Raw genomic sequence first — 115,343 nt, 5'->3', positions numbered from 1 at the left:
CGACAATATCTGCTACGGATTAAAACGCGAAGTGACCGATGAGGAACTGAGGCAAGCGGCTGACATGGCCTACGCCCTGCAATTTATTGAAGACTTACCGAAGAAATTTGAAACCGAGGTCGGTGAGCGGGGAATTATGCTGTCAGGCGGACAGCGCCAGCGCATCGCCATTGCCAGAGCTCTCCTTCGCAACCCGAGCATTCTGATGCTTGATGAAGCGACATCAAGTCTGGACAGCCAATCTGAAAAATGGGTGCAGCAGGCGCTCGAAGTCTTAATGGAAGGGCGCACCACGATTGTGATCGCCCACCGTTTATCCACGGTTGTGGATGCAGATCAGCTTCTCTTTGTCGAACAGGGTGAAATCACCGGACGGGGCACACACCATGAATTAATGGCATCCCATTCGCTGTACCGCGATTTTGCGGAGCAGCAGCTGAAGCTGAATGCCGACTTAGAAAACAAAGCTGTGTAAAGCAAGACTTTATGAATAGAAAGCAGCTGAAAAAGCTGCTTTTTATTTTGCAGACGGAGTCCTGTTCATACGGGTGTACGGTCGGTAACGATGAAGAGCCAAGCCATAAGCGTGTATGCCGGTACAGGAGACAATGAAAAAATAAGACGGCTTATAAACATCATGTCGATTCGTGAAAAGAAAAAATCAGAGGGAGGGATTTTCATGGCTGTCATATTGGTTGCGGATGACGACCGCCATATCCGTGAGCTTGTCCGCCTTATGATGGAGCAGAGCGGTTTTGACGTCGCAGAAGCGGAAGACGGGGAAGCGGCGGTGCGGCTGATCGAATCAGCACCTATAGACCTCATCATACTGGATGTGATGATGCCGAAAATGGACGGGTTTGAAGTCAGCGAAGCCGTCCGCAGCTTTACGGACATTCCGATTTTGATGCTGACGGCAAAAGGCGAAACGCTGGACAAAGTGCAAGGTTTTACTTCCGGAGCGGATGATTATCTCGTCAAACCGTTTGAGCCGCTTGAGCTGGAAGCAAGGGTCAAAGCATTGCTGAAACGGTACCGGATCACCGCTGAAAAACTGCTGACCATCGGAACGGTCACATTAGATAAGCAATCCCGCACCGTAACGCGCGGCGGCGGAGCGGGATTGACACTGCCCCGGCGTGAATTTGAGCTTTTATTTAAGCTCGCCGGTTATCCGAATAAGACGTTTTCAAGAGAACAATTAATAGAAGATATTTGGGGCTTTGATTATGAAGGTGACGAGCGGACGGTTGATGTGCATATTAAAAGGCTGAGAGAACGGTTTCCGGAAAAAGACTATCCGTTTGCCATCCATACGGTGCGGGGGCTCGGGTATCGGTTTGTGGTGACAGAATGAAACGGATCTTCAGGACGGCTGGAAAAATCATCATCCTTCTCACCGTCACCGCATTCTTATGGCTGGCGGCTCACCTGATCGTTCAGGGATTCGGTCTCATATGGCCGATTTTGCTTGTGCCGTACGCCGAGCAGATTCTGACGCTTTGGCTTGTTTTCGGCCTGCTGTTTGTAACGATGTTTATTTTTTCAAAGTCAGCACGTGAAAGACATCATGCGATCTGGGATTCGCTGACCGCCACGATCAAGCAAATGTCGAGCGGCAACTTCTCAGCGGCCGCTTCCCGGAAAATGGAGAAGATTGAGCGGAACCACCCTGTGACGAAATTGGCTGATGAACTGTCGACACTCGCCGCGGAACTGAGTGAAATGGAAAAGCTGAAACAAGAATTTATTTCGAACGTTTCCCATGAAATCCAAACCCCGCTCACTTCATTAAAGGGCTACGCGCATCTTCTGAAAAAACCGGATTTATCATATGAGGAGCGGGGGCGCTACTTACACATCATCGAAACAGAAACAGAACGATTATCAAAAATCAGTGAAAATCTGCTGAAGCTCACTGCGCTCGAACGCCAAACCGAACCGATACAAAAAAAACCGTTCCGCATTGACAAACAGCTGCGGCGCACCATATTGACCTGTGAGCCTGAGTGGTCAGCCAAACAGATTGAGTTTCTCATTGATTTACAGGAGTCGTATGTGTACGGAGATGAAGCGCTGCTCAGCCAAGTATGGATGAATCTGATTCACAATGCCGTAAAATTTACCGGTGAAGGCGGCCGCATTTCCGTTAAAATTGCAGATCTGCCGGGAGCGGCGGCTGTCGAAATCGCCGACGACGGAATCGGAATGGAGCCTGAACAGGCGGAGCGTGTATTTGAACGGTTTTATAAAGCGGACAAGGCGAGAAACGCAGGGGGAAGCGGGCTCGGCCTGTCCATCGCCCAAAAAATCGCAGAGCTGCACGGCGGTTCGATAGAGGTTGAGAGCAAGCGCGGCGAAGGAACCCTTTTCCGTGTCATTCTTCCAGCCGAGCCTCGTGAAAAAAACAGCTAAAATCTGGTCGAACCAGCCAGTAAAAAACGAAGCCGATCCTGTCTTTTGAACTATTGAGGTGAAACCGTTTTATGGTATACTACTGACGGTAATACGTATAAAACGGAGGATATTTGTGGGAAAACACACTTCTGAACAGAAAAAGCACGCGCAAATTGTCCAGCTGCTTCAGGATGGACAATATTTTTTTCATAAAGGCTTAAAAGCATATAAAGAGCGGAATTTAAAGCGGGCCAGCAAACTGATTCAGCGGGCCGTCCACCTCGAGCCGAATGATTCCGAAATGCTGTCCCGGCTGGCCGTCATTTATTCTGAAATGGGCCACTACCAGCAGTCAAATGAGCTGTTCGACTTTATTTTGGTGAACCTGAAAGAAGAAATGCCCGAGTGTCATTATTTTAAAGCGAATAATTTCGCGCATTTGGGACTCTTTCAGGAAGCATACAAAGAAGCGGCGGCTTATTCAGATGCCGATCCGGACGGGGAATTCAGCGAAGAGATTGAAAATCTGATGGAGCTTTTGGATTTCGGTGAAGCGGGTGAAGACGAATCGCTCTATGACCAGGATGAGCTGCTGATCAGGCAGGACCGGGCAAAAACGCTTCTTGAGAGCGGCCAGCTTCATGAAGCGGTTGTCATGCTTGAAGAGATTACGGCCGATTACCCCGAGCTTTGGTCTGCATACAACAACCTGGCGCTCGCTTACTTTTACTCAGGCAATGTCACAAAAGCGAAACAGACGGTATTCGAAGTGCTTGAGAAAAATGAAGGCAATCTCCATGCCCTGTGCAACCTCCTTGTATTCTGCTATTACGAGAGAGAAGATGAAAAAGTCGGAGAATTGAGCGGAAAACTCGCCAACGTGTATCCGATTTTATTCGAACAGCGCTATAAGCTGGGAGCGACGCTTGCGCTTGTCGGCAGACATGATCTCGGTTATAAATGGCTCCGTTCTCTTTACAAAAGCGGGTTCGAAGGCGACGACACGTTTTATTATTGGCTTGCCGCCTCAGCCTACGGGACAGGCCGCACAGAATTTGCGGAAACCATTTGGAAAAAGGCCGAAGCCGAATTTCCCGAATCAGACCGGCCCGCGCCTTGGGCGGAGAGGCAGGAACCGCTGCCTGCTTCACTTGAACAGCGGCTTGCCGCCTATTATATCAGCAGCGCTGAAGGAGAGCGGGACCAGCTTGAAAAAGTTCTGACGGCAAAACGCGCCGTTTCACCGTTTGAACAAGATTTCGTCAGACTGCTGCTTTCCGGTGAAAAAGGCGCTTCAGGCGTCTCCGGTGATGCGGTGTTCACGTATCGGACGGTCAAGCTTCTGGAGAAAGCGGAAGCCGACAGTTTAAAAACTGACGTCATGAGCTGCTGGGTTTTTCACGTCATTCAGCACATCCGCGCCGCCGCTGCCGTACAGAATGAGCGGGCATGGGCCGCAGCCATCGCATATGTATGGAAAGAAGCAAACGGCGAAAAAACGACGAAAAAAGAAACGGCAGCCGTTTACGGTATAACGCCGGCAACCCTTTCGAAATACATCAGACAAATAGACGATATATTAGAATAAAACCGATTCTTTCTATATAAAGAGTCGGTTCTTTTTTTATCAGAAAGGGGCAAAACAGAACTTTACCGCCGAAAAAAGAGGTATTCATACGTATTTTTTTGCTTTTCGAATCGAAATCAGGCCGTAATCACCGTTTATTTTGCAAAATATGAGATTTGCAATCACATTGAAATATAACTGTAATAAAAATTGTCGAAACATGATGGTATAATGAGTCTCGTACATAAGAGATTAGTTTATTTTACATGTGCTGTATAATCTATACCAATTTAAAAGATTTAAAGATTCATACATAAAAATCATCAGCCTCACGGGTTTGTGAGGGAGCGTAACTTTGATGTTCATAATAGAATTCCAAATGAGAACAGGTTTAAAGTAAAAGGGAGGAAAGAAAAAGTGAAAAAGAGTTTATTAACACTTGGTTTGGCTTCCGTCATCGGGACAAGCAGTTTTTTGATCCCGTTTACAAAAACTGCATCGGCGGAAACATTAGACAGCAAAAAAGCAAAAATCGAAAGCAAGCAATCTGAGGTGGCTTCAAGCCTTGAAGCAAAAGAAAGAGAATTGTCTAAGCTTCAGGACAAGCAGGCTAAGATTGAAAAAGAACTGAAAGACATTAACGCTAAAGCGTTGGATACAAGCAATAAAATCGAAGATAAAAAAGCTGAAAACGAAAAAACGAAAAAGCAAATTGCTGATTTGAAAAAAGAAATCAAAGAAACAGAAGCGCGTATTGAAAAACGCAATGAAATCCTGAAAAAACGCGTTCGTTCTTTACAGGAAAACGGCGGTTCTCAAGGATACATAGATGTTCTTTTAGGGGCGACAAGCTTCGGAGACTTCATTTCCCGTGCGACTGCGGTATCTTCTATCGTTGATGCGGATAAAGACCTGATCAAACAGCAGGAGCAGGATAAAGCGAAACTCGAAGACGCAGAAGCTGAACTTAATGTGAAGCTGAAAAAAGTTCAAGATGATCTTGCGAAACTCGAGTCTATGCAAAAAGACCTGAACAAACAGCTTGATCAGAAAGACAAGCTTTTCGACGAAGCGAAAAACGGCCAGAAAAAAGCGGCTTCCGCTATCTCTGATTTGAAAAAAGAAGCATCAAAGCTTGCAAACGAAAAAGCTGATACCGAAAAAGAACAGAAGCGCATTAAAGCTGAGCAGGCTGCAGCGGCTGCCCTGATCAAAAAACAGGAAGAAGCGCAAAAAGCTTCTGAAGACCAAAACCAAAAAGATGACAGCCAGCCGGCACCGGCGGTTAAAACTGTGAAAAAAGCAGCTGTTTCAACATCATCTGATGACAGCTCAAGCAAACCGAAGAGCACTTCAGGCGGATCATCTCATAACAGCGGCGGTTCAGATGATTCTGACGGCGGATCTGTTATTTCAAATTCAGGCGGTATTGAAGGCGCGATCAGCGTAGGTTCAAGCCTTGTGGGTCAATCCCCGTACAAATTCGGCGGCGGACGCACTCAATCTGATATTAACAACCGTATTTTTGACTGCTCTTCATTCGTACGCTGGGCTTATGCTAACGCAGGCGTTAACCTTGGACCTGCAAGCGGCACAAACACAGATACATTAATCGGAAGAGGTAAAGCAGTAAGCGCGTCTGATATGAAACGCGGAGACTTAGTATTCTTCAATACGTATAAAACAAACGGCCACGTCGGCATCTACTTAGGTAACGGAACGTTCCTGAACGATAATACATCACACGGTGTATCCATTGATTCTATGAGCAACCCTTACTGGAAGAAAGCATTCAACGGCAATGTAAGACGTGTCGTACAATAATGAATAAGACAAGGGCCTTCTATCCCGGAAGGCTCTTTCTTTATTTGTATACCCGCTCAGGAGCTGCCTAATCACGGTTTTTCAGAAAAATGAGCAAAAAAATAGCGAATTGCCCTCAGATTTAATAGGATATGGGTAAGGAATACGATTGATGGGGATTCTTATCCATATAGGGTGCGCCCCATTTCGAAAAGGAGTGAATCATGGTGTCAGAAGAAAAAATTTATGATGTGATCATTATCGGCGCGGGTCCGGCGGGGATGACCGCTGCTGTTTACACATCACGAGCGAACTTATCCACATTAATGATCGAAAGAGGAATTCCGGGCGGCCAGATGGCCAACACGGAGGATGTTGAAAACTATCCGGGTTTTGAAAGCATTCTCGGCCCTGAACTTTCTAATAAAATGTTTGAACATGCGAAAAAATTCGGTGCGGAATATGCGTACGGCGATATTAAAGAAATCGTTGACGGCAAAGAATATAAAACGGTCAAAGCCGGTTCAAAAGAATATAAAGCGCGCGCCATCGTCATTTCTGCCGGAGCGGAATACAAAAAGATCGGCGTTCCCGGCGAAAAAGAACTGGGCGGCCGCGGCGTATCGTACTGCGCGGTTTGTGACGGCGCGTTCTTTAAAAATAAAGAGCTTGTCGTTGTCGGCGGCGGAGACTCCGCCGTTGAAGAAGGCGTCTATCTGACACGCTTCGCTTCAAAAGTCACCATCGTTCACAGACGTGACAAATTGCGTGCGCAAAGCATTCTTCAGGCGCGTGCCTTTGACAATGAGAAAATTGACTTCAAATGGAACAAAACCGTAAAAGAAATCCATGAGGAAAACGGAAAAGTCGGCAGACTTACTCTTGTGGACACCGTGACGGGAGAAGAAGAAGAATTCAAAGCTGACGGCGTCTTTATTTATATCGGTATGCTTCCGCTTTCTAAACCGTTCGAGAACTTGGGCATCACAAATGAAGAAGGCTACATTGAAACAAACGCTCAAATGGAGACAAAAGTTCCAGGCATTTTCGCCGCGGGAGACATCCGTGAAAAAACGCTCCGCCAGATCGTAACGGCGACAGGCGACGGAAGTATTGCGGCTCAAAGCGTTCAGCATTATGTGGAAGAGCTTGAGGAAACGCTCAAAACCGTTAAATAATCACTGTAATGTTCAGTTTTTGAATCGTTACTGTGTTTTAATTACGCTGTAACATGGGTGAAATACTGATGTTTTAAGATGAATGTAGTAATTGACCCCCTTTTTAATGAATACACTTTGGCACGGATTCCAGTATCCGTGCCCTTTTTTTGCGATTTTCTGTTTTCTGTCAAATAAAAGAAAAGGATGTCGGTGTCTCTGCATTGTGAGAGACATGCCGAAACGGTATAATGAAGAGACGATGATTTGTTGAGAAGGTTAGGTGACGTACTTGTGCAAAGAGTGACAAATTGTGTGCTGCAGACAGATGATCAGGTTCTCCTTCTCCAAAAGCCGAGACGGGGCTGGTGGGTCGCGCCCGGCGGGAAGATGGAAAGCGGCGAGTCCGTCAGAGATTCCGTCATCAGAGAGTACAGAGAAGAGACGGGCATTTATATACTAAATCCGCAGTTAAAAGGCGTGTTTACCTTTATTATTAAGGAACAGGAACAAATCGTGTCAGAGTGGATGATGTTTACTTTCGTCGCCGACTCCTACACGGGGCGGAATGTCGCTGAATCAGAGGAAGGCGTTCTGAAGTGGCATGACGTAAAAGATATCCACAGCCTTCCGATGGCCCCCGGAGACGGGCATATCCTTGATTTTATGATCAAGGGCCAAGGGCTTTTGCACGGCACCTTTACGTATACGCCGGACTTCGAGCTGCTCAGCTATCGTTTAGATCCGCAGTTTATTAAATAAAAGAAAGACCGCAGGGGGGAGAAAGATGAGTATGAATGAAAACCATGATATTCAGCTCGTCATCATTACGGGAATGTCTGGAGCGGGGAAAACCGTCGCCATTCAAAGCTTTGAGGATCTCGGCTATTTTTGCGTCGACAATCTGCCGCCTTCCTTGCTGCCGAAATTTTTGGAGCTGATGAAAGAATCAAGTTCAAAAATGAGCAAGGTCGCGCTTGTCATGGATCTGCGGGGACGCGAATTTTTTGACAGGCTGATTGAGGCGCTGGATGAAATGGCGGAAAATCCGTGGATTACACCGCGCATTCTCTTTTTAGACGCTAAGGATTCCATCCTTGTGACGAGATACAAAGAAACAAGGCGTTCTCACCCGCTGGCCGCTACCGGGCTTCCTCTCGAAGGAATCGCGCTGGAACGCCAGCTGCTTGAAGAATTGAAAGGGCGCTCTCAGCTGATCTATGACACATCGGATATGAAACCGCGTGATCTGCGTGAAAAAATCGTGGCACATTTCGCCACGAACCAAGGTGAAACATTTACAGTGAACGTAATGTCATTCGGGTTCAAATACGGGCTTCCGATAGATGCCGACCTCGTGTTTGATGTAAGGTTTCTGCCGAATCCGTTCTACATTGAAAGCATGAGGCCGCTTACGGGGAAAGATGAGGAAGTGTCATCCTATGTGATGAAGTGGAACGAAACACAAAAGTTTATTGAAAAGCTTGTTGATCTGCTCGGCTTTATGCTTCCGTCTTATAAGCGGGAAGGTAAAAGCCAGCTTGTCATCGCGATCGGCTGTACGGGCGGCCAGCACCGCTCCGTCACGCTCGCTGAATATTTGGCTGACTATTTTAAAAAAGATTTCTATACTCATGTCACTCACCGGGACATTGAAAAGAGAAGCCGGAAATGAATAAGAAGCCGAAAATCGCAATCTTCGGCGGCGGAACGGGTCTGTCCGTGCTGCTTCGGGGGTTAAAGCATAAGCCCGTTGATATTACGGCGATTGTGACAGTTGCTGATGACGGCGGAAGTTCAGGCCGTCTGCGGGATGAACTTCAAATTCCGCCGCCGGGTGACATCCGTAACGTACTGGCTGCTTTGTCAGATGTTGAGCCGCTCGTTGAAAATCTGTTTCAGCACCGTTTCAACAAAGGAAGCGACTTAACCGGACATTCGCTCGGCAATTTGATTTTGGCAGCGATGACAAATATAACCGGTGATTTCTTTCACGCTGTCACCGAAATGAGCAAGGTGCTGAATGTCCGCGGCAGAGTGCTGCCGGCTGCCAACACCAGTGTCGTTCTTCACGCTGAAATGGAGGACGGGCAGGTCGTCTCCGGAGAATCGACAATCCCTTCTTACGGCCAGCGGATTAAACGGGTGTTTCTTACGCCTGAAAAAATTGATCCGCTCCCGGAAACGATTGACGTCATCCGTCAGGCCGATTTAATCATTATCGGTCCGGGAAGCCTGTACACAAGCATTCTTCCGAATCTGCTCGTACCGAAAATCGGAGAGGAAGTCGTCAAGGCTGCGGCCAAAAAAGTATATATATGCAACGTTATGACACAGCCTGGAGAGACGCTGCAATACAGTGCGGCCGACCATGTCAAGGCGCTGAACGATCATATGGAGCAGCCGTTTATCGACACGATCTTAATCAACAATGAGGAGATCCCTGACGAAATCAAAAGCAAATATGCGAAAGAGCTGGCCCGGCCCGTCGACTTCAATGTTGAAAAGCTGAAATCCATGGGGCTTGAGGTCATCAGGGATCAGATTATCACGTATAAAAATGGCGTAATCCGTCACGATACACATAAAGTGGCTTCTCTTCTTGTCGACTTATTAAGGGACTAGAGGCCTTTTGAAATGAGGTGGCTAATATGTCATTTGCATCGGAAACAAAAAAAGAACTGACGAATCTGGAAGTGAAGGACTGCTGCGCCAAGGCGGAGCTGTCCGCGCTGATTCGGATGAACGGTTCCCTGTCATTTTCAAACCGCCATCTCGTGCTTGACGTTCAAACCGAAAATGCGGCGATTGCCCGCCGCATTTATACATTGCTGAAGAAACAATATGATGTATCGGTCGAACTGTTAGTCAGAAAAAAAATGCGGCTGAAAAAAAACAATGTTTATATTGTGCGCTTTTCTGAAAATGCAAAGCTGATTTTAGAGGAATTGAAAATCCTCGGGGAGAACTTTATATTTGAACGGAATATTTCTGAGGAACTGGTGGCGAAACGGTGTTGCAAACGTTCTTATATGAGAGGGGCGTTTTTGGCGGGGGGATCTGTGAATAACCCGGAAACCTCGTCGTACCACTTGGAAATCTTCTCGCTTTATAAGGAACATAACGATTCATTATGCGCGCTGCTGAATGAATTTCATCTGAACAGCAAAACGCTTGAACGGAAAAAAGGCTATATTACGTATTTAAAAGAGGCGGAAAAAATCACTGAATTTCTGAATGTCATCGGCGCTCACAATTCACTGCTGCGCTTTGAAGATGTGCGGATTGTCAGAGATATGAGAAACTCAGTGAACCGCCTCGTCAATTGTGAAACAGCAAACTTAAACAAAACCATCGGGGCTTCTCTCAGACAGGTGGAAAATATTAAATACATTGATGAACGGATCGGTCTTGAAGCGCTGCCGGAAAAGCTTCGCGAAATTGCGCAGCTGCGGATTGATTATCAGGAGGTCACGCTGAAAGAACTGGGGGAAATGGTTGCAAGCGGGAAAATCAGCAAATCCGGCATCAATCACAGGCTGAGAAAGCTCGATGAAATCGCAGAACAGCTGCGTACAGGACAAAGCATCACTTTGAAATAACCGTACAGAAAAGGGGAGATCTTATGGTTCAGGGGAAAGTGGAAGTGCGTTTAAAGACGGGATTGCAGGCGCGCCCCGCTGCATTGTTTGTACAGGAGGCAAATCGTTTTGCATCAGATGTGTTTCTTGAGAAAAACGGCAAGAAAGTGAATGCCAAAAGCATTATGGGATTAATGAGTCTGGCGGTCAGTACGGGGACGGAAGTCACTCTGATCGCTGAAGGCGACGATGAAAAGGAAGCGCTGGAAAAGTTGTCCGCTTATGTGCAGGAAGAAGTGTAAACACTTTGTAAGGGGGACGGAACGATGAATGAGTTTCTGAAAGATTGTTATCAAACGATAGGCTGGGAAAAGGATTCCCTCGATTTCAGCAACCTGCCGGAGTTTTTAAAGGCGCTCGCGTATCGGTTTCCGTTTGAAAATCGCGCGGTTTTGTCCAAAAAAGAATATGACGTCACGAAAGAAGGACTGTGGCGGCACATGGTGAAGGAACCTCATGGCGGCCTTTGTTATGACTTGAACGGACTGCTTTATTTCATCCTGAAAGATGCCGGATTGGATGTCAAATTGATCCGCGGAACGGTCTGGAAAAACGGCTGGGCGCTGCCCGGCACACATGCGGCCGTACTTCTTTCCGCCGGGGGAAATGAGTACATCGCTGATGCAGGCTTCGGCCTCAATCTCGCCATGCAGCCTGTGCCGATGTCGGGAGACGAGACGGTATCAGCGGCCGGAGCGTTCCGCGTGAGGATAGAAGAGACGGAATTCGGGGCATACGTGCTTGAAATGAACAAAGGGGACGGCTGGCAGACAGGTTACGCATTTTCGCTTGAAGAAATCGATGAAAAGGACCTCAAGTCTATGAAACAAACAATCTTTGAACATGAACGTTCTCCTTTCAACAAACGCCTGCTTGCTTCTAAGCGGACACCGGAAGGGCACATGGTTCTGTCTGAACGCAATATAACAATAAAAAAACACGATGGCACGGCGGAAAACAGCAGAATAGACCGATCAGAGTTCGAAGAAAAATTTACTGCTCATTTTATATGAAGCTCGCAGGTTCTCTGTAAAAAAACGGCCTCCGCAGGGAAGCCGTTTTTTGTATGTGTTTATCTCATTTTTGTAAAGGTTTGATAGTGGTCTGTCGTCTTATAAATCAGCCAGTCGCTTGAGTAAAGAATCCGGTCTGAATTTCTGAAGCCTGATGTATAGTTAATATCCGCTTCACGCCACGTCCGTCCGCTTTTGGCCGGGAGTTTGCCTTCCCTGTTTGAGAAGATGTCCCCGCCGATGCTTTTCCCCGGGGCGACGTCCGCCAGATTCCCCTTTGATGCCACCCAGCCGAGGGCCTGTGCTTCTGATTTTGTAATGTAATTATCAGGAAGCTTATGATAGGTCTGAAGATAATTCGCAACCCCGTCAAACGTGTTGATAACCTGTGCTTCAGTGTGCGCCTTGTGAGAAGATGTATCCGTCTTGGCAGCCGTTGAAAACAGCATCCCCGCCGCGGAGAACAGCACCAGCAAACAAACGGAAATCCACGATAATCGTTTTTTCAAAGCAATACCTCCCATTTTTATCATGTGAAGCTGATTCCTTTTCATTGTATCAGCATCGAGAGAAAGGAATAGAAAGAATTTTAAAATAGTACTTTTGATCTAGTGGAAAATAAACCCCGGCTGAAACGGCCGGGATTTTTCATCTCATTGAAATTCCTTCGTGAGGTTTTTCGGTGTTTTTCCGTATACGGCGTCAATCATGTTTTGTGCGGCTTGCTTGAACATATTCAAGCGGATTTTTGCCGTTGCTGACCCGATATGAGGAAGCAATGTGACGTTTTCCAGCTGCAGGAGCGGATTGTCTTCGGCGATCGGCTCTTTTTCAAACACATCTAAACCGGCGCCTTTTATCCAGCCCTCCTGCAATGCGCGGATGAGCGCTTTCTCATCAACCGTCTTTCCCCGGGAAATATTGACGAAACATGCCGTATCTTTCATCAATTTAAATTCCCGCTCTCCCATCATATGATACGTTTCGTCAGTAAGCGGCGTAATTAAAAGCACAAAGTCTGATGTTTTCAGCAGTGTATCTAAGTCGGCATATGTAACCCCGAGTTCCTTCTCAGCATCCGGTTTTCTGCTGCGGTTATAATACAGCACGTCCATATCGAAGCCGAATTTTGCCCGTTTGGCAGCTTGTTCACCGATTCTGCCCATGCCGATAATTCCTAATGTCTGATGGTGGACATCCATACCGAAAAGAGATTCCTCCTCAATGGTTCCCCATTTGCCGGCGCGGACGAATCGATCCAATTCGGCAACCCGTCTGGCGGAAGACAGAATTAATGAAAAAGCCAGATCAGCGACAGTGTCATCTAAGGTGTACGGTGTATGCGTGCCGACAACCCCGCGTCTTTTCATTTCTTCAATATTAAAATTATCATAGCCGACTGAATTATTGCTGACGACCTTCAGCTTCGGCGCGTGATCCAGTAAATCACTGTCAATCGCCGTTCCGGATGTCAGCAGCCCTTCAGCATCTTTCATTTTTTCGTACAGTTTCTCTTTTGGAATGGTATCTTCTTTCCAGATGTCATAGCGGCAATGCTCGCCTATCATTTGTTCGACTTCGGGCGGTATCGGTTTCGCGATGAATACATAGGGTTTCAACGGGCTTCTCCTCCTTTGTCTTTCTTCTCTATTTTATTATATAAGAGAAGCGGTAACGTGAGAAATATTCAAACGCATTACGATAAATTTCTGGTTCTTTTGAACTTAAAATGAAAGAAAAAGAAATGTACATGCTTGATTTCTCCAAACAGTAACAGAATCCGCCTATATTTCTGAAGGCAAAATGAGCGGAACTGCTGTTTTTAAAAGCTTTATAGGTTGGTGTAAAGATAAATTTTATTATTTTTGAAAGATATAAATGAATATAATCTGAATTTACAGTTAAATTATCGTGTCTTTTTTTGAAAGCGCTTTTGAGGCCTTTTTCTGTGCTATAATTCCTTACTGTAAGCTGGGTAAGAAGGCTTGCAATACAATCGGATGGGAGATGAATAGAAAAATGGTTTCTTTATCAAGCATTTTGGAGCACAACCAGCAGTTTGTCCAAGAAAGGAAATATGAACCTTACCAAACGACAAAATTCCCGAAAAAAAAGCTTGTCATCGTATCCTGTATGGATACAAGGCTGACGGAGCTTCTGCCGCAGGCGATGGGACTCAGAAACGGCGATGCCAAAATCATAAAAAACGCGGGAGCCATTGTTTCTCACCCATTTGGAAGTGTCATGCGGAGCATTTTGGTTGCCGTTTATGAACTGCAGGCAGAGGAAGTCTGCATCATAGGTCACCGCGAGTGCGGAATGTCGGGATTAAATGCGGCTTCCATATTAAATAAAGCAAAAGAGCGCGGCGTGGAGGACAAATGTCTGAGCCTTCTGCAGCATGCGGGAGTCGATTTGGAAACATGGCTGACCGGTTTTCACAGCGTCGAAGAAAGCGTGGCCCACAGCGTGAATATGGTCAGGCATCATCCGCTCTTGCCTGAAGAGGTGCCGGTGCACGGGCTGGTGATCGATCCGGGAACGGGGACGCTGGATGTAGTCGTTGACGGTTATGAAACAGTCAAAGGAGGATGCAGCTGACGATGCAATTTACCGGCAGATACCAGGGGTACAATTTGCAGAAATTTCAGAAAGACCTAATCGCGGGAATTGTGGTCGGAATTGTAGCGATTCCACTGGGAATGGCCTTTGCCATCGCCTCGGGGGTCGGTCCGGAATACGGGCTTTACACCGTTATTGTGGCCGGAATTCTGATTTCGCTGTTGGGCGGGTCTAAATATCAGATCGGCGGGCCTACAGGGGCGTTTGTTCCCATTTTATTTGCCATTGTGATGCAGTATGGTTTTGAGAATTTACTTGTAGCCGGTTTTATGGCAGGCGTCATGCTCGTCCTGTTTGGCGTATTTAAGCTCGGAAAGATTATGAAATTCGTGCCGAAGCCGGTGATCGTCGGATTTACGGCCGGGATCGCAGTGCTGATTTTCTCGGAGCAGATTGCCCATTTTCTCGGTCTGCGCGATATCCAAAAGCATGAAAGCTTTATCCTCAACATTGCGGAAATAGGCAAGAAGATCGGAACCTTTAATTTGTACAGTATCCTCATCGCGGGAATTGCTTTGGCCATTTTGCTGTTATCAGCCAGGCTGATGCCGAAGATTCCGGGCGCGCTTGTGGCGCTGCTTGTCTCTACAGCCGCGGCGGTCGTGTTTTTTCCTGACAAAATGGCGACAATCGGTTCTGCTTACGGGGAAATTCCGCGGCAGCTTCCGGCTTTCCAGCTTCCGGATTTCTCAATTGATAACATGATAATGATGTTTCCGTCGGCTCTGATCATTGCGCTTCTCGGCGGACTTGAATCCATATTATCGGCGATGGTCGCGGACAATATGAAAGGATCACGGCATGACAGCAATAGGGAGCTTGTCGGGCAGGGCATCGCCAATATGGCAGCGCCGCTTTTCGGCGGCATACCGGCAACGGGAGCGATTGCGCGGACCGCAACAAATATTAAAAACGGCGCAGTTTCTCCGATTTCCGGTGTTGTCCACGGAGTCACCGTCCTCCTCGTCCTGCTCGTCTTCGCCCCGCTTGCCGTTCACGTACCGCTGGCAAGCATGGCGCCGGTATTGATGGTTGTGGCTTGGAACATGAGTGAGCGGAGGGAAGTCGCCAATATGATGCGGCTGAAAAACACTGATTCATTCGTACTGGCGGCAACCTTTTTGCTGACGGTTCTGTTTGATTTAATCATCGGCGTTTCTGCCGGTCTCGTGCTCGCTTTTGTTTTCTTTATCAGAAAAATGAGCGAATCAACAAGCATTAAAACACCGCATGCCGCTGTCAAATCGGTTAAAAATGATTCGTCCGTCAGCACATATTCCATTGAAGGGCCGCTGTTTTTCGGTTCAATTGATTCACTGGAATCATCGCTGCTGGAGAGGCTTCAGGAAAAGCCGAAGACGCTTATTCTGCTGATGAATAATGTGCATTACATGGATACCTCCGCAGAAGCGGTGCTGGGGAATGTGATGAACCGGATCAAACGGCATAACGGGAGATTGATGATCGTCGGATTGCAATCACAGCCGAGAGAGCTGATCCGGAAGACGGGGCTGTTTCATAAAATCGGGAAACAGCATTTCTTTGAGCATCAGGACGAGATAACGGGATAAATTCAGATACGGCCTGTCCATGAAAAAGCGGACAGGCCGTGTTTTTATTCGGTTTCAAAGCGCTTGATCAGTTTTTTCTGATGGGCTTCCATCGCATTTTCTAACGTGATTCCGTACTTATCGGCAAGGATAGCCAGATTTCCAAGGACGTCACCCATTTCTTCGATCAGCTCCTGTCTGCGTTCAGCCTGGGTTGCGTCCTTTTCATCCGGCCGGTCTCTGCCGATTTCATATGCTCTTACCGCCCGGGCGAGCTCACCCGCCTCTTCCATTAAAAAGCCGATTCTGATAAATGGCCCGTACGCCGTCCATCCTCGTTTTTCGTAAAAATCTTTCGTCCATTGTTCTGCTTCAGCCATCTGCATGTGAAACACTCCTTATGTCCTGTATGATTCTTATTGATATTATCATATAGAGATGGGACAATATATAGTGTATTTTGATTTATTGATGTACATATATAGATGCGGAGATGAAAAAATGAAAACCATTTGTGTATTTGCGGGGTCAAACCCGGGGGTAAATGAAGAGTACAAACGCAAAGCGGCCGAACTGGGTGAATATATGGCGGAGCAGGGAATCGGCCTTGTTTACGGCGGTTCACGGGTCGGTCTGATGGGAACCGTTGCTGATGCGTTAATGGCAGGCGGCGGAAAAGCTGTCGGCGTCATGCCGAGCGGGCTTTTCAGCGGAGAGATTGTTCATCAGAATCTGACGGAGCTGATTGAAGTCAGCGGCATGCATGAGCGGAAAGCGAAAATGAGTGAACTTGCCGACGGGTACATTGCCATGCCCGGCGGTTTCGGAACATATGAAGAGTTATTTGAAGTGCTGTGCTGGGCGCAAATCGGCATTCATCAAAAACCGATCGGACTGTACAATGTGAACGGGTATTTTGAGCCGATGATGAAGATGGTCAAGTACAGCATCCAGGAAGGATTTTCGAATGAGTCTCATTTAAAGCTGATACACAGTTCCTCCCGGCCGGATGAGCTGATTGAGCAGATGAATCGGTATACATACCCGATTTTAGATAAGAAATGGCGTGAATTGTAAGGCAGCGGTCGGAAATATGTTTCGGCGGCTGCATCTGATTCATTCTGACGGAAAGTTCTTTTCTCTTTCTCGTGCGTACCACGCCTTTCTTCGTAATAAGAGATATGGCTGAGAATAAGATGCGAATGAGAATGCTGTTGGGGGTGAAAGAAGAACATCCATTTCCTCAGAGGAGATGGATGTTTTGCGGTTTGCAGACTGTATGCGTTTACAACTTTTGTTGTACGAATGTTTCTTCCGATATGAAATCATCCTGCTGCATTTTTTGTTTTTTTGAACCGATTCCAAATATACCGACTGTCAGTGCACAAAGAAACCAGCAGCCTGTAAAGAATAAGAAAACACTTAAAAATCCGTAGCCTGAATACAGGAAACTGACGACAAAGGGACCGGCTACATTTGCAAGACGTCCTACGCCGTAAGTGAGGCCATTTCCAGATGCCCTGGCTTCAACCGGATATAATTCCGGCGTATAAGCATATGCGATCGAACTGAAAGTACGCTCAAACATATGCATGAGAAATCCGCATACGATAATGACCATCGGCAAAGGATTGATGCCGTAAAAGAATCCAAGCGCCATAAAAATTAACGATAAAACAGAAATGGCCCACTTTCGGTCCACACGGTCAGAGATTTGCGACGCAATGAGAGCGCCCAGCGGGGCACCGATCGTTCCCAGAGTGACGTATACGATAGACTCATCCATTGATACGCCTTCTTTCACCAGAAGGGTGGGAACCCACGTGCCAAAGCCTTGAATTGCAATCGTGGAAGCTGCCCACATCGTCATTAAAACAAAAGTTCTTCCTGCCAAAGGCTTTTGAAACAGCGTCCGATATGGAACGGATTTTACAGCGGTTTGTCTGCTTTGCAGAGCTGGAGCTGGTTCAGGCAGTTCACCCTTTTCTTTTTCTGCTTTTGCCTCCAGTTCAAGCAGAATGCGGTGTGCTTGTTCGCTTTTTCCTTTCGTGTCCAGCCATTTCGGTGATTCTTCCAGTTTTCTGGCGATCAGCGGGAAAAAAATACCGACAGCGCCGAATAGAAAGATAAACCGCCAGCCGTAAGAGGCGGACGGCACGACCAATTTAGCCACCCAGCCGGCCGCAGGAATTCCGCATATGCCGATTGTAATACAGATTGCCTGGTATTTTCCCTTAGTTGCGGATGGGAAAAATTCGCTGATATACGTACTTGCCACAATCGTTGTGGCGCCGATACCTAAACTCGTAAGAAATCTAAAAACACCGAGTATTTCTGGGTTCCAAGCCAGAGAAGAGAGGAGGGAGAAGGAAGAGAAAAAGGTGACAACCAGAATTAAACCTTTTTTCCTTCCGAAACGGTCTGAAAACCATCCTCCGGCAGAGGCGCCGATAAACATCCCGAAATAGGAGACAGACGTAATAAAAGCGATGGTATGAGTGGATATGTTCCATTCCTTTAAAAGTGAAGGCGCCGCATATGAAAACGTATTTAAATCGATAAAATCAAAAAAGTAAGCGAATGAAAGGATAACGAGCACTGCTTGATGGGCCCTTGAAAAAGGCAGTCTGTTTAATCGATTAGACGCATTTACATTGATCATCTCGTATTCCTCCGTTTATCTTTGACTTGTCTGAAGACGGTATTAACCAATGTGATTCAGCGTATTCATGTTGTAACTTTGTTTAGTAAACACATAGCCTTCAGAGATTTTTCTTGCTGTGCGTACTACTTTAATCGTTGTTCCATCCGGATCAACATCTGCCTCGGTTTTTAAAATACCGCTTGGATGCCCCAATCGAATCGTTCTGCCGGAGAATGAAAATTCAGATAATATTGTATCTTGCAATAGCATGCCGGCAGTCGTACATACCGCCCCTGTAATGGCTAAAGCTTGATGCGGTTTTTGCATGGACATCATACGAATGACAAGATCCATCTCTTCTGCGTGTCTCTTTATCCCTTTTGTATCGATATAATCCGCTGGAGATGAGATTAATGTCAGTTTTGGTACGGCCGGTGATTTTGCAGCAGCCTCATGTCTCGGAGCGAATCTGCATTTCTCGGCTGCAATTGATCGGATTATTTCGAGCTTTTCCAATATATCCGGAGTATATTCGTTCGGAAGTTCTATGCCGGTAAGCCCCGCGTCCTCTGCTTTGACAAAGACAAGCGGATTGGCGTAATCAATAATCGATACGGAGATATTCCCATACGGTGTATCGAGAACATCAATAGGCTGACCGGTCGGAAACAGTTTTCCGGTCACCGCCCCTTCAGCCTGGTGAAATGAAAGATAAATAGGAGAAGCTGTACCTGGAACCCCCGGAATAGAGCAGTCCCCCTGGTAATGAAATGTTCCATTTCTGACTTCGACTTCTGCTGCGATCACTTTTTGAGTGTTTGTATTTAAAATTCTGACTGTTGTCACCGGCTCTTCAGCTTGAACGAGCCCTTTCTCAATAGCATAAGGGCCTACGGCAGAAGAGATATTTCCGCAATTGCCTTTGAAGTCGGTAAAATTGTCAGTCAAACTGACCTGAGCAAACGTATACTCAACATCAGCATCCTTTCTGGCGGATTTCTTAATAATGGCTGCCTTGCTTGTGAGAGAATGGCCGCCTCCGAGACCGTCAATTTGTCTCTCGTCAGGGCTCCCCATAATGTCTAAAAGAAAATCGCTCCATAGGTTTGTATCGTCTGGCATGTCTTTTTGATGAATAAAAACGCCTTTGCTGGTGCCGCCTCTCATAACGGTTACAGGAACTTTTTCCATGCTGTCTCATCCTTACATCATTTTGTGTGGATAAAAAGGTACCGGTCCCTTTGGAAGATATCGTATGATAAATAAGGATTATAAGTAAAACATATAATTTTTATAAAGTTGAATAAAAAACTTTTATAATAGGAGAAAATTTTATAGCAGAAAAATATTTTGGGGGATTTCATATGGATGAAAAGGATTGGATTGTGCTCATTACATTATTCGAAGAAAAAAATATGACGAAGGCGGCAGAGCGATTATATATGACACAGCCGGCGTTAAGTTATCGGCTCAAAAACCTGGAAGCACAATTCGGAGTGCGCCTTTTTTATAAAAGAAAAAAAGGGATGGAGTTCACTTCAGAAGGTGAACATCTGGTTGATTATTCGAAAGAGATGCTGCAGGAATTCAGAAGAGTGAAGGATGATATGCTCAATATGAGCCATGAAGTCAGCGGGGTTCTCAGATTAGGAGTCTCAAGCAATTTTGCTCAGTATAAGCTCCCGGCGATTCTAAAACGGTTTTCTGATCAGTATCCGTCTGTTCAATTCCACGTCAATACGGGATGGAGTGCGAAAGTGATGGATCTGCTTCATCATTCGGGGGTACACCTTGGGATTATGAGGGGGAATTATGATTGGCAAGGGGAAAAACAACTGTTAAATGAAGAGAGACTGTACCTTATTTCAAAAACTGAAATCAACAGTGAGGACCTTCCAAAATTGCCGATGATTTATTATCAAACTGATGCTTCTTTGAAAAGTTTGATTCAAAAATGGTGGAATAACCAATTTACTGAACCGCCTTTCATTGCAATGGAGGTAGACAGGCAGGAAACCTGTAAAGAGATGGTGAAAAACGGCCTCGGTTATTCTGTTGTGCCGGAAATCTGTCTTCAGCCTTCTGATGAATTATACACATTGGCGCTGTCTTATAAAAATAATGAGCCTGTGATACGCGATACTTGGCTCATGTATGATTCTTCAGCGTTAGAATTATCTGTCGTCAAAGCATTCATTACTTTTTTGAATGGGAATAAAGCATAAAAAAACCTGCAAGAGACATCATCTCTTGCAGGTTTCTGAGGCATTACTTCTGGTCTTCCGTATTGCGTGTCAGCACTTTATCGATTAAGCCGTATTCTAAAGCTTCATCAGCTGATTTGAAGTTGTCGCGGTCTGTATCGCGCTCAATGACTTCAAGCGGCTGGCCGGTACGTTCAGCAAGCACTTTGTTTAATTTGTCGCGAAGCAAGAGAATGCGTTTTGCGGCGATTTCAATTTCTGTCGCCTGTCCTTGCGCTCCGCCAAGCGGCTGGTGAATCATAACTTCACTGTTAGGAAGCGCGTAACGTTTGCCTTTTTCTCCGGCTGCAAGTAAAAATGCTCCCATAGAAGCGGCCATACCGATGCAGATCGTGGATACTTTCGGTTTAATGAACTGCATTGTATCATAGATTGCCATACCGGCAGTGATTGATCCGCCAGGGCTGTTAATGTAAATGGAAATATCTTTTTCAGGGTCTTCCGCTTCAAGGAATAAAAGCTGTGACACGATGGAGTTCGCAACGTTGTCATCAATCGCAGATCCAAGCATGATAATACGGTCCTTCAAAAGACGGGAGTAAATGTCATAAGCTCTTTCTCCGCGGTTCGTTTGTTCAATGACTGTAGGTATTAAATTCATAATGCTCCTCCTTCACCTTTTAGGTAAGTATGTATTTACATGATACATTTTTGGTCAATAAAGGTCAAACAAAACGCTGACCAAAATGCCAACCTTTTCTTCTAACACCATTTTTCCCATAAAACAAAAAGTTCAAACAGCAAAGTGAAAATGAGGATGATCAGCGCCGGAGCCTTGAGAAAATGATATGGCCGGAGCGCTCAAAATAGACCGCAGTCGCGTCGGTACATACGGCTGAACGGTCTGACTACGTTGTCCGTCCTTCCAAAAGCCGTATCGGCAAATACGTTTCCAGCGGCAAATCATCAAATTCGCCTTCAATTTCTTTTGCTAAAATCTCGATGGCTGTTTTGGAAATCAATTCGATCGGCTGCTGGATGGTTGTCAAGTCCGGCAGAACCGATTGAACGGTTTCAGTGCCGTCATAACCGATCACTTTTAATTGACTCGGGATGTCTTTCCCCCGTTTTTTAGCCTCGTTCATCACGGCAGCCGCCATGATATCATCGCTGGCAAAAATTCCGTCGGTGTCAGGCTGTTCATCGAATAATGTTGAAATAATATCATGGTAATGCTGATAAAAGGGTACTTCATATGTAATAGGCTTCCGTCCGTGTTCATGCATGACGTCTTCGTATGCTTTTCTTCTGAGGTTTGCCGGTGTTTCGAGTTCAATCGGGCCGTTGAGATGGACGATGTGCCGGCACCCTTTTTCAATCAGCAGTTCAGCCGCCTTTTTTCCGCCGTCATAGTTGTCTGAGCCGACGACTGGAATCGTGTCCGATAAGTAATGATCAATGGCGACAATCGGCAGATTTTGCTTGTGATAATTGAGAATTCCCCGGTTGTAAGTCACGGCGATCACGCCGTCCACTTGGTTTCTTATCAGCATCTCCAAATATTTTTCTTCCTTATCCTTTCGATGTAAACTGTTGCAAAGCAGCAGTTTGTAGCCCATGGACGTACAAATGCTTTCAATATGAAAGGCGAGTTCGCCGAAAAACGGGTTGCTGGAGTTTGGAATGATAAGTCCTATTAAATTGGTTCGTTTTCGGAATAAAGAGCGGGCCAGATCGTTTGGAAAGTAATTGATTTCTTCCATCGCCTTGTACACTTTTTCTTTTGTTTTTTCGCTGATATAGCCGCGGTTATTTAATACCCGCGAAACGGTTGTAGATGAAACTCCCGCTATTTTCGCAACATCATGAATGTTAGGCTTCATTCCCGTGCCCTCCTGCTTACTGAAATGGCTTACAATTTCCGTCACGCACTTATTTTAGAGAATCAGGCTGACATGTGCAAGGACATTCCATGTTTCTGTTTTCATATAAAGAGGGTGCATTTTGTTTGATTGAAATAATCAGAAAATTGTATGTCAACCGATTGACATATGAAACCGGTTGACATACAATTCTTTTTGAAAGCGCTTTATTTACGGAGTGAAGGGAAGTGACGGGTATGGAGAGATGGCTGGCGGCAATAAAGTGAAGGAATCAAGCAGCGGCGGAAAGTAAGCGCTTACTCGGAGCTCGCATGTATGTGATGAATATGAAGAAGGAAGTATGCGGCTCAAAACGGCTGTTAAAAGGTCCTATTAAAGGAGCGGTGCAAATGAAAAGCTCAAAAAGTCTGTATTGGAAACTGAGTGCTTATTTCTTCTTTTTCTTTTTTACTTGGTCTTCCAGCTATTCTTTATTTGCGATTTGGTTAGGGCAGGAAATCAATTTAAACGGATCAGCGACAGGCATTATCTTTTCTGTAAACGCCGTATTTGCCCTGTGCATGCAGCCTCTTTACGGTTTTATCTCTGACAAATTGGGGCTGAAGAAAAAGATATTGTTTATGATCAGCTGTCTTCTCATATTCACGGGTCCGTTTTATATCTTCGTCTATGGGCCGCTTTTACAATACAACGTCTTTCTTGGCGCCGTTGTCGGAGGCTTATATTTGGGAGCCGCTTTTTTGGCGGGAATAGGCGCGATTGAAACGTACATTGAAAAGGTCAGCCGTAAGTATGATTTCGAGTATGGAAAATCAAGAATGTGGGGCTCGCTGGGCTGGGCGGCGGCTGCATTTTTTGCAGGGCAGCTTTTCAATATCAATCCCAATATCAACTTCTGGATCGCCTCTGTTTCAGCCGTCATATTAACGGCCATTATCATGTCTGTGAAAATAGAAATGACCGATCATGAGAAAAACAGAGCGGAATCGGTCCGGTTAAAAGATGTGGGGCGGCTCTTTTTATTAAAAGATTTCTGGTTTTTTATGATGTACATTATCGGGGTGACTTGCATTTACGGCGTATATGATCAGCAGTTCCCGATCTACTATGCGTCTTTGTTTCCTTCAGTGTCGACGGGTAACCAAGTATTCGGCTATCTGAATTCATTCCAGGTGTTTTTGGAGGCCGGCATGATGTTTCTTGCGCCTTTTATCGTCAATAAGTTCGGAGCGAAAAACAGTTTGATTTTAGCGGGGTTTTTAATGGCTTTCCGCATCGTCGGGTCCGGAATTGCAGTTGAGCCTGTAGGCATTTCATCAATGAAACTCATCCACGCACTGGAATTGCCGATTATGCTGATCGCCGTTTTTAAATATTTGGCTGCCAATTTTGATACGCGTCTGTCGTCCGTCCTTTATCTCGTCGGTTTTCAATTCGCATCTCAGGCAGGCGCGTCGATTCTGTCGCCGCTTGCGGGAGGATTATATGACAGTGCGGGGTTCCGTCAAACCTATCTCATCATGGGAATCGTCGTCTTTGGTTTTACCGTCATCTCCATATTTACTTTATTGGGCCCGAAACAAAACAGCAGGCGTGTCCAGCGTCTGCAAAAAATCGGATAGAGAGGATGTTACAAATGGATAGAATTCAGCAGGCGGAAGAAGCTTTGAAGGAAGCCGAGGGTAAAGTAAAACAAAGGTATCGATTGGGGTATCATATTATGCCGCGGGCGAATTGGGTCAATGATCCGAACGGGCTTATTCAGTTTAAAGGAGAATACCACGTCTTTTTTCAGCATCATCCGTATGATGAGCATTGGGGGCCGATGCATTGGGGACACGTAAAAAGTAAAGATCTCGTTCATTGGGAGCACCTGCCGGTTGCCTTAGCTCCGGGCGACGCATTCGATCAAAGCGGCTGTTTTTCGGGAAGCGCGGTCGATGATCATGGAAGATTGGCCCTCATCTATACAGGACATAATATAATTGATCAAGAGAAAGACCTATTCTATCAAACTCAAAATATCGCTGTCAGCCAAGATGGCACCGTGTTTGAAAAGCTTCAGGAAAACCCCGTTATTGCGGAACCGCCGGAAGACAGCGCCCGTCATTTCCGCGATCCGAAAGTATGGAAGCATCGCGATGTTTGGTATATGGTCATCGGCAACTCTTCAAAAGAAAATGTCGGACGGGTCGTTTTATACCGTTCACCTGATTTGCGTGATTGGGAATACGCGGGGGTTCTCGCCCAAAGTGACGGTAATCTCGGCTATATGTGGGAATGTCCTGATTTCTTTGAACTAGGCGGCAAACACGTCCTGCTGATTTCGCCACAGGGTATTGAAGCGGACGGTGATTCCTATCAAAATTTACATCAAACCGGCTATTTAATCGGTGACTATAATAATAAAACAAACAAATTTACACACGGCGCTTTTAAAGAACTGGATCACGGCCATGACTTTTACGCCGTGCAAACATTATTAGATGATAAAGGACGCAGAATTGCTATCGGCTGGATGGATATGTGGGAATCTGAGATGCCGACAAAAGCAGACGGATGGTGCGGTGCACTGACTTTGCCGCGAGAACTGACTTTGCGTGATGATCATAAACTTTTGATGAATCCCGTGGAAGAAACCAAGCAGCTGCGGAAAATGGAATATCGGGAATGTGCCGGACGATCGGTTTCAGGGAGTTACTTGGCAAAGACGTCCGAAGACCTGCTTGAAGTCCGAGCCGTGTTTGATGTAAACGATTCTGATGCCGAAACGGCAGGTTTTAAAATTCGCGGCCTTGACGAAGAAGAACTTGTGCTGACATACAATCTAACGGATAAAAAGCTGACACTTGATTGCACCAAGATGGGGAAAGCGAAAGACGGTGTGAGAAGGGTGCGGCTGGATGCAAACGGCAAGCTGGCGCTGCGTATCTTTATTGACAGATCCTCGATTGAAGTATTCGCCAATCATGGAGAAACAACGATGACAAGCCGTATCTATCCGAATGAGGGCAGATTGGGGATTGAGCTGTTTTCTGAGAAAGGCGCCGTAAAGGTTGAGGAATTCACCTATTGGACGTTAAAAGACATTTGGAAAAAAAGCTGAAACGAGTGATTGCCGCTTTTTCTGCAGCGGCTGGAAATGTACCGAGCCGGGGGCGTCCGCCTGAAATAAGTTTTTTGTGAAAATCAATGCCGTTAAATGATGCAGGATTATGCTGCATGAGGACGCTGCATAATCCTGTTGTGTATAATCAAAAAAGAGTTGCTTTCTGTGCGTTCCTTTATTATAATATAAAGGTATCTGATTGAAAAAACGTGCGCTCGTAGCTCAGTTGGATAGAGCGGTGGTTTCCGGTACCACGTCTGTCGGGGGTTCGAATCCCTCCGAGCGCGTCCAATACGTTATAACCCCGTCATATCAACGTTTTACGACGGTCCGTTAAGCGTTAAGTGTACGAAAAGTGTCTGGAAGGACGCGAACCGGTAAAGAACGGGCCCGGCTTTAATCGGTCGGCTCGCTTCTCCTAAAACGAAATAGTCCGATTCAGCAAACGTAACCTCGCGGATAAATAAATCCGGGAGGTTTTTTGTTATGGCGGTTTTAAAACGGAGGCAAGGCGTCAGAAATCGACGCGAGACTGACGGAATAGTAAAGAGCTTCAAAGCGGTGAAGACCGTTCAGGAAGCGTTGGAAATCGTTTGCGAATTATATGTAACGGAGAATTACCGCGATAGAACGATCAATGATTACCGGAAGTATTGGGCCGAATTTATGGAGGTAGCCGGTATCATGCCGTCTGATAACGTAACGGACATCACGGAAGATCATCTGCGTTCTTATATTACAACGATGCTAAACATACGAGATCTTTCGCCTGTAACGATAAACATTCGTTTAGGCGGTATTAAATCGATCCTTAGCCGAATGACTAAGCGCGGCCTTCTAAACGAGAACCCCGCGAAAAGAGTAACAAAGCTGCGAGTCGATGAAAAGACGATAAAAATGCTCAGGGATAGTCAAGTGAGGCGTTTCTTCAAAATGATCGATAAAGATACGTTTCCGGGCTTTCGCGATTATGTTGCGTTCCTTATTGCGCTGAAGTGCGGGCTTCGATCGAATGAGCTTGAAGGACTCAAGCCGGAAGCACCGGAACGGGAAAACGAATATGTTATTTCTCAAAGCAAATTAAAGTTCTTACAGAATACGTATGCTGCGTTTAAGTCTGCGGTCAATACGTTTGTTAGCGATCGCAGATTAACGAACAAGCTGTACGGTATATACCTTGCGCATACGTCGTATTTAAAAGGCGTGTATGCTGCCGATATTCTTCAAGGAATAGGACTGGAAGCCGTTCGTCAAACGTTTATCGCGACTAAACGGAAGCCTATCTGCAACTTGGCCGGCTATTATAATGGCGTGCTGGATCGGATGCTGGACCGTTTGCTTTCAGATCGATTCGATGACCTAGTTGTTACTTGATTTCCGCAATCAACCGATCTAGTTTTTTGGCTATTTCGCGCTCCATCGACGGCAAGACGTGGCTGTACGTTCCGTGCGTTGTTTTAATATTCACGTGACCAAGACGTTCTTGTACTAATTTCGGCCTCACTCCGATACTAACGAGATATATCGCGTGAGATGATGCAAGTTCATAACTTTTCAATTGATATATTCGGAAAATCCGGATGGCACAGTATTATCAAGACCTAAATTATAAAAATCCTCAAAAATAAAGGAAAGCATAAAGCATATATTATACATGACTAATATGTGCTTTCCTTTTATTCAATTAAAGCGTCCTTTTCTGGAATAAGACTGATAGTAAGACCATCTTCAAAAAGTTTCCTTCAATACACAAACTGAACAAAATTAGTTAATCCAATGGGAAGGTCGTTGTATATGAGAGGGGAATGTTGTCTTTACATCACCTTTAGCCGAATTAATTTGCATTTGAGTTAAAAACATACTCGTAGATAAGTCTGCTCCCCTTAAATCAGCATCGCGCAAATCAGCGCCAATAAAATCAACACCTCTTAAATCTACATTCCTCATATCTGCAGCAATTAAATATGCTCCTCTTAAATCTAACGCCCTTAAATCTTTACCTCTTAATTTTTTGCCAATCCAATCGGCTCTTTCGTAATTATAATTCTTGGCATTTTTAGTGTCAGGTAACTTTGAAATTAAGCTTTCCCGAATATACTCGCTGGTTTCCGAAAGCAATTTGTTTAATGGAAATCTGTACACCACTAGATCAAGAGATAATAATTCTTCAGCATCGAGTTTTGTTAAGTTCTGCAATTCTTTTAACTGCACACTCAATTTATCAGACAAAGCATGGGGAATGTCATACGACAAGGCTTCTGCCGTGTACGCAATCATTTCATGTATTTGTTCCATGATCGGAAACACTCGGAACATTTTTTCTCTAATTTCAGGATTATCTCGCCAACTTTGACCTTTAAAAGTAATTTGAGAAACAACTTGTCCAGAACCTAAACAGTCAAACACTGTACAGCCCTTAAAACCTGTCTCTCGTAAGTTGCTGTGAATTTGACAACCATAATCAGATTGTAAATTAACACAAGGCGCACCTGCTGGCTTGTTAATTGGAAAATCGCTTGATGCTACAAAATTAAGCGCTGTGCAGCAAAGTCCAAAGCACTTCGTACAATCAGCCGTTAAACTTTCTCTAATATTTTTGGCTGTTTCATTATCCATTTTTATACCCTCTTATCTTTAGTTAAATAACTTTTGAGTTTATTATACAAGATTCCTAAACAATCTTGATTGTTAAATAACAAATACCTTGTCAACTAGAACTTTTTGTAGACTTCTGCATACACTACTTTTAATTGGTTTCTAAAATCTTTGTTCTCATGCTCTAGTCGCTTAACTTTCCGCTTTAATGACTCGATAATCGCATCTTTATTATTTTGTTCATTTCATACTTAACTTGCTTTGCAGAGGGGCTTTTTATCTCGTTTTAAAGCTATTAACGAAAGTTTCTCCGTCGTTCTCCACATTAACAATAAGCTTGGCACTTTCACTGATACGCTGAGCAAGTGCTTTTTGCGCTTTTCCCTCGAAACTGTATAAAAGGACTGAATAAACATCGTTTAATTCTTCCTGCAACGAATTCATTTCGAACTTTGGTTTAAGGTTTTTTCGAACCGTCTCAAGTTTAGTATTTGCCACTTGCGTCATACCTGCTTTTAACATTTGACGCTGCAGCTGTTTTCGCATTGGATCATCTTTATGTTCTAAAAGGTTATCTAACGTTGGCATTGCTTTGTCACTCCTATAATCTTAGCCAATTGGCAAGCATTTGATCTTTTTCCTCAAAGTCGTCGGCGATTTTATTCAAGAAACAGCCTATTTCCTCAAGGTCGGTAATCGCTGCCTGTAGTGAATCTATGAATGATTGTTCAGCTTGTGTGTCGTAAAATATCGGTCCTTTATCGTAAGATTGGGCTATATCCTCTAACGTATTTGTTACATCCTGTGAATTAAGCTGATCATAAAAGCCATGCCCAACTTGGCCGTAAAATTCCGTTTTCAGCTCGGCGATTTTTTCATCGTGCTCGTGATAGGCGTTCTGCGCTTCTTTTTTCATCGTCCGCAAATCCTCAGTCATGGCCTGCACCTTTTCAGCCAGCTTCTTTGCGTTTTTCGGCGTTACTTTTATCGCGTCTCCGCTTCCGATCGCACCGGCTGGCAGGAGAGCGCCGAGGTTTTTATCGAAAACTAATTCATCACCATTCGGATTTGTGATGTTTCCGTTTCGGTCAAATATGAAATTCGCTTCGTTTAAGCCGTGTGTATCCGGATTTCTCAGAATGACCGTAGTGAAGAAATAAGCGAGATTCTTGCTGATCTGCTCGTTCAAGTTCCCGCCAAGCCGCTGCTTCCGGCTGAACTGTGAGAGTGAGGGGTTTTTCGTATAAATCGTTGTCCCGTTGTGGCGGTCATATTCGTTCCAATAACCCGCCCCGACCATGTCGTCCGGATTGATAATGGACCGGATGTATGGATCGTATATGCCGCTGTTGATGTCTTTCTGTGTTTCTTCATCGTGCAGTTTTACGACGGAAGGGCTGTTAAACGCGACGGCGTACACATCATTATTCACCGCGCTGTATTCGGCCTCAGCGCCGCCGAGTGAATGGCCGGTTGTTGAAATAATCGTTGACGTTCCGGCATACTTTTTCTTTACGCTGCGTACCAGCTGATCGGCTTGATCGATTTGCGATGTTTTCGTTATCAGCTTATACTTTCCGGTTGTGAGCATGGCGTCTTGAGAGGGCGTTCCATTGTATTTTCCGAGTGTTTTCGAGGTATCCTCCGCCTTTTTGCGGATCATTTCCGAAAACAATATTGCCGCCGTCCGCTTTTACGCCGTCATTGATCGGGTCTTTTCCGATATCGGTTCCCGCAAAGGCGACGACCACGTTTTCGGGGTTTTTTGATTTTATCCATTTACCGTTATTCTTCACTGCTTGTACTAATACAACCGCATCAAGTCCTGTATTATCGTCTGATTTTATTTGATCGACGTACCATCTGGTGGGAGATTTAAATTTTAATGGCTTCAGTGTTTCTAAGTGATTCTTAAGAGTTTCATAATCATAAGATATTTGGCTTATATAAAAGTATTCTCGGTCACTGATATTTGTTACATTGATGTTTTTAGACATGTACAACACCCCGGAGTTGATGTAAGATTAATCTAAGAAAGGATGAGTTTATGAAGAAATACATAATTATCCTAATCTCTGTAATAATTATAGCATTAGGAGGTATTTACATGAAGTACCAACATGATAAAAAAGAAGCAGAACAAGAACTTTTTATCCAAGCGAAAAATAAAATGAAAAGCTATATAAAAGCTAATTACAAAAATATAAAGCAAATTACATACATTAACGATTATAAAATAAATCCTATGGGTGGTATTTCCGTGAAGGGGTACTTGAATGGTAATAAGGAAAAAGAATTTTTTGGACTTTATGACAAAACGAATGATGAAATAGGAGTTTCGTCAGTCGATGCGGAAGAGAAACCTGAGTGTCAGGAAAAAGAATGTGAATACTAAAAAGAAGTTGGAATAGAGAAGAATTCTTTATGATTATTTTATTGATTTAGCTGGCGAAATTACAGTTTAGTGATATTTGAATAATGTAATACCAAACGAATTTGCCGGTTTATATGATCCTCCAGATGACAAAATAGGGAGCTCCTCTGTGGATGCGGAAGAAAAATCTTAAGACGCCTAACTGGCGTCTTTATTTTTGTATTGGCTGGCCCCAAAAACTCTAACGGATAAATCCCTTTCCTTAAAGAGTAGCCATTCTGTTTTTCTCCTTGTAATACACTTCTTTTTGCGGATCATTACCGAAAACAATATGCCAGCAGTCAAAGATCGGGTCTTTTCCGATATCGGTTCCCGCAAAGGCGACGACCACGTTCTCGGGGTTTTTTGATTTGATCCATTTTCTGCTTTTTGTCTTGATGCCTTTTTAGAATACAAAGGCATCAAGCCCCATATCAGAATCCTGCTGCGCTTTCTCAACGTACCAATATGACGTCTTACTTATTTTGTAAGGAGTTTTATATTTCATATGCAGGGCTAACATTTTATAATTGTAAGCTGCTTGACTCAAACAAACGGTAATATTCTTTATCTGTGACATCAGAGACGGTTATTTCTTTTCCTTTTGTAAAATATACATCACCTTTCTTATATTGTAAAATAGTTCCGAAAGGATGATACGCATGAGAAAATACATTATTATCCTAATTGTTATAATTATAGCAGTGGGAGGTTTTTTCGTGAAGCATCAATATGATAAACATAAAAACGAAGAAAAACTTGTGATTGAGGCGCAAGAGCACATGAAGAATTACTTAAAAAAAGACTATAAAAATGTAAAGGAAGTTCATTTTTCAAAAGACTACAATATCGATCCGACAGGCGGAGTTGAAGTTTCAGGCTACATAAATAATAATAAAGAAAAAGAATTTTCCGGTATATATGATCCAACGAACAAGGAGATAGGTATTTCGGTGGTCAATGCCGAAGAAAGGTAAAATACCCACCTCAGGGATGAGTGGGTATTTATTTTGTTTAATTATCTTACAAAATTCGTGACATGTTTCTCATACAGTTCAAACCTATTCCTGAGACCAATCGCCTCTACCGTCTCATTTGTCGAGGTATCCCCGATATTAACGGTACAAATATCATGACAACCCAACGATAGGAAAAACGTCAGATCAGCATTTCACTCGCTTTAAGTTCCAATCTTAACTTGCCAGCAACAATCGCGATGAATTCTGAATTGGTTAGCTTTGCTTTTGACATGCTGAAAGTATATTCATATCAAGTTTTCAGTAGTTGTGTTTACTTAATCCATGAGTGGAAGTCAAAGAAGCACTGCAATATTAAGCTATCAAACATTTATGATGAACCAAATCCTATTGTAGGTTCCGATCGTTCGATGTATCCTCCGCATCTTCTTTTACAAAATAATACACTTCTGTTTTCGGATCATTTCCGAAAACAATATTCCCGCAGTCAAATATCGGGTCTTTTCCGATATCGGTTCCCGCAAAGGCGACGACCACGTTTTCAGGGTTTTTTGATTTTATCCATTTTCCGTTATTCTTCACTGCTTGTACTAATACAACCGCATCAAGTCCTGTATTATCGTCTGATTTTATTTGATCGACGTACCAGTAAGTAGGTTTGAAATGGAAGAATTAATACGTATATAATCGTTCTTCTCTAATTTCCTTTTAAGATAGTCACAGTTATAAGCACGTTGACTCATCCTGTAATATGTTTCATTTGTCAGGCTTGAAGTCCTGATTTTCTTGCTCAAGATATATAGCGCCTTTCTTGTCATGTAAAATAGGGTAAGGAAAGGGATGATTTTTTTTGAAAAAGAACCTTATTATTGTATTAATGTTAATTATAGCTGTTGGAGGGTTGATTATGAAGCATCAATATGATGTGAAAAAGGAAGAAAAGGCTCTTTTTGAAAAAGCCAAAAGTAAAATGACCGAATACTTGCATCACGAGTACAAGGGAATAGAGAAAATTTCTTATGATGATTATTTTATTGATCCAACTGGCGGAATTACAGTTGAGGGGTATCTAAACGGCGATAAAACTAAGGAATTTGACGGTTTATATGATACTGTAGGAGACAAAATAGGGAGCTCCTCTGTGGATGCGGAAGAAAAATCTTAAGATGCCTAAATGCACCGGATGTCACCGACCGTTTTTTCTAGTTTGCGAACTTCATCATAACTCATGGGAGGATGATTCTGGTGAAAACATACATTATGATCTTCATGGTTATCTTTATAGCAGCCGGAGGTTTTATAATGAAGAGTATGAATGATAAAAATGGTCAGGCTGAAGAGATAAAGATTGCTCAAGAACGAATGGAGAAATTTATCAAAGCGAATTATGAAGGCATACATAACGTTACATTTAAAGATAAATACGAAATAGATCCAATGGGCGGGATAGAGGTATTTGGCTATTACAACGGTGATACATCGAATAAATTCGATGGTATTTATGATAAGGCAAATGACAAGATCATGGGGCACTCAATAGACGCTGTAAGAAAGAAAGAATGCAGAGATAAAGATTGTGATTATTAATAAAGACGCTCGTCTGGTATGAACATATAGTAAACGAAAAAGACAAGGGGTCGGCATTTGCCGCCCTTGTCTTTTTTCATTGAACATTGGAAAACATAATCAGAAACAGCTCATTATTTGACAGTCCATTTTAACAGCGTTACAATTAAACGTGTAAATAGTTACATGTTTAAGTAAACATAATAACTCGGGAGGTGATACGTCCTTGAATGAACCTTCTTTAAAAAAGTCATTTATGAGTCAGTAAACCGCATCATTGATCCCGAGCATGTTTATTTCCGTACTGTGCCTGTGTTTGAAACAAGCAGCGAGGCATATCAGCATCTGCAGGACCGTCTGTTTATCGGGGCTGCGGTCAGATTGCCGGGTGACATTCGGTTAGATATTTATGAAGTTCAATAATAATATGGAGAGTGAGTCAACATGGAAAACTTTATCGGAAGCCATATGATTTACACGTATGAAAACGGCTGGGAGTATGAAATCTATATTAAAAATGATCATACGATCGACTATCGGATTCATAGCGGAATGGTAGGCGGCCGCTGGGTGCGCGACCAGGAAGTGAATATCGTCAAGCTGACAGAAGGCGTATACAAAGTGTCATGGACTGAACCGACAGGCACAGACGTTTCCTTAAACTTTATGCCGAATGAAAAACGGATGCACGGAATTATTTTCTTCCCGAAATGGGTGCATGAGCATCCGGAAATCACGGTGTGCTACCAAAATGATTACATTGACGTGATGAAAGAGTCACGTGAGAAATATGAAACATACCCGAAATATGTCGTTCCCGAGTTTGCGGATATTACGTATCTCAACAATGCGGGAATCAATAACGAAACACTGATTTCAGAAGCGCCGTACGAAGGAATGACCGATGATATCCGTGCGGGAAAATTAAAATAAGGGAAAAAACCCGGCAGCTTGGCCGGGTTTTTTTGTATTCTTTTACGACAGGGTTTTGGTCATGATAATGTCGACTTGTTTATCATCCCCCATATAAAAAGAGTGTTCTCCGGTTTGGACAAACCCCATTTTTTGATAAAAGGCGATTGCATTTTCGTTTTTTTCCCATACGCCCAGCCAGATGTTCTTTTTATTGTGTGCTGTTGCGATTTTCATCGCTTCATTCAGCAGATATTTGCCAAGCCCGTGTTTCTGATGGTTTTTTCTTATATAAATTCTCTCAATCTCAAGAGAATCTTCACCCATTTTTTCTGACTGTGCTTCGTTCATGTTGACTTTTATATACCCCGCAAGGTCATCATGATAATAAACAAAATAGAATTGAGAAGACAGATTGGATAATTCCTTTTTCAGCTGTTCAGAGCGGAATGCATTTTCCAAATAAGCTTTCATATTTTCTGGTGAATTTTGATCTTTAAATGTAGCATTGAATGTTTCAATGCTTATCTCCCGGAGCTCTATAATATCGTTAAGGCTGCACTTTTTTAATTGAATACTCATGGTCATACAGCTCCTTTCTTCATTTATCATATCAGCTGATTTTTTGTTGTATTTGCAATGAAAATACCGTATAGTAAACATATCGTATTTTTGTTGTGTTTGCAACATAAAATAAGAAAATGAGGACGATAAAATGAAATATGTTTTTTATGTTTTAGGAATCATGATATTGACCTTTGGTGTTTCTGTCACGATTCAATCAGGGCTTGGAACGTCGCCTTTTGATGCGCTTATTGTGGGATTGTCCGTCCATGCAGGGCTTACCGTGGGAAGCTGGGAAATCATCATCGCTTTCCTGTTAATTTGCTGTAATTCAATGTTAAAAAGGCAAAGGCCGGAATTTTCAGGGATGATTACGGCGTTTATAACGGGAATCGGGATTGATATGTGGCTTTTCTTTCTGCATCGAGTCATAACGCCTGAACTATGGTACGGAAAAGCGGGCTGTTTTGCAATCGGTTTAGTTGTGATAGGGATAGGAACCGCAACCTATCTGCACACAAATTTCGCCCCGATCCCGGTTGATCGGTTAACGCTAATTGTCCGCGAATTAACCGGGAGAAGCATCTTTTTTTCAAGAACGGTCATTTACTTCATATTTTTCATACTGGCCGTGATGCTAAAAGGTCCGGTAGGCATCGGAACGTTATTAACCGTTTGTTTAGGAGGGATCATCCTTCATTTCTTTATGCCGATTACCGGAAGATGGATAGACGGCATATTAACAGCATCTCCAAAACAGGAAGAAACGAAAACCCGGTAACGGGGGTTTTTACCCGATTCTATCATTTTTTCATTTCATCCGTATGTTCAAGGTATAATAAAAAAGGGGGAGGGATTTTTATGAGCGGTCAAAGAAAACTCGTTTTTTACGGAGCTGTCAGCGCAGATGGCTATCTTGCGCGGGAAAATCATTCTTTAGATTGGTTAATCGGAACTGAAGGTGAAGACGGCACCGATTATGAAGCTTTCTATGAATCTGTCGATACGATCATCATGGGCAGAAAAACATACGAGGAAATATTGGTTTTATTGCCTGAGGAATTTCCGTACAAAGGTAAAGAATGCTATGTGTTTTCGCGGACATTGACCGGGCGTACTGAACATGTGCGGTTTATTCATGAAGAGCCTGCCGATTTTATAAAAGCATTGAAACGCCGAGACGGCAAGCGGATTTGGATTGTCGGCGGGAGTGATCTGCTGCACCCGGTTTTGGAGGAAAAACTTGTCGATGAGTTTATCATTCAGATCGCCCCCGTTCTGCTCGGCCGCGGAATTTCTTTGTTCAAACCCGGAGACCGGGAGACAGGGCTGAAGCTGACTGATGTCAGGCGCTATAAGCAATTTGCGGAGTTGCATTATGAAGTGAGATAAAATGAAGTGTATGAAAGAAACCCAGGAAAGGTTACCGGGTTTCTTTTTCATGTTTGTTTTTATGTTTTGAAATGGTGTGGGCCGGCCCGCATGAAAATCCTGCAACCATGATAACAACCCCTATCCACCTCACAGCATAGAAATCAGTGTCGCGCAGGAAGATAAATGAAACTAAGGTCATAAGCGCCCCGATTATAACGGCAGCTGTGCCGATAATACTTGATTTCTCCATATAAAAACTCCTTTATGAATGTTTGGTTAACGTATTAGGTTGGAATATAACATATAAGGGGTAATGTGGAAATGAATATACTGCGAAACTGACTGATGTCTGAAGTAAGATGAAAACGAAACGCCAAGGGAGCCGGCTCCCTTGGCGTTTTTTATGCTTGAAACAGGATGCGGCGTTTTGCTGAATCGGGATCACTTTCGACAGCGGTATCCGTGTTGAAAAGCAAAGTTTCGCGTGAATCGGTTTCATATTCAGGCCAATTGAAGTGAGAGGTGTTCGGGTTTCCGGTTTTTGCAAAAGCGAGCCATGCGGATTGGATTTGTTTGGAAAGCTGTTCTGCGTCATCACCGAGCGGTTCTTGCAGCGTCTTTCTCAAAGAATCAAAGTTTCCGAACACAAACGGCAATTCCAGAGCGTGAACGGCTTTATGAAACGGCGGTGTTTCGCCATGCCAATCAAAGCGGTACATCCAGACCGGTGCGTGCTGCGACTGTCCTTGTGCGAAAGCGACAGCCGGCCGCCAGAAAATCAGATCCGTCATCATATCGATTTGTCCCTTTAATGAATGCGGATATAAATCTGCCGCTTGCTCGGTGCAGTTCTCTCCGAGGTGATAATGCAAATAATCTTGCTGCTTTTTCTCGGAATGAATGTCTGTATCAGGGGTGAAAAACAAATATGCTTCATCACGATTGGTTCCGATGATCATAGGTATGCCTTCTGCGGCCCCGTCTGCTATGGCTTTCACCGGTTCCGCAGGCAATGTGGCCGGATCGATGGCGGGCTGAAACAAAAGCTGAAAAATGTTTTGATCTAGTGAGCGCCGCACTTTATCCGCAGTCTTAAGCAGGTCATTAACGGAAAGCTCCTGCAATTGATCAGTGCCGGCTTCATGAATAAATGCCGCCGCGATGTCTTTTGCCATGTCCGCCGGGATCGTATGAGAGGCGCCGCTTTCTAAAATGGCTTTATGAAACAGGCCTTTTGCGTCAGGCATTGCCATAAGGGAGGCGATGCTCATGCCGCCTGCCGATTCACCAAATATCGTGACGTTATCCGGGTCTCCTCCAAATTCGGAGATATTGTCCCTCACCCAGCGCAGCGCGGCGATCTGATCGAGCAGCCCGATATTGGCGGAATACGCGTCATGAATAGAAGATAAATGTAAAAAGCCTAACGGTCCGAGCCTGTAATTGAGTGTCACTACAATGACATCTCCGTCAGCGGCAAGGGCAGATCCGTCGTAAAGCGGTTCGCTTCCGGCACCTAAATAAAATGCCCCGCCGTGTATCCATACCATGACAGGCTTTTTTTCGCCCTCTGAATCGGGGGCGAAAACATTGAGGTGAAGGCAATCTTCAGATTGAGCCGGTATATCTCCGGAAAACGATATAGACAGCATATCATCCGGCTGCGGACAAATCGGCCCGAACGAGTCGGCATGTTTTACGCCATCCCAAGGTGCGGGCGGCTCCGGCGCTTTAAATCTGAGCTCTCCGACGGGCGGCTTCGCGTACGGTATGCCCTTCCATGTGCGGGTACCGCGGCCGGCAGTTCCTTTCAGTGCGCCGGAGCGGGTTTGAACGGTAAGTTTTGTCATCATTTCATCCCCTTTTTTCTTTTCATTATAAACAGAGATGAAGACATGAAGCGAATAAAAGCCTTTTCATCAGCATATCATCAGTAACGCTTCCGTTCTAAAAATGATCTGACTTCCTGAACGGACAAGCCGAGTTCTTTGGCTTCCTGCATCAGCGCTTTCCATTCCTCAATGTTGGATTCAGTCAGTTTTCTGTTGCGGTAGGGTGCGGGCTCCGGGCGTTTTTCAGTCAGTTTGTTCGTAAAGGTGAACAGTTCTTCTTTCGGCATGCCCGACTGCACGGCCTGCACAAGGTGGATGCGCCACTCATCTTCCGTGTCTCCCATGTGATGCAGCATCGTTTCGGCATCAAAAAGCTCCGTCAGATCGACCTGCAGGGTGGCGGATACTTTTTTCAGAAATTGGATGGACGGATTTGAGTGAACCCCCCGTTCTATCTTGCTTAAATAAGATTTAGAGACACCTGCTTCAACTGCTAGCTGATTAATAGAGTAGCCTTTTCTTCTGCGGTATAAACGAATTATTCTTCCAATCATTGTGCTGAATTCTCCCCTGTATACTGGCTTTTTTTGTTCATTATAAGAAATCTTTCGTTCTTTATAAAATTTAAAATTATAAGGTAAGTGCAGTAAATAAGAGGAAAATCATGATAATGTTCTCTAAAAAGAACCAAATGGCTTAATTTGAAATTTTCAAATTTCGACCTTTTCTTTTATAATCCAATCATTAACAGAAGGGGGCGTTTAAGCCTGATGCAATAAGGATGAGGCTGTAATTACATGAATGAGAATATGAGTTTTAAAGAATTATTTGACATTATTAAACACAGACTTTTACTGATTTTTATCATGACAGCAGTTGTAACGCTGGTGACGGGATACATCCAATTCCGGGTGATTTCGCCCGTTTATCAGTCATCGACCCAAGTGCTCATTCATGAAACAAGCGGTGAAAAAAATTCGAATCTCAGCGACGTTCAGCTGAATCTTCATTACAACAATACGTTTCAAACGATAATGAAAAGCCCGGTTGTGCTTGAGAAAGTGAAGCAGACGCTGCATCTTTCTGAGACGGCATCCGCTTTAAAAGCAAAGATCACGACAAGCAGCGAAACCGATTCAGAGATCATTACCGTAGCGGTGCAGGACGAGAATCCGAAACAGGCCGCCGCTATAGCGAACACGCTGATGAAGACATTTAAAAAAGAAGTCCGTGACAGGATGAATATAAAAGGCGTCATTGTTTTGTCTGAGGCAAAAGCCTCGGAAAGCCCGATGGTCAAGCCTTCGCGCATCCGAAATATCATGATGGCGTTCGGTGCGGCTCTCATGGCGGGTGTGACGCTTGCGTTTTTTCTCCACTTTCTTGATGAAACCGTTAAAAGCGAGCGGCAGCTCAGCGAAAAAACAGACTTGCCTGTTTTAGGGGTTGTGTATGACATCAAAAATCAGCAGACACGGTCTGATGAAAAACATTTCGGGGAGTGAGGCGTTTGGGATTCAGAAAAAAGAAATCAAGAAGGGGACTGGCTCAAATATCCGTTTTACATCACAAATCATTGGTGGCTGAACAATACCGCACCATTCGGACAAATATTGAGTTCTCCTCTGTTCAGACCCATTTGCGCTCTATTCTCGTCACTTCTTCCGTTCCGGGAGAAGGAAAATCATTCAGCGCCGCCAACCTTGCCGCGGTATTTGCGCAGCAGGAAAAAAAGGTGCTGCTCGTCGATGCGGATTTACGAAAACCGACGATACACGAGACCTATCAGCTTGAAAATGTACAAGGCCTGACAAATGTGTTGGTCGGAAACGCTTCCCTCGGCGAAACGGTGCAAAAAACGCTGATTGACAACCTCTATGTCTTAACGAGCGGGCCGACGCCGCCGAATCCGGCTGAGCTTTTATCTTCAAAGGCGATGGGAGAGCTGATTCAGGAGATGTACAGTCGGTACAGTCTGGTTATTTTCGATTCACCTCCGCTTTTGGCGGTAGCGGACGGACAGATTTTAGCGAACCAGACAGATGGAAGCGTTCTCGTCGTCTTGAGCGGAAAAACGAAAATGGATACCGTCCAAAAGGCGAGAGACGCGCTTCAGCAGTCAAAGGCAAAGCTTTTGGGGGCGCTGCTGAATAAAAAGAAAATCAAAAAAACGGAGCACTACTCGTATTGAGCGGTGCAGGTGATGTCTCCTTATCTTTATCAACGGAGGCACTCGGCTCTGCTGTGGGCGGCGTTTTTCGCTGCCTTAGATGCTGGTCGTCGGTGGCGGGGTGTGAGGACGGGTTAAATGCCCAATTTATCTTAAGATGATGCATTGTTATCGGCTTAGCTGTTATGTCTGTTTTTACGAAAACCGTATCAGCTAAACCGATAAATGAGGAGGGGAAAGATTGACTTACCGGAGAAGACTTTCAATGATTTTTGCATTGGATACGTATCTCGTTTTACTTTCCGTTGTTATAGGATATCAATTTTTTGAGGATTCTTATCACTTTTATGACTCCGGAGCGTTGCTGCTGACTGCCGTGAGCATGCTGATCAGCCATCATGTATGCGCTTTTATGTTTCACCAGTATAAGCAGGTATGGACGTACACGGGAATAGGCGAGCTGCTTGCCTTGATAAAGGGGATCACGCTGTCAGCAGCCGTAACGGCGGCCGTCCAATACGGGGTGTTCCACACGATTTTGTTCCGGCTGTTGGCCGTCAGCTGGATGGTTCAGCTATTGTTCATCGGAGGAAGCCGGATGATTTCACGGGTGCTGAAAGAAACGATCGGCAGGAAGCAAAATGACTCTTCCAGGGCGCTGATCATCGGCGCAGGTTCGGGGGGGACGCTGCTCGTCCGTCAGCTTACCCAGAAAAACGATCTCGGAATCATGCCTGTGGCTTTTATTGATGATGATCAGACGAAGCATAAGCTCGAAATCATGGGCCTGCCCGTCATCGGCGGAAAAGAAAGCATTATGCCGGCGGTGCAGAGGCTGAGAATTCACCATATCATCATTGCCATTCCGTCTCTTTGCACTCATGAGCTTCAGACATTATACAAAGAATGTGTGCAGACGGGCGCCCATATTAAAATCATGCCGCAATTTGACGAGATCCTGCTCGGAACGCAGGCTGCCGGACACATCAGAGATGTAAAAGCCGAAGATCTGCTCGGCAGAAAGCCGGTCACCCTTGATACGAGCAAAATTTCTGACAGCATCAAGGGAAAAACGATTCTGGTCACGGGCGCCGGCGGCTCAATCGGTTCTGAAATCTGCCGCCAGATCAGCGCGTTTCTTCCGCAGGAAATCGTCCTTCTCGGCCACGGAGAAAACAGCATTCATTCTGTACATACCGAGCTGTCCGCACGCTTCGGCAAAGAGGTGCTCTTTCACGCGGAGATCGCCGATATTCAGGACAGAGATAAAATCTTTACCTTGATGAAAAAATACGAGCCGCACGTCGTCTATCATGCGGCTGCCCACAAACATGTGCCGTTAATGGAACATAATCCGGAAGAAGCCGTTAAAAACAACATTATCGGCACGAAAAATGTCGCCGAAGCCGCCGATATGTGCGGAACGGAAACATTCGTGCTGATTTCTTCTGACAAAGCGGTCAATCCGGCCAATGTCATGGGCGCGACGAAACGGTTTGCGGAAATGGTCATCATGAACCTCGGAAAGGTCAGCCGCACCAAATTCGCCGCCGTCCGTTTCGGAAATGTGCTCGGTAGCCGCGGCAGCGTCATTCCGATTTTCAAAAAGCAGATTGAAAAAGGCGGACCCGTCACCGTCACGCACCCGGCAATGACAAGATATTTTATGACGATTCCCGAAGCGTCAAGACTCGTCATTCAGGCGGGGGCGCTTGCAAAAGGGCGGCAGATTTTCGTTCTGGATATGGGAGAACCCGTCAAAATCGTCGATCTGGCCAAAAACCTGATTCATTTATCAGGCTATACGACAGAACAGATTCCCATCGAATTCTCCGGCATCCGTCCGGGAGAAAAGATGTATGAAGAATTGCTGAATCATAATGAAGTACATACGGAGCAGATTTTTCCGAAAATCCATATCGGGAAAGCGGTGGACGGGAATTGGGCCGTGCTCATCCGTTTTATGGAGGAATTCAGCCGTCTGCCTGAAGAAGAGCTGAGAAAAAGGCTGTTTGAGGCGATCGAATCAGTACATGAAGAAGCGGCCGCAGGCGTGTGATGGGAGGACAGAAAGATGACGAAAAAAGTATTATTCTGCGCCACTGTCGATTATCATTTTAAAGCCTTTCATCTTCCGTATTTTCAATGGTTTCAGGATATGGGCTGGGAAGTGCACGTCGCGGCAGGCGGCAATATGAATCTTCCGTTCGTTGATGAAAAGTTTTCCATTCCGATCCGGCGCTCGCCGTTTCATCCCGAAAATCTTTCTGTTTACAGGCGGCTGAAACGGCTCATTCAGGACAACGGCTACGACATGATTCACTGTCATACGCCGGTCGGCGGCGTGCTCGCACGCCTTGCGGCGAGACAAGCGCGCCAAAAAGGGACAAAGGTGCTGTACACCGCGCACGGCTTTCACTTCTGCGACGGAGCGCCCCTGAAAAACTGGCTTCTTTATTACCCGATCGAAAAATTTCTCTCTTCTTATACGGATTGTCTGATTACGATTAATGAAGAGGATTACGAACGGGCCAAACAAATGAAAAAAACAGCTTGCGGCGCGAAAAAAATACACGGCATCGGGGTGAATACAGACAGGTTTCGCCCTGTGAGCCGGGAAGAGAGTGAACGTCTGAGAGAAAAACACGGCTTCGGCGCCGGGGAATTTATTCTCGTTTATCCCGCTGAATTAAACGGCAATAAAAACCAGGGACTTCTCATTGAGGCTGCGGCATTGCTGAAGAACCGCATTCCGGAGCTGAAACTCGTATTTGCCGGAGAAGGCGCGATGGAAGCGCCGTACAGAAAAAAGGCTGAATCACTCGGTGTATCCGACATGGTGCGGTTTTACGGTTTTTGCCGCGATATTCATGAACTGATTCAGCTTGCCGATCTGTCTGTCGCCTCAAGCATCCGCGAAGGACTCGGCATGAATCTGCTTGAAGGAATGGCTGCCGAAAAGCCGGCCGTTGCCGCGGACAACAGGGGGCACCGTGAGATCATCGAAGACGGCGTGAACGGTTTTCTCGTGCCGGCCGGGGACAGCGCGGCGTTTGCCGATCGAATTGAAAAGCTGTACCGCTCCCCGGGTCTGCGAAAAGCAATGGGACAAAAAGGGCGCAGCACGGCGGAATGTTTTTCAGAAACACGTACGGTAAAGGAAATGGCGCACATTTACGCCGGTTATATGGATAAAAAGGAGAAAAGCGTATGAATGCAGGAGCACAACCGAAAATTTCCGTCATCATGGGAATTTATAATTGCGAAGAGACTTTAGCGGAGAGTATTGAATCCATCCTAAGCCAATCTTATAAGAATTGGGAACTGATTATGTGTGATGACGCGTCAACTGACGGAACGTATCAGATTGCGCGCCGTTACGCGGATCATTACGGCGACCGGATCACGCTGATTCAAAATAAGACAAATCAACGGCTTGCCGCTTCGCTGAACCGCTGTCTGACATACGCAACGGGGGATTATATCGCCAGGCAGGACGGTGATGACATCTCCAACCCGAGGAGACTGGAAAAACAGGCCGCTTTCTTAAACAAGCACGCCCACTATCAAGTCGTAGGCACGGGGATGCTCGTATTTGACGAATTCGGTGTAAGGGGCGCCCGCCTTTTGCCGCCCGTGCCGAAACCGGGAATTATGGCGAAAGGCACACCGTTCTGCCACGGCACCATTATGATGCGGGCTGAAGCGTACAAAGCGCTTGGCGGCTACCGGTCAGTCAGGCGGACGCGGCGGATGGAGGATATCGATTTGTGGCTGCGCTTTTTTGAAGCGGGTTTCCGGGGGTACAATCTCCAAGAAACGCTGTATAAAGTCAGAGAGGACAGTGATGCGTTTAAAAGGAGATCGTTTACGTATTCCATTGATAATGCGGTCCTCGTTTTTCAGGCATGCAGACGGCTGAAGCTGCCGATTTCCCATTACGCGTATATCGCAAAACCGCTCATCCGCGCCATTACGCCGCCCGCGGTCATGAACCGTTATCATAAAAACAGGGACATCCGCCAAAAAGAAGGGCTTGCCGAACATGATTGACAAACCGATGCGGGTGCTGCACATCTTCAGCGGGATGAACAGGGGCGGCGCAGAAACGATGATGATGAATTTGTACCGGAAGATGGACAGAACGAAGGTGCAGTTTGATTTTTTAACCCATAGGAACGATCCGTGCGCTTATGACGAGGAAATTCTCGCTCTCGGCGGACGGCTTTTTTATGTGCCGAGCATCGGCAGCACAAACCCGATTACATTTGTAAAACAGGTCAAGCGGGTGATTCAGGAAAAAGGCCCGTTTGCCGCCGTGCACGCCCATACCGATTTTCAGTCGGGATTTATCGCGCTTGCCGCTCGTTTAGCCGGCGTCCCGGTGCGGATCTGCCATTCGCACAGTACGTCGTGGCGGGGGCGGGCGTCGCGGCTTGCCGGGATGCAGCTGTTTGTGTTCAGACGGCTGATCACGGCAAACGCCACGGCACTGTGCGCCTGCGGAAAAGAGGCGGGCCGTTTCTTATTCGGGAAAGAAAAAGACGTGCATCTTTTGCCGAACGGCATTGATCTCGACTTATTTGCCGGCGGGTGCGCGGATACAGAAGCTGAAAAAAGGAAGCGGGGCATTGCAGACGGCCGTTTGGTGATCGGCCATATCGGCCGCTTTACAGAAGAAAAAAACCACGAATTTCTGCTCCGGCTGGCCGCTGATATGAAAGAGCGGGGCATCGGCTTACAGCTGATTCTCGCCGGAGACGGTCCGCTTCGCACCGATATGGAAAATCTGGCGGCGAAGCTGGGGCTTGATGATGATGTGCGTTTTATCGGTATAGAAGACCGCGTTCATGATCTGCTGAAAACGCTGGATGTATTTGTCATGCCGTCTCTTTATGAAGGGCTGCCCGTCACGCTCGTTGAAGCGCAGGCCTCCGGGGTGCCGTGCGTGATATCAGACGGCATAACGGAAGAAGCCGATGCCGGGCTCGGGCTGGTCAAAAGGCTCAGCCTCAAAGAACCGCCGGGACAATGGGCATCCGCGGTTTTACGGGCAGCAGAGGCGGCAAAGCCTGACGGAGCGCGTATTAAAGAAACCCTCAGGCGGCTGGGATATGACGCGGGGGAAAATGCGGGGGCTGTTATGAAGCTTTACAATATGAATTGGAAAAAGGAACAGTAACGAATGATTGTATATGTAGTCAATATGGGAATTGTTTATATTTGGTCATGGTTCGCGAAAATGTGCGGCGGGCGTGATCAATCGCTTTCGACCGGATACCGGCCGAATCAGCTCGTCATGCTCGTTCCGCTGCTATCGCTGGTATTGGTCTCCGGTTTGCGCTACAGAGTCGGGACGGATTTTCAGACGTACGCGCTGATGTACAAGCTGGCGGGAAATTACGGAAGCATTTGGGAGATCTTCGGGTTCGGAGCGAAAAAAGCAGCCGTTGATCCGGGGTTTACGGCTCTCATCTGGCTCATGAATTTTATCACGAAAGATCCGCAAATCATGTATTTCACCGTGGCGGTCGTGACGTGCAGCTTTATTTTAAAGGGGCTCGTTGAGTTCGGCCGTCCGTTTGAGCTGAGTGTATTTTTGTTTTTGGGCACGTATCACTATTACGCTTCCTTTAACGGGATCAGGCAGTATATGGTGGCGGCCGTTTTGTTTTGGGCCGTCCGCTACGTGATCAGCGGAAGCTGGAAGCGTTATATGTCAATCGTGCTGCTGTGTTCGCTTTTTCATTCCTCAGCGCTGATTATGATTCCGGTTTATTTTCTCGTCAGAAAAAGAGCATGGTCGCCCGCGATTTTCGGACTGTCGGCATTGTTTCTTCTTATGACGTTCCTGTATCAGAAGTTCATTTCGCTGTTTGTCGTCGTGCTGGAAAACAGCTCGTACGGCCATTATGAGAAATGGCTGATGACCAATACGAACGGAATGAACGTCGTGAAAATCGCGGTGCTGCTTCTGCCGCTGTTTTTGGCTTTCTGCTATCGGGAGCGGCTGCGGAAGCTCTGGCCTGACATTGATGTCATCGTGAATTTCTGTCTGCTCGGCCTGCTCTTCGGTCTTTTGGCGACAAAGGATGTTATTTTTGCCCGGTTTAATATATATTTCGGCCTGTACCAAATGATCCTGATCCCTTATTTTGTGAGGGTTTTTGATGAAAAATCAAATGCGCTGATTTATATCGCCATTATTGTCTGTTATTTTCTTTACAGTTACTTGCTTATGCCGGTCGATTCGTCTGTGCTTCCGTACAGAACGATTTTTTCCCGGTAATGGACACTGGAGGTTTATATGGAAACACCCGCGGTCAGTTTATTAATTGCTGTGTATAATACGGAAACTTATTTAGAAAGATGCTTAGATTCATTGCTCAATCAGTCGCTCGCCAATATCGAAATCGTGGCCGTTAATGACGGGTCAACGGATCAAAGCCCGGCCATTCTTGAAACCTATCAGAAGCGGGATGAGAGAATCAGGGTCATTCATCAGCAAAACCGGGGGCTCGGAGCCGTCCGCAACAGGGGAATCGAGGCGGCGCGCGGCGAATTTATCGCTTTTATTGATGCGGACGACTGGGTTGAACCTGATTATTGCCTGCGCATGTATGAAAAAGCGAAGGCTGATCAGGCTGATCTCGTGATTTGCGAATATGCGGCCGAGTTTGCGGATACGGGGAAAACCGCCGTTTCAACGATCGCTTCAGCGTACGAGGGCCGCCCGAAACAACTGTACCTGAAAGATTTATTTGAAGGAAGAGTCAGCGGTTTTTCATGGAACAAGCTGTACAAAAGAACCATGATCGAGCATCATCAGCTGCGCTTTCCGCTTCGTGATGAGCTGGAGCACGTGGAGGATCAGTACTTCAGCCTCCGGGCGCATGTTTTCGCAGGTGCGGTCTCGTACGTGGATCAGCCGCTCTATCATTATCGGATTCACTTGACTTCCATTGTGCAAAGCTATCAGAAAAAGCTGTTTGACTCAGGTCTCGTTCTCTATCGGCTGAACGAGGCTTTTTTGCGTGAAAACGGCTGCTTACAGGAATACCGGCAGGAGCTGGATTTTTTCATCGTTCAGCACGGAACAGTCTGCCTGCTGAATGAATGGAAGCGGAATAATAGCGGCCGGTTTTCTGAGAAGTGGAAGAATATCAGCCGGATATGCGCTGATCCCGTGTTTCGCCTGAGCCTTTCCAAAACGGGAACGGCGCCGTTTGACGCCAAACGCTCATGCCTTCTGCTTTTGGCGAAGCTGAAGCTGATTCCGTTCGTGTCGCTGGCATCAGCCGCGTATCAGGGGGCAATCGAGTACAAAATGAAAATCAGAGGGTGAAGACATGTCGATACAATCTTTAAAAATCAATCTCGCGGAATGGCTGTTGCTTAAGGTCAAATACCCGTCCCAATTTCATTTCGGAACGGCAGCGGATGGGGCGGGGCTTACAGCGGCAAGAAAAAAGATCATTCTGACGCTGCTCCCGTCCCACGATAATCTCGGCGATCACGCCATCGCCTACGCAAGCAAAACGTTTCTTGAACGGGAATATCCCGATTTTGACATTGTCGAAGTGGATATGAAGGATATATACAGATCGGCAAAAGCGCTGATCAAAAAGCGCCACCCCGATGATATGGTATTCATCATCGGCGGCGGGAACATGGGGGATTTGTACCGGTATGAGGAATGGACGCGCCGCTTTATTATCAAAACATTTCGGGAATATCGGATCGTTCAGCTTCCGGCGACGGCTCACTTTTCTGAATCAAAAAAGGGACGGAAGGAACTGAAGCGCGCCCGAAAAGTGTACAATGCGCATCCCGACCTTTTGTTAATGGCGAGAGATGAGACGACGTATCAATGGATGAAGCGTCATTTTCCCGGAAAAACAGTGCTCAAACAGCCTGACATGGTCTTATATTTGGATAAAAGCGAGCGGCACATCCCGCGGGAAGGGATCTACCTCTGTTTACGGGAGGATAAGGAGAGTGCGCTGACGGCTGAGGACAGAACGATGGTAAAAGAAGCTTTGGCAAAAGAGTACGGCGAGCTGCATTCCTTTACCACGACGGTCGGCCGGAGGGTCAGCCGCCATACACGTGAAAAGGAGCTGGAGGCGCTTTGGAATACGCTGAAAGGCGCGGAAGCCGTCGTCACTGACAGGCTTCACGGGATGATTTTTTGTGCGCTGACGAAAACGCCTTGTGTCGTCATTCGTTCGTTTGATCATAAGGTGATGGAAGGCTATCAATGGCTGAAAAACATACCGAACATGACATTGCTTGAACGTCCAGACCCTGAAGCCGTAACGGCCGCCGTAAACCGGCTGCTCAGCGGCAAGCATGAGGAAGGCGGTTCTTTGCGCAGTGTTTATTTTGCCGGGCTGCGCTCGAAAATCAGCGGTGATGCCCAATGACCGCGCCGCTTGTGAGCGTGATCGTGCCGATGTATAAGACAGAGCCTTTTATGAAAAAATGCGCGGTTTCTTTAACAAAACAGACGCTGAGAGACATCGAAATCATTTTCGTCAATGACGGTTCACCGGATCGGTCAGGCCGGATTGCTGAACAATTCGCCGCAGAAGATGCGAGAATCCGGGTGATTCATAAAGAAAACGGCGGCCTCAGCTCGGCCCGCAATGCCGGAATAAAAGCCGCCCGCGGCCGTTATATCGGTTTTGCGGACGGCGATGACTATGTGACGGAAACGATGTTCGAGCGGCTTTATGAAGAAGCGGAGAAGAACCGGCTGGATATCGCCGGATGCGGCTATTATAAGGAAACGCCGTCTAAGAAAAGAACATATATGCCGCCGTCCCTTCCGCCGGGTCGCGTCTTCACAGCGGATGAAATGACTGCATTGCTGACCCGTGCGCACGAACATCGGTTTATTTGGTATGTGTGGCGCTATATATACCGGCGAGAATCATTGCAAGGGCTGTTGTTCCATGAAGATATCCGGTTTGCCGAAGACTCTCCGTTTAATTTGGCAGCGTTCCGCCAAGCCGCGCGTATCAAAGTGATAGACGAAGGGCTGTATATCTACCGGGAAAATCCGCAAAGTCTTACAGAAACACCGTTTAAGCCCCACTTAGATCACGAACTGCAAAAGCAATATAAAGCGAAAATGGCTTTTTATGAGGAAAACGGGCTGACGGACGCCTGCCGGAGCGATATCAATACATATTTGTGCAAGCATCAGATTCCGATGCTGATCGCCAACGCATGCGCCGCCCCGCAGCCGTCACATCAGATTACGGCGCACATCGGCAGAATCTTAACGTATGACATGGTAAAAACGGCGGTGCGCAGCACGCCATGCCGGCATAAACAGCTGCTGGCGGGGGAGCGCGTGGTGCTCGGCCTGTGCAAAATGCGCCTTCCTCTTCTTCTGCATGCGTTTTTCGAACGGAAATCGAAAGAGAAAGGCAGTGCGGAAGGAGCATGAAATTTGCCATTAATTTCGGCGCCAATGTGACGGCGTTTTTACTATCGGTGTTTTTATCAGTGTGGATGACGCCCTTTATTGTGAAAACATTAGGTGTGGAGGCTTTTGGGTTTGTCCATCTGACACAGAATATCATTAACTATTTCTCTATTATTACCGTTGCGCTGAGCTCTGTCGTTGTGAGGTTTTTCTCCGTCGCCGCCCACAGGGGGAACAGGGACGAGGCCAATGCGTATGTAAGCAATTATTTAGCCGCGTCTGTCGTGATATCTCTATTACTCGCTGTGCCGCTCGCCGGGACGGCTTTTTTTATTGACAAGATTATGAATGTACCGACCGGGCTCTTAACGGATGTGAGGCTGTCTATCGTAATCGGCAGCGTGCTGTTTATGCTGACATTTTTTATGGCGGGTTTCGCGACGGGGCCGTTTTTTGCCAACAAGCTTTATATCACAAGTTCCATTCAGGCCGTGCAAATGCTGGTCAGGGTGCTGTGTGTGCTCGCTCTGTTTACGTGCCTGCCGCCGAAAATCTGGCAGATCCAGCTTTCGGCATTAGCGGGAGCCTTCTGTGCGGCCGTGCTGACTTTTTTCTTCTTTAAGAAATTGATTCCTTGGTTTTCTTTCAGCCGTAAAACCTTGTCATTACAAACGAGCAAAGTGCTGTTTTCGGCCGGTGCCTGGAGCTCTGTCAACCAGATCGGCGTGCTGCTGTTTCTGCAGATTGACCTCATGACGGCCAACCTTGTGCTGGGGCCGTCTGAAGCGGGTGTCTATGCGGCGATTATTCAATTCCCGCTCCTGCTCAGAAGTCTTGCCGGGACGCTTGCTTCACTGTTTGCGCCGGTTTTGACTTCCTACTATTCAAAAGGCGATATGGAAGGCCTCCTGTCTTACGCCAATAAGGCTGTGCGGATGAACGGGCTTCTGCTCGCGCTTCCCGCCGCATTATTAGGAGGGCTTGCCGAACCGTTTCTGGCGATTTGGCTGGGCCCGTCGTTTGTGCAGACGGCGCCGCTTTTATACATTCACGCCGCGTATTTGGCGGTCAGTCTCTCTGTCATGCCGCTTTTTTACGTATGGACGGCTTTTAATAAACAAAAAACGCCCGCCGTCGTTACTTTATGTTTAGGCGGACTGAATGTCATATTGGCCGTGGTTCTCAGCGGACCGGCACATCTCGGGCTGTACGGCATCACCATTGCCGGGGCTGTCTCCCTCATTTTGAAAAATGCCGTCTTCACGCCGCTGTATGTTTCGCATATTACGGGCTTTCAGAAAACCGCGTTTTACAAAGGCATGTTCGGCCCGTTGGCGGCGGCCGTATTTGCCTGGGCCGTCTGCCGGGGTATCCGGCTGTTTTCACCGCTTGACAGCTGGGCCGGCCTGATCGCCGCGGGGCTTGCCGTATGCATAAGCTATGCCGCATTCGCTTTTTTCTTCATTTGTACGAGAGAAGAAAGGCGGCTTGCTTTACAGAAATGCCGAAAAGTGAAAGGAGCTGTTCAGATTTGAAGGCGAAACGTGTATTTGATATAGCGGCCGCGGTGTTGTTATTGTGCGGCGCGAGCGTTATCCTTCTCTTCGCCATGGCCGCCGTCAGATGCGCCATCGGGTCTCCGGTATTGTTCAAACAGACGAGACCGGGGCATAAAGGGCGTCCGTTTACGTTGTATAAACTCAGAACGATGACGGATGCGCGTGATGAAAACGGTGTGCTGCTTCCGGATCATCTCCGTCTGACCAAAACGGGAAGGCTGATCAGAAAACTGAGCATCGATGAGCTTCCCCAGCTTTTTAATGTGCTCAAAGGAGATATCAGTCTGGTCGGCCCCCGCCCTCTGCTGATGGATTATCTGCCGCTTTACACGGCGGAGCAGGCGCGGCGGCACGAGGTGAAGCCGGGGATTACGGGCTGGGCGCAGATTAACGGGAGAAACGCGATTTCATGGGAGGAAAAATTCAAGCTCGACGTGTGGTACGTCGACAACCGCACATTTCTTCTCGACTTAAAGATTCTGCTTTTAACAGTGAAAAAAGTTCTCGTGTCAGAAGGCATACACCAAGCCGGCCATGTGACGGCAAAGCGCTTCACAGGCAGCGGAGACATGTCATCGTGAAAAAGGTCGTGCTGATCGGAAACGGCGGACACGGAAAAGTCGTGAAGGAAATCGTGCAGGCCCGTTCCGATATGGAGCTTGCGGGCATATTGGATGACGGATTCAGCGGTTTTGCCGTTCGGAACGGTTTATATACGGGCCGGACGAAAGACGTGCACATGCTTCGGAAACTCGTCCCCGAGGCCGTATTCACGATATGCATCGGCCGCAACGGCGTCAGAAAGCAGTTCGCTGAAACGCTTCGGCTTGAAGATGACGATTATGCCGCACTCATTCACCCCGGAGCGATCGTCAGTGAAACGGCTTCCGTCGGACACGGAACGGTTGTGATGGCGGGCGCCGTCATTCAGGCGGGCGCTGACATCGGCGCCCATTGCATCATCAATACGGGGGCGGTTGCCGATCATGACAATGCAATCGGAGATTACGTCCATCTTTCACCGCGTGCGGCGCTTGCCGGCGGAGTGAAAGTCGGGGAAGGAACGCACATCGGAATCGGCGCGTCCGTCATACCGCAGATTGACATCGGCCCTTGGTCCGTTATCGGCGCGGGGGCTGCCGTCATCAGCCGGATTCCCGGCCATGTGACGGCGGTCGGCGTTCCGGCCCGCATCATCTCCCCTATCCATAATGAAAAAGGATGATTTCATGCAAACAAACAAACGGATTTATTTGTCTCCGCCTCATATGAGCGGAAAAGAACAGGAATACATTGCAGAAGCTTTTCGTTCCAATTGGATTGCCCCGCTCGGTCCGCTCGTCAATTCGTTTGAAGCGCGGCTCGCGGAATATGCGGGAGTGAAAAGCGCGGCGGCCGTAAGCTCGGGAACGGCCGCCATCCATCTTGCCCTGCGGCTTGCGGGTGTGAAAAAAGGAGACGCTGTATTTTGTCCTTCCTTTACGTTTGTCGCCACGGCGAATCCGATTGTGTATGAGCAGGCTGAGCCCGTTTTTATTGATTCGGAATGGGAGACGTGGAATATGTCGCCCGATGCGCTTGAGCGGGCGCTGCGGGATGCAAAGCGGCGCGGCAGTCTCCCGAAAGCGGTGATCGCCGTCAATCTTTACGGCCAAAGCGCGAAAATGGATGAATTAACGAGCCTTTGTGACACATACGGCGTCTGTCTGATTGAAGACGCTGCCGAGTCCTTAGGATCAACATATAAAGGCAGGCAGAGCGGCACGTTCGGCCGTTTCGGCATTTATTCCTTTAACGGCAACAAAATCATTACAACATCGGGAGGCGGCATGCTCGTGTCTGACGATGAAGCCGCGATTGAAAAGGCGAAGTTTCTTGCGTCACAGGCGAAAGATGCCGCCGTTCATTACCAGCACAGCGAGCTCGGGTATAACTACAGGCTCAGCAACATTCTCGCGGGCGTGGGGATATCGCAGCTGGAAGTGCTTGAAGATCGGGTCCGGGCGAGGAGAGAAATCTTTCACAGGTATCGGGAAGCGCTGGAAACGTATCCGGGCATCCGCATGATGCCGGAGCTTGAAGGAACGGTTTCAAACCGCTGGCTGACGGCTCTGACGCTTGATAACGGCGTGACGCCGGAAGAAGCAGTCGCCTGTCTTGCGGAACAGAATATTGAGGCCCGGCCGCTGTGGAAACCGCTGCATACGCAGCCGCTTTTTTCATCTTCCGTCTTTTATCCTCACAGCGAACATGAGCGTGTCTCTGAGAACCTTTTCAGCCGGGGCATCTGTCTGCCGTCCGGGTCTGACTTGTCTTCTGAGGATCAGCAGCGTGTCATTGACGCACTTGCGCAACTGTTTGAAACGAAAGGGGAGAAAACATGGACAACCGCCATGTTATGAGCCGATTAAAAGAAACGCTGACGGGGCTGCTCAGCGTTATACCGCCGCAATCTGACATCATATATGCCGACTATCCCCTCTACGGAAATGTAGGGGATTTATTGATTATGAAAGGGACGGAGGCGTTTTTTAAAGCGCACGGCATCCGCGTCAGACAGCGCTGGAATCCCGACAATTTTCCATTCGGGCGCCGGGCGGACAAAAAGACGATCATCGTCTGTCAGGGTGGCGGAAATTTCGGGGATCTCTATCCGTACTATCAGACGTTCAGGGAAAAAATCGTCAAATCCTTTCCGGAAAACAGGATCGTCATCCTGCCGCAATCCATTTATTATCAGGATGAGACACGGCTGCAAAAGGCAGCGGCGCTTTTTGCGGGGCACAAGGATCTCCACCTGTTTACGAGAGATCATGTGTCACACGAGACTGCGAAACGCTTTTTTTCGGCGAATCATATCGGGCTTATGCCTGATATGGCCCATCAGCTGTATCCGATGGCGGCGTCAGCGGCTCCGTCACGCGGCAGGCTTCATTTTATCCGCACGGATGGGGAAATCAATCCGAAGCTGCAAACCAATTCTTCCGTTAAAAGCTGGGACTGGCAGGATGTGCTGTCAGCAAGCGACCGCAGGGGAATCGCTTTTTTTCAAACACTGAATGTTTTGAATAAAAAAGCGGGAAACCCGCTGCCGATTGCGCGGTTTTGGAAACGCTATACCGATTTCTTAACAAAGAAAGCGGTCCTGTTTTTCAGCAGATACGAATCGGTGGAAACGTCAAGGCTTCACGGTCACATTCTGTCCTCGCTTCTCGGGAAACCGAATACCGTCATTGATAATTCATACGGGAAAAACGCCAACTACTATTACACCTGGATGCACGAAGCGCCAGATGTCCGTCTGATCGGGGAAACCGCCGGCACGAAGGAAAACCTTCCGCTTTGAATGAGCGGAAGGTTTATTTTGTTTCACCGCGTTTTACTTTGTTGTACGCCTCATCCAAATGCTGAATTCTTTTGAGCACAACCGAGTTTTTCGTCAGCTGATCCTGAACAAGGGTTGAAACGACGGAACGGTAATAGCTGTTCATCGCATGAATTCGGTCTTCACTCGGATTCATTTCAATGTGCTGTGTAAAGTTTTCAATAAAATAAGGAACAGAAAAAAGTTCTGACATCTATAAAGCAACTCCTTTTAATAAGTATATACGGTATGAAACCAATCATGTACAATGAAAAAAGGGGAGTGAGCATGATGGATATCAAACTTCAGCAAACACAAATGTTAAAGCCTCAATTAACGCAAGAGCTTAAACAGGCTATCACATTACTCGGATACAATTCCGCGGAACTGGCCGGATATATTGATGAGCTCTCACTGGAAAACCCTCTGATTGAACGAAAGGAAACAGACACGCCGCCACTATCTTACCATAAAACAAATAAAAACAGGATGAAAGAACGGGACGGAAGCCAGCAGATCAGACTTACCCGCAAAACGCTTCAGGATTCGCTCAAACAGCAAGCCTTAGACATGAAGCTGTCCGATGATGAGAAAAAAATTTTCAATTATCTGATACATTCATTGGATTCAAACGGATATTTAAAAGAGGATATACCAGCCGCCGCCGACCATGTATCCGCTTCACAAGAGGAGACGGAAGCGGTTCTGAAAAAGCTTCAATCCCTTGAGCCCGCGGGAATCGGTGCCCGGTCTTTGCAGGAATGCATCCTTCTTCAGCTCCGCCGTTTGCCCGAGCGGAACGAACAGGCGGAATGGATTGCCGAAGCCTATTTTGAGCTATTTGCAAGAAAGAACTGGAAAGCGCTTACACTAAAAACGGGCATTCCGCTTAAAGACATTCAGGACATCGCTGACATGATCAGCGCGCTTGATCCGAGGCCGGGGCTCTGTTATGCGCATGAGGAGCCGGGTTTTTACGTGGAACCGGATATTTTCATCACAGTGAAAAACGGCATCATTCAAGCGCGGCTCAACAGCCGTTCGTTTCCTGACATCCAGCTTCATACCCATTATCAGCCGCTGCTGTCAGCTGCCGGGTGCCGTGACACAAAAAATTATCTGTCGGCAAAATATCAGGAATGGCGCTGGCTGAACCGAGCTTTGTCGCAAAGAAAACAAACGATCACGAGAATTATCGGCGTCCTGACTGAACGGCAGGAATCCTTTTTTCTCACAGGAAAAAGCGGAATGCAGCCGCTGACCTTAAGAGAGGTGGCGGAAACGCTGGAGCTCCACGAATCAACGATCAGCCGGGCAATCAAAGGGAAGTACGTTCAGACGCCGTACGGACTGTATGAAATGAAAACATTTTTCTCGGCGAAAGCTGAATCGTCGGGGGACGGCGGCGCCTCCAATTATGCCGTGAAAGCACATCTGGAGGCATTGGTCGGTAAAGAAGATAAAAAGAAACCTTTTTCAGACCAAAAGCTTGCCGATCTGCTGTATGAACAATATGACATCCGGATCTCAAGGCGCACCGTCGCCAAATACCGTGACCAATTAAATATTCCGCCGTCATCGGCGAGAAAACGGTACAGCTGAAACCTCCCCGAGCCAAACCCCGGGGAGGTTCTCCGTGTTACGGGATCATCCATGAAAACAGATGATGCTGTAAAAATGTAATGAGACAGACGAGCAGAAGCAAAAACAGACTGTGCTTAATCGTAAAGCGGAAAAGGTCGGCTTCCTTGCCCGCCAGACCGACAGCGGCACAGGCAACCGCAATGGATTGCGGAGAAATCATTTTTCCGGTGACACCGCCCGATGAATTGGCGGCAACGGAGAGAACCGGGTCCATCCCGACAGAGAGCGCCGTCACCTTTTGCAATCCGCCGAACAATAGGTTGGCCGACGTATCAGAGCCGGTAATAAATACGCCGAGCCAGCCGAGCACCGGCGAAAAAAAGGTAAACATCGCGCCCGTCATGGCAAGCGCAAGACCGAGTGTCGTGCTCATGCCGGAAGCATTCGTCACATAAGCAAAGCCGACAACAGAAACAATGGTCACGACCGGAAGCGTTAATTCTTTCACCGTTTCTATAAACGCTTCGCCCCAAGTCTTCCACGACATGCCGAGGGCGAACTTGGAGATGACGGCGGCAATCAGAATCGCCGTCCCCGCTGAACCGAAAAGCTCAAGTTTGTACACGGCTTCAATAGGCGTGCCGTCCGCCTGAAGAATCTGCTGATTTACAAATGGGACGGGAGGCGTGAAGGTCAATGCACGCCCGGCTGCATTCAGCCAGGAAAGCCACATTGACGTTCCTTCGTAATGACCGGTTAATGCAGCCTTCACGCCCGGAATCCCCCAGACGGATATCATGGCCGTCAGAAGAAGGAAAGGAGACCACGCTTTAAACACCGCGGCGCCCCCGTACTTGATCGGCGCCCGGTCAGCGGCCGCTGCTGATTCCCGTTCTGCCGCGAAACGAAAGGCCTTTTTCGGTTTCCAAAATTTCAAAAACACAGCGAGCGCGGCCATGGAAACTAGCGCCGACAGCACATCCGGAAGCTCAGGCCCTAAAAAATTCGAGCTTGCGTACTGCACGGCCGCAAAGGAGACGCCGGAAACAAGAATGGCCGGCCATATCTCAAAAGCCTTTTTAAACCCGCTCATCAAAATGATTAAGTACAGCGGAATAAAAACGGATAAAAACGGAAGCTGCCGGCCGACCATTTGAGAAATTTCCATTGCCGGTATCCCGGTCGGACCTTCGACAGCGGTAATCGGAATGCCGATCGCGCCGAAGGCAACGGGCGCCGTATTGGCAATCAGGCAAATTCCCGCCGCATACAGCGGCTGAAAACCAAGTCCGACGAGCAAAGCGGCCGAGATCGCGACGGGAGCACCGAAACCGGCGGCGCCTTCTAAAAACGCCCCGAATGAAAAGGCGATGAGCAGCGCCTGCAAACGCCGGTCATCTGTAATTGAGAGCACCGAACTCCGGATAATCTCAAACTGTCCCGTTTTCACGGTGATTTTATACAGAAAGACCGATGTGACGATAATCCAGCCGATCGGAAGCAGCCCGTACACCGCTCCCTGAGAAGCGGACATCACCGCTTTTTCCGCCGGCATACCGTAAACAAATACAGCGATTAAAAGTGAAACGGCTAACGTTAAAAGCCCCGCGATGTACCCCTTCATCCGTTTCACCGCAAGCGCCCAAAAAAAGAAGATAATCGGCACGAGCGCGCAAGCTGCCGATAAAAGCAAATTTCCCCCTAAAGGAGCGTACTCCTGTGTCCATTGCATCCCTAAAAAACCCCTCCTTATGTCATGTAAGCGATTACTTTTTATGATAAGGTCATCTGATGACCGGGTTAATTAGCATTATATTTTGAAAGTTTTGAAAGTACAATACTTTTCTTGAACAAATTGTCTGAACCTGTCGGCAACACAAAAAAAGAAGTATAATAGACGATAAACATCAAGATTCACAAGTGACGGGGTGATCGCGTTGAAATATAAACAAATTAAAACGAAAAAAATCTACGAGGAAGTCGCTGACGCATTGCTGGAGAAGATAAAAGCGGGCGAGCTTAAGCCGGGTGAAAAGCTTGATTCCGTTCAGGCGCTTTCTGAGAGTTTTCAGGTCAGCCGCTCGGCGGTCAGAGAAGCGCTGTCGGCTTTGAAAGCGATGGGGCTCGTCGACATGAAGCAGGGTGAAGGCACATACATAAGAGAATTTGAGCCGTCTCATGTTTCCCAGCCGCTTTCTTCCGCCCTCTTGATGAAAAAAGAGGATGTCAAACAGCTGCTCGAAGTCAGAAAGCTGCTTGAACTCGGCGTCGCCGCCATGGCCGCTGAAAAACGCACCGAAGACGATTTACAAAAAATCCGCCAAGCTCTCATGGAGATGAAAGACATTGACGGAGACGAAGAATTGGGCGAAAAAGCGGATTTCTCCTTTCACATGGCGCTGGCGGAAGCATCACAAAACGGGCTGCTCAAGCATCTCATGAATCATGTCTCCGCGCTTCTTTTGGAAACGATGAGAGAAACGAGAAAAATTTGGCTGTTTTCTAAACGAACGAGCGTGCAGCGATTGTATGAAGAGCATGAACGCATTTACAGCGCCGTCGCCGCCGGAGACGCGGATGAAGCGGAAGCCGCGATGACCGCGCACCTGACGAATGTGGAAGAAGTGCTGGGGGCTTATTTTGAAGAAAATGTATAGAAGCTGACTTGTGAAAGGGGATAACATCACATGCAGGCCGAATCTTTTTTTTCTGACCATGTAAAGAAAGCTCTGACAAACGATCCTCCCGGGGAATGGATGCCGGCAGTTCCGAAAGCGTGCATCCCCCTGCATTCCGGCTATCCCGATCCCGCACTCGTTCCTGATAAGGAGCTGAAAGAAGCCGCCTCCCGCCTTCTGGATGAGGAGCGCGATCTGCCGCTGCATTATATGGGAAGCCCGAGGACGGCCGTTTTAAAAAAACAGATTCAAGAACGGGCAGCCATCCGCGGCATTCACTGCCGGGATAATGAGCTGATCGTGACGTCAGGCGCCTGTCAGGCGATAGATCTGGCTGCGCGGGTTTTCCTCGATGAACAAACGGCCGCTGCCGTTGAAGCGCCGGTCTACATGGAAGCGCTCGAGATTTTTAAAAATTACACACCGCATATCATGAGCATTCCGACAGATCAAGAGGGCCTGCAAACAGAAACATTAGCGTTCATGCTTGAGGAAAGAAAACGAAAAGGGCTTCTGCTTCCCCGTCTTCTCTACACGATACCCGCTTTTCAGAATCCTGCGGGAACCGTAATGTCAGCGAAGCGGAGAACCCGCCTGCTTCAGCTTGCCGAAGCGTATGATTTTCTCATCTTGGAGGATGATGCATACGGCGAGCTCGGATTCACCGATATTCCGCCGCCCTTGAAAGCCATGGATCAAAACGGCCGGGTGCTGTACGCCGGTTCATTATCAAAAGTCATCGCCCCGGGTATGAGGATCGGCTGGATTGCAGGGGACGCCGCATTCATCACGGCATTGTCATGGTTAAAAAAAGACTTAGGCCACCCGTTTTCCCAAGCGGTGACCGCCGTCTATCTGGAACAAACGAATGTGGAAAAACGGCTCGCCGCCTTGCGGGAAGCATATCGAAGCAAACGTGACGTTTTGCTCGCCGCATTAGCGCGATATCTTCCGGAATCCGCATCCTGGCACGTGCCTGAAGGCGGTTACTTTGTATGGGTGAAAGCGACGGGAGCGGATACATCCGCAATGCTGGCGAGGGCTCTTTCTCACGGCGTTTCCTATGTACCCGGTAAATATTTTTTTCTGCATCATGAAGACGGTGCCGAATATCTCCGCCTGTCGTTCAGTTATGCCGGTAAAGCCGCGATAAAAGAGGGTGTGCAAAAACTGGGACGCCTGCTGGAAAACGGGATGTAGAGCAGCTTGAGGAGCTTTCGGGCTTCTCTTTTTTTGTCCCCTTCAGCGCATCGGACGAAAGGATTTTTCAGAAAAACCTTCCAATCCATATTCAGAATAGTGTAGGATATTCATAGAGCTTTTCCTAAAAACAGGTCATCAGATGACCGGATCACATATTGAGGATGAAAGAGGGGTTCATCATGAAAGTCTCATTATTTGTCACGTGCCTTGTGGATATGTTCCAGACCAATGTCGGAAAGGCGACGGTTGAGGTGCTGGAACGGCTCGGGTGTGAGGTGGATTTTCCCGAGGGGCAGATCTGCTGCGGGCAGCCCGCATACAACAGCGGGTATGTGACGGATGCGAAAAAAGCGATGAAGCGGATGATTGCCGCGTTTGAAGAAGCGGAGTACGTCGTCAGTCCGTCAGGTTCCTGTACGACGATGTTCCGTGAATATCCGCATCTGTTTCAGGACGATCCGAAGTGGGCGGCAAAAGCGCAGCAGCTTGCGGACAAAACATATGAGTTAACAGATTTTATCGTCAACGTTCTCGGGGTGGAGGATGTCGGGGCGGTGCTGCAAAAAAAAGCGACAGTCCATACATCGTGCCACATGACGAGGCTGCTCGGCGTGTCGGAGGAGCCGATGAAGCTTTTGCGCCATGTCAAGGGGCTCGAGCTGACCACGCTTCCCGGAAAGCACCAATGCTGCGGATTCGGAGGAACGTTTTCTGTGAAAATGGCGCAAATCTCTGAACAAATGGTGGATGAGAAGGTCGCCTGCGTGGAAGACACGGAGGCCGAGGTGCTGATCGGGGCGGATTGCGGATGTCTGATGAATATCGGAGGGCGTCTTGACCGTAAGGATAAAAACGTCAGAGTCATGCACATCGCCGAAGTGCTGAACAGCAGATAAGACGAGAAACAACAAGGGGGGAAAATCATGGCGATGAAAATCGGTACCGCCGCTTTTAAAGAGCGGGTATCAGAAGGAATAGATAATGAGTTTATGAGAGGAGCTGTCTCCGGAGCGCAGGAACGGCTCAGGACAAGAAGGCTTCAGGCGGCCGAAGAATTGGGAAACTGGGAGGATTGGCGTTCCCATGCGGAAGAAATCAGACAGCATGTGCTGGACAATCTTGATTTCTATTTGGAACAGCTCGCCGAAAACGTCGCCAACAGAGGCGGACATGTCTTTTTCGCCGAAACGGCGGAAGAAGCGTCCTCCTATATCCGCGATGTCATCCGGCAGAAAAACGCCAAAAAAATCGTAAAATCCAAATCCATGGTGACAGAAGAAATCAATATGAACGAAGTGCTTGAGGAAGAGGGCTGTGAAGTCACAGAAACGGATCTCGGCGAATACATTCTCCAGATTGACGACCACGATCCGCCGTCACATATCGTTGCTCCCGCTCTTCACAAAAACAAAGAGCAGATCCGTGACGTGTTTAAAGAGAGACTCGAATATAAACAGACGGAAAAACCGGAAGAGCTCGTTATGCACGCGCGCAGCGTTCTCCGGAAAAAATTTCTCGAAGCGGATGTCGGCATTACAGGCTGCAACTTTGCAATCGCGGATACCGGATCGGTCAGTCTCGTGACGAACGAAGGAAACGGCCGCCTTGTGTCCGCGCTGCCGAAGACGCAGATCACCGTGATGGGAATGGAGCGGATCGTTCCGTCATTTTCTGAGTTTGAAGTGCTTGTCAGCATGCTGACGAGAAGCGCCGTCGGCCAGCGGCTTACAAGTTACATTACGGCGCTGACGGGACCTCGTCAGCAAGGAGAAGCTGACGGGCCTGAGGAATTCCACCTCGTGGTTGTGGACAACGGGCGTTCCCGCATACTCGGCACGGAATTTCAATCGGTGCTGCAATGTATCCGCTGCGCCGCCTGCATCAACGTCTGTCCCGTGTACCGGCATGTCGGCGGACACTCGTACGGGTCCATCTATTCGGGTCCGATCGGCGCCGTCTTATCGCCTCTTCTCGGCGGATATGACGAATACAAGGAGCTCCCGTACGCATCTTCCTTATGCGCGGCCTGTACGGAAGCGTGCCCCGTTAAAATTCCGCTGCACGAGCTGCTGCTCAAGCATCGGCAGAACATCGTGGAAAAAGAGGGCAAAGCGCCGATCAGCGAAAAACTGGCGATGAAAGCCTTCGGGCTCGGCTCGTCATCCCCGTCCCTTTATAAAATGGGATCGAAATGGGCGCCTGCCGCCATGACGCCGTTTACGGAAGATGACAAAATATCAAAAGGGCCGGGGCCGTTAAAAGAATGGACGGCAATACGGGACTTTCCGGCGCCGCATAAATCGAGATTCAGAGATTGGTTTAAAGACCGGGAAAAACAAAAGGGGGAAGAATGATGATGAAAGGGACGGTTACACATCAGGAATCCTTTTTAAACCGGATCGCCGAAAGTCTGGGCAGAGAGCGCAGGAAATCAGGCGTGTCCCTGCCTGAATGGAAGTATCAGCCACAATATCAAACGCATGCGGACTGTACGGAAGACGATCTTGTCACGATGCTGAAAGACCACTGCGTCAACATTCATACCGAACTGATCGAAACGGATGCAGCCGGGCTTTACGACGCTTTGCGCACGCAGGTGAACCGCTTTGAAGGAGGGCCTGTCATCATTCCGAAGGACAGCCGGTTTGAAACGTACGGCTTGCAGACCCTTATGACAGAAGAGTGGCCGGACGAAGGGATTCCCGTTTGGGAATGGGACGCGGAACAAGGAGCAAAAAATATTGAAAAAGCGGAACAAGCGAATGTGGGCATCACATTCAGCGAGATCACGCTTGCGGAATCAGCCACCGTCGTTTTGTATGCGTCAGAGCATGCCGGCCGTTCTGTCAGCCTGCTTCCGACCACCTATATCGCAATCATCCCGAAATCTTCCATTGTGCCGAGAATGACACAGGCCAGCGATATACTGAAACAGCAGATCAGAGACGGCGTCACCGTTCCTTCCTGCATCAACTATATTACTGGACCGAGCAACTCGGCCGATATCGAAATGGATTTGGTTGTCGGCGTCCACGGACCCGTTAAAGCCGCTTATATCCTTGTGAATGACCGATAAAAAAACAAACCCCGGTTTGCGGCCGGGGTTTGTTTTTATATAAACGCGTTAATGATCATGATAAAACAGATCGCACTGACAGAAATAATCGTTTCCATCGCCGTCCATGTCAGGAATGTTTCTTTTACCGTCATTCCGAAATACTCTTTAATGAGCCAGAAACCGGAGTCATTGACATGTGACAGAATCAAAGAGCCCGCTCCCGTTGCCAAAACGAGAAGCTCGCTGCTGACGCCCGGCATGACAGATGCAATCGGTGCAACAATGCCGGCCGCCGTCATCATGGCGACAGTCGCTGAACCTGTGGCGACACGGATGACCGCCGCGATCGTCCAGCTTAAAAGAACGGGAGAGAAGCTTGAGTGTTTCGCCATGTCAGCGATATACGTGCCGACGCCTGAATCAATCAGGACGTTGTTAAAAGCGCCGCCGGCTCCGATCACAAGCAGAATGGAAGCAATCGGTCCCAGACAGTCATTGCTGAATTTTAAAATGCTTTCTCTGTCAAAGCCCTGATAAAAACCAAGGCTGAAAAAGGAGTAAACCGTGGCGATCAAAAGCGCCGTGACAGGGTCGCCGATAAATTTAAAAGTTTCATAGAGCGTGCTTTTTTCCGGAAGCGCAATTTCGGCAAGCGTTGCCATAAGCATCAGGATCACCGGTACCAATATCGTAAACAATGTATTTGCGAATCCCGGAAGCTTGCGTTTTTCATTCCGTTCAATAAATTGTTTTTTCAACAGTTCGGGAACGGGTTTATGAATGCGCTTACCAATCCATTTTCCGTAAAGCGGCCCTGCGATGATAGCAGTCGGAATGCCGACGATTAAAGAAAACAAAATCGTTTTTCCGACATTGGCGTGATAAATGCCGACAGCCGCCATCGCCGCCGGGTGGGGCGGAACCAATCCGTGCACGACGGAAAGTCCCGCAAGGAGCGGAATCCCGATCGTCACTAATGAAACCCCGGTTTCAATTGCAATCGTAAACAAAAGCGGCACGAGCAGGACGAAGCCGACCTGGAAAAAGACCGGGATGCCGACGATAAAAGCGACGGCCATCATCGCCCAATGCACTTTCTTTTTGCCGAAGCGGCCGATCAGGGTGTGGGCGATCCGCTCCGCACCGCCTGATTCAGCCATCATTTTTCCGAGCATCGTACCGAGGGCCAGCACGATCGCAAGCAGCGACAGCGTATTGCCGAGCCCGGTTTTCATCGAAGCGATAATGTCCGGCAGATTCATGCCCGTTGCGAAACCGACAAGGATGGATGTAATCAGCAGACTGATAAACGGATTTAATTTAGCGACCGTAATCAATAAGAGTAAAACGATAATAGCGGCAATGACAATAAACAGTAACATGACCTTTTCACCCTTTCAAAGAAGAATTAACGGCTTTGTTTGAGCTGAAATTCACTGATGACGTCAAATTCATCTTTGAGCTTGTCATACAGCCGCTCGTATAAGTAAAACAGCTCAATATATGTTTCGCTGTTTTTGACGTTCGGTTCATGGCGGTGAGAAATTCTGATCCAGTCCTGAACATCCTCGATTCGTTCCATTTCGCCAAGGCTGTGCAAAGCGAGAACGGCCGCTCCGAGCGCCGAGGCTTCGTAACTTTCCGGAACGAGGACTTCCCGTCCCATCGTATCGGACAAAATCTGCCTCCAAAGCGGTGATCTCGCAAATCCTCCCGAAGCCCGCACGTCTTTTGCAGGGCCCGCCAAATCTCTCAGTGCAACACCGATTGAAAAGACGCTCATGATGACGCCTTCCAGCACCGCTCTGATAAAATGCTCCCGTTTATGGCGGAGGCTGATGCCGAAAAACGTTCCGCGGGCATTCGGATTCCAAAACGGCGCGCGCTCCCCTGATAAAAACGGCAGAAACAGCAATCCCTCAGAGCCTGCGGGCACTTTATCAGCGATATCAATCATTAAATCGTACGGATCAATGCCGAGCCGCTTCGCCGTTTCGACTTCCGGAGAAGCGAATTCGTCTCGAAGCCAGCGCAGCATAATGCCTCCGTTATTCGTCGGGCCTCCGATGACCCAATGCTTGTCAGTCAGCGCGTAACAGAATGTCCGCGCTTTTTCATCCGTAATCGGCGTATCCGTCACCGAACGCACGGCTCCGCTTGTTCCGATCGTAACGGCCACTTCGCCTTTGCCGATCGCGCCGACTCCAAGGTTGGCGAGCACGCCGTCATTTGCGCCGATAATAAATGGTGTATCCGCATGAATGCCCATCCGTGCAGCGATTTCCGGCGCAAGGCCGCGCAGCTGATGAGTGGTCGGCACGATGTCCGACAGCTGATCTTCCCGGATTCCGGCAATCCGGAGCGCTTCTTCATCCCAGGAAAGCGTATCTAAACGGAACAGCCCCGTTGCCGAAGCGATCGAATAATCGACGACATAAGTTCCGAAAAACTCGTGCAGAATATATTCTTTAATACTGATGAATTTGGCGGTTTTCGCGAATGTCTCCTTGTCCTGTTCTTTCATCCACACAATTTTGGAAAGCGGAGACATCGGGTGAATCGGCGTACCCGTTCTTTTATAAATATCAAAACCGTTCATCTCTTTTAAAATCCGTTTTGATTGCTCGGCGCTGCGGTTGTCCGCCCAAATGATGCTTTTGGTCAGCAGGCCGCCGTTTTGATCGACAGCTATCAATGAGTGCATGGCGGTGCTGATGCCGATTGCAAGCAGATTGTCAGGGCTCAGTCCGGCCTTTGTGACGGCGCCCCTGATGCTTCCGATAACCGCTTCCAAAATGTGCTCAGGATCCTGCTCGGCCCATGCCGGCTTTGGCTGTATTAAATCATAGTGAACCGAATGCTTGGCTAACACTTTGCCTCTTGGTCCGAACAGAACGGCTTTCGTACTGGTCGTGCCGATATCCAGACCGATAACAGCTTGGGTTTCCTTCATAATATATCCCGCCTAATCTGATTGAATAATAAGATAGATTGATAATGTATGCCCTTACAAAGTCAATTATAGGAATAATTTTTTTATAAATCAACGATGAAGAAGAAAAATTTTTTCATAAAATTGCCTCAATTCCCGCTGTATCGGCATTTTCTCTTTTGAAAAATAAATATTACAAACGTTTGTGCGCGATCATTTTTCTGATTTGCTGCAAGTTGGCGAGCGTTTTCTCCTGCCGCAGCCGGGCCGTGGCGAAATACAGTGTATCAATGACCGACAGCTGGGCAAGCCTTGCGGACATTGCTTCCGTTCTGAAAGCCGTCTCCCTTGTTGACGTATACAGCACCACGTCGGAAATCTGGGTGAGCGGCGACTTTTGGTAGCTTGTAATGCCGATCGTGCCGGCGCCGAGCGATTTGGCCGTTTTCACCGCGTCGAGCACGTCCTTGTTGCTTCCCGAATGAGAAATGCCGATGACTGCGCTTTCGGGACCGAGAAGACCCGCTGACATCGCCTGAAAGTGAGAATCCGTGTGCGCGATGCAATTTATACCCGTACGCATAAATTTATGATACGCGTCTGTGGCGATCAGCCCGGAACCGCCGTTTCCGTAAAATTCGATTCTGTCTGCGCGGTGGATCATTTCTACCGCTTTTTCAACGTCGGCCGGATCTAATAAATGAAAGGTATCGGTCAGCCCGGAAATGTTTGTGCGGAAAACTTTCTGGATGATGACTTCGATATCGTCGTCGGGGCTCATTTCTTCATGAATGTGCTGCACCGGCTCCTGAACGATCTCCTGAGCAAGCGCGATTTTTAAATCCTGATAGCCGGAAAAACCGAGCCGTTTGCACAGCCTGAAAATCGTCGCTTCAGAGCTTTTTGTTTTTTCCGCCAGCTGAATGATGGAAAGGTGAATCACGTCTTTCGGTTCCTTCACGATATGGTCTGCAATCGCTCTCAATTTTGGCGACAAACCTTTGCTGGCCGCCTGAATCTTCCCGATGCTGCTTGAATTCACAGGGGTCATGCTATAACCTCCCTACTCGAATGTAAACGCATACTTTTATGATAAAGCAAGTTCTGTCATAAGGGAATCAGGTTTTGTTTTCTTTACCGCAAATGAAAGAAAAGAGAAAAGTATATCGGGGACATCGCCTCAATGACACTTCATACATCCGGTTTTTACAAAAAGTGATCGTTCTCTGAAAAGTGCCGGTGCCCAAGTCGCCGGCCATAAGTCAAACTCATGATGGTAAGCTGTCCTGCTACAGTTCAGTTTCTAGTGAGTTGCCAGTGCTTGAAGTTCCAGATGAGTTTCTTCAAATTAGTGTTCCGCCATTAGCAGTCAGTTCTTTATTAACTGGATTGATCAAAAGAGAAGGATCGTTAAGCAGGAGAACACTTGAGAAGCACAGGTCTAATCAGCTTCTGGAGAAAAACTTCAAATTAATATAATAATCTAATTGCTCTGAAACGCGTACCATACATTATACTTTCAATGATTTTTAAACTCTGAGGAGGAAATTCACATGAAAGTAATTGCAATTGACTTAGATGGCACGCTGTTATCAGAGAACTTAACTATCCAAGAACAAGATGTAAGAGCTTTAAAGCTTGGACAAAAACAAGGTCATCTTGTAACCATCGCTACAGGGAGAGCTTTATTTGATGCAAAACACATTATCAATAAGTATGATTTGGATTTTCCGATTATTGCTTCAAACGGCGCTCAAATTGATGTGGGAAATCAGGTAATATTCGAACATTTTATGAATTCAGATGTAATCCAACCTATCATCACATGGTTAAATAAAGAAGAAATCTATTACCAGCTCTATTTATCTGACAAAATTGCCGTATCAAATCAAGGAATTCAGCAGCTTGAAAAAGAACTTTACAATACAGTAATGGAAGAACCTCATTTTAATCAAGAAGTATTTTGGAATTCTATTAAAGCTCAAATCCATCAATACGGGTTAGAGGAAATACCGGGTATAATTGACCCTATCGATTATCGGTATGTCATAAAATGTATGATCGTTTCGCCAAACCAAAGAAAATTAAAAAAAGCTAAAGAATATTTTGGACAACTGAAGGAATGTGCCGTAACGAGTTCAGGAGCATTCAATCTTGAAATCACAAGTGCAGGAGTAGATAAAGGAGCGTCATTAAATAAACTTTGTGAACATTATGGAACGGATGCGCGGAATGCAATCGCAATAGGTGATAATTTAAATGATCTGCCTATGTTTCAGGCAGCAGGAATAGGGATAGCCATGGGGAATGCAGATAAGAAGCTTATTCAATTGGCTGCTTTTAAAACGTTATCGAATGATGAGTGTGGTGTATCTTATGCTTTTGATCATTACATTCTGACGAAAGAAGAAGACCCTAAACCGCGGAGTATACAGCCATGAGCCATTTTGTGAAAAGATGTTTAATCTATATTGCCGGATTGTTTATTTTATCCGTAGGGGTTGTATGTATGATTAAATCTAATACTGGGATTGCCCCCTGGGATGCTCTAAACGTGGCTTTATCAGAAATCATTGGCCTTACAATCGGGTCATGGGTTTTCATTGTCGGAGGAATCCTTATCTTTATAAACAGCCTCATAAAAATGCGGTTTCCTAATCTAGCCGGTTTTATTCCGATTTTTATTATTGGAAGTTTTGTTGACCTTTTAAACTTAAAGGTTCTTTCGTTCTTAAAAACAGATTCTGTAATTCTTCAATGGAGTTTATTTTTGATAGGGTTGTGTATATTGGCTATGGGAATCGCTATTTATTTAAGAGCATCTTTTCCTTCGATACCGAATGATGAATTAATGTTGGCTATTACTGAACGTACAGGTTGGGGTATTAATATTACAAAGACGATAGGGGAAGCTTTAGCTTTTGTGCTTGCAATCATTCTTCAGGGGCCGATTGGGATAGGAACTATCATTGTGCTGCTATGTCTGGGGATATTAGTAGGTTTATTTGACAAACTATTACACAAGATGGGGAAGCCCCGTTCTATCTATAGTGTGGGACAGGAAGGCGCACATATTCATGCAGGCCATGATAAAACTATTAATTAAATGCTTTTTTCCCCTTGTGTTATTCAGTGTGAAATCCTGATAACGCTGTCTAAGAAGGAGTAACAGTAATGACAAACATTACAGAGATAGCAAAGAAAGCGAACGTTTCCCGGACAACAGTTTCTAGAGTTCTCAATAATCATCCTTATGTAAAACCTGAGAAGCGGGACGCTGTGTTAAAAGCTATGAAGGAATTAAATTATGTACCAAATTTCAACGCGATTAACCTATCCAGGGGGAAGACAAATGTATTCGGAGTCATTGTTCCTAAAATCAACCATCCGTTTTTCAGTAAACTGATTGCGGGAATAGGCGAAGAGTGTAATAAACATAATTACAGTTTGCTTGTGCACCAATCAAATAACGATCCTGAACAAGAAATGGAGTTTTTTAACAGACTGAAATACAAACTTATTGACGGTCTTATTTTGGGATCCTGTGTAAGCCCCCATCACGTACTCGACGAGATATCTGGGTTTGGCAATATTGTTTCCTGTGAAGCTTCTGCAAGCAAACAGGTTGCACATATATTTATTAATCATGAGTCAGGAATCAAAATGGCAATTGATCATCTGCGAAATCAAGGACATCAATCCATTGGTCTATGTATAGGAAATCCTAAGAGCGGTGTTGGCATAAGCAGAAAAAAATCATTTTTTCACTTTCAAAATGAATACGGATTGAAATGGAGTGATAATTGGTACTTTGAGGAACAGTACACTATTGAGAATGGTATAGAAATAGCAAAATTATTACTAAATAAGTCACCTCGTCCTGAGGCAATGGTTGTAGGAAGTGATTATGTTGCGGCAGGGATCATTTATGAAGCGAGAAGACAGGGAATACGAATACCTGAAGAACTGGCGGTTATAGGATTTGATAATCAGCCGATATCTAAGGTAATAGAACTTTCAACGATACATCAACCGATTAAAGAGTTGGGACAAACAGCAGCAAATTTATTATATAACTTAATGAATAACAAAGATGTCCCCAATATAAATAAGTTGAACCTAAAACTTATTAAAAGAAAGTCAACTTAAAAAGACCACTTTATGGTGGTCTTTTTTGCTTAGCGCAGAATCAGCTCTGGGGCAGGCGCTTTGAAATGAGCTCTTTTTTTCGTTTCATCTATAAAACTGAAGGGCTTCATGGAAAGGTTTTCAAGTTCATTTAGGAAGTGACAAGCTTTTAATGGTACAAATGATGTCATATTCCATACAACTTTCTCATTAAAACCTATAGCACGAATATTATGCATAAGCCGATCAATTGTGTAAGACCCTGCTGCTACATACCCTTTTCCTTGATACCACAGATTATTCCCTTCAATTTTCTCCAGTGATTGGCCGCACATGGAATCTGTGTCAATGCGATCTGTCATTGCTATAATACCCTTAGAGCCAACAAGTTCTACAACCCGCCGTGCAACTTCTAAGTCTACATGTTCACTATCAAAATTCATACAAATGGTTAATAAACCTTCTTTCGCGGCTCTCATCAAAGTACCGGGAACTTCTCCGACAAGTGTGTTTATATTATCTATGTTCCATTTATCTAACCGAGCATCTTTTAACCCCTCTAATCTATGTACTCTTTCTTGGGGTGTTCTCCAGGTGTGTTTAAAATTGTTCGGCATATCATTAAACAAATGATCTGTTAAAACGGCATCTGATCCAGTGTAATTGCTGCGTTTTTGCGCTGTATCTATAACTTTCATTATAAGTTCAGAGGTTTCCTCCGGGTATGCTTTTTGGAAGTGACCCAGCGCCGGTTTTACTCCAGCCTCCACAAGTGTATCCACAATCCATTCTAAACTCGGATGTTCTTCGGTGATATATTTCTTTAGATAGGAGTTTTCAGTCATAGCATCTGGGGACAGTACAGTATAAATAAGACCGTATTCTCCGCAAGAAGCGATCTTTTCCCATTCTTCTTTTAAGGGTGCCCAATTCCCTTTTTCCGGTGTGCCTGCAAAGCTGGCCAATAATGGTCCTTCTAGTGAAATACCTAAAATATTACGGTAACGTCCCTTTCTCTTTTGTGTATGGAACTCTTTCATAAAGGCTGCAAATTGATCTAATTGATTATGAGGAAGAAAAATAGAGGGTACACAGAAAATCCCTTCTATTTCAGCTAGTGTATTGATCTTTTCAATATCTAATTGATCTAAATTGCTAAAATCATAGTGACCGATTCCATGACAATGAAATTCTACTGGAAGAGATGGAACTAAATAAGAACCTGATTTCTTAAAAATTCCTTCTCCTCCAATGTCGAAGTTCAGCCATTCGTTATTACTATAGGTTATATCAGCGATTTTCATTACTCCATTTGTTTCAAGGTAAGCTGGGCTGTTAAATGATGTGCTAGACTGCATAGGAAACTCCTCCTGGAAATGTTTATTTAGTATTCAGTGAAGACACATCATCATCTTAAAGTATGAAACCCGTACCATATCAACCCTTTATTATCATTTTTTGTAAAAAAATAGGTGTCTTATTCATCTTTCTACACCTGATTTTCTCGTTATTGTTATTTGTATCCTGAAAATCTCCTTTAAAAACTCAAAAACACTAGCTGTAACGCCACTAATGCTTCTATACAGTTTCGTGTTACGCCAACTAGTGTTCTCCACGAGTTTAATTTGTGGAATTGGTTTCATGTCAACAGCTTTAATAAATGGAATATGACTTCCGGGTATAGAACCTTGTGGAGTCATTGGAATTGAACTATTAGAAATGAAATGTGTACAGCTACTAAGCTGGGATACCAGCATAGGAGTAAAACCTTTCATATTTCTGCTAACTTTTTGCCGCTCAGTCCATATATCGTAGAAAACCTTTCGTCGGAATTTCTGTTTGAACAATATATATAAAGTGCTGATTACGCCATATTAGGGGCCGGCTCACCCCGCATATGAATATAAACATGTTCAGTCAAAATGTCTTATATAGGTGATAAGAAAACCAGCTGCAAAAATTAGTATTGACTTTGAAAATAGAAGACTGTATATTATGTTACTATATTCAGAAAATAAAAACTCAAGAGATTCATTTAACATAAAACACTGTGAACGGGAGCAGTAAAAGAATCCAGTCAGAAAAAGAGAGCCGCGGGTTGGTGCAACGCGGACTGATTGTTCTTTGAACTCGCCCGGAAGTGGCAGGGCGGAACGGAATTGTCGGAATATTCCCTATGTCCTAACGGCTGACCTTCGTTAAAAGGTTTTTAAGCTGGATTCCGGATATTCGGGATCAACAAGAGTGGTACCGCGGCTGCCTGAGGCACGCCGTCTCTTTTCCCAAAGAGGCGGCGTGCTTTTTTATGTGATGAACACTTTTTGCGAGAGGGCGTGTGATAGATGGAAAAGGACAAGCAAACGTTAAAACGGACGATGTCGTCCAGACACATTATGATGATGGCGCTTGGAGGCGCAATCGGGGCCGGGCTCTTTAAAGGCAGCAGCACGGCGATTGATGAAGCGGGGCCATCCGTGTTATTGGCCTACCTCCTCGGCGGAATCATTCTGCTGTTTATTATGCAGGGGCTGGCCGAAATGGCAGTCAGAAACAAACATGCAAGGACGTTCCGTGATTTGGTTCAGCAGTCTCTCGGGTCCTACGCTGCATACTTTTTAGACTGGATCTATTGGAAAATGTGGGTGCTCAATATTGCCGCTGAGGCGGTCGTAGCCGCCATTTTCATTCAATATTGGCTGCCGGAATGTCCGATATGGATATTGGCTTTGATCATTTCCATTGTGGTGACGGTCGTAAACATGCTTTCTGTGAAACTGTTTGCCGAGACGGAGTACTGGCTCGCGCTCATTAAAATTACAGTGATTGTCATCTTTATTTTATGCGGGATTCTGCTATTATTTTTCTCATTCGGCAATCATACGGCGCCGGGGCTGTCTCATTTAACGGATCACGGAGGTTTTTTCCCGCATGGAGCGGGGGGCGTCATTACGGCGATGCTCGTCGTGATCTACTCATACGGCGGAACGGAAATCATCGGCGTCACGCTGGCGGAGACAAAAAATCCCGAAAAGGTGATCCCGAAAGCTGTCCGAAGCACGTTAACGCGGATTGTCGCTTTTTACTTGCTGCCGTTTTTCATCATCGTCAGCCTGATTCCTTGGAATCAAGTCAACAGCGTTCCGGAAAGCCCGTTTGTCATAGTATTTAAGATGATCGGGATTCCGGGTGCCGATCATATTATGAATGCCGTCATTCTTCTTGCGATTATCTCGTCTATGAACTCGGGACTGTACGGATCATCCCGCGTCTTGTTTACGCAGGCTTCTGACGGCCGGGTGCCGAAAATCTTTTCAAAACTATCGAAGAAAAAGGTTCCCGTTTATGCGATTCTGACTTGTACGTCATTTTTATATGTAGGCGTTCTGATTTCATTATTCGCAGGAAGCCAGACGTTTAATTATTTGATGGGTTCCCTCGGCTATACCGTGCTGTTCATCTGGCTGATTATCGGATTCGCCCATTTGAAATCAAGAAAACATTCAACAGAACAGCCGGCTTATTACGTCAAATGGTTCCCGTACACGACATGGTTCGCAGTGCTTGCGCTTTTGGCCATCTTGGTCGGCGTGATTGCGACGACATCCATCGTCATTACATGCATCACTGCGGCCATCTATCTCCTCATTACGGCTGCGTATCTCGTGAAAGGGAGACGTCAATAAATAAAAAAACTCTTGCCCCGCGGCAAGAGTTTTTTTATTGAACGGCCTTTTTTTCTGCGGCCAGAGCAGGTGTTTTCAGTTTCTTCGGTGTTATATTCACAAAACAAATGCTTGTGACGATCAGAAGCAGTCCGGCTAAAAGGCTGACGGTCAGCGGCTCATGCAGGAATATCGAGCTGACGGTAATGGATATGAGCGGGATCAGGAAGGTGTAAGAGGCAACCTTGCTTGCTTCCCCTGAACCAACAAGCGTAAAAAAGGCGAGCCAGCCGAGCGCGATAACAAAAACTGAAATGAACAGAAGGCTGAGAATGAACGGAGCTTTCCATTGAATCGCTGAAAAGCTTTCTGAAAAATGGCCGGAGCTGACAAGCAGCACGCCGCCGATCAGAAGCTGAAGAGCGACCATCCAGATAGAATCCGCGCGTCCGCCCGTTCTTTTCACATATACCGTGCCGAGCGCCCAGCTGACCGCGGAGCCTAAGGCCAAAAGAATGCCGGCGATGGAAATATGGCCTCCGAAACCGGCTGCGCTGATGACGGCGACACCGGCAAAGCCCAGAATAAGACCGGCTATTTTTAAAGGATACATCGATTCCCCGAGCCACAGCCAAGAAAAAACGCCCATTAACACCGGCTGGAAAAACACGATGGCTGAAAATAAGCCGGCAGGCAGGTAATTCAAGCCGACCGTTTGCAGGCCGTAAAATAAAGTAATATTTAAAATGGCAGAAATAAGATAGATCGGCCACGTTTCTTTAAAACGCAGCTTTTTAAAACGGGGCAGCGCCGCCATTAATAATAGAAGTCCGCCGATCAGCGTGCGGATTCCGGCAAACAGAAGAGGCGGCGAATAGGCAAGCGCGGCCTTTGTCAGCGGCCAGTTAATTCCCCATACCGTGACTAGAAACGCCAGCATTAGAGCCGTCTGTATTTTCGAAAGCTGTTTCACGTCGTTCACTCCTTGTAGAACAATTCCATCATATGATACGGTAATCAGTAAGATAAATAAAATGAATCTTTTTTATAAGGAGCATAAGTAAAAAGTTATGACGATTACACAACTGCGGGTTTTTGTTAAAATCGCTGAAACGGGAAGCTTTACAAAAGCTGGGCAGGCGCTGAATATGACGCAGCCCGCCGTCAGCCATGCCATCTCTGCGCTTGAGTCAGAGCTCGGCATCAAGCTGATCGTCCGCGAGCGCCGCAACGGCGTAAGGCTCACGGACACGGGCGGAAAAATTCTCGTCCATATCAGAGAGGTGCTCAAAGGCATAGAAAAAGCCGAGCAGCTGGCGGCCGCGGAAAGAGGGCTTGAACAGGGAACGATTCACATCGGCACATTTCCGGCCGCTTCCGCTTATTTCATTCCAAAACTGATCAGCGTGTTTAAAAAACGGTATCCGAAGCTTGAGTTGGTGCTTCATGAAGGAACGGTTAACGAAGTAAAGGAATGGCTCCGCTCCCGGGTAATAGATGTGGGGATCACTCTTTTTCCTACGGAAGACATGGAATATCTGCCGCTGAAAAAAGATAAAATGGCCGTCGTGCTTAGAAATGATCACCCGCTTTGCTGCTGTGAGTCAATCACTCTGAAAGATCTTGACCGCCAGCCGATGATCATCTGTGACGGAGGATACGAATCACCGTTTATTGATATGTTTAAGGAGGCAGGATCTGTGCTGACTGCCGCATTCACTGTTTACAACGTCAATACGTCCCTCAGCATGATCAAAGAGGGGCTGGGAATTGCGATATTATCACAAATGTCTATGTCGGGAATATCGCTGCCGGAAAATGTCGTGACAAGGGAACTCAATCAGGCGGTGTACCGTGATGTTCTGCTTGCCGTTCCTTCTATAAAGGAGGCTTCATTGGCGGCAAAACTTTTCATTCAATCGCACAGGAACTCACAAAGAACGAATAAAAAAAGACCCTAATCATCATAGGGCCCTGAATCTTATCGGTTAATTTTAAAAGAGTTAGTCGTATTGACAAGTTTTGAACCGCTGAACGTAGCTTTGACACGATAATAACCTGTCTTGCATCCTTTTAAAGAGAATGACTTAGTCACCCTTACTGAGAAAGAAAAGGTTGTTTTTTTACAAGTCGTCCATTTCTTTCCGGACTTTCGCTGTAAGTATAGGTTTCCTTTAAAAGTTCGATCTGACGGATACGCTGTACTGAGAGTAAAATCGACACTTTTCGCTTTTTTAGTGTAGTAGGAGGCATCGGTAAATCCGCTTACATTTAAATTCTGCTCAGTGCCGGAATAAAAGTCTGCGGCGTATGCCTTATCAGTGTTTCCTGTAAAGAAGATTGCTGCCAGTAAAGCTGTTGTGAGTGCCATTAAGATTTTTTTGCGCATATAGACTATGACTTCCTTCCTATTCAATATCATACATATCTTAACATTATTGGGTTTGTTCTTTCAACGATAGATTTTCACTTTTATAGGATGAAAAGCTCGTCATATCTGAATGTAATAGATTCATTCATACAGAGTTCACTAGTGACGACCGCTGACTGATTGTTCGAAGATCATCGAATCAAATTGTTTAACTCACGGGAAAAGCTGTGGTAAGGTGTGTGGTAGAGACCTTGTTTAAGATCTGCTTACACTAAACCATAAAGGAGAAAACGATGGCTGAACATACATTGAAAGATACTGCGTTTTCCGTATTGAATTTATCGCCGGTCGTACAGGGGGGAACGGTTGCTGAATCGTTCCGCAACAGCATGGATTTAGCGCGCCGCGCCGAGGAGTGGGGCTATAACCGCTATTGGCTTGCGGAGCATCATAATATAGAAGGCGTCGCCAGCTCGGCAACGGCGGTGCTGATCGGCCACATCGCCGGCGGCACGAAAAAAATCCGCGTCGGTTCTGGGGGTATTATGCTGCCGAATCATTCTTCACTTGTGATCGCGGAGCAATTCGGAACCCTTGAAACGTTATATCCGGGGCGGATTGATCTGGGGCTCGGACGCGCGCCGGGGACCGACCAATTAACGGCGAGAGCCTTACGAAGAAACATAAACAGCGGGGAAGATTTTCCGGAGCAGCTTGAAGAATTGAGAAATTACTTCAAACCGACAGGCAATGTGCGCAATCAAGTCCGCGCCATTCCGGGCGAAGGGCTGGACGTGCCGATCTGGCTTTTGGGCTCAAGCGGCTTCAGCGCGCGTCTTGCGGGAGAGCTCGGGCTTCCGTTCGCCTTTGCGGCTCACTTCTCACCGAAAAATACCGTGCCCGCTCTTGAACTGTACCGCAGCTCCTTCCGTCCGTCAGACGTACTGGATCAACCGTACGCGATGGTCGGCGTCACCGTCATTGCCGCCGATACGGATGAAAAGGCGGAGCATCTGGCAACATCGCATTATCAAAGATTTTTAGACCTCGTTCGCGGGACGCCGAACCAGCTGAAGCCTCCTGTTGAAGACATGGATCAAATCTGGTCGCCGTATGAAAAAGCGATGGTCAATGAACAGCTCAGTTCAACGATCGTCGGCGGACCGGAGCGTGTGAAGGAAAAGCTGGAAAGCTTCATCCGGACAACACAGGCGGATGAAATCATGGTGAATTCAGAAAGCTTTGAGCATGCCGACAGAATGAGATCATTTGAAATCATCGCCGAATTAAAAAACAGCTGAGCAAAAAAAGCAATGTGCCGCGCACATTGCTTTTTTTATTCGCCGATCCGCTTGACTGAATTCCGGATGACGAGTTCCGGTTCATACACGACGTCATCCTTCTTCGGCTTTTTATGTTCTAAGCAGTCGATGACATATTTTGCCGCCGCTTTCCCCATAATGGATTTCGGATGCTTGACAGAGGTGAGCTTCACCTCGGAAATCTGGGCGAAATGTGAATCGTCATAGCCCATGACCGATACGTCATCAGGCACCTTTAACCCCAATTCCCTGAGAAGATTAATCGTCTTCAGCGCAATTTCGTCATTGTAGCAAAGAATGGCCGTCGGATATGACCCGCTGTTTTGCTCAAGGGTATGCTTAATTTTTTGGAGAAGCACGGTTTCTTTTTCCTCAGTCGTGTAAGTCACGATCATGTCCGGAGACGGGAAAATCCCGCGCTCCCGATGCGCCTGAAGATAGCCGTTCATCCGTTTGACGCCCTGCGTGTCATCCGCTTTAAAGATTCCCATAATGTGCGTGTGTCCGAGGGACATGACGTATTCGCAAGCCATCATGCCGCCTTTGACATCATTGACGGAAAAGCTTGGTGCGGCCAGCTCCGCATAAGAGGCGTTAATCATGGCAAACGGAATGCCGTTTTTCTCCAGATTGAGATAGTAGCCGATGTTGGGCGTCTGCAGCGCGCTTTTTGTAGGCTCGACAATCAGCCCGTCTATATTTTTGGACAGCAGGTTTTCAAGGCCGCGCCGCTCACTTTCTGTATTGTTGTTGGTGCTCGTCAGCAGCATGGAATAGCCCTGTTCGCTTAAATAAGATTCAATTCCCCTGATGATGCTCGGAAAAATATAGTCTGATATGTACGTTGTAATGACGCCGATCGTTTTGTTTGAATGCATGGCTGATTTCGCCGTGCGTGAAGCGACAAAGGTGCCTCCGCCCTGAACGCTGTACAGCAGCCCCTGCGAGACCAAATCTCCGATCGCCTTTCTGATGGTATGGCGGCTGACGCCGAACTGCTGCATCAGCTCATTTTCCGTAGGCAGCTTTTCGTCCGGCTGTATTTTTCCCTGATTCAGCCATGAACAAATTTCTTCTTTTACTTGAGCATATTTCGGTAGCATATCAATTCCTCCAAAATGTATACGGACAAATTCCAGTATAACATAGTAAGCCCTTTCATCAAGCTGTAAAAATAATTGACAGATTATGAAAAACTGCTTATTCTTTATTTGTACGTACTAATTTTCCTCATTTTTAGATAAAATTCTTCATAAGTACGTACAAATGTGGCGGTTCTGAAGAAAACAAAGCATCATCAAGCGCCGCACTTTGTTTTGTAAGCGTTTTTATTATATTATTCGCGGGAGGGTAAAATTCATGAAGAATCACCCGGCACCAATTGGCTCAAATGTACCTGTCACTCGGCAGCATTCCAAGTGGTTTGTCATTCTCATCTCATGCGCGGCCGGACTGGGAGGGCTTTTGTACGGTTATGACACGGCGGTGATTTCCGGAGCCATCGGTTTCCTGAAAGATTTGTACCGCTTAAGTCCTTTTATGGAAGGGCTCGTGATTTCGAGCATTATGATCGGCGGTGTATTCGGCGTCGGGATTTCCGGATTTTTGAGCGACCGTTTCGGACGGAGAAAGATTTTGATGGCAGCGGCGCTGTTGTTTGCGGTGTCAGCGGTTGTCTCTGCGCTTTCTCAAAGTGTGTCTTCCTTAGTGATCGCCAGAGTCATCGGCGGTCTGGGAATCGGCATGGGCTCCTCGCTTTCTGTCACGTATATTACCGAAGCCGCTCCGCCGGCAATACGCGGCAGTCTGTCTTCACTGTATCAGCTGTTTACGATATTAGGGATCTCCGGCACTTATTTTATTAACCTCGCCGTTCAGCAGTCCGGCTCATATGAATGGGGGGTGCACACCGGCTGGCGGTGGATGCTCGCTTACGGCATGATTCCGTCCGTCATCTTTTTTATCGTGCTGCTTATCGTGCCGGAAAGTCCGCGCTGGCTTGCGAAAGCGGGGCGCCGGAATGAAGCCCTCGCCGTGCTGACGCGCATTAACGGCGAGCAGACCGCGAAAGAAGAAATCAAACAAATCGAAACGTCTTTACAATTAGAAAAAATGGGGTCATTGTCTCAGCTGTTTAAACCGGGGCTGAGAAAAGCGCTTGTGATCGGGATTCTGCTGGCTTTATTCAATCAGGTCATCGGCATGAACGCGATTACGTATTACGGGCCGGAAATTTTCAAAATGATGGGCTTCGGACAGAATGCGGGGTTTATCACGACATGCATCGTCGGTGTCGTCGAAGTGATTTTCACCGTCATCGCCGTTCTTTTAGTGGATAAAGTAGGCCGGAAAAAGCTGATGGGGGTCGGATCTGCCTTTATGGCGCTATTCATGATCTTAATCGGGGCAGCCTTTTATTTTCAGCTGGCGAGCGGTCCGGCTTTAGTCGTCATCATATTGGGATTCGTCGCCGCTTTCTGCGTATCAGTCGGGCCGATTACGTGGATCATGATTTCGGAGATCTTTCCGAACCACCTCCGAGCACGCGCCGCCGGTATCGCGACGATATTCTTATGGGGGGCCAACTGGGCGATCGGCCAGTTCGTGCCGATGATGATCAGCGGGTTAGGGCTCGCGTACACCTTCTGGATATTTGCCGTCATTAATATTCTCTGTTTCTTGTTTGTCGTGACGATCTGCCCTGAGACGAAAAATAAATCATTAGAAGAAATAGAAAAACTCTGGATAAAATGAAAGCGTTTTACGACAAAAGTCTGCTCCGGCGGGCTTTTGTCTGTCACCTTCATTCCGTTTCTGTATATAATGACTGTATCAAGGAGATACTGGAAAATCCTGCGAAGAATGTCGAGGAATTGACCTTTAACAGTTGAATTAACAATGTCATCCTGTTAAAATAATTAAAGAAAGCAGACATAATTTTTTTTGGCTATGATGGGACGTTTTTTGTCATAGCGGGACATTTTCTGTCCAGTATGAATAGGAAGGAACGTTTGAGTCATGAACCAGTTAATACAAGCTCAAAAAAAATTATTGCCTGATCTTTTGCTTGTGATGCAGAAAAGATTTGAAATCTTGCAGTATATCAGGCTTACCGAACCGATCGGCCGCAGAAGTCTTGCAGCCAGTCTCGGATTGACCGAGCGCGTTCTCAGAAGCGAGGTTCAGTTTTTGAAAGAACAGAATCTCATCGATATTAAAACAAACGGCATGACAATGACGGAAGAGGGCTATTCACTGCTTTCGATTCTGGAAGATACGATGAAGGATGTTTTAGGATTGACGCTTCTGGAAAAGACATTAAAAGAGCGGCTTAATCTGAAAGACGCCATTATCGTTTCCGGAGACAGCGACCAATCTCCTTGGGTCAAAAAAGAATTAGGGAGAGCGGCCGTTGCATGTATGAAAAAGAGATTTTCAGGCAAAAATATCGTCGCTGTAACCGGCGGTACGACAATTGAAGCCGTCGCCGATATGATGACGCCGGATTCAAAAAACCGCGAGCTCCTGTTTGTGCCCGCAAGAGGCGGTTTAGGCGAAGATGTGAAAAACCAGGCGAACACCATATGCGCGCATATGGCGGAAAAGGCTTCAGGCACTTACCGGCTTTTGTTCGTTCCCGGGCAGCTGTCACAAGGCGCCTACTCATCTATTATTGAAGAGCCTTCCGTAAAAGAGGTGCTTCACACGATTAAATCAGCGAGTATGCTCGTTCACGGAATCGGCGAAGCTAGAACAATGGCGGAGCGAAGAAACACGCCTTTGGAAGATTTGAAGAAAATAGATGACAATCATGCGGTGACAGAGGCATTCGGCTACTACTTTAATGCGGACGGAGAAGTCGTTCACAAGGTGCATTCAGTCGGAATGCAGCTCGATGACCTCGATGCCATTCCCGACATTATCGCGGTAGCGGGCGGATCAACAAAAGCAGAAGCAATCGAAGCTTATTTTAAAAAGCAGCGAAACACGGTTCTCGTCACGGACGAAGGAGCCGCAAAGAAGTTATTAAGGGATAACAGTCCCTCAATATAAATATCTCTCACTTATTTAAAGGAGGAAATAATCATGGCAGTAAAAGTCGGTATTAACGGTTTTGGTCGTATTGGACGTAACGTATTCCGCGCAGCATTAAACAATCCTGAAGTTGAGGTAGTAGCGGTTAACGATTTAACAGACGCTAACATGCTTGCTCATCTTTTACAATATGATTCCGTACACGGAAAATTAGATGCAGAAGTTAAAGTTGACGGCAGCAACCTTGTTGTTAACGGCAAAACAATCGAAGTTTCTGCTGAGCGCGATCCTGCGAAACTCAGCTGGGGCAAACAAGGCGTTGAAATCGTAGTTGAATCTACTGGTTTCTTCACAAAACGCGCAGACGCTGCGAAACACTTAGAAGCAGGCGCGAAAAAAGTTATCATCTCTGCACCTGCTAACGAAGAAGATATCACAATCGTTATGGGTGTTAACGAAGACAAATACGATGCGGCTAACCACCATGTTATCTCTAACGCATCTTGCACAACAAACTGCCTTGCGCCGTTTGCAAAAGTACTTAACGACAAATTCGGCATCAAACGCGGTATGATGACAACTGTTCACTCTTACACAAACGATCAGCAAATTCTTGATCTTCCGCACAAAGACTACCGTCGTGCGCGTGCAGCAGCTGAAAACATCATTCCTACATCAACTGGTGCTGCTAAAGCAGTTTCCCTTGTTCTTCCTGAACTGAAAGGCAAACTGAACGGCGGAGCTATGCGTGTGCCGACTCCAAACGTTTCTCTTGTTGACCTAGTTGCTGAACTTAACAAAGACGTAACGGCTGAAGACGTAAACGCAGCTCTTAAAGAAGCGGCTGAAGGCGATCTTAAAGGAATCCTCGGCTACAGCGAAGAGCCATTAGTATCCGGAGACTACAACGGCAATGCTAACTCTTCTACAATCGATGCTCTTTCTACAATGGTTATGGAAGGCAGCATGGTAAAAGTAATCTCTTGGTACGATAACGAAAGCGGCTACTCTAACCGCGTTGTTGACCTTGCAGCTTACATCGCAAAACAAGGTCTTTAATTCATAGCTCCCGGAAAGGGCCGGACTTGGTTCTTTCGGACAGAAACGCTATAATGAAAGCGGACAAGGGAAGGGGACGGACTCCCTTTCCCTTTTTCCATGAGAACCGGCTTTCAGAAAGCGCCTGATTGCTGCAGAACGTCCGCGTTTTGAGGTTTCCGCGGCACTTTCGTTTTCTGAGCCGCCTGCCCTGGCTCAGAAGACGATCTGCCCCGTGCCCGGAAGCTGCAATCTGCCCCGCGGCGGAAGCATCATGAGGCGGTTTCACGTTTCACGTTTTTCGTGCTATGCAAACCATTTTGAAGGAGGATCTCCTAAGGCATGAATAAAAAAACAGTAAAAGACATCGACGTAAAAGGCAAAGTCGTATTCTGCCGCGTTGACTTTAACGTTCCAATGAAAGACGGGGAAGTAACAGACGATACTCGTATCCGCGCTGCGCTTCCAACAATCAAACACCTTGCAGACCAAGGCGCGAAAGTCCTTCTTGCGAGCCACTTAGGCCGCCCGAAAGGCGAAACGGTTGAGGAGCTTCGTTTAACTCCTGTCGCTGCACGCTTAGGCGAACTGCTCGGCAAAGAAGTGAAAAAAGCGGATGAAGCTTACGGTGATGCTGTAAAAGCACAAGTTTCTGATATGAAGGACGGAGACGTTCTTGTATTGGAAAACGTACGTTTCTACCCTGGTGAAGAGAAAAACGATCCTGAGCTTGCTAAAGCATTTGCTGAGCTTGCGGATGTATATGTCAATGACGCATTCGGTGCTGCCCACCGTGCTCACGCATCTACAGCCGGAATTGCCGAGCATCTGCCGGCGGTTGCAGGATTCCTGATGGAAAAAGAGCTTGACGTTCTCGGCAAAGCCGTGACAAATCCTGAGCGCCCGTTTACGGCAATCATCGGCGGCGCGAAAGTAAAAGACAAAATCGGCGTAATCGAAAGTCTGCTTGATAAAGTGGACAACCTGATCATCGGCGGAGGTCTTGCTTACACATTCGTAAAAGCGCTTGGCTATGAAGTCGGTAAATCTCTTCTTGAAGAAGATAAAATCGAACTTGCAAAATCATTCATGGACCGCGCGAAAGAAAAAGGCGTTAAATTCTATATGCCGGAAGACGTTCTCGTTGCTGATGATTTCTCTAACGATGCAAACGTTCAAATCGTGCCGATCTCTGAGATCCCAAGTGATTTAGAAGCGATCGACATCGGAACGAAAACCCGCGAAACGTATGCTGAAGTTATCAAAAACAGCAAACTTGTCGTATGGAACGGACCGATGGGCGTATTCGAAATCGACTTGTTCGCTCAAGGCACAAAAGCAGTGGCTGAAGCATTGGCAGAGGCAAACGATACATACTCTGTCATCGGCGGAGGAGACTCTGCAGCAGCCGTTGAAAAATTCGGCCTTGCTGACAAAATGAGCCATATCTCAACAGGCGGCGGCGCATCCCTTGAATTCATGGAAGGCAAAGAGCTTCCAGGTGTAGCTGCGCTGAACGATAAATAAAAACTGCTATAAGGAAGTGGAACAGATGAGAAAACCAATTATAGCCGGTAACTGGAAAATGAACAAAACACTCGGCGAAGCTGTCAGCTTCGTTGAAGAAGTGAAATCTTCCATTCCAGCAGCAGACAAAGCGGAAGCCGTTGTTTGCGCACCAGCTCTTTTCTTAGAAAAGCTGACTTCTGCTGTTAAAGGAACTGACCTGAAAGTCGGCGCCCAAAACATGCATTTTGAAGAAAACGGTGCGTTCACAGGTGAAATCAGCCCGGTCGCTCTGAAAGACCTTGGCGTGGATTACTGCGTCATCGGCCACTCTGAGCGCCGTGAAATGTTCGCTGAAACTGATGAAACAGTTAACAAAAAAGCGCATGCTGCTTTCAAACACGGCATTGTGCCGATCATTTGCGTAGGTGAAACGCTTGAAGAGCGCGAAGCCGGAAAAACAAATGATCTTGTTGCCGATCAAGTGAAAAAAGGTCTTGCGGGTCTTTCTGAAGAGCAAGTTGCCGCTTCCGTTATTGCGTACGAGCCAATCTGGGCAATCGGAACAGGCAAATCTTCTACAGCGAAAGATGCTAACGACGTCTGCGCGCATATCCGTAAAGTCGTTGCTGAAAGCTTCAGCCAGGAAACTGCTGACAAGCTCCGCATTCAATACGGCGGCAGCGTAAAACCTGCAAATATTAAAGAATATATGGCAGAGTCCGATATTGACGGTGCTTTGGTCGGCGGCGCAAGCCTTGAACCGCAGTCATTCGTTCAATTATTGGAGGAAGGTCAATATGAGTAAAAAACCAGCTGCACTCATCATTCTTGATGGGTTCGGATTACGCAATGAAACAGTCGGAAACGCAGTCGCACAAGCGAAAAAACCGAATTTCGACCGTTATTGGAACCAATACCCTCATCAGACGCTGACGGCATCAGGCGAAGCAGTCGGACTGCCTGAAGGACAGATGGGGAACTCTGAAGTCGGTCATCTGAATATCGGCGCAGGACGTATTGTGTACCAAAGCTTAACACGCGTGAACGTTGCCATCCGCGAAGGCGAATTCGAACGCAATCAAACGTTCCTTGACGCCATCAAAAACGCGAAAGACAACGACAAAGCGCTGCACCTGTTCGGCCTTCTTTCTGACGGAGGCGTACACAGTCATATCAATCATTTATTCGCGCTGCTGAAGCTTGCGAAAAGTGAAGGACTGACGAAGGTGTATATTCACGGTTTCCTCGACGGCCGCGATGTAGGTCCGCAAACAGCGAAAACTTACATTCAGCAGCTGAATGAGCAGATCGAAGAAATCGGTGTCGGCGAAATCGCCAGCATTTCCGGACGCTACTACTCCATGGACCGCGACAAACGCTGGGACCGTGTGGAAAAAGCGTACCGCGCAATGGCTTACGGCGAAGGCCCGTCTTACCGCAGCGCGATGGATGTAGTCGACGATTCTTATGCGAACGGCATTCATGATGAATTCGTCATTCCGTCCGTCATCACAAAAGAAAACGGTGAACCCGTTGCGAAAATTCATGACGGCGATTCTGTGATTTTCTATAATTTCAGACCAGACCGCGCCATCCAGATTTCAAACACGTTTACCAACAAAGATTTCCGCGATTTCGACCGCGGTGAAAATCATCCGAAAAACCTGTATTTCGTCTGCCTGACTCACTTCAGTGAATCTGTTGACGGATATGTGGCTTTTAAACCGGTAAACCTTGACAATACGGTCGGTGAAGTATTAGCACAGCACGGGTTAAAACAGCTTCGCATTGCAGAAACTGAAAAGTATCCGCACGTTACGTTCTTTATGAGCGGCGGCCGCGAAGAAGAATTCCCGGGCGAAGAGCGCATCCTCATTAACTCGCCGAAGGTCGCGACATATGACCTGAAGCCTGAAATGAGCGCGTATGAAGTGAAGGATGCTCTTGTAAAAGAAATCGCGGCTGACAAGCACGACGCGATCATCCTGAACTTTGCAAACCCTGACATGGTCGGCCACTCCGGAATGGTCGAACCGACGATTAAAGCAATTGAAGCAGTGGACGAATGCTTAGGCGAAGTGGTTGACGCCATCATCGCTAAAGGCGGACATGCCATCATTACCGCTGATCACGGTAATGCGGACATTCTGATTACAGAAACAGGCGAACCGCACACTGCCCATACGACAAACCCAGTCCCTGTCATTGTGACGAAAGAAGGCGTGACGCTGCGCGAAGGCGGAATCCTAGGCGACCTCGCACCAACGTTATTAGACCTTCTCGGTGTTGAAAAACCGAAAGAAATGACCGGAACATCTTTAATTCAAAAATAAGCGTAAATCAAAAGGAGAGACAAACTCATGCCATACATTGTTGATGTTTATGCACGCGAAGTCCTTGACTCCCGCGGCAACCCAACAGTTGAAGTTGAAGTATATACAGAAACAGGAGCTTTCGGCCGCGCATTAGTGCCAAGCGGAGCTTCTACAGGTGAATACGAAGCGGTTGAGCTTCGTGACGGCGACAAAGACCGTTACCTTGGAAAAGGCGTGTTAACTGCTGTTAACAACGTAAACGAAATCATTTCTCCAGAGCTTCTCGGCTTTGACGTAACTGAACAAAACGCAATCGATCAGCTTTTAATCGAGCTTGACGGAACTGAAAACAAAGGCAAACTCGGTGCGAACGCAATCCTTGGCGTATCTATGGCTTGTGCGCGCGCAGCTGCTGATTTCTTACAGATTCCTCTTTACCAATACCTTGGAGGATTCAACTCAAAAACGCTTCCTGTACCGATGATGAACATCGTAAACGGCGGAGAGCATGCTGACAACAACGTAGACATTCAAGAATTCATGATTATGCCTGTAGGCGCGCCTAACTTCCGTGAAGCGCTTCGCATGGGCGCTCAAATCTTCCACAGCCTGAAATCAGTTCTTTCTGCTAAAGGAATGAACACAGCTGTAGGTGACGAAGGCGGATTCGCTCCGAACCTTGGTTCTAACGAAGAAGCGCTTCAAACAATCGTTGAAGCAATCGAAAAAGCCGGCTTCAAACCTGGCGAAGAAGTGAAGCTTGCTATGGATGCTGCATCTTCTGAGTTCTACAACAAAGAAGACGGCAAATACCATCTGTCTGGCGAAGGCGTTGTGAAAACATCTGCTGAAATGGTTGACTGGTACGAAGAAATGGTTTCTAAATACCCAATCATCTCTATCGAAGACGGACTTGACGAGAACGACTGGGAAGGCCACAAACTTCTTACAGAGCGTCTTGGCAAAAAAGTTCAGCTTGTCGGTGACGACCTTTTCGTTACAAACACGAAAAAGCTTGCTGAAGGTATCAAAAACGGCGTAGGCAACTCTATCCTGATCAAAGTAAACCAAATCGGTACATTGACTGAAACATTCGATGCGATCGAAATGGCGAAACGCGCGGGCTACACTGCCGTTATCTCTCACCGTTCAGGTGAAACTGAAGACAGCACAATCGCTGACATCGCTGTGGCAACTAATGCAGGACAAATCAAAACAGGTGCTCCGTCCCGTACGGACCGTGTTGCGAAATACAACCAGCTTCTTCGCATCGAAGATCAGTTGGCTGAAACTGCTCAATACCACGGTATCAACTCTTTCTATAACTTGAATAAGTAATGGAATGGACGCCGGGAGATATTCTCCCGGCGTTTTTTTATGCTCCCGGGTTTTTCCCTCCTTTTTCATCATCTTCATTTGGTCAATAATATTCATTTTTCCCCTTTTTAAAGGAATCAGTGTTCTTCAATCGAAAGGGAAGAGGTGTTAATAAGAGGAGGGATTATGATGAAATTTTCATTTATGTCAGCCGCGGTGGCAGCAAGCGTTATATGGGGCGCGTCTGCCGGGCCGCTGTCTGAAACCCATGGTTATTCAGCCGTGACCGCGCCGGTTTTTGATGCTGATGAGGCATTGGACACTATGCATGATCTGAGCGAAACAATCGGACCGCGGGAAACCGGAACTGCGAAAGAAAAGGAAGCGGCTGAATACATATCGAATCGCCTGCGGGCTCAGGGCGCCAGTGTCAAAGTACAGACATTTCCGTTGAAAAAGTACTTTTCAGGTTCAGTCACAGCGGGAGATCATGAATTCCCGCTCCGCTCCGCTGATCAATCCGCTGTTGAAAAAGAGCTGAGAATTGAGGGAGGGATTTTTGACGGCGGCTGCGGATCACGCGATGACGTAACAGGAGCCAAAGGAAAGATTGCAGTGATACGCGAAGGAAAGATCCCCGTTTCTCAAAAGATCAAACATGCCGAACAAGCGGGAGCCAAAGCAGTCATTATTTATAATCAGACAACAAAACCGCTCGCCGTCCGTCCGCATACCGATAAAGGAATCACGATACCGGCGGCGGGTATGAAAAAAGAAGACGGTGAAGCACTGCTGCAGGAAAAGCAGGCAGTCATTCAATTTAAAAACTATAAAAACCGCACCTCACAAAATATTATAGGAACGCGCAAAGCGGCACAGGCCAACTCTTCTGATGCTGATATTATTTATGTTACAGCGCATTATGACAGCGTAAAAGGCGCGCCCGGAGCGGATGATAACGCCTCAGGCACATCTGCCGTTCTGGAAATCAGCAAGCAATTCACACACATACCGAAAGACAAAGAGATCCGCTTTATCCTGTTCGGTGCAGAAGAATTATGGTCTGCGGGTTCATCTTATTACGTCAGTACACTCACGAACAATGAAAGAAAGCACAGCCAGGCCAATTTTAATGCCGATATGATTGCGACTGACTGGGAAGAAGCGAGTCAAATGTGTGTCACGACTCCTGACGGCAGGGAAAACCCGAGCGTCCGGTACGCTGAAAAAGCCGCTGAAAAATCCCGGTTGGTCAAGCCAAACCTGATTCAGCTCGGTTACTCAGACCATGTCTCTTTTTATGAAGCAGGGATTCCGTCGGCTAACTGGATTTGGCTCAGCCCCGATACACAGGAGCCGGGGCCCTGGTATCACACTGAGAATGATAATATGAAACACATCAGCAAAGAACGATTAGAGAAAGCGGGAGCACTCGTTTCCACGGCTGTAACTGAGGCAGTGACAGAATAAAAAAACAGGCTTAGGCCTGTTTTTTTATATTATTTTCTGTATATTCTCTCAATTAAGGGAGATTTTCTCACTCGTTACCAGATATATACCATTTGACAGGATTTTATTTTACAAATAAAAGAAAAATAAATAGATAATACCTAATTTATAAAAGGATGTAAAACTCATTTATCAAATTTTAACTTTTGTTATAATTGCGATATCGATCGATATTTGTTTTAAATTGTAAAAAACAATACTCTTTTCTATCTATTAGGGGGCGAAAAATGAATACTGTCACAAAAGAAGCCAGCAACCTTGGTCAAAAACAGCTGTTACATCTAATTGAAACGAAGCAGGCGATAGTAGGCGTGTTAGGCATGGGATATGTGGGATTTCCTCTTGCGCTGGAATGTGTCGATAAAGGATACAATGTTATCGGATTCGACAAAAACAGTGAAAAGGTTTCCTTGTTAGCCGCCGGAAGCAGCCATATTCAAGATATAGAGGACGACAGACTGAACTCGGCTTTACAAACAAAACGCTTTCAAATCAGCGCCGACATGTCGCTCATCCAACAATGCGACATCATTGTGATATGTGTGCCGACACCCCTGAACAAAAAAGACAAGATCCCCGATTTAACCTACATCGACAGTGCAGTTGACAGCATGATCGCTTATGGAAAGCAGCATCAGCTTTTAATTTTAGAAAGCACCACCTATCCCGGAACAACGAAAAAAAAGATTGCCGACAGAATGGCATCAAGCCGCGGCATGAAAATAGGAACAGACTTTTTTACGGCTTATTCTCCGGAAAGAATCGATCCGGGCAACAGGCAATATGAAGTTTCAGATATTCCTAAAGTAGTCGGCGGAACCACACAGACTTGCACAGAACTTGCCTCAGCGTTTTACAGCACCATTGTTACAAGCATTCACCCGGTCACCTCACCCGAAGTAGCTGAAACAGCTAAACTCCTAGAGAATACTTATCGTTATGTCAATATAGCTCTTATCAATGAAATGGCGCTTAATTGCCGTGAACTTGATATTGATATATGGGAAGTCATCTGCGCGGCAGACACGAAGCCGTTCGGCTTTCAAAAATTTATCCCGGGCCCCGGAGTCGGAGGCCATTGTATCCCGATTGACCCTTTTTACTTCAAATGGATTGCGAATGAAAAAGGGCTGCAGACGAAATTAATTGATCTGGCGGACGAAATCAATTCCAACATGCCGATTTCTGTCTCTGACTATGCTTTGAAACTGTCGGGCAAAGACAAATGCAGCATCTTAATAATAGGGGCCGCTTATAAAAAAAATACAAATGACCCGCGTGAATCCTCAGTGTTTACGATAATGGAAGAATTGATGGACAAGGGATGCGCGATTGATTACCATGATCCGTTTATCAGCGAGATCCGCTTGAATGACGGAAGCCGCAAACAATCTGTCCCTTTCACAAAAGAACAAATCAATCAGTACGACGTCATCATCATTCATACAGATCACGATGTCATCGACTACAGTATTTTGAAGGATGTCTCACCGATTATCTTTGACACAAGAAATGTATGCAAGGAAAAATCAGCCGACAATTGCAGAGTTGTCACTTTATAGGAGGGAACGGTCATTAGTAATCGATTTATCTCTTTTCACAGACCTGATATGACAAACGAAGAAATCGCAAGCGTAACCGAAACGATTCAATCGGGCTGGATTTCGAAAGGCCCGAAGGTAATCGATTTTGAAAAAAAGCTGGGAGAATGTATAGGAGCCGAACACGTCATCAGCTGTAATTCAGGCACCGCTGCATTACATATGGCTTTATTGGCGCTCGGTGTGGGAGAAGGCGATGAAGTCATCGTGCCGAGCTTCACGTTCTGTTCCAGTGTCAATGTCATCCTGCACGCCGGAGCCGTTCCGGTGTTTGCGGATATATGCGAGAAAAGTCTATGTGCCGATCCTGAAGATGTCAGGAAGAAAATAACGCCGCGCACAAAAGCGGTAATTGCGGTTCATTTTGCCGGCTATCCGGCTGATCTGGAAAACTTGCAATCCATTTGTAAAGAAAACGGATTGTATCTGATTGAAGACGCCGCTCATGCGCTCGGTACAAAATATAACGGAAGCATGATCGGCACTCATGGCGATGCCGTGTGTTTCAGCTTTTATGCCACCAAAAATATTACAACGGGGGAAGGCGGAGCCCTCGTCATGAAAGACGAACAGGCCGCAGAAAGAGCGAGGCTGTACGGCTGGCACGGCATCACAAAAAATGCCTGGAACCGGTACGGTGAAAAAGGCAGCTGGAGATACGACGTTTTACTGCCGGGCTTTAAATATAATATGACGGATATTCAGGCCGCGCTCGGTCTGGTTCAATTGAAACGCGCAAACGAAATTCAAGAAAAACGGGAACAGATCGCTCAATTTTATGTACGTGAACTGTCAGGCCAATCTGACAAAGCGGCGCTTCCGCTTTCTGACATTCCAAGCGGCATAACGCACTCATGGCATTTATTTATTTTACGTATTCGAGAAAACGGCGGTATGGACAGAGATTTGTTTATTGAGAAAATGAAAGAAAAACAAATCGGGCTGAGCGTGCACTTTATTCCCGTGCATTTGCATCCTTACTATAAAAAACATTTTCCTGCCGAGCTTCCGGTAACTGAACGTGTTTTCCGGGAGATCGTGTCACTGCCTCTTTACAGCCAGTTATCAGATGAGGATTGCAGCTATATTGTCAAGTCTATAAAAGAAGTTTTGACTATCAGCCAGGAGGTTGGATCATGAAACATATTGCGATTATCGGAGGAGCCGGTTTTATCGGAAGCGAACTGGCGGCATTATTACAGGCTAAAGGTTATCACACCATCATTGCAGACCAAAAGGAGCCGGCTTTTGACACTGAATACCGCCAAACGGATATCCTTGACCGGACGTCCCTCCGCGAATCACTGCGGGGAGCGGATGCGGTTGTTCATTTGGCGGCAATGGTCGGTGTAGACAGCTGCCGAAGCAATGAAGAAGACGTCATACGGGTCAATTTTGAAGGAACGAAAAACGTCACCGAGGTATGCGGTGAATTGGGAATCAGAACACTTCTTTTCTCATCGAGCTCAGAAGTATTCGGCGATTCACCGGATTTTCCTTATACCGAGACAAGCCGAAAGCTTCCGAAATCGGCTTACGGAAAAGCCAAACTGCAATCAGAGGAATATTTGAGAGAACAGGCTTCCGACGAGCTTCATATTCGGGTCGTCCGGTACTTTAATGTATACGGGCCGAAACAGCGCGAGGATTTTGTCATCAACAAGTTTTTCAGCCTGGCCGAGAATGGCTCTGAGCTGCCTCTTTACGGGGACGGCGGACAAATACGCTGCTTCAGCTACATCAGTGATATCGTCACCGGAACTTATCTCGCGCTCATTCATGAAGGAGCCGTCTTTGAAGACTTCAATATCGGGAACGACCAGCCGATCACGATAAAAGAACTGGCTGAAAAAGTTAATGTGCTCTCTGGCAGAGAGAAGGATAACTATCTGTTTAAAAAGCTGGGCGAAGACGGCGTGAGGGGAAAAGACATCGAGATTTTTAAACGGGCGCCGTCAATCGAGAAGGCGAAACGTTTACTCGGTTACGCTCCGAAAGTAAGTCTGAATGAAGGCCTGGAGATCATAAAAGATGAAAGACAAAAGCACAAACTTTCACTTTCCTAAAAACCCGGAAGTGGTCAAATATCCCGTTTATCCCGGACAGCTTTCCGTCAGGGGCCGTCTGCGCGCGGTGAAGCACTTGCTTACTGCCGGACAAAGCGGACTGACTGAAAAGCTGGAAAAACGGTACGGAAAAGGGGTTGTACTGACCTCCAGCGGCAGTGCGGCACTGGTGCTCGCCTTAACTTATTCGGGAGCCGGGCCGGGGAAAGAAGTGATTTTCTCATCCTTCAGCTGCCCGAATGTCATTGATGCCGTAGTGCAATCCGGTGCAACGCCTGTTTTTGCGCAGCTGGATGAGCATCTTTCTTTATCGTTTGAGGATGTCAAAAAAAAAGCGACGCGGCAGACGTGTGCGGTTATCCTCACGCATGTATACGGACGGAGAGAAAATACCGCCATCATTGACTGGGCGAAGGAACACGGTATTTTTGTCATTGATGATGCCGCTCAAGCCATGTTTACAAAACAAGCGGATACATATGCCGGCGGTCTGGGCGATTTGGGCATTTTAAGCTTCGGCCCGTCAAAACCGCTTGCGAGTATCGGAGGCGGCGCGTTAATCGCGCCGAAAGAATGGCTTCGGCAAAAAGCAAATTTCCCGATGGAGCAGCGCAGCCAAGTGGCAGCTGACTATCGAATTTATATCAGAAATCAAAGAATACAGGCTGTTATGAAACGGAAACGGCATCATCCCCTTTCATATATTTATAGGAAAGCGGGCGTCATGCCTTCCATGAAAGCCACTAAGCTCGAAGCTCTGCCGGATAAACCGGCTGTTGTACCGGTGCTTCGCATGCATCCGGCAAGGGAAGCCATTATTGAAGATCAGCTTTCACGTATGGATCAGCTTGTAACAGCTTCGCTCCGAAACTTACAAGCGGCGGGAGAAATCTTTATAAAGGCGGAAGAGACGTACGGCATAAAGATGATCCAGCCCCAAGAAGGAGAACATCTGAATTATTTAACGATTGTATTCCCCCGGGATGAAGAGCGGTACGGGTGTTCCGTTTATTTAGCTGAAAGAGGCATCCAAACATGCTGGAACTATCTTCCCCTCGGACGTATTCCGATTTATGAAACATATGCGGCGGAAGAAGGGGAAGATCCGCTTTGGAAGAGAGTTCTTTCTCTGCCGTTTAAACCTCCTCTTCAAAAGGAGCAAGTCAGATATATAGCCGAATCCGTTTTATCATATTGTGAGCAAAAGAATAAGACTGAATAGTGGTGATAACAATGCAAAAAACAGCAGTATGCACGAGCCGCCAGGCATGGGATCGGGCCGCTGACATGTATCAGGCGGGGTTGTTTCAAAGCTATGATTGGGGAATTCTCATGGAAGAGCTTCCCGGCACGTCATTTCACCCTGTCAGACTGACAACGGACGGAGGACAGGTCATCTATCTTCCGCTTTTTGAACAGAAGGGCGTATTATCCGGCAATATGATCGGATACGGCGGCGTTATTTCAGATCGCCCCATCTCATTTGAATGGCTTCAAAGTGAAATCGAGGCCATATTCGGCCGGAACATATCCCGGATGCTGCTGCCGTACGGTCAGACTTCTTTTACAGAAGAAATCGGGGAAGGGTGGACGGAAAAGGCGACACGGATTCTTACGCTTCCGGACACGTTTGACGAACTTTGGACGGGCATTTCCGGAAAAGCCCGGACGGCAGTCAGATACGCTGAAAAAGAGAATATTGTCACCCGGCTGATCGGGCGACAAGAACTTGGCGCGTTTTATGACCTCTACAAAGAGCATACGTCGGCAATCGGCGCGGCTTATGTGCTGAGCCAGGGATTTTTCCAAAAACTGCTTGACACGTTTGCTGACCGGATGTTTTGGGTCGGAGCATATCAGGATGAGACGCTGATCAGCAGCAGTATTTTTCTCTATGACCGCTCTCATTTCTATTATTGGCAGAATGTAAACAGCCTGGCGGGAAAAAAAGCGCAGGCCTCTTACTTGTTGATGCGTGACGCTTTGCAATTCGCCATCAGCCGCAAGCTTCAATGGGCTGATTTTGGCTATTCACACAGTAAAGAAATCGCAAGACCGAAACGATATTGGGGAGCTGAAGAAAAACAATGCCGACTTTTTACGAAACCGGAATGAAAACAATAAGCGGCCATCAATCCAGTTATCTGCCGTGGTACGGTTTTTTTGAAAAAATGTATAAGTCGGATCTGTTTGCCATTCATGACACGGCTCAATTTGAGAAAAAAGGGTTTCTGAACCGCAACAGAATCAAAACGCCGCAGGGCCCCAGATGGCTGACGGTGCCTTTGCAGATGAAACAATATAAAGACATAGAGCTTCGGCATATGAAAATCGACCAGACACAGGATTGGCGGAAAAAACATTGGATGGCGATTAAGATGAACTATGCGAAAGCTCCCTATTTTGAGCGGTACCAGCATTTTTTTCAAGATGTCTATCAGAGGGAGTGGGAATATCTCCATGATTTGAATATGCACATCATTGAATTTTTCCGAAAAGAGCTCCGAATTGAAACGCCGCTCTGTTATGTCTCTGAGCTTGAATGCCGGAAGGAGAAAAAAAGCGATTTTGTTTTAGCGCTTTGTCAGGAGCTGGGGGCGGACCGTTATTATTCAGGCAGTCAGGGTTCCGACTATTTAATAGAAAGCGATTTTGATAGAAACGGAATTGTCATTGAGTATCAGCAGATCCGGCATTTTGACTATCCTCAATTATTCGGGGAGCATATCCCTCACCTCTCCATGCTTGATATGCTGATGAACTGCGGAGCGGATACAGCTGAAATGTTAGTTAAAGGAGGGCAATATGATGAAAGTAATGGTATTTGCAGCGCATCCCGACGATGAAATTATCGGCGTCGGCGGCACGCTCGCCAAACATGTCCGCCAAGGTGACAGCGTGTCGGCAGTCATTATGGCGGAAGGCAAGTCATCAAGAAAAACGGATTATGAGAAGCCTGAAGAGTCCGTTATGCAGCATTCTGCTCAAGAAACGGAACAAGCGCTCAGCACTTTGGGCATCCATGATTTTGTCAGGCTGAACCTTCCTGATAACAGAATGGATTCAATGGATTTGCTGGATGTCGTGAAGGAAGCGGAGAAACAAATCAATCGTTTTCAGCCTGACATTGTGTATACCCAGTACGGCGGTGACATTAATATTGACCACTCCGTCGTATTCAGAGCGGTCATGACCGCAACCCGTCCGCTTCCCGGCCATACGGTAAAACGGGTTTTTGCCTATGAAACATTGTCTTCGACGGAATGGAATTACTGTCAGAAGGATCAGTTTCATGCCAATTTCTTCGTTAATATTGAAGACGAGCTTGAAACAAAATTGAAATCGATGGCGTGTTACGGCTCCGAGCTCAGAGACTTCCCTCATCCCCGCTCTTTGCAGGCAATCGAACATAATGCCCGTGTATGGGGAGCAAAATCGGGTTTTTCCGCTGCGGAAGCGTTTATGCTTGTGAGAGGAACATGGTGACTGTCCTATGATTGCTCAAATTCCGTTTTTCGGACTTGATCCGAAGCAAATCGATGAGAAATGGGTGGAAGCGGGATACGGTCTGGAAGCGAATATTTTTGACGGCCGCTCCTTTAGTGAAGCGGATTATCTCAAAACATTCAATCAGACGCTGGAATATGCAAAACAGCTTGATCCTTCATTATTGACGCTGCATTTCCCGACAGATCATGCCGATTATGTGCATGAAGATCACATCAAAAAACAGCTTTATCACTTTGCGGAGCTCGCTGTGAAATACGGCGCCAAAGGCATAACCGTTCATGCGAATCAATTTATGACGGTTGAGGAATTTCAAGTGTATGACCTGGAAGGAAACCGTAAAAAAATCATTGAGTTTTTCGCAGAGTTTGATGAGCAGCTGAAAGGGACGGACATTTGGATCGGTGTGGAAAACCTTCCGATCATCGGGAATCTGGGAGAGGATTTTGATCCGATTTTCATTTATCCTGAGGATTTTACAGAGCTGGTTCAGCTGGATCTGAAGCATGTCGGTATTACGTGGGATCTGTGCCATTGGGCGATTACCTATCAGACTCACTTGTCTTCCGCGCTTATGTTCAGAAATGACCAGCTGAGATACCCGGATTTCTTTCAGTTTCTCTCGATAAAAGAGAGCATTAAACATTATCACTTCAGCTCATTTCGCCAGCTTGCGTTCCCGCATGGCGGCGTCCGCTGTTTTGAGGGCCGCCATCCGAGTGAAGGGACGATCGCTGAGGAGCTGCTGAGACGGGCTGCCGATACTTTGCAGGAGCTTTATCGGAATCAAGATACCGGCATTGTATTTGAGGTGATGGAAGAGGATTATACGGAAAGACGGGAATCATGGAGAACGCTGGAATGGTTCGGCGGTGTTTCTGATGCCGAGGATCAAAAAAGGGCCTGATATGACATATCGAACACCGAACTATGCAAAGCTTTGGTGTGCGCAGGTGTTTTCTTCAGCGGCGGACGGTATCTGGCTTATTGCACTGCCGCTGTTAGTGCTGGAATTGACCGGCAGTAAAATTCTTGTCGGCGTTATTTCTTTTATCGAACTCGTGCCGTTGACATTTGGCGTGCTGGCGGGACCGCTGATTGATTTATTCCGAAAAAAGTCGATCTTGTATTTGTGCAATACGGGCCGGGCCGTCATCATGATCCTCTTGGCGGTGCTCAGCGCGAACGATTTATTAACCGTGTGGATAGCAGGGGTGTGCGCCTTTTGTCTATCTCTGCAATCGATGCTGTTTGCGCCGGCGAAAGTCGCGATCATTCCGCTGCTCGTCCGCAAACAGCATCTTGATCAGGCGACATCTCTGATCAATACGAGTGACTTGATCGGACTCATCGTCGGAAAACTGATCAGCGGAATCATGATTGCGGCTATTCCGTTCGGGCTGCTGTTTGCCATAAACGGAACTGCTTTTTTTATCTCCGCGGCATTTATCGCGTTCATTCGTATTTCAGAACAGCCCAATGAAAAAAGCAACGGGGCTGAAGATGTAAAAGCCGGCTACAGAATGCTGAAAGGAAATGCGGCATGGCTGACATCGGTCGGATACTTTTTCGTCGTAAATCTCGTCATTGCCGGTCTTATTTCAGTAATGGGGCCGATTCTTGCTGTGGAACGTTTTCAGCAGAACTATTCTGTATGGTTTGCCGTCATGTATTCAATGTTTCAGGCGGGGATGCTTTTGGGCAATCTGGCCGTATTTTTCAAATGGAATACAAAACGCTTGAACCGGCTGTATCCGCGGACGTTAACGGCAGCGGGACTGCTCATTTTGGTGCTGTTTTTTCCGCTTCACGGGTTTGAGTGCATCATTTTCCTAGTGCTTGGCATCATCATCTCGTATATTGATGTGCAAACGGTGCTGTATTTCCAAAAGACGGTTCCGGCCGCATATTTCGGAAGGGTTTTTGCACTGATTTTTTCCATTGTCAAAATGGGTGAACCGCTGTCTGCCGCTGTCTACACAGGGCTTCTGCTGTTGATGAATGCGGATTATATTTTTGCGGCGGTCGGACTGACCCTTACGATCGTTTTTGCTGTTTTTTCAGTCAGACAAGGGAGTCAAAGAAATACAGAGAAACAAGCGGATCAATCCGTCTGAATGGTAAACGAAGGGGCGCCGGTATCAGCCGGCGCCCTTTTTATCATAAATCCAAATAAAGCCGTATCATATCCCGGCATTGAATGCCGTTTTCAAAAATGTCTTCATCATAATGTCTGATAAAAAAATCATGGTCGACAGCCTGAATGCGGAATCCGCATTTTTGATAGAGTGACAGCTGATGAATACTGGAATTTCCGGTGCCGATTTCAATCGTGTCAGCTCCCGATTGTCTCGCTTTTTCAATGGCATCTTGCACCAGCTGTTTTCCGAATCCCCTGTTCTGCAGCGATTCTTTTACCGCGATGTTTACGATTTCTATCGTTTTAGGCCTTGTTTGCAATAAAACGTAAACCCCTGCAAGCTCGTCTGACGTCCAAGCCGTATAGCATTCTCCTCTTACAAGATAATCATCGACAATCTCTTTCGACGGATCGGCCAGCAGCAATAGTTCATACAGCGCTTCATCCGGCTCCGCGGCTTTTCGGATGCTCAGTTTTTGCATGTCCGTTTCTCCTCCTCCGTTATGATCGACAGCTATTTTTCAAAATAACTCCAAAATCATTCTACTTTATTATAAAATATGAAACATAGGAAAAGTTATACAAGTTTTGCAGATTGAATAGGAGGAAAGTCATGTTTTTTTGTAAGTATTGCGGCCGACAGAACAACGAAGAGGCGCATTTCTGTAAAGAATGCGGAAAACCGATCGGGAAAGGAAGCCGGCTTGAACGGCAGGCGGCTGTAAGAGCGGCTGAACCTGCTTCACAAATGAGAAAGCCGATCCCTAAAAAAACGCTCTTCATATGGGGCGGCATAGCCGCAGCGCTGATCTTATTGATTGCCGCATATAAAACCGGAGCCTGGCTGACATCTGAAAAAAGGCTCACGGATCAATTCGAACAGGCGGTTCATGACGGGGACACGAAAAAGCTCGCAGCCCTGCTCACTCCTTCAGACAAAAAACTGAAGCTGAATGAGACCAATGTCAAACCGCTCCTTGCATACGCAAAGAAACACGATGAACTGCTGGCAACGCTTCGCGGCAATTCATCAGAAAAAGATGCGGTATACGTCAAAAAAGAGGGTAAAACCCTTCTATTGTTTGACCATTACGAACTGAAAGTCGATCCGGTTTATTTCCGCGTCACCAGCAATTATAAAGGCGCCGATCTTTATATCAACAGCGAGAAAACAGGGACGGTCAAAAAAGCCGATGAAACCCAAATCTTCGGCCCGTATGCACCCGGTGTCTACACGGCGGAAGCCAAGCTTAAAAATGACACGGTTGACGTTGTCAAAAAGCAAGAGGCAGAGGCGGCCGGCAGCCGGAATGTTGATTTTGACCTGCCGTTAGACGCCGAGGATGTGACGTTCACTCCGGCAGACAGCTTCAAAAACGCGAAAGGCGATCTGCTGATAAACGGCAAGTCCGTCCATAAAGATCCGTTTAAATCCGTTACATACGGTCCGCTCTTAACTGACGGTTCCATGACAGCCGCCGTGGAGGCTGATTTTCCTTGGGGAAAAATGAAAACTGCCGATGTTCCGATCAACAGTACTGATGTGGACTTAACGCTTATCCCGGATCAAGATACACAACAAACAATCATGGACACGATTGTCAAAACAACGAAGCAGTATACAAAAGCGATGGCAGACGGAAATACCGATCAGATGACCGAGGCTGGTTCCGCCTGGAAAGAGCAGACGAAAGAAGTGGTATCCGGCATGAAGAGTTCCGGCACCTTTTTGAAAGATCAGTATAAAGAGACAAGCTTTGATCTGGATTCATTTGCGATTTCTCAAGAGAACGGCCGCTGGCAAGCAACTGTTACGGGTAAAGAGCTTCATGAGTCTGCTTATTTCGACGGGAATACGAAGCCTGATATGGAAGAGGCTGAGCCGAGCTTTCATTATGTACTCTCATATGATACAAAACATAAAAAATGGGTTTTCGAAAAAGCTGACCCTGCCTCAGATTCTTCTGGGACCAATGTAAAAAAAATAAAAAACGACCAGCCGAAAACCTATACATCCGCATGGGCATCTTCCAAAGGAAATACAGCTTCAGGCAGCGTGACAAACGAGCAAGTCACATCGTTTATGACTGATTACCTGACAAATCAATCAAGCGCCGTCAGCCTTAACAATTTTGCCATCATGGCGGGCAATTTAGAAGAGGGAAGCCCTTTGTATGCTGATCAGCAGAAACTGGTCAAAAAACTGTACAGCGAGGGGACGACTGAAGTATTTAATAAAGTGAATGTCAAAAGCTTTTCACAGAAAGGCTCTCATCTGACGATTCATACGTACGAGGAGTTTTATATTACGAAAGCCGGCGGCAGTCCGAAGCTCAGAACATACAATTGGACGTATGGCGGCGTTGTCAAAGACGGAAGAATTTATTTAACATCCATTCAATAAAAAAAACCCCGCGCCAATCAGGCGGCGGGGTTTCCGTTTTTAAAAGAAGAAATAATTCATGAGTTCTTTCATATAATGCTTGATCGTGAATTGAAACGTTACGCAAATGATCAAATAGATGACGATAACAGAATAAATGATATCCGCTTTAGCCGTGAGCTGATGCTGATAGCTCGCCAGCATGAGCGGAGGCACGGCAAACGCCGCTCCTAAAAGACCGACAGCCAGAATGGTAAAGCAAACGGTTGTATGAAGCAGCATAAAAATGAGGGCAAGAAGCAAAATAGCTGTAAACGGAATCAAAAATGCTCCGAATCTGGACAGCGAATCTTTAAATGACACCTGCGCGCCGCCGGCCTTCAAAGCGATAAAAATCAAGAGATACAGGCAGAATACGCATAATGCAAAGGTAAGCGCCGGTTTGATCACAACCGCGGTAAAACTGACATCACGAAAGCCGTCTGATAAGAGAATATAAAACATAATCGGCGTCACCAGGCAGAAAAGCACCATGTTGATGATGCTGCTGACAAGCTGTTCGCCGCCTGTCGTTTTACATGTTTGATACGGTCTCTTTAACACATCAAGCACGAATAAGGCAAATTGCTTTGAAGCCTGTTTAGCCGCGGCGCCGGCCTGAGCGGCCTGACCCTGTGTTTGGCCTGCGCCTCCCTGCCCGGGCTGGGGCGCACCGCACTTTTCACAAAATTTTCCGCCATCAGTATGATGGCCGCATTGAGAACAATACATTCTAAAACTCCTTTTACAAGTAATATAGGGATTTTGTTCAATATTTACATTATAAAAGAAAATAGGACGGATGTAACGGAGTTTTCTAAAGATATATAAATCACCTTCTCTATGAAATGATAATAGAGAAAAAGTACCCAATATGGTAGAATTTTATTGGAGCTGACAGATATCATGTCTCTCGGCGCATTGATTCAGAGTGAAAAAGGAAATTAACGCATGCTAAAAAAATTGAAAATGCTTTATCGGCTGTTGAAATTCGGAAAAGGCTTATGGAGATAGCAAACAGAAAAAACCGTCCTTACAAGGACGGTTTTTTCTGTTTGCCGGATCGTCCGGCTGAGGTTATAAAAAGCAGACCCCGGGGTAAAAATCATGCATAAGAAACAGCGGAGAACAAAACATAACTCAATAATGGCAAGTCATAAGGAGGTACGCATGTTTTCATTCATCATTCATGTCTTCATTTCACTGTTTGCAGTCTCCAATCCCATCGGAAACGTGCCGATTTTTCTTTCACTGACAGAGGGCTACCCGGAGAAAGAACGGACAGCGATCGCACGCAAGGCTTCCGTGCTGTCGTTTATCATCTTGGCGGCTTTTTTAATCTTCGGCCATCTGATCTTTAAACTGTTTGACATTAACATTCATGCCTTGCGTATCGCGGGCGGCATTTTTATTTTCGGCATCGCTTATAATCTTCTGAACGCGAAGAAATCTCATGTACAGTCTCTCCATCATGAAGAGAAAGGGGAGAGCAAGGAGAAAGCCGATATATCCGTGACGCCTTTGTCGATTCCGATTATTGCCGGTCCCGGTACGATTGCGACGGTGATGAGTCTGTCGGCCGGCCATGGCGGCATCATCCATTACATCAGCGTGCTTATCGGCATTGCAGCCGTCATCGCGATGACGTTCATCTTCTTTCACTATTCATCTTTCATCAGCAATAAGCTCGGGAAAACCGAAATGAACGTCATTACCCGACTGATGGGGCTGATCTTGGCGGTGGTGGCGATCGGCATGATCGGCGCCGGTCTGAAAGGCATGTTCCCGATATTGGTTTCCTGACTTAAAAAAGCAGCGCCCGGTTATCTTCGGGTGCTGCTTTTTTCTATTTTCGGCACATGCTGAAACACTTCTTCACTCTCAAAAAATTCTATCAAACGGCTCAGCCAGTCATAATAATGGAGCCAATCCGTCAGTTCATCCAAAAGCTGACGGGCTTTTTCTTCAATATCGGGACTGAGATTTTCCGATTCCAGAAGCTCAGTCAGCTCGCGGTTCAGCTTTTTATAGAGCATTTTGTTTTTGCTGACCGCCTTTGTCCAATTTGCCGTAAACAGGGAGATAAACGTCTGGTAATAATCACGCTCCACGTCGTAAAGGTCTTTGCGAACGCCTTTTTCAAACACTTTTTCCGCCAGATTGGCATCAGTCATTTCACGGACCACCTGGCTCATCCTCGTTTTGCTCATCCCGGTCGCCTCTGACAGCTCATTTAACGTCATCGGCTTGCGGTTCATATAAATAATACCGAGCACACGACCAAGTGTGGCCGGCATTCCGAATGTATGCATATTCTCGGCGATTCTCTCAATGAGATGCTCTTCAGCATGCCCGATGATATCAAGAGCGTTTTTTTCCACGGCTGATCATCCCTTCACTGGCTTTTCATGCTGACAATATATCATATTTTTTACAGTTGATGAAAAAGATGATGCGGCAGGATATGCGAGCTATCGGGAGCGATTGTAAGAACATCCGCATTGTCAGCGGGATAACATGAAAAAATACGTATATTGTATATAATTTCAACACATTGTAAACTTTTTATTTTACAAATTTCATCTTATAATAAAGATTATACTTTTCAGAAAAATAACGGAACCCTTCGGAGGTGCACGGATTGCTGAGATTAGAAAATGTATCGAAAGTCTATAAAGGCGGAAAAAAAGCTGTCAGCAGCATTGATTTAAATATCGAAAAAGGCGAGTTTATTTGTTTTATCGGGCCGAGCGGCTGCGGAAAAACGACGACGATGAAAATGATTAACAGACTGATTGAGCCGTCATCCGGAAAGATTTTTATCGATGGCGAAAACATTATGGAGCAGGACCCGGTGGAGCTGAGACGGAAAATCGGCTACGTCATTCAGCAGATCGGACTTTTCCCTCATATGACCATTCAGCAGAACATTTCTCTCGTGCCGAAACTGCTGAAATGGCCGGAACAAAAGCGGAAGGAACGGGCGCGGGAGCTTTTGAAGCTCGTCGATATGGGCCCGGAATATTTAGACCGCTATCCTCACGAGCTGAGCGGGGGACAGCAGCAGAGAATCGGCGTGCTGCGCGCCCTTGCAGCGGAACCGCCTCTTATTCTTATGGATGAACCGTTCGGAGCGCTTGACCCGATTACACGGGATTCCCTTCAGGAAGAATTCAAAAAACTGCAAAGAACATTGAATAAAACGATTGTGTTTGTAACCCATGATATGGATGAAGCGATTAAGCTGGCTGACCGGATCGTCATTTTAAAAGCGGGAGAGATCGTTCAGGCCGGCACTCCTGATGACATTCTCCGGAATCCGGCTAATGAGTTTGTCGAAGAATTTATCGGCAAAGAACGGTTATTGCAATCAAGACCGGACATTGAGCGCGTCGAGCAGATGATGAACAAAAAGCCTGTCACCGTTACGGCGGACAAAACGCTTTCGCAGGCGATCCAGGTGATGCGGGAGCACCGTGTCGATTCCTTGCTTGTCGTTGATGACCTGAATGTGCTGCAAGGGTATGTCGATGTCGAGATCATTGATCAGAACCGGAAAAAAGCGAGCCTCGTCGGCGACGTGCTCCGCTCTGATCTGTATACGGTCGAGCAGGGGACACTGCTGCGTGATACCGTACGCAAAATTTTAAAGCGCGGAATGAAATATGTACCCGTCGTTGATGAACAAAGGCATTTAGTCGGAATTGTCACGCGAGCGAGCCTTGTCGACATCGTTTACGATTCAATCTGGGGCGAGGAAGACCAGCTGGTGACAGGCTGACAAGGGGAGGAACGCTTACAATGAATGAAATGATCAAGTTTTTGCAGACGAACGGCGGAGAACTGTTATATAAAACGTGGGAGCATTTATACATTTCGATCATCGCCGTCATATTAGGAATTGTCGTCGCCGTTCCGCTCGGAGTGGCGCTGACGAGAATGAAAAAGGGCGCAGGCGCCGTCATCGGTGCCGTCAACATTGTGCAGACCTTGCCGAGTCTCGCGATACTGGCGTTTTTTATCCCGCTGTTAGGCGTGGGAAAGGTGCCCGCGATCGTCGCACTGTTTTTCTATTCGGTGCTGCCGATTCTCCGAAACACGTATACCGGCATTCAAGGCGTAAACAAAAATCTGCTGGAATCGGGAAAAGGCATCGGGATGACGGTATGGGAGCAGATCAGGCTTGTGGAACTGCCGCTTGCGGTTCCGGTGATCATGGCGGGCATCCGCACATCCACCATTTATCTGATCGGCTGGGCGACGCTTGCTTCCTTTATCGGGGGCGGCGGGCTCGGAGACTATATTTTTATCGGCCTGAATCTCTATCAGCCTGAATATATTATTGGCGGCGCCGTGCCCGTCACCATTTTAGCCATTATCATTGATTATCTGCTGGCGGCGACGGAACGGAAGGTGACGCCGAAAGGGCTGAAAGGACTGAAGGAAGTATCATAAGGAGTTGGCTGTTTTGAAAAGAAACCAAAAGAGATGGATGTGCGCACTGGCGCTGTCGGCTGCTCTGCTTCTGGGCGGCTGTTCCCTTCCCGGCCTGAGCGGGGCTTCCGATGATACGATTAAAATCGGGGCGCAAAGCATGACGGAATCAGAAATTATCGCCAATATGATTGCACAGATGATTGAGCACAATACAGACTTGAATACGGCATTAATTAAAAACCTCGGATCGAACTATGTCCAGCAGCAGGCGATGCTCGGCGGTGAAATCGATATCGCCGCGACGCGCTACTCGGGAACGGATTTAACGAGCACCCTCGGCATGGAAGCGGAAAAAGACCCGAAAAAAGCATTATCTATCGTCCAGAAGGAATTTGAGAAACGCTTCCATTACAAATGGTTTGATTCTTACGGATTTGAGAACACATACGCTTTTACCGTCACGAAAGAGCTTGCGGAAAAAGACCATTTAGACAAAGTATCCGATATTAAGAAGTATGCGGATCAATTTAAGCTCGGTGTAGACAATGCGTGGCTGAAAAGAAAAGGCGACGGCTATAAGGGCTTCACCGACACGTACGGCTATGAATTCGGCACAACCTATCCGATGCAGATCGGACTTGTATACGATGCCGTGAAAAACGGGAAAATGGACGCCGTCCTCGCTTATTCAACGGACGGACGGATTAAAGCGTACGATCTGAAAATTTTAAAAGACGACAAGCAGTTTTTCCCGCCGTATGACTGTTCGCCGGTCATTCCCGACAGCGTGCTGAAGCAGCATCCTGAACTGAAGGGCATTGTGAATAAACTGATCGGCAAAATCGATACGGAAACGATGCAGGAATTGAATTACGAGGTGGACGGCAAGCTGAAAGAACCGTCCGTCGTCGCTAAAGAATTTCTGGAGAAACATCATTATTTTGAATAAGAAATGAGGTGGGGCAAATGGAAGTGCTGCAGCAGCTCGGCACTTATTATTCTCAAAACGGCGTCTATGTGCTTCAGGAGTTTTACCGCCATTTTCTCATGTCGGTATACGGCGTTTTATTTGCGGCGATCGTTGGGATTCCGCTCGGCATCTTCATTGCCAGATACAGAACATTAAGCGGCTGGATATTCGCGGTGACAAACGTGATTCAGACCGTGCCGGCGCTTGCGATGCTTGCGGTGCTGATGCTCGTCATGGGGCTCGGCGCCAATACGGTGATTTTGTCGCTGTTTTTATATTCGCTTCTTCCGATCATCCGGAATACGTACACCGGAATCGCCAGCATTGAACATGCTTATCTTGAATCGGGAAAAGCGATGGGCATGACCAAATTTCAGGTGCTCCGCATGGTGGAGCTGCCGCTTGCGCTTTCCGTCATCATGGCGGGGCTGCGGACGGCCCTCGTTATCGCGATCGGCATTACGGCAATCGGAACGTTTGTCGGCGCGGGCGGACTCGGTGACATCATTGTCAGGGGCTCAAACGCCACGAACGGAACCGCGATTATTTTAGCCGGCGCCATCCCGACAGCGCTGATGGCCGTTATCGCAGATCTTGTGATGGCATGGCTGGAGCGGGCGCTGAGTCCGGTGAGAAAGAAAAAACGAACCAAAGCGCCGAATGCGGCATGAAAAAAAAACGCCTTGCGGGTCAGGGCGTTTTTTTCTTATGGCTTCGGAACATGCTTGAAAATTTCTTCGCTTTCAAAAAACTCGATCAGACGGCTGATCCAGTTGTAGTAATCAAGCCAATCCTTTAATTCTTTCAGCAGTTCGTTGATTTTTTCCTCAGCTTCTTCCGGCACGCCGTTTTCAAGGACGGCCGTCAGTTCGCGGTTCAGTTTTTTATGCATCATCTTATTTTTGCTGACGACCTTGCTCCATGTGGCCGTAAACAGCGTAATAAAGGTTTGGTAATAATCCTGCTCGACGTCGTATAAATCTTTGCGGACGCCTTTTTCAAACACTTTTTCCGCCAGATTGACGTCAAGCATTTCACGGACCGCCTGGCTCATTCTCGTTTTGCTCATGCCGGTCGCTTCTGATAATTCAGTTAAGGTCATCGGCTTGCGGTTCATATAAATAATGCCTAAAATGCGCCCCACCGTCGCCGGCATTCCGAATGTATGCATATTTTCAGCGATTCGTTCTATCAAATGATCTTCAGCTTGTTCGATTACGTGTAACGGATCTTTCTCCAACAGTTTCAATCCTTTCAGTCAGCAATTCCGATGTCAATATACCACATTTTTAAACCGGCGGAAATGCTCTTCCGAGAGAATTTGGCAGTAATTCGGAGCAATAAGAAGAACTTTGCCGGTCAATACGGGTAAATCAGTGCTTACACAACCTTTATATATAATATGGACAAATTGTAAACTTTTTAATTTACAAAGTTTAATTTATAATGGGAAACGTTCAATTATCTGAAAAGTTAAATTTGAATTTAACGATTTGAACAAATTTAATATCGGAGGTGTGAGTGTTTGCTGACATTAGAAAATGTCTCGAAAACGTATAAAGGCGGGAAAAAAGCCGTCAACAGCATCAGCCTGAATATCGCCAAAGGCGAATTTATTTGTTTTATCGGACCGAGCGGCTGCGGCAAAACGACGACGATGAAAATGATCAACCGCTTAATTGAACCGACAGAAGGCAGAATCCTGATAGAGGGCCGAAACATTATGGAACAAGACCCGGTGGAACTCAGAAGAAGCATCGGCTATGTCATCCAGCAGATCGGGCTGTTTCCGCATATGACCATTCAGCAGAACATTACGCTCGTTCCGAAGCTTTTAAAGCATTCTGCCGAAAAACGGAAGGAACGGGCGCGCGAGCTTTTAAAGCTCGTTGATATGGGGCCTGAATATTTAGACCGTTACCCTCATGAACTGAGCGGAGGACAGCAGCAGCGAATAGGTGTATTACGGGCACTTGCCGCAGAGCCGCCGCTTATCTTAATGGATGAACCGTTCGGGGCGCTTGACCCGATTACGAGAGATTCCCTTCAGGAAGAATTTAAAAAACTGCAAAAAACCTTACATAAAACCATCGTATTTGTTACCCATGATATGGACGAAGCCATCAAGCTTGCAGACAGAATCGTCATTCTGAAAGCGGGAGAAATCGTCCAGGCCGGAACGCCTGATGAGATTCTCAGATTTCCGGCGAATGAATTTGTTGAGGAGTTTATCGGCAAGGAACGGCTGATTCAATCATCCAGCCCTGATATTGAACGGGTGGAGCAGATCATGAATCCCGATCCCGTGACGGTAACACCTGAGAAAACACTGTCAGCCGCCATTCAGCTGATGCATGCCGAGCGGGTGGATTCGCTGCTCGTCATTGATGAAAAGAACGTTCTCCAAGGTTATGTCGATGTGGAGATGATTGACCGCAAACGAAGACAAGCGGTAACTGTCGCGGAAGTGCTTGAACGGGATCTGTACACGGTCAGAAGCGGCACTCTGCTTCGCGACGCCGTCCATAAAATTTTAAAAAGAGGCATGAAATTTGTGCCGGTCCTTGATGAGGACGGCCGGCTAACGGGAATCGTGACAAGGGCAAGCCTCGTTGACATCGTCTATGACTCCATCTGGGGAGAAGAGAATCAGCTCGCGGTGATGTCATGAGGAGGCTTCAATTGATATGAATCAGACCGTGCAATTTTTACAGGCAAATGGAGGAGAGATGCTTTATAAAACATGGGAGCATCTGTACATCTCATTAATCGCCGTCATGGCGGGCATTCTCGCCGCCGTTCCGCTCGGCGTCCTGCTGACGAGGATGAAAAGAGGAGCCGGCGCCGTCATCGGCATCGTCAACATCATTCAAACCTTGCCGAGCCTTGCCATTCTTGCGTTTTTTATTCCGCTTTTAGGCGTAGGAAAGGTCCCGGCCGTTGCGGCGCTGTTTTTCTATTCCATGCTGCCGATTCTCAGAAACACGTATACGGGGATTCTCGGCGTCAATCGGCACCTTCTGGAATCGGGAAAAGGAATCGGCATGACGGCATGGGAGCAGATCAGGCTTGTAGAGCTCCCGCTTGCCGCCCCGGTCATCATGGCGGGCATCAGGACGTCTTCGATTTATTTAATCGGCTGGGCGACGCTCGCCTCCTTTATCGGCGGAGGCGGGCTGGGAGATTACATTTTTATCGGCTTGAACCTTTATCAGCCGGAGTATATTATCGCAGGCGCCGTTCCGGTCACGATGCTGGCGGCCGCCGTCGATTACATGCTGGGGATGACAGAACGGAAAGTCACGCCTGACGGGCTGAAAAGCATAAAGGACGCTTCATAAGGAGGAGGTCTCTCATGGGGAATAGATGCAAAAAACGGCTGCTCGCATTCGCCTGTCTCGGCATGCTGCTCCTTGGCGGCTGTTCGCTTCCGGGATTGAGCGCCGCGTCGGAGGATACCATCAAAATCGGGGCGCAAAGCATGACCGAATCAGAAATCATCGCGAGCATGCTCGGACAGATGATTGAACATCACAGCGATTTGAAAACATCCGTTATTAAAAATCTCGGCTCCAATGCCGTACAGCAGCAATCCTTGATAAACGGTGATATTGATATCGCCGCGACGCGCTATACGGGGGACGCGCTGACGGGCACGCTTCGTATGGAGCCGGAAAAAGACCCTGATAAAGCTTTGCGGCTCGTTCAGCGTGAATTTAAGAACAGATATGATATGAAATGGTTTGATTCTTACGGCTTTGATAATACATACGTCTTTACCGTTTCCGGACAGCTTGCCCGCAAGTACCATTTAAAATCTGTATCCGATGTCAAAAAAGAGGCGTCTCATCTGAAATTCGGCGTTGATAACTATTGGATGAAGCTCAGAGGCAACGGATATCAGGATTTTATGAACACATACGGAATGTCATTTGAAGGTACGTATCCGATGCAGATCGGCCTCGTTTACGACGCGCTGAAAAGCAGGAAGATGGATATCGCGCTCGCTTATTCCACCGACGGAAGAATCATTGCTTACGGACTGAAAACACTGAAGGATGATAAGCGGTTCTTTCCTCCGTACGACTGTTCACCCGTCGTTCCGAAACGTGTATTAAACGAGCATCCCGAGCTGGAAGGCGTGATCAATCAAATGATCGGCGCGATTGATACAAAGATGATGCAGAAAATGAATTACGAAGTCGACGGCCAATTAAAAGAGCCGTCCGTCGTGGCAAAGGAATTTTTAGAAAAGCATCATTACTTTGAATAACGGAAAGGAGATATGCGGATGGACACGCTGAAAGAGCTGTTTACGTATTACGCTCAAAACGGCAGCTATGTTCTGTATGAGTGCTGGCGGCATTTTCTCATGTCGGCGTACGGCGTCGTTTTCGCCGCCGTTTTCGCCATTCCGGCCGGCATTGTGACAGCGAGGCACGGGCGTCTTTCAAGCTGGGTGTTTGCTGTGGCGAACGTGATTCAAACCGTTCCGGCGCTGGCGATGCTCGCCGTCCTGATGCTTGTCATGGGACTTGGCGCCAATACGGTCATCACGGCTTTGTTTCTGTATTCACTGCTGCCGATTCTAAGGAATACGCACACGGGCATTATCAATATTGAGCACGCTTATCTTGAGTCGGGAAAAGCGATGGGCATGACGAAATATCAAGTGCTTCGCATGGTGGAGCTGCCGCTTGCGCTTTCCGTCATTATGGCGGGTCTCCGAACGGCGCTCGTCATTGCGATCGGCATCACGGCAATCGGCACCTTCGTCGGCGCAGGCGGCCTCGGGGATATGATCGTCAGAGGCTCGAATGCGACAAACGGAACCGCCATTATTCTTTCGGGCGCCATTCCGACCGCACTGATGGCGGTAGCCGCAGACCTGCTGATGGCGTGGCTGGAACGAGCCCTCAGCCCTGTGAAAAAACAAAAAAGAAAGCTGATCGTACGCTCAGCCTCATGAAAAAAAGCATTCTTCCGCGTGAAGGATGCTTTTTTTGATTTCTTGATTAAATTTTGATAACTGCGCTGTAAAGTCTTACATATCAAATAACAAAGCAGAGGGGTAATCATATGAGCAACATCATAGAAACGAGACAGCTGCAAAAATCATTCGGCAGACAACAGGCAGTGGCTGATGTGTCTCTATCGGTTAAACGCAACAGTATATACGGCCTGCTCGGTCCGAACGGCGCGGGAAAATCGACGACTCTCAAAATATTGACCGGCATGCTGCAGCAAACATCCGGCGAGGTTCTGTTCGACGGACATACATGGAAGCGCGAAGATTTGAAAAGCATCGGTTCCCTGATTGAAGCACCGCCGCTTTACAGCAACCTGACAGCCGCTGAAAATCTGAAAGTCCGCTGCGTGATGCTCGGGCTGCCTGATTCAAGAATTGCGGAAGTGCTGGAAATCACGGGATTAACGGGAACCGGAAAAAAGCGCGCCGGACAATTTTCCATGGGAATGAAACAGCGTCTCGGCATCGCGTTGGCATTATTAAACCGTCCGTCGCTCTTAATTCTTGATGAGCCGACAAACGGATTGGACCCGATGGGGATTCAGGATTTGCGGGAATTTATCCGCTCCCTGCCCGGACAGGGAATGACGGTTATTTTATCAAGCCACCTGTTATCAGAAGTCGAGCAGATCGCAAACCATATCGGAATCATCAGTGACGGTGTTTTGGGATATCAGGGAGAAATCAGCCGGGAAGACGATCTGGAGCGGCTGTTTCTGGAGGTTGTCAAATCAACACGCGAGAAAGCGGGGAATGGGAAATGATTCAGTACATGCAGGCGGAACACCTTACATCTAAAAGAACATTTATCAGAAAGCTGATCATTCTTATCCCGCTTCTGAACACGGCTTTTTCTTTTCTGCTGAATGCCGCCTATTTTATGACGGGCACGTTCAATTGGTGGGCGGTTATTTTCATGCCGCTCATGATTGCTCTAATGTGCGGTTTATCTGTTAAAAAAGAGAAAAAATCTGCGAATGACCGCGCGGTGTACTCATTGCCGGCAGATTTAAAAAGCATATGGCTCTCAAAAATAAGCTTGATCGCGCTGTATTCACTCCTGTCGCAAATCGTCTTTTTCATCATCATGTTTTTACTTGGCCTTGTATTTCCGGCAATTGCTGCGCTGCAGCTGAAAGGCGTTGAAGCAGGCTTCCTTTTATGGCTGACGACGCTTTGGGAAATTCCATTGTGCTTATGGATTGCCAGGCAGTTCGGATTTACGGCAGTCATTCTCGTGAATATGATCGCCGCCTTTGTTTTAGGCATTGTGCCGGCATCCGGCTCATTGTGGTGGCTGAGTCCGTGGAGCTGGTCAGTCCGAATGATGTCACCGATTCTCGGGATCCACCCGAACGGAATTCCGCTTCCCGCAAACAGCGGCTTATTAAACGGAAACGTGATCATTCCGGCTATTATTCTTTCTATCCTTTCTTTTATCGCAATAAGTTTGATTTCCGCAGTGTCTTTTTCAAAAGGGGGAAACCGGTCATGACCGTGCTTTTACGATATATGTGGGCCGATGTATTAAAAATGAAGCGCACGCCGCTCATATGGATGCATGCTGCGGCCCCGGTTTTATGCGCGGGATTTTTCCTGTTGTATATGTATGGAAGGGTTCAGGAGCCTTATATGCTGTACAGTGTGTTTTTCAGCGCGATTGCTGTTTTATACCCTCTAATCATCAGTATTGTCTGCGGCATGTCTGCCTCCGTCGAGGAACAGGCGGGCCATTTTCAGATGATGCTGGCGGTTCCGCATTCGAAAATCGTCAGTTTTGCGGGCAAGCTGCTTCTTCTGCTGCTCTTGAATGTGTTATCGATAGGTCTTGCCATCTGTCTTTATTTGGCGGGGATGAAATTTGTTCTTCACATCAATGACCTCCCGTATCTTCTCTTTTTAAAAGGAGGGGCGTGGCTGATTGCCGGCAGTATTCCGCTTTATATGATTTCTTTTTTTGTCGGCATACAGTACGGCATGGGACCGTCCGGGCTTTTAGGGGGAGCGGGTTTATTAATGGCGGCGCTGATGAATACGGGATTGGGCGATGTCATCTGGCGTTTTTTCCCGTGGGCATGGAGCGTGCGGCTGTCGGGCCTTGCAGGACTGCTGCATTTTGACAAAGTCAAAAAAGAGTTCCTCCCTTATGTAAGATACGATATGAGATTCGGAGAAATAATGTTATATTTTTCTATAGTGATATTATGTCTGGCCGGCCTCTATTGGTGCAGAAGATGGGAAGGGCGGCGTTCATATGAATAAAGGCAAGGAGCGATTCGGCCGGTGGCAAACATTTTAGCAATTGATGATGAAAAAGATATTCTCGTTCTGATCAGAAACATTTTACAGCGTGATCAGCATACAGTAACGATTCTCGAAAAAGCGGAAGATCAGTCATTGGATTTTTTTCAAGGCTACGATTTGATTCTTCTTGATGTCATGATGCCCGGAACGGACGGGATTGAACTCTGCCGGCGGATTCGGCCGCTGGTGGACAGCCCGATCCTGTTTTTAACGGCAAAGTCTGACGAAGAATCCATTGTGAAAGGCCTCATGACAGGCGCTGATGATTACATCACAAAGCCGTTCGGCGTACAGGAATTGATGGCAAGGGTAAACGCGCATGTCAGAAGGGAACGGCGGGAAAAGCATCAGACGAAACGGCTGATATCAGGCTTCATGTTTGATTTTGACAATAAAGAAGTATGGATGGATGACCGGAAACTGCCTCTTACGAAAAACGAATATAAAATCGTTGAATTTCTGGCACAGCATAAAAACAGAACATTCTCACGGGAGCAGATTTACGAGGAAGTGTACGGCTTGGACGGCGATGCGCTCTATTCAACCATTACGGAGTTTATCAGAACCATCCGGAAAAAATGTAAAGAACACGGGGCTGATCCGATCAAAACGGTGTGGGGTGTCGGATACAAATGGGAATAGCAAAAGGAAAATCCAGCATCCGCAAAGAGCTTGTCAAATTTACCATCACTTTGTGTCTGAGCACGATGGGGGTGGCGGCATTATGCGTCGCCTTAAATGCCATTGCCATGAATGCCGGAGCGATCCTGCCCGCAAACTACAGCGAGCATGAGGCGGAACAGATCAAACCCCGCCTGAAATCAGCGGAAAAGATAACAGAAGACATGATCCCCGCAGGTATGACATACGCCGTTTTTGATAAAAAAACAAAGCGGATGACAAAAGGAACGATGACGGAACAAGATGCGGCCAACGCCAGAAAAAAGATTCAGCATCAGCCGTATTTTAATTATGCTCAAAAAGGATTCATGGTGATAAATCGGAAAGATGAATACGGCGTTCTCCAATATTCACTCAGGTCGGAATTTCAGTCGCCGCTGTTAAGGCGCTATCTGCCGAATTATGAATGGACGGGTCTTACGATTCTGATCACTTTGCTTCTTTTGACCGTTTTTATCGTGACGACGCGTTTCGCCAATCAGCTGAGACGGCATTTCAGCACACTCAGCTCCATTACGGCAAGCATTCAAAAACAGAATTTAAATATCAATCCAAAAAGGTCGCGTATAAAAGAATTTGACGATGTCATTGACTCTCTGCTGAAAATGAAAGACGCGCTTCAGGCATCTCTGGCGGCGCAGTGGGAGGCGGAGCGGATAAAGAAAGAACAGATCGGCGCGCTTGCGCATGATATTAAAATTCCGGCAACGATCATTAAAGGAAATGCCGAGCTGCTTCAGTTAACAGAGCCTGATGAGGAGCAGGCGGAATATGCGCAGTATATCCTGGATGCCGGAAACAAAATTGAGCATTATGTCGGACAGCTGATCCAGCTTTCCAAAGCGGAGGAGGCAGTTGCCGTTCATCTGGAATATACCGATCTCAAAGAGTGGGCTCAAAACATATATCGTGACGCAGCGGCGCTTGCGGGGCCGAAACAGATTGATCTCGTCCTCAGTGAGCGGGGCATTGACCGAAAAGAAGCGCCGATCGATCATGAGCTGCTCCACAGGGCGGTCATGAATATCGCGGCAAATGCCGTCGACTATACGCCGGAAGGAGGGGAAATCCGTGTGGACGTCCTGTGCACCGATTCCGCCCTCCAGCTTGCCGTATCCGACAGCGGAAGCGGGTTCTCGCCGGAAGCGCTGAAAAGAGCGACACAGCTTTTTT

111 protein-coding genes, 1 tRNA gene, 6 pseudogenes and 1 other annotated feature (2 of these 119 cut by a window edge) are annotated in these 115,343 nt (G+C 46.8%); of the genes and pseudogenes, 87 read left to right on the top strand and 31 right to left on the bottom strand.

All coding sequences use genetic code 11. The annotated features are described in order from the left end of the window. The 12 genes from BXO87_RS07830 to BXO87_RS07775 form a co-directional block, all read left to right on the top strand. Nucleotides 1–475, top strand: partial view of an ABC transporter ATP-binding protein gene (locus tag BXO87_RS07830; RefSeq protein ID WP_038459986.1) — the final stretch only. Its footprint begins 1,295 nt before the window's first position; 475 of the gene's 1,770 nt are visible here — the last part of the coding sequence; its start codon lies beyond the left edge, outside the window; its stop codon occupies nt 473–475. 204 nt (nt 476–679) lie between these two features. Then, entirely contained in the window at nt 680–1,357 is a 678-nt protein-coding gene (locus BXO87_RS07825) for a response regulator transcription factor (protein ID WP_020956400.1), read from the top strand. Then, nucleotides 1,354–2,415, top strand: coding sequence for a sensor histidine kinase (locus tag BXO87_RS07820; protein WP_038459984.1), 1,062 nt, complete (start codon nt 1,354–1,356; stop codon nt 2,413–2,415). The genes BXO87_RS07825 and BXO87_RS07820 overlap by 4 nt, the downstream gene beginning before the upstream one ends. A gap of 115 nt (nt 2,416–2,530) precedes the next feature. Then, nucleotides 2,531–3,985 (top strand): tetratricopeptide repeat protein, encoded by a 1,455-nt coding sequence (locus BXO87_RS07815; protein WP_032876240.1) that lies wholly within the window; start codon nt 2,531–2,533, stop codon nt 3,983–3,985. A 396-nt stretch (nt 3,986–4,381) separates the two neighbouring features. Then, a complete protein-coding gene (gene cwlO, locus BXO87_RS07810; protein WP_032876243.1) occupies nt 4,382–5,788 on the top strand; it encodes a peptidoglycan DL-endopeptidase CwlO in 1,407 nt (468 codons plus the stop codon). Nucleotides 5,789–5,994: 206 nt separating this feature from the next. Beyond that, nucleotides 5,995–6,945 (top strand): thioredoxin-disulfide reductase, encoded by a 951-nt coding sequence (trxB, locus tag BXO87_RS07805; RefSeq protein ID WP_007407423.1) that lies wholly within the window; start codon nt 5,995–5,997, stop codon nt 6,943–6,945. 273 nt (nt 6,946–7,218) lie between these two features. Then, nucleotides 7,219–7,686 (top strand): 8-oxo-dGTP diphosphatase, encoded by a 468-nt coding sequence (locus tag BXO87_RS07800; RefSeq protein ID WP_029325815.1) that lies wholly within the window; start codon nt 7,219–7,221, stop codon nt 7,684–7,686. Between the two features lie 25 nt (nt 7,687–7,711). Further along, entirely contained in the window at nt 7,712–8,599 is an 888-nt protein-coding gene (gene rapZ, locus BXO87_RS07795) for an RNase adapter RapZ (RefSeq protein WP_012118535.1), read from the top strand. After that, nucleotides 8,596–9,549, top strand: coding sequence for a gluconeogenesis factor YvcK family protein (locus BXO87_RS07790; RefSeq protein ID WP_007407422.1), 954 nt, complete (start codon nt 8,596–8,598; stop codon nt 9,547–9,549). The genes rapZ and BXO87_RS07790 overlap by 4 nt, the downstream gene beginning before the upstream one ends. A 26-nt stretch (nt 9,550–9,575) precedes the next feature. Then, nucleotides 9,576–10,526 (top strand): DNA-binding protein WhiA, encoded by a 951-nt coding sequence (whiA, locus tag BXO87_RS07785; protein ID WP_017418846.1) that lies wholly within the window; start codon nt 9,576–9,578, stop codon nt 10,524–10,526. Between the two features lie 23 nt (nt 10,527–10,549). Further along, nucleotides 10,550–10,807, top strand: coding sequence for an HPr family phosphocarrier protein (locus tag BXO87_RS07780; RefSeq protein WP_003151495.1), 258 nt, complete (start codon nt 10,550–10,552; stop codon nt 10,805–10,807). A 24-nt stretch (nt 10,808–10,831) separates the two neighbouring features. Continuing rightward, nucleotides 10,832–11,578: an arylamine N-acetyltransferase family protein gene (locus tag BXO87_RS07775; protein WP_017418847.1), complete on the top strand. Its 747-nt coding sequence runs from the start codon at nt 10,832–10,834 to the stop codon at nt 11,576–11,578. A gap of 59 nt (nt 11,579–11,637) precedes the next feature. On the opposite strand, the gene BXO87_RS07770 is transcribed toward BXO87_RS07775, so the two are convergent. Together BXO87_RS07770 and BXO87_RS07765 are read right to left on the bottom strand one after the other, a co-directional pair. Further along, on the bottom strand, nt 11,638–12,027 hold the full coding sequence (locus BXO87_RS07770) for a ribonuclease (protein WP_231932018.1): 390 nt from the start codon (nt 12,025–12,027) through the stop codon (nt 11,638–11,640). Between the two features lie 204 nt (nt 12,028–12,231). Next, complete coding sequence (locus BXO87_RS07765; protein ID WP_076851302.1) at nt 12,232–13,197, bottom strand: 2-hydroxyacid dehydrogenase; 966 nt, start codon at nt 13,195–13,197, stop codon at nt 12,232–12,234. A 400-nt stretch (nt 13,198–13,597) separates the two neighbouring features. Here BXO87_RS07765 and BXO87_RS07755 point away from each other — a divergent pair, with 400 nt between their 5' ends. Beyond that, complete coding sequence (locus BXO87_RS07755) at nt 13,598–14,179, top strand: beta-class carbonic anhydrase (RefSeq protein WP_003151503.1); 582 nt, start codon at nt 13,598–13,600, stop codon at nt 14,177–14,179. 2 nt (nt 14,180–14,181) lie between these two features. Next, nucleotides 14,182–15,771, top strand: coding sequence for a SulP family inorganic anion transporter (locus BXO87_RS07750; protein WP_025853522.1), 1,590 nt, complete (start codon nt 14,182–14,184; stop codon nt 15,769–15,771). Nucleotides 15,772–15,815: 44 nt separating this feature from the next. Here BXO87_RS07750 and BXO87_RS07745 read toward each other — a convergent pair whose 3' ends face one another. Further along, nucleotides 15,816–16,136: a MazG nucleotide pyrophosphohydrolase domain-containing protein gene (locus tag BXO87_RS07745; protein WP_076851300.1), complete on the bottom strand. Its 321-nt coding sequence runs from the start codon at nt 16,134–16,136 to the stop codon at nt 15,816–15,818. A gap of 115 nt (nt 16,137–16,251) precedes the next feature. Here BXO87_RS07745 and BXO87_RS07740 point away from each other — a divergent pair, with 115 nt between their 5' ends. Further along, on the top strand, nt 16,252–16,827 hold the full coding sequence (locus BXO87_RS07740; RefSeq protein ID WP_015387658.1) for an LOG family protein: 576 nt from the start codon (nt 16,252–16,254) through the stop codon (nt 16,825–16,827). 208 nt (nt 16,828–17,035) lie between these two features. Here BXO87_RS07740 and BXO87_RS07735 read toward each other — a convergent pair whose 3' ends face one another. Together BXO87_RS07735 and BXO87_RS07730 are read right to left on the bottom strand one after the other, a co-directional pair. Further along, nucleotides 17,036–18,412, bottom strand: coding sequence for an MFS transporter (locus tag BXO87_RS07735; protein WP_076851299.1), 1,377 nt, complete (start codon nt 18,410–18,412; stop codon nt 17,036–17,038). Between the two features lie 42 nt (nt 18,413–18,454). Then, nucleotides 18,455–19,585, bottom strand: a complete 1,131-nt coding sequence (locus BXO87_RS07730; protein ID WP_060674018.1) for a 2-methylaconitate cis-trans isomerase PrpF family protein — start codon at nt 19,583–19,585, stop codon at nt 18,455–18,457. 173 nt (nt 19,586–19,758) lie between these two features. Between BXO87_RS07730 and BXO87_RS07725 the strand changes: the two genes are divergently transcribed. After that, a complete protein-coding gene (locus tag BXO87_RS07725) occupies nt 19,759–20,619 on the top strand; it encodes a LysR family transcriptional regulator (RefSeq protein ID WP_003151510.1) in 861 nt (286 codons plus the stop codon). Nucleotides 20,620–20,662: 43 nt separating this feature from the next. Here BXO87_RS07725 and clpP read toward each other — a convergent pair whose 3' ends face one another. Both clpP and BXO87_RS07715 read right to left on the bottom strand, forming a co-directional pair. Next, nucleotides 20,663–21,259, bottom strand: a complete 597-nt coding sequence (gene clpP / locus BXO87_RS07720) for an ATP-dependent Clp endopeptidase proteolytic subunit ClpP (protein ID WP_003151513.1) — start codon at nt 21,257–21,259, stop codon at nt 20,663–20,665. Between the two features lie 247 nt (nt 21,260–21,506). Beyond that, the gene (locus tag BXO87_RS07715; protein ID WP_076851298.1) at nt 21,507–22,481 is read right to left on the bottom strand and encodes a LacI family DNA-binding transcriptional regulator; all 975 of its coding nucleotides are present in this window, start codon (nt 22,479–22,481) and stop codon (nt 21,507–21,509) included. 389 nt (nt 22,482–22,870) lie between these two features. Between BXO87_RS07715 and BXO87_RS07710 the strand changes: the two genes are divergently transcribed. From BXO87_RS07710 to BXO87_RS21010, 4 genes are all read left to right on the top strand, one after another. Continuing rightward, nucleotides 22,871–24,103 carry an MFS transporter gene (locus BXO87_RS07710; RefSeq protein WP_076851334.1) on the top strand — a complete coding sequence of 411 codons (1,233 nt, stop codon included), beginning with the start codon at nt 22,871–22,873 and terminating at the stop codon, nt 24,101–24,103. 14 nt (nt 24,104–24,117) lie between these two features. Then, nucleotides 24,118–25,587 (top strand): glycoside hydrolase family 32 protein, encoded by a 1,470-nt coding sequence (locus BXO87_RS07705; RefSeq protein ID WP_076851297.1) that lies wholly within the window; start codon nt 24,118–24,120, stop codon nt 25,585–25,587. Between the two features lie 214 nt (nt 25,588–25,801). Next, a tRNA-Arg gene (locus tag BXO87_RS07700) sits at nt 25,802–25,877 on the top strand. 199 nt (nt 25,878–26,076) lie between these two features. Continuing rightward, entirely contained in the window at nt 26,077–26,964 is an 888-nt protein-coding gene (locus BXO87_RS21010) for a tyrosine-type recombinase/integrase (protein WP_076851296.1), read from the top strand. Between the two features lie 390 nt (nt 26,965–27,354). On the opposite strand, the gene BXO87_RS07690 is transcribed toward BXO87_RS21010, so the two are convergent. The 4 genes and pseudogenes from BXO87_RS07690 to BXO87_RS07675 form a co-directional block, all read right to left on the bottom strand. Beyond that, nucleotides 27,355–28,206: a pentapeptide repeat-containing protein gene (locus BXO87_RS07690; RefSeq protein ID WP_076851295.1), complete on the bottom strand. Its 852-nt coding sequence runs from the start codon at nt 28,204–28,206 to the stop codon at nt 27,355–27,357. A 95-nt stretch (nt 28,207–28,301) separates the two neighbouring features. Further along, nucleotides 28,302–28,456: pseudogene (locus BXO87_RS21255) on the bottom strand (DUF6262 family protein); the annotation flags it as partial. Between the two features lie 5 nt (nt 28,457–28,461). Then, nucleotides 28,462–28,773 (bottom strand): hypothetical protein, encoded by a 312-nt coding sequence (locus tag BXO87_RS07680; protein ID WP_076851294.1) that lies wholly within the window; start codon nt 28,771–28,773, stop codon nt 28,462–28,464. A 13-nt stretch (nt 28,774–28,786) separates the two neighbouring features. Further along, nucleotides 28,787–30,182 (bottom strand): annotated as a pseudogene (locus BXO87_RS07675) (lipase). A 110-nt stretch (nt 30,183–30,292) separates the two neighbouring features. On the opposite strand from BXO87_RS07675, the gene BXO87_RS07670 reads away from it, so the two are divergent. Next, nucleotides 30,293–30,580, top strand: a complete 288-nt coding sequence (locus tag BXO87_RS07670; protein WP_017418857.1) for a DUF1433 domain-containing protein — start codon at nt 30,293–30,295, stop codon at nt 30,578–30,580. Between the two features lie 271 nt (nt 30,581–30,851). On the opposite strand, the pseudogene BXO87_RS21250 reads toward BXO87_RS07670, so the two are convergent. After that, nucleotides 30,852–31,239: pseudogene (locus BXO87_RS21250) on the bottom strand (hypothetical protein); the annotation flags it as partial. 21 nt (nt 31,240–31,260) lie between these two features. Here BXO87_RS21250 and BXO87_RS07660 point away from each other — a divergent pair. Next, nucleotides 31,261–31,575 carry a DUF1433 domain-containing protein gene (locus BXO87_RS07660; RefSeq protein WP_193427909.1) on the top strand — a complete coding sequence of 105 codons (315 nt, stop codon included), beginning with the start codon at nt 31,261–31,263 and terminating at the stop codon, nt 31,573–31,575. Nucleotides 31,576–31,756: 181 nt separating this feature from the next. On the opposite strand, the pseudogene BXO87_RS21005 reads toward BXO87_RS07660, so the two are convergent. Then, nucleotides 31,757–31,867 (bottom strand): annotated as a pseudogene (locus BXO87_RS21005) (sporulation transcription factor Spo0A); the annotation flags it as partial. A gap of 97 nt (nt 31,868–31,964) precedes the next feature. Continuing rightward, nucleotides 31,965–32,369: pseudogene (locus tag BXO87_RS20500) on the bottom strand (lipase); the annotation flags it as partial. Between the two features lie 56 nt (nt 32,370–32,425). On the opposite strand from BXO87_RS20500, the gene BXO87_RS07650 reads away from it, so the two are divergent. From BXO87_RS07650 to BXO87_RS07635, 4 genes and pseudogenes are all read left to right on the top strand, one after another. Next, complete coding sequence (locus BXO87_RS07650; protein WP_038459964.1) at nt 32,426–32,740, top strand: DUF1433 domain-containing protein; 315 nt, start codon at nt 32,426–32,428, stop codon at nt 32,738–32,740. Between the two features lie 137 nt (nt 32,741–32,877). Next, nucleotides 32,878–33,162, top strand: coding sequence for a DUF1433 domain-containing protein (locus BXO87_RS07645; RefSeq protein WP_051590127.1), 285 nt, complete (start codon nt 32,878–32,880; stop codon nt 33,160–33,162). 240 nt (nt 33,163–33,402) lie between these two features. After that, nucleotides 33,403–33,564 (top strand): annotated as a pseudogene (locus BXO87_RS21000) (DUF3237 family protein); the annotation flags it as partial. Between the two features lie 21 nt (nt 33,565–33,585). Then, the gene (locus tag BXO87_RS07635; RefSeq protein WP_014305882.1) at nt 33,586–34,074 is read left to right on the top strand and encodes a phenolic acid decarboxylase; all 489 of its coding nucleotides are present in this window, start codon (nt 33,586–33,588) and stop codon (nt 34,072–34,074) included. A gap of 42 nt (nt 34,075–34,116) precedes the next feature. Here BXO87_RS07635 and paiA read toward each other — a convergent pair whose 3' ends face one another. Next, complete coding sequence (gene paiA, locus BXO87_RS07630) at nt 34,117–34,635, bottom strand: spermidine/spermine N(1)-acetyltransferase (protein ID WP_038459960.1); 519 nt, start codon at nt 34,633–34,635, stop codon at nt 34,117–34,119. Between the two features lie 133 nt (nt 34,636–34,768). Between paiA and BXO87_RS07625 the strand changes: the two genes are divergently transcribed. Both BXO87_RS07625 and BXO87_RS07620 read left to right on the top strand, forming a co-directional pair. After that, nucleotides 34,769–35,398 (top strand): YczE/YyaS/YitT family protein, encoded by a 630-nt coding sequence (locus tag BXO87_RS07625; RefSeq protein ID WP_038459958.1) that lies wholly within the window; start codon nt 34,769–34,771, stop codon nt 35,396–35,398. Between the two features lie 80 nt (nt 35,399–35,478). Continuing rightward, nucleotides 35,479–36,009, top strand: coding sequence for a dihydrofolate reductase family protein (locus tag BXO87_RS07620; RefSeq protein WP_038459956.1), 531 nt, complete (start codon nt 35,479–35,481; stop codon nt 36,007–36,009). Nucleotides 36,010–36,040: 31 nt separating this feature from the next. On the opposite strand, the gene BXO87_RS07615 is transcribed toward BXO87_RS07620, so the two are convergent. The 3 genes from BXO87_RS07615 to slrR all read right to left on the bottom strand — a co-directional run bounded on the left by BXO87_RS07615 (nt 36,041) and on the right by slrR (nt 38,377). Further along, the gene (locus BXO87_RS07615; protein WP_014418938.1) at nt 36,041–36,241 is read right to left on the bottom strand and encodes a hypothetical protein; all 201 of its coding nucleotides are present in this window, start codon (nt 36,239–36,241) and stop codon (nt 36,041–36,043) included. Nucleotides 36,242–36,392: 151 nt separating this feature from the next. Continuing rightward, nucleotides 36,393–37,841 carry a carboxylesterase/lipase family protein gene (locus BXO87_RS07610; protein ID WP_038459954.1) on the bottom strand — a complete coding sequence of 483 codons (1,449 nt, stop codon included), beginning with the start codon at nt 37,839–37,841 and terminating at the stop codon, nt 36,393–36,395. A gap of 80 nt (nt 37,842–37,921) precedes the next feature. Beyond that, nucleotides 37,922–38,377 carry an HTH-type transcriptional regulator SlrR gene (gene slrR, locus BXO87_RS07605; protein ID WP_007407395.1) on the bottom strand — a complete coding sequence of 152 codons (456 nt, stop codon included), beginning with the start codon at nt 38,375–38,377 and terminating at the stop codon, nt 37,922–37,924. A gap of 243 nt (nt 38,378–38,620) precedes the next feature. Between slrR and BXO87_RS07600 the strand changes: the two genes are divergently transcribed. The 15 genes from BXO87_RS07600 to BXO87_RS07530 all read left to right on the top strand — a co-directional run bounded on the left by BXO87_RS07600 (nt 38,621) and on the right by BXO87_RS07530 (nt 54,334). Then, on the top strand, nt 38,621–39,328 hold the full coding sequence (locus BXO87_RS07600) for a YveK family protein (protein ID WP_007613932.1): 708 nt from the start codon (nt 38,621–38,623) through the stop codon (nt 39,326–39,328). A 5-nt stretch (nt 39,329–39,333) separates the two neighbouring features. Beyond that, nucleotides 39,334–40,014: a CpsD/CapB family tyrosine-protein kinase gene (locus BXO87_RS07595; protein ID WP_007407393.1), complete on the top strand. Its 681-nt coding sequence runs from the start codon at nt 39,334–39,336 to the stop codon at nt 40,012–40,014. Nucleotides 40,015–40,234: 220 nt separating this feature from the next. Beyond that, on the top strand, nt 40,235–42,052 hold the full coding sequence (locus BXO87_RS07590) for a polysaccharide biosynthesis protein (protein WP_193427908.1): 1,818 nt from the start codon (nt 40,235–40,237) through the stop codon (nt 42,050–42,052). Between the two features lie 15 nt (nt 42,053–42,067). Continuing rightward, nucleotides 42,068–43,207, top strand: coding sequence for a glycosyltransferase family 4 protein (locus BXO87_RS07585; RefSeq protein ID WP_038459952.1), 1,140 nt, complete (start codon nt 42,068–42,070; stop codon nt 43,205–43,207). Further along, nucleotides 43,204–44,046, top strand: coding sequence for a glycosyltransferase EpsE (epsE, locus tag BXO87_RS07580; RefSeq protein ID WP_076851292.1), 843 nt, complete (start codon nt 43,204–43,206; stop codon nt 44,044–44,046). Before BXO87_RS07585 ends, epsE begins: the two co-directional genes overlap by 4 nt. Continuing rightward, on the top strand, nt 44,039–45,175 hold the full coding sequence (locus tag BXO87_RS07575; RefSeq protein WP_003151553.1) for a glycosyltransferase family 1 protein: 1,137 nt from the start codon (nt 44,039–44,041) through the stop codon (nt 45,173–45,175). Before epsE ends, BXO87_RS07575 begins: the two co-directional genes overlap by 8 nt. Before the next feature lie 3 nt (nt 45,176–45,178). Next, on the top strand, nt 45,179–46,282 hold the full coding sequence (locus BXO87_RS07570) for an EpsG family protein (RefSeq protein WP_076851291.1): 1,104 nt from the start codon (nt 45,179–45,181) through the stop codon (nt 46,280–46,282). Between the two features lie 18 nt (nt 46,283–46,300). Beyond that, nucleotides 46,301–47,338 (top strand): glycosyltransferase family 2 protein, encoded by a 1,038-nt coding sequence (locus tag BXO87_RS07565; RefSeq protein WP_038459946.1) that lies wholly within the window; start codon nt 46,301–46,303, stop codon nt 47,336–47,338. Between the two features lie 4 nt (nt 47,339–47,342). Next, nucleotides 47,343–48,419: a polysaccharide pyruvyl transferase family protein gene (locus tag BXO87_RS07560; protein ID WP_038459944.1), complete on the top strand. Its 1,077-nt coding sequence runs from the start codon at nt 47,343–47,345 to the stop codon at nt 48,417–48,419. After that, nucleotides 48,416–49,450 (top strand): glycosyltransferase, encoded by a 1,035-nt coding sequence (locus BXO87_RS07555; RefSeq protein ID WP_038459942.1) that lies wholly within the window; start codon nt 48,416–48,418, stop codon nt 49,448–49,450. Before BXO87_RS07560 ends, BXO87_RS07555 begins: the two co-directional genes overlap by 4 nt. Then, nucleotides 49,447–50,964: an MATE family efflux transporter gene (locus tag BXO87_RS07550; protein WP_038459940.1), complete on the top strand. Its 1,518-nt coding sequence runs from the start codon at nt 49,447–49,449 to the stop codon at nt 50,962–50,964. Before BXO87_RS07555 ends, BXO87_RS07550 begins: the two co-directional genes overlap by 4 nt. Further along, complete coding sequence (locus BXO87_RS07545; RefSeq protein WP_038459938.1) at nt 50,961–51,569, top strand: sugar transferase; 609 nt, start codon at nt 50,961–50,963, stop codon at nt 51,567–51,569. Before BXO87_RS07550 ends, BXO87_RS07545 begins: the two co-directional genes overlap by 4 nt. After that, nucleotides 51,566–52,213: an acetyltransferase gene (locus tag BXO87_RS07540; RefSeq protein ID WP_038459936.1), complete on the top strand. Its 648-nt coding sequence runs from the start codon at nt 51,566–51,568 to the stop codon at nt 52,211–52,213. The genes BXO87_RS07545 and BXO87_RS07540 overlap by 4 nt, the downstream gene beginning before the upstream one ends. A 4-nt stretch (nt 52,214–52,217) precedes the next feature. After that, the gene (locus BXO87_RS07535) at nt 52,218–53,390 is read left to right on the top strand and encodes a DegT/DnrJ/EryC1/StrS family aminotransferase (RefSeq protein ID WP_038459934.1); all 1,173 of its coding nucleotides are present in this window, start codon (nt 52,218–52,220) and stop codon (nt 53,388–53,390) included. Next, nucleotides 53,369–54,334 (top strand): polysaccharide pyruvyl transferase family protein, encoded by a 966-nt coding sequence (locus BXO87_RS07530; RefSeq protein ID WP_038459933.1) that lies wholly within the window; start codon nt 53,369–53,371, stop codon nt 54,332–54,334. The genes BXO87_RS07535 and BXO87_RS07530 overlap by 22 nt, the downstream gene beginning before the upstream one ends. A 13-nt stretch (nt 54,335–54,347) precedes the next feature. On the opposite strand, the gene yvfG is transcribed toward BXO87_RS07530, so the two are convergent. Next, entirely contained in the window at nt 54,348–54,566 is a 219-nt protein-coding gene (yvfG, locus tag BXO87_RS07525; RefSeq protein ID WP_038459931.1) for a protein YvfG, read from the bottom strand. Between the two features lie 77 nt (nt 54,567–54,643). On the opposite strand from yvfG, the gene rpoN reads away from it, so the two are divergent. Further along, entirely contained in the window at nt 54,644–55,954 is a 1,311-nt protein-coding gene (gene rpoN / locus BXO87_RS07520; protein WP_038460896.1) for an RNA polymerase factor sigma-54, read from the top strand. A gap of 37 nt (nt 55,955–55,991) precedes the next feature. Here the strand turns inward: rpoN and lutP are convergent, their stop codons facing one another. Beyond that, on the bottom strand, nt 55,992–57,668 hold the full coding sequence (lutP, locus tag BXO87_RS07515) for an L-lactate permease LutP (RefSeq protein WP_038459929.1): 1,677 nt from the start codon (nt 57,666–57,668) through the stop codon (nt 55,992–55,994). 205 nt (nt 57,669–57,873) lie between these two features. Between lutP and lutR the strand changes: the two genes are divergently transcribed. The 5 genes from lutR to BXO87_RS07490 all read left to right on the top strand — a co-directional run bounded on the left by lutR (nt 57,874) and on the right by BXO87_RS07490 (nt 62,893). Next, nucleotides 57,874–58,593, top strand: coding sequence for an L-lactate utilization/bacilysin biosynthesis transcriptional regulator LutR (gene lutR / locus BXO87_RS07510; RefSeq protein ID WP_024085825.1), 720 nt, complete (start codon nt 57,874–57,876; stop codon nt 58,591–58,593). A gap of 30 nt (nt 58,594–58,623) precedes the next feature. Then, nucleotides 58,624–59,814, top strand: a complete 1,191-nt coding sequence (locus tag BXO87_RS07505; RefSeq protein ID WP_038459927.1) for an aminotransferase-like domain-containing protein — start codon at nt 58,624–58,626, stop codon at nt 59,812–59,814. Nucleotides 59,815–59,996: 182 nt separating this feature from the next. Continuing rightward, nucleotides 59,997–60,713, top strand: a complete 717-nt coding sequence (locus BXO87_RS07500; protein ID WP_038459925.1) for a (Fe-S)-binding protein — start codon at nt 59,997–59,999, stop codon at nt 60,711–60,713. A 27-nt stretch (nt 60,714–60,740) separates the two neighbouring features. Beyond that, nucleotides 60,741–62,171, top strand: a complete 1,431-nt coding sequence (locus tag BXO87_RS07495; protein WP_007407375.1) for a LutB/LldF family L-lactate oxidation iron-sulfur protein — start codon at nt 60,741–60,743, stop codon at nt 62,169–62,171. Then, nucleotides 62,171–62,893 carry a LutC/YkgG family protein gene (locus tag BXO87_RS07490; protein ID WP_025649302.1) on the top strand — a complete coding sequence of 241 codons (723 nt, stop codon included), beginning with the start codon at nt 62,171–62,173 and terminating at the stop codon, nt 62,891–62,893. The genes BXO87_RS07495 and BXO87_RS07490 overlap by 1 nt, the downstream gene beginning before the upstream one ends. A 35-nt stretch (nt 62,894–62,928) precedes the next feature. Here the strand turns inward: BXO87_RS07490 and BXO87_RS07485 are convergent, their stop codons facing one another. From BXO87_RS07485 to BXO87_RS07475, 3 genes are all read right to left on the bottom strand, one after another. Next, nucleotides 62,929–64,257 carry a GntP family permease gene (locus BXO87_RS07485; protein ID WP_007407373.1) on the bottom strand — a complete coding sequence of 443 codons (1,329 nt, stop codon included), beginning with the start codon at nt 64,255–64,257 and terminating at the stop codon, nt 62,929–62,931. 26 nt (nt 64,258–64,283) lie between these two features. Continuing rightward, on the bottom strand, nt 64,284–65,828 hold the full coding sequence (gene gntK, locus BXO87_RS07480; RefSeq protein ID WP_038459922.1) for a gluconokinase: 1,545 nt from the start codon (nt 65,826–65,828) through the stop codon (nt 64,284–64,286). A 172-nt stretch (nt 65,829–66,000) separates the two neighbouring features. Continuing rightward, nucleotides 66,001–66,858, bottom strand: coding sequence for a MurR/RpiR family transcriptional regulator (locus tag BXO87_RS07475; RefSeq protein WP_038459920.1), 858 nt, complete (start codon nt 66,856–66,858; stop codon nt 66,001–66,003). 502 nt (nt 66,859–67,360) lie between these two features. On the opposite strand from BXO87_RS07475, the gene BXO87_RS07470 reads away from it, so the two are divergent. The 3 genes from BXO87_RS07470 to BXO87_RS07460 all read left to right on the top strand — a co-directional run bounded on the left by BXO87_RS07470 (nt 67,361) and on the right by BXO87_RS07460 (nt 69,956). Continuing rightward, nucleotides 67,361–68,248 (top strand): Cof-type HAD-IIB family hydrolase, encoded by an 888-nt coding sequence (locus BXO87_RS07470; RefSeq protein WP_038459918.1) that lies wholly within the window; start codon nt 67,361–67,363, stop codon nt 68,246–68,248. Further along, nucleotides 68,245–68,913, top strand: coding sequence for a YczE/YyaS/YitT family protein (locus BXO87_RS07465; protein WP_038459915.1), 669 nt, complete (start codon nt 68,245–68,247; stop codon nt 68,911–68,913). Before BXO87_RS07470 ends, BXO87_RS07465 begins: the two co-directional genes overlap by 4 nt. 68 nt (nt 68,914–68,981) lie before the next feature. Next, complete coding sequence (locus BXO87_RS07460; protein WP_038459913.1) at nt 68,982–69,956, top strand: LacI family DNA-binding transcriptional regulator; 975 nt, start codon at nt 68,982–68,984, stop codon at nt 69,954–69,956. A gap of 29 nt (nt 69,957–69,985) precedes the next feature. Here the strand turns inward: BXO87_RS07460 and BXO87_RS07455 are convergent, their stop codons facing one another. After that, on the bottom strand, nt 69,986–71,293 hold the full coding sequence (locus tag BXO87_RS07455) for an amidohydrolase family protein (RefSeq protein ID WP_038459911.1): 1,308 nt from the start codon (nt 71,291–71,293) through the stop codon (nt 69,986–69,988). A gap of 683 nt (nt 71,294–71,976) precedes the next feature. Continuing rightward, nucleotides 71,977–72,216, top strand: a binding site (T-box leader). A gap of 61 nt (nt 72,217–72,277) precedes the next feature. Between BXO87_RS07455 and BXO87_RS07450 the strand changes: the two genes are divergently transcribed. Then, nucleotides 72,278–73,618, top strand: coding sequence for an amino acid permease (locus BXO87_RS07450; RefSeq protein ID WP_007613881.1), 1,341 nt, complete (start codon nt 72,278–72,280; stop codon nt 73,616–73,618). A gap of 34 nt (nt 73,619–73,652) precedes the next feature. On the opposite strand, the gene BXO87_RS07445 is transcribed toward BXO87_RS07450, so the two are convergent. Then, nucleotides 73,653–74,570 (bottom strand): DMT family transporter, encoded by a 918-nt coding sequence (locus BXO87_RS07445; RefSeq protein WP_038459909.1) that lies wholly within the window; start codon nt 74,568–74,570, stop codon nt 73,653–73,655. A 97-nt stretch (nt 74,571–74,667) separates the two neighbouring features. Between BXO87_RS07445 and BXO87_RS07440 the strand changes: the two genes are divergently transcribed. Then, the gene (locus BXO87_RS07440; protein ID WP_046702216.1) at nt 74,668–75,558 is read left to right on the top strand and encodes a LysR family transcriptional regulator; all 891 of its coding nucleotides are present in this window, start codon (nt 74,668–74,670) and stop codon (nt 75,556–75,558) included. A 20-nt stretch (nt 75,559–75,578) separates the two neighbouring features. Here the strand turns inward: BXO87_RS07440 and BXO87_RS07435 are convergent, their stop codons facing one another. Then, nucleotides 75,579–75,986: a hypothetical protein gene (locus BXO87_RS07435; RefSeq protein ID WP_032876379.1), complete on the bottom strand. Its 408-nt coding sequence runs from the start codon at nt 75,984–75,986 to the stop codon at nt 75,579–75,581. Between the two features lie 275 nt (nt 75,987–76,261). Between BXO87_RS07435 and BXO87_RS07430 the strand changes: the two genes are divergently transcribed. Continuing rightward, on the top strand, nt 76,262–77,269 hold the full coding sequence (locus BXO87_RS07430) for an LLM class flavin-dependent oxidoreductase (RefSeq protein ID WP_007409952.1): 1,008 nt from the start codon (nt 76,262–76,264) through the stop codon (nt 77,267–77,269). A gap of 35 nt (nt 77,270–77,304) precedes the next feature. Here BXO87_RS07430 and araR read toward each other — a convergent pair whose 3' ends face one another. Next, complete coding sequence (gene araR / locus BXO87_RS07425) at nt 77,305–78,393, bottom strand: arabinose utilization transcriptional regulator AraR (RefSeq protein WP_038459907.1); 1,089 nt, start codon at nt 78,391–78,393, stop codon at nt 77,305–77,307. Nucleotides 78,394–78,649: 256 nt separating this feature from the next. On the opposite strand from araR, the gene araE reads away from it, so the two are divergent. From araE to BXO87_RS07335, 17 genes are all read left to right on the top strand, one after another. Next, complete coding sequence (araE, locus tag BXO87_RS07420; RefSeq protein ID WP_032876389.1) at nt 78,650–80,044, top strand: arabinose-proton symporter AraE; 1,395 nt, start codon at nt 78,650–78,652, stop codon at nt 80,042–80,044. 264 nt (nt 80,045–80,308) lie between these two features. Next, on the top strand, nt 80,309–81,343 hold the full coding sequence (cggR, locus tag BXO87_RS07415; RefSeq protein ID WP_038459904.1) for a gapA transcriptional regulator CggR: 1,035 nt from the start codon (nt 80,309–80,311) through the stop codon (nt 81,341–81,343). 33 nt (nt 81,344–81,376) lie between these two features. After that, complete coding sequence (gene gap, locus BXO87_RS07410) at nt 81,377–82,384, top strand: type I glyceraldehyde-3-phosphate dehydrogenase (RefSeq protein WP_003151611.1); 1,008 nt, start codon at nt 81,377–81,379, stop codon at nt 82,382–82,384. Between the two features lie 321 nt (nt 82,385–82,705). Next, nucleotides 82,706–83,890, top strand: coding sequence for a phosphoglycerate kinase (locus BXO87_RS07400; RefSeq protein ID WP_038459901.1), 1,185 nt, complete (start codon nt 82,706–82,708; stop codon nt 83,888–83,890). 25 nt (nt 83,891–83,915) lie between these two features. Beyond that, entirely contained in the window at nt 83,916–84,677 is a 762-nt protein-coding gene (tpiA, locus tag BXO87_RS07395; protein ID WP_003151618.1) for a triose-phosphate isomerase, read from the top strand. Next, nucleotides 84,670–86,205 carry a 2,3-bisphosphoglycerate-independent phosphoglycerate mutase gene (gpmI, locus tag BXO87_RS07390; protein ID WP_003151620.1) on the top strand — a complete coding sequence of 512 codons (1,536 nt, stop codon included), beginning with the start codon at nt 84,670–84,672 and terminating at the stop codon, nt 86,203–86,205. The genes tpiA and gpmI overlap by 8 nt, the downstream gene beginning before the upstream one ends. Nucleotides 86,206–86,232: 27 nt before the next feature. Further along, a complete protein-coding gene (gene eno / locus BXO87_RS07385; RefSeq protein WP_007409956.1) occupies nt 86,233–87,525 on the top strand; it encodes a phosphopyruvate hydratase in 1,293 nt (430 codons plus the stop codon). 168 nt (nt 87,526–87,693) lie between these two features. After that, on the top strand, nt 87,694–88,974 hold the full coding sequence (locus BXO87_RS07380; protein ID WP_038459899.1) for a M28 family peptidase: 1,281 nt from the start codon (nt 87,694–87,696) through the stop codon (nt 88,972–88,974). 266 nt (nt 88,975–89,240) lie between these two features. Beyond that, entirely contained in the window at nt 89,241–90,575 is a 1,335-nt protein-coding gene (locus tag BXO87_RS07375) for a nucleotide sugar dehydrogenase (protein ID WP_038459897.1), read from the top strand. A gap of 48 nt (nt 90,576–90,623) precedes the next feature. After that, nucleotides 90,624–91,754 (top strand): DegT/DnrJ/EryC1/StrS family aminotransferase, encoded by a 1,131-nt coding sequence (locus tag BXO87_RS07370; RefSeq protein WP_032876966.1) that lies wholly within the window; start codon nt 90,624–90,626, stop codon nt 91,752–91,754. Then, nucleotides 91,751–92,680, top strand: a complete 930-nt coding sequence (locus tag BXO87_RS07365) for an NAD-dependent epimerase/dehydratase family protein (RefSeq protein WP_076851290.1) — start codon at nt 91,751–91,753, stop codon at nt 92,678–92,680. Before BXO87_RS07370 ends, BXO87_RS07365 begins: the two co-directional genes overlap by 4 nt. Beyond that, on the top strand, nt 92,646–93,902 hold the full coding sequence (locus BXO87_RS07360; protein ID WP_076851289.1) for an aminotransferase class V-fold PLP-dependent enzyme: 1,257 nt from the start codon (nt 92,646–92,648) through the stop codon (nt 93,900–93,902). The genes BXO87_RS07365 and BXO87_RS07360 overlap by 35 nt, the downstream gene beginning before the upstream one ends. Before the next feature lie 11 nt (nt 93,903–93,913). Next, nucleotides 93,914–94,795 carry a GNAT family N-acetyltransferase gene (locus BXO87_RS07355; RefSeq protein WP_076851288.1) on the top strand — a complete coding sequence of 294 codons (882 nt, stop codon included), beginning with the start codon at nt 93,914–93,916 and terminating at the stop codon, nt 94,793–94,795. Then, nucleotides 94,768–95,526 carry a WbqC family protein gene (locus tag BXO87_RS07350; protein ID WP_076851287.1) on the top strand — a complete coding sequence of 253 codons (759 nt, stop codon included), beginning with the start codon at nt 94,768–94,770 and terminating at the stop codon, nt 95,524–95,526. Before BXO87_RS07355 ends, BXO87_RS07350 begins: the two co-directional genes overlap by 28 nt. Then, nucleotides 95,489–96,166: a PIG-L deacetylase family protein gene (locus BXO87_RS07345; RefSeq protein ID WP_003151634.1), complete on the top strand. Its 678-nt coding sequence runs from the start codon at nt 95,489–95,491 to the stop codon at nt 96,164–96,166. The genes BXO87_RS07350 and BXO87_RS07345 overlap by 38 nt, the downstream gene beginning before the upstream one ends. Nucleotides 96,167–96,173: 7 nt before the next feature. After that, the gene (locus tag BXO87_RS07340) at nt 96,174–97,094 is read left to right on the top strand and encodes a TIM barrel protein (RefSeq protein WP_015387694.1); all 921 of its coding nucleotides are present in this window, start codon (nt 96,174–96,176) and stop codon (nt 97,092–97,094) included. Continuing rightward, nucleotides 97,069–98,304: an MFS transporter gene (locus BXO87_RS07335; protein ID WP_003151636.1), complete on the top strand. Its 1,236-nt coding sequence runs from the start codon at nt 97,069–97,071 to the stop codon at nt 98,302–98,304. The genes BXO87_RS07340 and BXO87_RS07335 overlap by 26 nt, the downstream gene beginning before the upstream one ends. A 43-nt stretch (nt 98,305–98,347) precedes the next feature. Here the strand turns inward: BXO87_RS07335 and BXO87_RS07330 are convergent, their stop codons facing one another. Next, the gene (locus BXO87_RS07330) at nt 98,348–98,809 is read right to left on the bottom strand and encodes a GNAT family N-acetyltransferase (RefSeq protein WP_003151638.1); all 462 of its coding nucleotides are present in this window, start codon (nt 98,807–98,809) and stop codon (nt 98,348–98,350) included. A gap of 131 nt (nt 98,810–98,940) precedes the next feature. Between BXO87_RS07330 and BXO87_RS07325 the strand changes: the two genes are divergently transcribed. Continuing rightward, nucleotides 98,941–100,731 carry a zinc ribbon domain-containing protein gene (locus BXO87_RS07325; RefSeq protein WP_076851286.1) on the top strand — a complete coding sequence of 597 codons (1,791 nt, stop codon included), beginning with the start codon at nt 98,941–98,943 and terminating at the stop codon, nt 100,729–100,731. Between the two features lie 39 nt (nt 100,732–100,770). Here the strand turns inward: BXO87_RS07325 and BXO87_RS07320 are convergent, their stop codons facing one another. After that, nucleotides 100,771–101,481, bottom strand: coding sequence for a hypothetical protein (locus BXO87_RS07320; protein ID WP_015387695.1), 711 nt, complete (start codon nt 101,479–101,481; stop codon nt 100,771–100,773). A gap of 438 nt (nt 101,482–101,919) precedes the next feature. Here BXO87_RS07320 and BXO87_RS07315 point away from each other — a divergent pair, with 438 nt between their 5' ends. Further along, nucleotides 101,920–102,552, top strand: coding sequence for an NAAT family transporter (locus tag BXO87_RS07315; protein ID WP_003151647.1), 633 nt, complete (start codon nt 101,920–101,922; stop codon nt 102,550–102,552). A 20-nt stretch (nt 102,553–102,572) separates the two neighbouring features. On the opposite strand, the gene BXO87_RS07310 is transcribed toward BXO87_RS07315, so the two are convergent. Then, the gene (locus BXO87_RS07310; protein ID WP_014418904.1) at nt 102,573–103,130 is read right to left on the bottom strand and encodes a GbsR/MarR family transcriptional regulator; all 558 of its coding nucleotides are present in this window, start codon (nt 103,128–103,130) and stop codon (nt 102,573–102,575) included. A gap of 260 nt (nt 103,131–103,390) precedes the next feature. Between BXO87_RS07310 and opuCA the strand changes: the two genes are divergently transcribed. Genes opuCA through opuCD form a run of 4 tightly spaced genes read left to right on the top strand, consistent with a single transcriptional unit; the run spans nt 103,391 to nt 106,827 of the window. Beyond that, on the top strand, nt 103,391–104,530 hold the full coding sequence (gene opuCA / locus BXO87_RS07305) for an osmoprotectant ABC transporter ATP-binding protein OpuCA (RefSeq protein WP_062623563.1): 1,140 nt from the start codon (nt 103,391–103,393) through the stop codon (nt 104,528–104,530). Between the two features lie 20 nt (nt 104,531–104,550). Beyond that, on the top strand, nt 104,551–105,204 hold the full coding sequence (locus BXO87_RS07300) for an ABC transporter permease (RefSeq protein WP_003151654.1): 654 nt from the start codon (nt 104,551–104,553) through the stop codon (nt 105,202–105,204). A 37-nt stretch (nt 105,205–105,241) separates the two neighbouring features. Then, complete coding sequence (gene opuCC / locus BXO87_RS07295; protein WP_102422576.1) at nt 105,242–106,135, top strand: osmoprotectant ABC transporter substrate-binding lipoprotein OpuCC; 894 nt, start codon at nt 105,242–105,244, stop codon at nt 106,133–106,135. Nucleotides 106,136–106,152: 17 nt separating this feature from the next. Continuing rightward, complete coding sequence (gene opuCD, locus BXO87_RS07290) at nt 106,153–106,827, top strand: glycine betaine/carnitine/choline/choline sulfate ABC transporter permease OpuCD (RefSeq protein WP_017418896.1); 675 nt, start codon at nt 106,153–106,155, stop codon at nt 106,825–106,827. A 35-nt stretch (nt 106,828–106,862) separates the two neighbouring features. On the opposite strand, the gene BXO87_RS07285 is transcribed toward opuCD, so the two are convergent. Beyond that, a complete protein-coding gene (locus tag BXO87_RS07285; RefSeq protein WP_003151660.1) occupies nt 106,863–107,396 on the bottom strand; it encodes a GbsR/MarR family transcriptional regulator in 534 nt (177 codons plus the stop codon). 285 nt (nt 107,397–107,681) lie between these two features. Here BXO87_RS07285 and BXO87_RS07280 point away from each other — a divergent pair, with 285 nt between their 5' ends. The 9 genes from BXO87_RS07280 to BXO87_RS07240 all read left to right on the top strand — a co-directional run. After that, nucleotides 107,682–108,827: a betaine/proline/choline family ABC transporter ATP-binding protein gene (locus tag BXO87_RS07280; protein ID WP_076851285.1), complete on the top strand. Its 1,146-nt coding sequence runs from the start codon at nt 107,682–107,684 to the stop codon at nt 108,825–108,827. A 16-nt stretch (nt 108,828–108,843) separates the two neighbouring features. Continuing rightward, entirely contained in the window at nt 108,844–109,497 is a 654-nt protein-coding gene (locus BXO87_RS07275; RefSeq protein WP_014305838.1) for an ABC transporter permease, read from the top strand. A gap of 14 nt (nt 109,498–109,511) precedes the next feature. Next, the gene (locus tag BXO87_RS07270; RefSeq protein ID WP_076851284.1) at nt 109,512–110,429 is read left to right on the top strand and encodes an osmoprotectant ABC transporter substrate-binding protein; all 918 of its coding nucleotides are present in this window, start codon (nt 109,512–109,514) and stop codon (nt 110,427–110,429) included. An 18-nt stretch (nt 110,430–110,447) separates the two neighbouring features. Continuing rightward, nucleotides 110,448–111,125, top strand: coding sequence for an ABC transporter permease (locus BXO87_RS07265; protein WP_045925945.1), 678 nt, complete (start codon nt 110,448–110,450; stop codon nt 111,123–111,125). A gap of 110 nt (nt 111,126–111,235) precedes the next feature. Continuing rightward, entirely contained in the window at nt 111,236–111,949 is a 714-nt protein-coding gene (locus BXO87_RS07260; RefSeq protein WP_076851283.1) for a lantibiotic protection ABC transporter ATP-binding protein, read from the top strand. Then, nucleotides 111,946–112,680, top strand: coding sequence for a lantibiotic immunity ABC transporter MutE/EpiE family permease subunit (locus BXO87_RS07255; protein WP_076851282.1), 735 nt, complete (start codon nt 111,946–111,948; stop codon nt 112,678–112,680). The genes BXO87_RS07260 and BXO87_RS07255 overlap by 4 nt, the downstream gene beginning before the upstream one ends. Continuing rightward, complete coding sequence (locus tag BXO87_RS07250) at nt 112,677–113,447, top strand: lantibiotic immunity ABC transporter MutG family permease subunit (RefSeq protein WP_076851281.1); 771 nt, start codon at nt 112,677–112,679, stop codon at nt 113,445–113,447. The genes BXO87_RS07255 and BXO87_RS07250 overlap by 4 nt, the downstream gene beginning before the upstream one ends. Nucleotides 113,448–113,468: 21 nt before the next feature. Next, entirely contained in the window at nt 113,469–114,131 is a 663-nt protein-coding gene (locus BXO87_RS07245) for a response regulator transcription factor (protein WP_003151668.1), read from the top strand. Then, a protein-coding gene (locus tag BXO87_RS07240; protein WP_076851280.1) for a sensor histidine kinase crosses the window boundary here: on the top strand, nt 114,122–115,343 show its 5' portion. 182 nt of this gene lie beyond the right edge of the window; 1,222 of the gene's 1,404 nt are visible here — the first part of the coding sequence; its start codon is at nt 114,122–114,124; the stop codon falls past the right edge of the window. The genes BXO87_RS07245 and BXO87_RS07240 overlap by 10 nt, the downstream gene beginning before the upstream one ends.

The organism is Bacillus sp. GZB (assembly GCF_001975995.1).
In the GTDB taxonomy this organism is placed as follows: domain Bacteria; phylum Bacillota; class Bacilli; order Bacillales; family Bacillaceae; genus Bacillus; species Bacillus velezensis.
The sequence above is the reverse complement of the archived record's forward strand: the minus strand, read 5'-3'. Positions and strand labels throughout refer to the sequence as shown.

Coding starts and splice junctions, on each gene's coding strand:
- BXO87_RS07660 (WP_193427909.1), top strand. CDS start 31,261: ATGAGAAAATACATTATTATCCTAATTGTTATAATTATAGCAGTGGGA.
- BXO87_RS07465 (WP_038459915.1), top strand. CDS start 68,245: ATGAGCCATTTTGTGAAAAGATGTTTAATCTATATTGCCGGATTGTTT.
- BXO87_RS07450 (WP_007613881.1), top strand. CDS start 72,278: ATGGAAAAGGACAAGCAAACGTTAAAACGGACGATGTCGTCCAGACAC.
- BXO87_RS07770 (WP_231932018.1), bottom strand. CDS start 12,027: ATGCTGTTTTCAACGGCTGCCAAGACGGATACATCTTCTCACAAGGCG.
- BXO87_RS07550 (WP_038459940.1), top strand. CDS start 49,447: ATGAAATTTGCCATTAATTTCGGCGCCAATGTGACGGCGTTTTTACTA.
- BXO87_RS07750 (WP_025853522.1), top strand. CDS start 14,182: ATGCAATTTACCGGCAGATACCAGGGGTACAATTTGCAGAAATTTCAG.
- BXO87_RS07355 (WP_076851288.1), top strand. CDS start 93,914: ATGCAAAAAACAGCAGTATGCACGAGCCGCCAGGCATGGGATCGGGCC.
- opuCC (WP_102422576.1), top strand. CDS start 105,242: ATGTGCGCACTGGCGCTGTCGGCTGCTCTGCTTCTGGGCGGCTGTTCC.
- BXO87_RS07725 (WP_003151510.1), top strand. CDS start 19,759: ATGGATGAAAAGGATTGGATTGTGCTCATTACATTATTCGAAGAAAAA.
- BXO87_RS07535 (WP_038459934.1), top strand. CDS start 52,218: ATGCAAACAAACAAACGGATTTATTTGTCTCCGCCTCATATGAGCGGA.
- BXO87_RS07495 (WP_007407375.1), top strand. CDS start 60,741: ATGGCGATGAAAATCGGTACCGCCGCTTTTAAAGAGCGGGTATCAGAA.
- BXO87_RS07575 (WP_003151553.1), top strand. CDS start 44,039: ATGATTGACAAACCGATGCGGGTGCTGCACATCTTCAGCGGGATGAAC.
- BXO87_RS07490 (WP_025649302.1), top strand. CDS start 62,171: ATGATGAAAGGGACGGTTACACATCAGGAATCCTTTTTAAACCGGATC.
- BXO87_RS07780 (WP_003151495.1), top strand. CDS start 10,550: ATGGTTCAGGGGAAAGTGGAAGTGCGTTTAAAGACGGGATTGCAGGCG.
- BXO87_RS07470 (WP_038459918.1), top strand. CDS start 67,361: ATGAAAGTAATTGCAATTGACTTAGATGGCACGCTGTTATCAGAGAAC.
- BXO87_RS07755 (WP_003151503.1), top strand. CDS start 13,598: ATGGTTTCTTTATCAAGCATTTTGGAGCACAACCAGCAGTTTGTCCAA.
- BXO87_RS07260 (WP_076851283.1), top strand. CDS start 111,236: ATGAGCAACATCATAGAAACGAGACAGCTGCAAAAATCATTCGGCAGA.
- BXO87_RS07435 (WP_032876379.1), bottom strand. CDS start 75,986: ATGCGCAAAAAAATCTTAATGGCACTCACAACAGCTTTACTGGCAGCA.
- BXO87_RS07705 (WP_076851297.1), top strand. CDS start 24,118: ATGGATAGAATTCAGCAGGCGGAAGAAGCTTTGAAGGAAGCCGAGGGT.
- BXO87_RS21010 (WP_076851296.1), top strand. CDS start 26,077: ATGGCGGTTTTAAAACGGAGGCAAGGCGTCAGAAATCGACGCGAGACT.
- BXO87_RS07670 (WP_017418857.1), top strand. CDS start 30,293: ATGAAGTACCAACATGATAAAAAAGAAGCAGAACAAGAACTTTTTATC.
- tpiA (WP_003151618.1), top strand. CDS start 83,916: ATGAGAAAACCAATTATAGCCGGTAACTGGAAAATGAACAAAACACTC.
- BXO87_RS07440 (WP_046702216.1), top strand. CDS start 74,668: ATGACGATTACACAACTGCGGGTTTTTGTTAAAATCGCTGAAACGGGA.
- BXO87_RS07365 (WP_076851290.1), top strand. CDS start 91,751: ATGAAACATATTGCGATTATCGGAGGAGCCGGTTTTATCGGAAGCGAA.
- gap (WP_003151611.1), top strand. CDS start 81,377: ATGGCAGTAAAAGTCGGTATTAACGGTTTTGGTCGTATTGGACGTAAC.
- BXO87_RS07790 (WP_007407422.1), top strand. CDS start 8,596: ATGAATAAGAAGCCGAAAATCGCAATCTTCGGCGGCGGAACGGGTCTG.
- BXO87_RS07460 (WP_038459913.1), top strand. CDS start 68,982: ATGACAAACATTACAGAGATAGCAAAGAAAGCGAACGTTTCCCGGACA.
- BXO87_RS07570 (WP_076851291.1), top strand. CDS start 45,179: ATGATTGTATATGTAGTCAATATGGGAATTGTTTATATTTGGTCATGG.
- BXO87_RS07275 (WP_014305838.1), top strand. CDS start 108,844: ATGAATCAGACCGTGCAATTTTTACAGGCAAATGGAGGAGAGATGCTT.
- BXO87_RS07555 (WP_038459942.1), top strand. CDS start 48,416: ATGACCGCGCCGCTTGTGAGCGTGATCGTGCCGATGTATAAGACAGAG.
- gntK (WP_038459922.1), bottom strand. CDS start 65,828: ATGAAGGAAACCCAAGCTGTTATCGGTCTGGATATCGGCACGACCAGT.
- BXO87_RS07530 (WP_038459933.1), top strand. CDS start 53,369: ATGGACAACCGCCATGTTATGAGCCGATTAAAAGAAACGCTGACGGGG.
- BXO87_RS07455 (WP_038459911.1), bottom strand. CDS start 71,293: ATGCAGTCTAGCACATCATTTAACAGCCCAGCTTACCTTGAAACAAAT.
- BXO87_RS07370 (WP_032876966.1), top strand. CDS start 90,624: ATGACAAACGAAGAAATCGCAAGCGTAACCGAAACGATTCAATCGGGC.
- BXO87_RS07335 (WP_003151636.1), top strand. CDS start 97,069: ATGCCGAGGATCAAAAAAGGGCCTGATATGACATATCGAACACCGAAC.
- BXO87_RS07680 (WP_076851294.1), bottom strand. CDS start 28,773: ATGCCAACGTTAGATAACCTTTTAGAACATAAAGATGATCCAATGCGA.
- BXO87_RS07265 (WP_045925945.1), top strand. CDS start 110,448: ATGGACACGCTGAAAGAGCTGTTTACGTATTACGCTCAAAACGGCAGC.
- BXO87_RS07645 (WP_051590127.1), top strand. CDS start 32,878: ATGAAGAGTATGAATGATAAAAATGGTCAGGCTGAAGAGATAAAGATT.
- BXO87_RS07325 (WP_076851286.1), top strand. CDS start 98,941: ATGTTTTTTTGTAAGTATTGCGGCCGACAGAACAACGAAGAGGCGCAT.
- gpmI (WP_003151620.1), top strand. CDS start 84,670: ATGAGTAAAAAACCAGCTGCACTCATCATTCTTGATGGGTTCGGATTA.
- BXO87_RS07300 (WP_003151654.1), top strand. CDS start 104,551: ATGAATGAAATGATCAAGTTTTTGCAGACGAACGGCGGAGAACTGTTA.
- BXO87_RS07585 (WP_038459952.1), top strand. CDS start 42,068: ATGACGAAAAAAGTATTATTCTGCGCCACTGTCGATTATCATTTTAAA.
- BXO87_RS07505 (WP_038459927.1), top strand. CDS start 58,624: ATGCAGGCCGAATCTTTTTTTTCTGACCATGTAAAGAAAGCTCTGACA.
- slrR (WP_007407395.1), bottom strand. CDS start 38,377: ATGATTGGAAGAATAATTCGTTTATACCGCAGAAGAAAAGGCTACTCT.
- BXO87_RS07255 (WP_076851282.1), top strand. CDS start 111,946: ATGATTCAGTACATGCAGGCGGAACACCTTACATCTAAAAGAACATTT.
- BXO87_RS07400 (WP_038459901.1), top strand. CDS start 82,706: ATGAATAAAAAAACAGTAAAAGACATCGACGTAAAAGGCAAAGTCGTA.
- BXO87_RS07500 (WP_038459925.1), top strand. CDS start 59,997: ATGAAAGTCTCATTATTTGTCACGTGCCTTGTGGATATGTTCCAGACC.
- BXO87_RS07625 (WP_038459958.1), top strand. CDS start 34,769: ATGAAATATGTTTTTTATGTTTTAGGAATCATGATATTGACCTTTGGT.
- BXO87_RS07320 (WP_015387695.1), bottom strand. CDS start 101,481: ATGTATTGTTCTCAATGCGGCCATCATACTGATGGCGGAAAATTTTGT.
- BXO87_RS07820 (WP_038459984.1), top strand. CDS start 1,354: ATGAAACGGATCTTCAGGACGGCTGGAAAAATCATCATCCTTCTCACC.
- rapZ (WP_012118535.1), top strand. CDS start 7,712: ATGAGTATGAATGAAAACCATGATATTCAGCTCGTCATCATTACGGGA.
- BXO87_RS07270 (WP_076851284.1), top strand. CDS start 109,512: ATGGGGAATAGATGCAAAAAACGGCTGCTCGCATTCGCCTGTCTCGGC.
- BXO87_RS07375 (WP_038459897.1), top strand. CDS start 89,241: ATGAATACTGTCACAAAAGAAGCCAGCAACCTTGGTCAAAAACAGCTG.
- clpP (WP_003151513.1), bottom strand. CDS start 21,259: ATGAATTTAATACCTACAGTCATTGAACAAACGAACCGCGGAGAAAGA.
- epsE (WP_076851292.1), top strand. CDS start 43,204: ATGAATGCAGGAGCACAACCGAAAATTTCCGTCATCATGGGAATTTAT.
- opuCD (WP_017418896.1), top strand. CDS start 106,153: ATGGAAGTGCTGCAGCAGCTCGGCACTTATTATTCTCAAAACGGCGTC.
- BXO87_RS07475 (WP_038459920.1), bottom strand. CDS start 66,858: ATGACCCCTGTGAATTCAAGCAGCATCGGGAAGATTCAGGCGGCCAGC.
- rpoN (WP_038460896.1), top strand. CDS start 54,644: ATGGATATCAAACTTCAGCAAACACAAATGTTAAAGCCTCAATTAACG.
- BXO87_RS07745 (WP_076851300.1), bottom strand. CDS start 16,136: ATGCAGATGGCTGAAGCAGAACAATGGACGAAAGATTTTTACGAAAAA.
- BXO87_RS07610 (WP_038459954.1), bottom strand. CDS start 37,841: ATGACAAAACTTACCGTTCAAACCCGCTCCGGCGCACTGAAAGGAACT.
- BXO87_RS07250 (WP_076851281.1), top strand. CDS start 112,677: ATGACCGTGCTTTTACGATATATGTGGGCCGATGTATTAAAAATGAAG.
- araR (WP_038459907.1), bottom strand. CDS start 78,393: ATGCTACCGAAATATGCTCAAGTAAAAGAAGAAATTTGTTCATGGCTG.
- BXO87_RS07740 (WP_015387658.1), top strand. CDS start 16,252: ATGAAAACCATTTGTGTATTTGCGGGGTCAAACCCGGGGGTAAATGAA.
- whiA (WP_017418846.1), top strand. CDS start 9,576: ATGTCATTTGCATCGGAAACAAAAAAAGAACTGACGAATCTGGAAGTG.
- BXO87_RS07710 (WP_076851334.1), top strand. CDS start 22,871: ATGAAAAGCTCAAAAAGTCTGTATTGGAAACTGAGTGCTTATTTCTTC.
- BXO87_RS07635 (WP_014305882.1), top strand. CDS start 33,586: ATGGAAAACTTTATCGGAAGCCATATGATTTACACGTATGAAAACGGC.
- BXO87_RS07825 (WP_020956400.1), top strand. CDS start 680: ATGGCTGTCATATTGGTTGCGGATGACGACCGCCATATCCGTGAGCTT.
- BXO87_RS07730 (WP_060674018.1), bottom strand. CDS start 19,585: ATGGAAAAAGTTCCTGTAACCGTTATGAGAGGCGGCACCAGCAAAGGC.
- BXO87_RS07735 (WP_076851299.1), bottom strand. CDS start 18,412: ATGATCAATGTAAATGCGTCTAATCGATTAAACAGACTGCCTTTTTCA.
- BXO87_RS07615 (WP_014418938.1), bottom strand. CDS start 36,241: ATGGAGAAATCAAGTATTATCGGCACAGCTGCCGTTATAATCGGGGCG.
- BXO87_RS07345 (WP_003151634.1), top strand. CDS start 95,489: ATGAAAGTAATGGTATTTGCAGCGCATCCCGACGATGAAATTATCGGC.
- BXO87_RS07380 (WP_038459899.1), top strand. CDS start 87,694: ATGAAATTTTCATTTATGTCAGCCGCGGTGGCAGCAAGCGTTATATGG.
- BXO87_RS07775 (WP_017418847.1), top strand. CDS start 10,832: ATGAATGAGTTTCTGAAAGATTGTTATCAAACGATAGGCTGGGAAAAG.
- BXO87_RS07485 (WP_007407373.1), bottom strand. CDS start 64,257: ATGTTACTGTTTATTGTCATTGCCGCTATTATCGTTTTACTCTTATTG.
- BXO87_RS07560 (WP_038459944.1), top strand. CDS start 47,343: ATGTCGATACAATCTTTAAAAATCAATCTCGCGGAATGGCTGTTGCTT.
- BXO87_RS07430 (WP_007409952.1), top strand. CDS start 76,262: ATGGCTGAACATACATTGAAAGATACTGCGTTTTCCGTATTGAATTTA.
- BXO87_RS07715 (WP_076851298.1), bottom strand. CDS start 22,481: ATGAAGCCTAACATTCATGATGTTGCGAAAATAGCGGGAGTTTCATCT.
- eno (WP_007409956.1), top strand. CDS start 86,233: ATGCCATACATTGTTGATGTTTATGCACGCGAAGTCCTTGACTCCCGC.
- lutP (WP_038459929.1), bottom strand. CDS start 57,668: ATGCAATGGACACAGGAGTACGCTCCTTTAGGGGGAAATTTGCTTTTA.
- cggR (WP_038459904.1), top strand. CDS start 80,309: ATGAACCAGTTAATACAAGCTCAAAAAAAATTATTGCCTGATCTTTTG.
- BXO87_RS07340 (WP_015387694.1), top strand. CDS start 96,174: ATGATTGCTCAAATTCCGTTTTTCGGACTTGATCCGAAGCAAATCGAT.
- araE (WP_032876389.1), top strand. CDS start 78,650: ATGAAGAATCACCCGGCACCAATTGGCTCAAATGTACCTGTCACTCGG.
- paiA (WP_038459960.1), bottom strand. CDS start 34,635: ATGAGTATTCAATTAAAAAAGTGCAGCCTTAACGATATTATAGAGCTC.
- BXO87_RS07350 (WP_076851287.1), top strand. CDS start 94,768: ATGCCGACTTTTTACGAAACCGGAATGAAAACAATAAGCGGCCATCAA.
- yvfG (WP_038459931.1), bottom strand. CDS start 54,566: ATGTCAGAACTTTTTTCTGTTCCTTATTTTATTGAAAACTTTACACAG.
- BXO87_RS07330 (WP_003151638.1), bottom strand. CDS start 98,809: ATGCAAAAACTGAGCATCCGAAAAGCCGCGGAGCCGGATGAAGCGCTG.
- BXO87_RS07315 (WP_003151647.1), top strand. CDS start 101,920: ATGTTTTCATTCATCATTCATGTCTTCATTTCACTGTTTGCAGTCTCC.
- BXO87_RS07620 (WP_038459956.1), top strand. CDS start 35,479: ATGAGCGGTCAAAGAAAACTCGTTTTTTACGGAGCTGTCAGCGCAGAT.
- BXO87_RS07565 (WP_038459946.1), top strand. CDS start 46,301: ATGGAAACACCCGCGGTCAGTTTATTAATTGCTGTGTATAATACGGAA.
- BXO87_RS07600 (WP_007613932.1), top strand. CDS start 38,621: ATGAATGAGAATATGAGTTTTAAAGAATTATTTGACATTATTAAACAC.
- BXO87_RS07690 (WP_076851295.1), bottom strand. CDS start 28,206: ATGGATAATGAAACAGCCAAAAATATTAGAGAAAGTTTAACGGCTGAT.
- BXO87_RS07360 (WP_076851289.1), top strand. CDS start 92,646: ATGAAAGACAAAAGCACAAACTTTCACTTTCCTAAAAACCCGGAAGTG.